The organism is Cryobacterium sp. SO1, assembly GCF_004210215.2.
Lineage (GTDB): Bacteria > Actinomycetota > Actinomycetes > Actinomycetales > Microbacteriaceae > Cryobacterium.
Genome location: NZ_CP067394.1, coordinates 1420336 through 1533810, shown reverse-complemented (window position 1 = coordinate 1533810; position 113475 = coordinate 1420336). Strand labels below are relative to the sequence as shown.

The 113475-nt window shown below is 65.8% G+C and carries 110 protein-coding genes and 1 pseudogene (1 of these 111 only partly in view); 37 read left to right on the top strand and 74 right to left on the bottom strand.

The window, feature by feature from the left end; translation table 11 throughout:
* Positions 1 to 768 carry the 5' portion of a pseudouridine synthase gene (locus BJQ95_RS07225; RefSeq protein WP_130176517.1) on the bottom strand. The gene continues 174 nt to the left of window position 1, outside the view, so the window shows 768 of its 942 coding nt (coding positions 1-768); its start codon is at positions 766 to 768; its stop codon lies beyond the left edge, outside the window.
* Positions 769 to 1085: 317 nt separating this feature from the next.
* Between BJQ95_RS07225 and BJQ95_RS07220 the strand changes: the two genes are divergently transcribed.
* Entirely contained in the window at positions 1086 to 1607 is a 522-nt protein-coding gene (locus BJQ95_RS07220; RefSeq protein ID WP_165384857.1) for a UPF0158 family protein, read from the top strand.
* Positions 1608 to 1731: 124 nt separating this feature from the next.
* Here BJQ95_RS07220 and BJQ95_RS07215 read toward each other — a convergent pair whose 3' ends face one another.
* From BJQ95_RS07215 to BJQ95_RS07205, 3 genes are all read right to left on the bottom strand, one after another.
* The gene (locus BJQ95_RS07215; protein WP_256041567.1) at positions 1732 to 2328 is read right to left on the bottom strand and encodes a heme-degrading domain-containing protein; all 597 of its coding nucleotides are present in this window, start codon (positions 2326 to 2328) and stop codon (positions 1732 to 1734) included.
* Positions 2329 to 2467: 139 nt separating this feature from the next.
* Positions 2468 to 3736 (bottom strand): MFS transporter, encoded by a 1269-nt coding sequence (locus BJQ95_RS07210; RefSeq protein ID WP_130176514.1) that lies wholly within the window; start codon positions 3734 to 3736, stop codon positions 2468 to 2470.
* A gap of 191 nt (positions 3737 to 3927) precedes the next feature.
* Positions 3928 to 4557: a DUF1992 domain-containing protein gene (locus BJQ95_RS07205; protein ID WP_130176513.1), complete on the bottom strand. Its 630-nt coding sequence runs from the start codon at positions 4555 to 4557 to the stop codon at positions 3928 to 3930.
* 97 nt (positions 4558 to 4654) lie between these two features.
* On the opposite strand from BJQ95_RS07205, the gene BJQ95_RS07200 reads away from it, so the two are divergent.
* A complete protein-coding gene (locus BJQ95_RS07200; protein ID WP_130176512.1) occupies positions 4655 to 5605 on the top strand; it encodes an NAD(P)-dependent alcohol dehydrogenase in 951 nt (316 codons plus the stop codon).
* A 27-nt stretch (positions 5606 to 5632) separates the two neighbouring features.
* Here the strand turns inward: BJQ95_RS07200 and arfB are convergent, their stop codons facing one another.
* The 4 genes from arfB to BJQ95_RS07180 are packed head-to-tail and all read right to left on the bottom strand — an operon-like array spanning position 5633 to position 8132.
* The gene (arfB, locus tag BJQ95_RS07195) at positions 5633 to 6055 is read right to left on the bottom strand and encodes an alternative ribosome rescue aminoacyl-tRNA hydrolase ArfB (RefSeq protein ID WP_130176511.1); all 423 of its coding nucleotides are present in this window, start codon (positions 6053 to 6055) and stop codon (positions 5633 to 5635) included.
* A 53-nt stretch (positions 6056 to 6108) separates the two neighbouring features.
* A complete protein-coding gene (locus BJQ95_RS07190) occupies positions 6109 to 6876 on the bottom strand; it encodes an SCO1664 family protein (protein WP_130176528.1) in 768 nt (255 codons plus the stop codon).
* Complete coding sequence (locus tag BJQ95_RS07185; protein WP_130176510.1) at positions 6873 to 7415, bottom strand: DUF3090 domain-containing protein; 543 nt, start codon at positions 7413 to 7415, stop codon at positions 6873 to 6875. Before BJQ95_RS07185 ends, BJQ95_RS07190 begins: the two co-directional genes overlap by 4 nt.
* A gap of 9 nt (positions 7416 to 7424) precedes the next feature.
* Positions 7425 to 8132: a histidine phosphatase family protein gene (locus tag BJQ95_RS07180; RefSeq protein WP_130176509.1), complete on the bottom strand. Its 708-nt coding sequence runs from the start codon at positions 8130 to 8132 to the stop codon at positions 7425 to 7427.
* Between the two features lie 381 nt (positions 8133 to 8513).
* On the opposite strand from BJQ95_RS07180, the gene BJQ95_RS07175 reads away from it, so the two are divergent.
* Positions 8514 to 8909 carry a hypothetical protein gene (locus tag BJQ95_RS07175; protein ID WP_130176508.1) on the top strand — a complete coding sequence of 132 codons (396 nt, stop codon included), beginning with the start codon at positions 8514 to 8516 and terminating at the stop codon, positions 8907 to 8909.
* Between the two features lie 125 nt (positions 8910 to 9034).
* Here the strand turns inward: BJQ95_RS07175 and BJQ95_RS07170 are convergent, their stop codons facing one another.
* Positions 9035 to 9781, bottom strand: a complete 747-nt coding sequence (locus BJQ95_RS07170) for an SDR family oxidoreductase (protein ID WP_130176507.1) — start codon at positions 9779 to 9781, stop codon at positions 9035 to 9037.
* Positions 9782 to 9882: 101 nt separating this feature from the next.
* Here BJQ95_RS07170 and BJQ95_RS07165 point away from each other — a divergent pair, with 101 nt between their 5' ends.
* A complete protein-coding gene (locus BJQ95_RS07165; RefSeq protein ID WP_130176506.1) occupies positions 9883 to 10752 on the top strand; it encodes a helix-turn-helix domain-containing protein in 870 nt (289 codons plus the stop codon).
* 199 nt (positions 10753 to 10951) lie between these two features.
* On the opposite strand, the gene BJQ95_RS07160 is transcribed toward BJQ95_RS07165, so the two are convergent.
* On the bottom strand, positions 10952 to 12508 hold the full coding sequence (locus BJQ95_RS07160; protein WP_130178737.1) for an IS1182 family transposase: 1557 nt from the start codon (positions 12506 to 12508) through the stop codon (positions 10952 to 10954).
* Positions 12509 to 12694: 186 nt separating this feature from the next.
* Here BJQ95_RS07160 and BJQ95_RS07155 point away from each other — a divergent pair, with 186 nt between their 5' ends.
* Both BJQ95_RS07155 and BJQ95_RS07150 read left to right on the top strand, forming a co-directional pair.
* Positions 12695 to 13399 (top strand): DNA alkylation repair protein, encoded by a 705-nt coding sequence (locus BJQ95_RS07155; protein ID WP_130178443.1) that lies wholly within the window; start codon positions 12695 to 12697, stop codon positions 13397 to 13399.
* A 12-nt stretch (positions 13400 to 13411) separates the two neighbouring features.
* Entirely contained in the window at positions 13412 to 13735 is a 324-nt protein-coding gene (locus BJQ95_RS07150; protein WP_130178444.1) for a DUF4342 domain-containing protein, read from the top strand.
* Positions 13736 to 13855: 120 nt separating this feature from the next.
* Here the strand turns inward: BJQ95_RS07150 and BJQ95_RS07145 are convergent, their stop codons facing one another.
* On the bottom strand, positions 13856 to 15568 hold the full coding sequence (locus BJQ95_RS07145) for an AarF/ABC1/UbiB kinase family protein (protein WP_130178445.1): 1713 nt from the start codon (positions 15566 to 15568) through the stop codon (positions 13856 to 13858).
* A gap of 3 nt (positions 15569 to 15571) precedes the next feature.
* Positions 15572 to 16117: a PadR family transcriptional regulator gene (locus BJQ95_RS07140; protein ID WP_130178446.1), complete on the bottom strand. Its 546-nt coding sequence runs from the start codon at positions 16115 to 16117 to the stop codon at positions 15572 to 15574.
* A 132-nt stretch (positions 16118 to 16249) separates the two neighbouring features.
* On the opposite strand from BJQ95_RS07140, the gene BJQ95_RS07135 reads away from it, so the two are divergent.
* Together BJQ95_RS07135 and BJQ95_RS07130 are read left to right on the top strand one after the other, a co-directional pair.
* Positions 16250 to 16873, top strand: a complete 624-nt coding sequence (locus tag BJQ95_RS07135) for a LysE family transporter (protein WP_130178447.1) — start codon at positions 16250 to 16252, stop codon at positions 16871 to 16873.
* Positions 16874 to 16945: 72 nt separating this feature from the next.
* On the top strand, positions 16946 to 17650 hold the full coding sequence (locus BJQ95_RS07130) for a hypothetical protein (RefSeq protein ID WP_130178448.1): 705 nt from the start codon (positions 16946 to 16948) through the stop codon (positions 17648 to 17650).
* Positions 17651 to 17827: 177 nt separating this feature from the next.
* Here BJQ95_RS07130 and BJQ95_RS07125 read toward each other — a convergent pair whose 3' ends face one another.
* From BJQ95_RS07125 to BJQ95_RS07105, 5 genes are all read right to left on the bottom strand, one after another.
* On the bottom strand, positions 17828 to 20857 hold the full coding sequence (locus BJQ95_RS07125; protein WP_130178449.1) for a glycoside hydrolase family 38 C-terminal domain-containing protein: 3030 nt from the start codon (positions 20855 to 20857) through the stop codon (positions 17828 to 17830).
* Positions 20858 to 20888: 31 nt separating this feature from the next.
* Positions 20889 to 21725: a carbohydrate ABC transporter permease gene (locus BJQ95_RS07120; RefSeq protein WP_130178450.1), complete on the bottom strand. Its 837-nt coding sequence runs from the start codon at positions 21723 to 21725 to the stop codon at positions 20889 to 20891.
* Between the two features lies 1 nt (position 21726).
* Complete coding sequence (locus tag BJQ95_RS07115; protein ID WP_130178584.1) at positions 21727 to 22659, bottom strand: carbohydrate ABC transporter permease; 933 nt, start codon at positions 22657 to 22659, stop codon at positions 21727 to 21729.
* 17 nt (positions 22660 to 22676) lie between these two features.
* The gene (locus BJQ95_RS07110; RefSeq protein ID WP_130178451.1) at positions 22677 to 24032 is read right to left on the bottom strand and encodes an extracellular solute-binding protein; all 1356 of its coding nucleotides are present in this window, start codon (positions 24030 to 24032) and stop codon (positions 22677 to 22679) included.
* 152 nt (positions 24033 to 24184) lie between these two features.
* The gene (locus BJQ95_RS07105; protein ID WP_240694839.1) at positions 24185 to 25492 is read right to left on the bottom strand and encodes an ROK family transcriptional regulator; all 1308 of its coding nucleotides are present in this window, start codon (positions 25490 to 25492) and stop codon (positions 24185 to 24187) included.
* A 143-nt stretch (positions 25493 to 25635) separates the two neighbouring features.
* On the opposite strand from BJQ95_RS07105, the gene BJQ95_RS07100 reads away from it, so the two are divergent.
* Positions 25636 to 26529, top strand: a complete 894-nt coding sequence (locus BJQ95_RS07100; RefSeq protein ID WP_130178452.1) for a DUF808 domain-containing protein — start codon at positions 25636 to 25638, stop codon at positions 26527 to 26529.
* Positions 26530 to 26563: 34 nt separating this feature from the next.
* Here BJQ95_RS07100 and BJQ95_RS07095 read toward each other — a convergent pair whose 3' ends face one another.
* Complete coding sequence (locus BJQ95_RS07095; protein ID WP_130178453.1) at positions 26564 to 26788, bottom strand: hypothetical protein; 225 nt, start codon at positions 26786 to 26788, stop codon at positions 26564 to 26566.
* 74 nt (positions 26789 to 26862) lie between these two features.
* Positions 26863 to 27588, bottom strand: a complete 726-nt coding sequence (locus BJQ95_RS07090; protein WP_130178454.1) for a DUF4386 domain-containing protein — start codon at positions 27586 to 27588, stop codon at positions 26863 to 26865.
* Positions 27589 to 27672: 84 nt separating this feature from the next.
* Here BJQ95_RS07090 and BJQ95_RS07085 point away from each other — a divergent pair, with 84 nt between their 5' ends.
* A complete protein-coding gene (locus tag BJQ95_RS07085; protein ID WP_130178455.1) occupies positions 27673 to 28365 on the top strand; it encodes a TetR/AcrR family transcriptional regulator in 693 nt (230 codons plus the stop codon).
* 8 nt (positions 28366 to 28373) lie between these two features.
* Here BJQ95_RS07085 and BJQ95_RS07080 read toward each other — a convergent pair whose 3' ends face one another.
* The 5 genes from BJQ95_RS07080 to BJQ95_RS07060 all read right to left on the bottom strand — a co-directional run bounded on the left by BJQ95_RS07080 (position 28374) and on the right by BJQ95_RS07060 (position 33126).
* Positions 28374 to 29174, bottom strand: coding sequence for an MBL fold metallo-hydrolase (locus BJQ95_RS07080; protein WP_130178456.1), 801 nt, complete (start codon positions 29172 to 29174; stop codon positions 28374 to 28376).
* A 151-nt stretch (positions 29175 to 29325) separates the two neighbouring features.
* Entirely contained in the window at positions 29326 to 30351 is a 1026-nt protein-coding gene (locus BJQ95_RS07075) for a glycine betaine ABC transporter substrate-binding protein (protein WP_130178457.1), read from the bottom strand.
* Positions 30352 to 31188, bottom strand: a complete 837-nt coding sequence (locus BJQ95_RS07070) for an ABC transporter permease (RefSeq protein ID WP_130178458.1) — start codon at positions 31186 to 31188, stop codon at positions 30352 to 30354. It lies immediately after the preceding gene.
* Positions 31185 to 32429: an ATP-binding cassette domain-containing protein gene (locus BJQ95_RS07065; RefSeq protein WP_240694862.1), complete on the bottom strand. Its 1245-nt coding sequence runs from the start codon at positions 32427 to 32429 to the stop codon at positions 31185 to 31187. Before BJQ95_RS07065 ends, BJQ95_RS07070 begins: the two co-directional genes overlap by 4 nt.
* A gap of 55 nt (positions 32430 to 32484) precedes the next feature.
* Positions 32485 to 33126 carry an ABC transporter permease gene (locus BJQ95_RS07060; protein WP_130178459.1) on the bottom strand — a complete coding sequence of 214 codons (642 nt, stop codon included), beginning with the start codon at positions 33124 to 33126 and terminating at the stop codon, positions 32485 to 32487.
* A gap of 305 nt (positions 33127 to 33431) precedes the next feature.
* Between BJQ95_RS07060 and BJQ95_RS07055 the strand changes: the two genes are divergently transcribed.
* Entirely contained in the window at positions 33432 to 34442 is a 1011-nt protein-coding gene (locus BJQ95_RS07055) for a LacI family DNA-binding transcriptional regulator (RefSeq protein WP_256041566.1), read from the top strand.
* Positions 34443 to 34444: 2 nt separating this feature from the next.
* On the opposite strand, the gene BJQ95_RS07050 is transcribed toward BJQ95_RS07055, so the two are convergent.
* The 8 genes from BJQ95_RS07050 to BJQ95_RS07015 all read right to left on the bottom strand — a co-directional run bounded on the left by BJQ95_RS07050 (position 34445) and on the right by BJQ95_RS07015 (position 44852).
* Positions 34445 to 35866, bottom strand: a complete 1422-nt coding sequence (locus BJQ95_RS07050; protein WP_256041565.1) for a glycoside hydrolase family 32 protein — start codon at positions 35864 to 35866, stop codon at positions 34445 to 34447.
* A gap of 372 nt (positions 35867 to 36238) precedes the next feature.
* Complete coding sequence (locus BJQ95_RS07045) at positions 36239 to 37834, bottom strand: glycoside hydrolase family 68 protein (protein ID WP_130178461.1); 1596 nt, start codon at positions 37832 to 37834, stop codon at positions 36239 to 36241.
* Positions 37835 to 38040: 206 nt separating this feature from the next.
* A complete protein-coding gene (locus BJQ95_RS07040) occupies positions 38041 to 38682 on the bottom strand; it encodes a dihydrofolate reductase family protein (RefSeq protein WP_130178462.1) in 642 nt (213 codons plus the stop codon).
* A gap of 299 nt (positions 38683 to 38981) precedes the next feature.
* Entirely contained in the window at positions 38982 to 40040 is a 1059-nt protein-coding gene (locus BJQ95_RS07035) for an ROK family protein (RefSeq protein WP_256041564.1), read from the bottom strand.
* Between the two features lie 179 nt (positions 40041 to 40219).
* On the bottom strand, positions 40220 to 41782 hold the full coding sequence (locus tag BJQ95_RS07030) for a glycoside hydrolase family 5 protein (protein WP_130178464.1): 1563 nt from the start codon (positions 41780 to 41782) through the stop codon (positions 40220 to 40222).
* 3 nt (positions 41783 to 41785) lie between these two features.
* Complete coding sequence (locus tag BJQ95_RS07025; RefSeq protein ID WP_256041563.1) at positions 41786 to 42568, bottom strand: carbohydrate ABC transporter permease; 783 nt, start codon at positions 42566 to 42568, stop codon at positions 41786 to 41788.
* A gap of 82 nt (positions 42569 to 42650) precedes the next feature.
* A complete protein-coding gene (locus BJQ95_RS07020) occupies positions 42651 to 43544 on the bottom strand; it encodes a carbohydrate ABC transporter permease (RefSeq protein ID WP_240694842.1) in 894 nt (297 codons plus the stop codon).
* Positions 43545 to 43607: 63 nt separating this feature from the next.
* Positions 43608 to 44852: an extracellular solute-binding protein gene (locus BJQ95_RS07015; protein ID WP_130178466.1), complete on the bottom strand. Its 1245-nt coding sequence runs from the start codon at positions 44850 to 44852 to the stop codon at positions 43608 to 43610.
* Positions 44853 to 45259: 407 nt separating this feature from the next.
* Between BJQ95_RS07015 and BJQ95_RS07010 the strand changes: the two genes are divergently transcribed.
* On the top strand, positions 45260 to 46669 hold the full coding sequence (locus tag BJQ95_RS07010) for an MFS transporter (protein ID WP_130178467.1): 1410 nt from the start codon (positions 45260 to 45262) through the stop codon (positions 46667 to 46669).
* 32 nt (positions 46670 to 46701) lie between these two features.
* On the opposite strand, the gene BJQ95_RS07005 is transcribed toward BJQ95_RS07010, so the two are convergent.
* The 15 genes from BJQ95_RS07005 to BJQ95_RS06935 form a co-directional block, all read right to left on the bottom strand.
* Entirely contained in the window at positions 46702 to 47682 is a 981-nt protein-coding gene (locus BJQ95_RS07005) for an SRPBCC family protein (RefSeq protein ID WP_130178468.1), read from the bottom strand.
* A gap of 22 nt (positions 47683 to 47704) precedes the next feature.
* Complete coding sequence (locus BJQ95_RS07000; RefSeq protein WP_130178469.1) at positions 47705 to 48061, bottom strand: helix-turn-helix transcriptional regulator; 357 nt, start codon at positions 48059 to 48061, stop codon at positions 47705 to 47707.
* A gap of 65 nt (positions 48062 to 48126) precedes the next feature.
* Positions 48127 to 49341: a thiolase family protein gene (locus tag BJQ95_RS06995; RefSeq protein WP_130178470.1), complete on the bottom strand. Its 1215-nt coding sequence runs from the start codon at positions 49339 to 49341 to the stop codon at positions 48127 to 48129.
* The gene (locus tag BJQ95_RS06990; RefSeq protein ID WP_130178471.1) at positions 49322 to 50758 is read right to left on the bottom strand and encodes a class I adenylate-forming enzyme family protein; all 1437 of its coding nucleotides are present in this window, start codon (positions 50756 to 50758) and stop codon (positions 49322 to 49324) included. Before BJQ95_RS06990 ends, BJQ95_RS06995 begins: the two co-directional genes overlap by 20 nt.
* Before the next feature lie 87 nt (positions 50759 to 50845).
* The gene (locus BJQ95_RS06985) at positions 50846 to 52375 is read right to left on the bottom strand and encodes a PTS transporter subunit EIIC (protein WP_130178472.1); all 1530 of its coding nucleotides are present in this window, start codon (positions 52373 to 52375) and stop codon (positions 50846 to 50848) included.
* Between the two features lie 74 nt (positions 52376 to 52449).
* Positions 52450 to 52911, bottom strand: coding sequence for a PTS glucose transporter subunit IIA (locus BJQ95_RS06980; protein WP_130178473.1), 462 nt, complete (start codon positions 52909 to 52911; stop codon positions 52450 to 52452).
* 63 nt (positions 52912 to 52974) lie between these two features.
* Positions 52975 to 53871 (bottom strand): N-acetylmuramic acid 6-phosphate etherase, encoded by an 897-nt coding sequence (gene murQ / locus BJQ95_RS06975; RefSeq protein ID WP_165384980.1) that lies wholly within the window; start codon positions 53869 to 53871, stop codon positions 52975 to 52977.
* 29 nt (positions 53872 to 53900) lie between these two features.
* Entirely contained in the window at positions 53901 to 54734 is an 834-nt protein-coding gene (locus tag BJQ95_RS06970) for a MurR/RpiR family transcriptional regulator (protein ID WP_205750178.1), read from the bottom strand.
* A 265-nt stretch (positions 54735 to 54999) separates the two neighbouring features.
* Complete coding sequence (locus BJQ95_RS06965) at positions 55000 to 55872, bottom strand: carbohydrate ABC transporter permease (RefSeq protein ID WP_240694844.1); 873 nt, start codon at positions 55870 to 55872, stop codon at positions 55000 to 55002.
* A gap of 67 nt (positions 55873 to 55939) precedes the next feature.
* Entirely contained in the window at positions 55940 to 56881 is a 942-nt protein-coding gene (locus tag BJQ95_RS06960; RefSeq protein ID WP_130178476.1) for a carbohydrate ABC transporter permease, read from the bottom strand.
* A gap of 7 nt (positions 56882 to 56888) precedes the next feature.
* Positions 56889 to 58058 carry a sugar ABC transporter substrate-binding protein gene (locus tag BJQ95_RS06955; protein WP_256041559.1) on the bottom strand — a complete coding sequence of 390 codons (1170 nt, stop codon included), beginning with the start codon at positions 58056 to 58058 and terminating at the stop codon, positions 56889 to 56891.
* A 130-nt stretch (positions 58059 to 58188) separates the two neighbouring features.
* On the bottom strand, positions 58189 to 59808 hold the full coding sequence (locus BJQ95_RS06950; RefSeq protein ID WP_256041558.1) for an FAD-dependent oxidoreductase: 1620 nt from the start codon (positions 59806 to 59808) through the stop codon (positions 58189 to 58191).
* A complete protein-coding gene (locus BJQ95_RS06945; protein ID WP_130178477.1) occupies positions 59805 to 60866 on the bottom strand; it encodes a LacI family DNA-binding transcriptional regulator in 1062 nt (353 codons plus the stop codon). The genes BJQ95_RS06950 and BJQ95_RS06945 overlap by 4 nt, the downstream gene beginning before the upstream one ends.
* 180 nt (positions 60867 to 61046) lie before the next feature.
* Entirely contained in the window at positions 61047 to 62087 is a 1041-nt protein-coding gene (locus BJQ95_RS06940; protein WP_130178591.1) for a zinc-binding dehydrogenase, read from the bottom strand.
* A gap of 104 nt (positions 62088 to 62191) precedes the next feature.
* Complete coding sequence (locus BJQ95_RS06935) at positions 62192 to 62563, bottom strand: nuclear transport factor 2 family protein (protein WP_130178478.1); 372 nt, start codon at positions 62561 to 62563, stop codon at positions 62192 to 62194.
* Positions 62564 to 62818: 255 nt separating this feature from the next.
* Here BJQ95_RS06935 and BJQ95_RS06930 point away from each other — a divergent pair, with 255 nt between their 5' ends.
* Together BJQ95_RS06930 and BJQ95_RS06925 are read left to right on the top strand one after the other, a co-directional pair.
* A complete protein-coding gene (locus BJQ95_RS06930; RefSeq protein ID WP_130178479.1) occupies positions 62819 to 63535 on the top strand; it encodes a ThuA domain-containing protein in 717 nt (238 codons plus the stop codon).
* Positions 63520 to 64701, top strand: coding sequence for a Gfo/Idh/MocA family protein (locus BJQ95_RS06925; RefSeq protein ID WP_130178480.1), 1182 nt, complete (start codon positions 63520 to 63522; stop codon positions 64699 to 64701). The genes BJQ95_RS06930 and BJQ95_RS06925 overlap by 16 nt, the downstream gene beginning before the upstream one ends.
* Here BJQ95_RS06925 and BJQ95_RS06920 read toward each other — a convergent pair.
* Both BJQ95_RS06920 and BJQ95_RS06915 read right to left on the bottom strand, forming a co-directional pair.
* On the bottom strand, positions 64683 to 65336 hold the full coding sequence (locus tag BJQ95_RS06920; RefSeq protein WP_130178481.1) for a response regulator: 654 nt from the start codon (positions 65334 to 65336) through the stop codon (positions 64683 to 64685). The two genes, BJQ95_RS06925 and BJQ95_RS06920, sit on opposite strands and share 19 nt — an antisense overlap.
* On the bottom strand, positions 65333 to 67006 hold the full coding sequence (locus BJQ95_RS06915; RefSeq protein WP_240694847.1) for a sensor histidine kinase: 1674 nt from the start codon (positions 67004 to 67006) through the stop codon (positions 65333 to 65335). Before BJQ95_RS06915 ends, BJQ95_RS06920 begins: the two co-directional genes overlap by 4 nt.
* Before the next feature lie 221 nt (positions 67007 to 67227).
* Between BJQ95_RS06915 and BJQ95_RS06910 the strand changes: the two genes are divergently transcribed.
* On the top strand, positions 67228 to 68706 hold the full coding sequence (locus BJQ95_RS06910; protein ID WP_240694863.1) for an SLC13 family permease: 1479 nt from the start codon (positions 67228 to 67230) through the stop codon (positions 68704 to 68706).
* A 200-nt stretch (positions 68707 to 68906) separates the two neighbouring features.
* Here the strand turns inward: BJQ95_RS06910 and BJQ95_RS06905 are convergent, their stop codons facing one another.
* Positions 68907 to 69788, bottom strand: coding sequence for an ABC transporter permease subunit (locus BJQ95_RS06905; RefSeq protein ID WP_130178483.1), 882 nt, complete (start codon positions 69786 to 69788; stop codon positions 68907 to 68909).
* Positions 69785 to 70711 (bottom strand): ABC transporter ATP-binding protein, encoded by a 927-nt coding sequence (locus BJQ95_RS06900; RefSeq protein ID WP_130178484.1) that lies wholly within the window; start codon positions 70709 to 70711, stop codon positions 69785 to 69787. Before BJQ95_RS06900 ends, BJQ95_RS06905 begins: the two co-directional genes overlap by 4 nt.
* Positions 70712 to 71111: 400 nt before the next feature.
* Here BJQ95_RS06900 and BJQ95_RS06895 point away from each other — a divergent pair, with 400 nt between their 5' ends.
* The 3 genes from BJQ95_RS06895 (at position 71112) to pdxY (ending at position 74356) form a co-directional block, all read left to right on the top strand.
* Complete coding sequence (locus tag BJQ95_RS06895) at positions 71112 to 72707, top strand: alpha/beta fold hydrolase (protein ID WP_205750181.1); 1596 nt, start codon at positions 71112 to 71114, stop codon at positions 72705 to 72707.
* A 198-nt stretch (positions 72708 to 72905) separates the two neighbouring features.
* A complete protein-coding gene (locus BJQ95_RS06890) occupies positions 72906 to 73169 on the top strand; it encodes a hypothetical protein (RefSeq protein ID WP_130178485.1) in 264 nt (87 codons plus the stop codon).
* A 335-nt stretch (positions 73170 to 73504) separates the two neighbouring features.
* On the top strand, positions 73505 to 74356 hold the full coding sequence (pdxY, locus tag BJQ95_RS06885) for a pyridoxal kinase PdxY (protein ID WP_130178486.1): 852 nt from the start codon (positions 73505 to 73507) through the stop codon (positions 74354 to 74356).
* Positions 74357 to 74390: 34 nt separating this feature from the next.
* Here the strand turns inward: pdxY and BJQ95_RS06880 are convergent, their stop codons facing one another.
* The 3 genes from BJQ95_RS06880 to BJQ95_RS06870 form a co-directional block, all read right to left on the bottom strand.
* Positions 74391 to 75599 (bottom strand): hypothetical protein, encoded by a 1209-nt coding sequence (locus tag BJQ95_RS06880; RefSeq protein WP_256041555.1) that lies wholly within the window; start codon positions 75597 to 75599, stop codon positions 74391 to 74393.
* 207 nt (positions 75600 to 75806) lie between these two features.
* The gene (locus tag BJQ95_RS06875) at positions 75807 to 76526 is read right to left on the bottom strand and encodes a GPP34 family phosphoprotein (protein WP_130178488.1); all 720 of its coding nucleotides are present in this window, start codon (positions 76524 to 76526) and stop codon (positions 75807 to 75809) included.
* Complete coding sequence (locus BJQ95_RS06870; protein WP_130178489.1) at positions 76516 to 77292, bottom strand: MerR family transcriptional regulator; 777 nt, start codon at positions 77290 to 77292, stop codon at positions 76516 to 76518. The genes BJQ95_RS06875 and BJQ95_RS06870 overlap by 11 nt, the downstream gene beginning before the upstream one ends.
* 239 nt (positions 77293 to 77531) lie before the next feature.
* On the opposite strand from BJQ95_RS06870, the gene BJQ95_RS06865 reads away from it, so the two are divergent.
* Both BJQ95_RS06865 and BJQ95_RS06860 read left to right on the top strand, forming a co-directional pair.
* Complete coding sequence (locus BJQ95_RS06865) at positions 77532 to 78074, top strand: small multidrug efflux protein (RefSeq protein ID WP_240694848.1); 543 nt, start codon at positions 77532 to 77534, stop codon at positions 78072 to 78074.
* A 229-nt stretch (positions 78075 to 78303) separates the two neighbouring features.
* Positions 78304 to 78600, top strand: a pseudogene (locus BJQ95_RS06860) (transposase); the annotation flags it as partial.
* 246 nt (positions 78601 to 78846) lie between these two features.
* On the opposite strand, the gene BJQ95_RS06855 reads toward BJQ95_RS06860, so the two are convergent.
* The gene (locus tag BJQ95_RS06855) at positions 78847 to 79635 is read right to left on the bottom strand and encodes a CPBP family intramembrane glutamic endopeptidase (RefSeq protein WP_130178491.1); all 789 of its coding nucleotides are present in this window, start codon (positions 79633 to 79635) and stop codon (positions 78847 to 78849) included.
* A gap of 106 nt (positions 79636 to 79741) precedes the next feature.
* On the bottom strand, positions 79742 to 82438 hold the full coding sequence (locus BJQ95_RS06850) for a helix-turn-helix transcriptional regulator (protein ID WP_205750182.1): 2697 nt from the start codon (positions 82436 to 82438) through the stop codon (positions 79742 to 79744).
* Positions 82439 to 82647: 209 nt separating this feature from the next.
* On the opposite strand from BJQ95_RS06850, the gene BJQ95_RS06845 reads away from it, so the two are divergent.
* The 3 genes from BJQ95_RS06845 to BJQ95_RS06835 all read left to right on the top strand — a co-directional run bounded on the left by BJQ95_RS06845 (position 82648) and on the right by BJQ95_RS06835 (position 86645).
* On the top strand, positions 82648 to 83385 hold the full coding sequence (locus BJQ95_RS06845) for a MerR family transcriptional regulator (RefSeq protein WP_130178493.1): 738 nt from the start codon (positions 82648 to 82650) through the stop codon (positions 83383 to 83385).
* Positions 83386 to 83465: 80 nt separating this feature from the next.
* On the top strand, positions 83466 to 84587 hold the full coding sequence (locus tag BJQ95_RS06840; RefSeq protein ID WP_130178494.1) for a serine hydrolase: 1122 nt from the start codon (positions 83466 to 83468) through the stop codon (positions 84585 to 84587).
* A gap of 408 nt (positions 84588 to 84995) precedes the next feature.
* On the top strand, positions 84996 to 86645 hold the full coding sequence (locus tag BJQ95_RS06835; RefSeq protein ID WP_256041554.1) for a carboxylesterase/lipase family protein: 1650 nt from the start codon (positions 84996 to 84998) through the stop codon (positions 86643 to 86645).
* A 24-nt stretch (positions 86646 to 86669) separates the two neighbouring features.
* Here the strand turns inward: BJQ95_RS06835 and BJQ95_RS06830 are convergent, their stop codons facing one another.
* Entirely contained in the window at positions 86670 to 87698 is a 1029-nt protein-coding gene (locus BJQ95_RS06830) for a DUF418 domain-containing protein (RefSeq protein WP_130178496.1), read from the bottom strand.
* 299 nt (positions 87699 to 87997) lie between these two features.
* Here BJQ95_RS06830 and BJQ95_RS06825 point away from each other — a divergent pair, with 299 nt between their 5' ends.
* The gene (locus tag BJQ95_RS06825; RefSeq protein ID WP_205750183.1) at positions 87998 to 89410 is read left to right on the top strand and encodes an alpha/beta hydrolase; all 1413 of its coding nucleotides are present in this window, start codon (positions 87998 to 88000) and stop codon (positions 89408 to 89410) included.
* Here BJQ95_RS06825 and BJQ95_RS06820 read toward each other — a convergent pair.
* From BJQ95_RS06820 to BJQ95_RS06800, 5 genes are all read right to left on the bottom strand, one after another.
* Entirely contained in the window at positions 89405 to 89581 is a 177-nt protein-coding gene (locus BJQ95_RS06820; protein ID WP_165384981.1) for a hypothetical protein, read from the bottom strand. The two genes, BJQ95_RS06825 and BJQ95_RS06820, sit on opposite strands and share 6 nt — an antisense overlap.
* Positions 89582 to 89694: 113 nt before the next feature.
* Entirely contained in the window at positions 89695 to 90615 is a 921-nt protein-coding gene (locus BJQ95_RS06815) for a zinc-binding dehydrogenase (protein WP_130178498.1), read from the bottom strand.
* Between the two features lie 48 nt (positions 90616 to 90663).
* On the bottom strand, positions 90664 to 90855 hold the full coding sequence (locus BJQ95_RS06810) for a hypothetical protein (protein WP_130178499.1): 192 nt from the start codon (positions 90853 to 90855) through the stop codon (positions 90664 to 90666).
* Between the two features lie 36 nt (positions 90856 to 90891).
* Positions 90892 to 91272: a nuclear transport factor 2 family protein gene (locus BJQ95_RS06805; RefSeq protein WP_130178500.1), complete on the bottom strand. Its 381-nt coding sequence runs from the start codon at positions 91270 to 91272 to the stop codon at positions 90892 to 90894.
* Between the two features lie 402 nt (positions 91273 to 91674).
* Positions 91675 to 92577, bottom strand: a complete 903-nt coding sequence (locus BJQ95_RS06800; protein WP_130178594.1) for an NADP-dependent oxidoreductase — start codon at positions 92575 to 92577, stop codon at positions 91675 to 91677.
* 97 nt (positions 92578 to 92674) lie between these two features.
* On the opposite strand from BJQ95_RS06800, the gene BJQ95_RS06795 reads away from it, so the two are divergent.
* Complete coding sequence (locus BJQ95_RS06795) at positions 92675 to 93166, top strand: MarR family winged helix-turn-helix transcriptional regulator (protein ID WP_130178501.1); 492 nt, start codon at positions 92675 to 92677, stop codon at positions 93164 to 93166.
* A 16-nt stretch (positions 93167 to 93182) separates the two neighbouring features.
* Here the strand turns inward: BJQ95_RS06795 and BJQ95_RS06790 are convergent, their stop codons facing one another.
* Both BJQ95_RS06790 and BJQ95_RS06785 read right to left on the bottom strand, forming a co-directional pair.
* Positions 93183 to 93845 carry a response regulator transcription factor gene (locus BJQ95_RS06790; protein WP_130178502.1) on the bottom strand — a complete coding sequence of 221 codons (663 nt, stop codon included), beginning with the start codon at positions 93843 to 93845 and terminating at the stop codon, positions 93183 to 93185.
* A complete protein-coding gene (locus BJQ95_RS06785; protein ID WP_165384983.1) occupies positions 93836 to 95161 on the bottom strand; it encodes a sensor histidine kinase in 1326 nt (441 codons plus the stop codon). Before BJQ95_RS06785 ends, BJQ95_RS06790 begins: the two co-directional genes overlap by 10 nt.
* A gap of 130 nt (positions 95162 to 95291) precedes the next feature.
* Here BJQ95_RS06785 and BJQ95_RS06780 point away from each other — a divergent pair, with 130 nt between their 5' ends.
* The 3 genes from BJQ95_RS06780 (at position 95292) to BJQ95_RS06770 (ending at position 97834) form a co-directional block, all read left to right on the top strand.
* The gene (locus BJQ95_RS06780; protein ID WP_130178504.1) at positions 95292 to 96188 is read left to right on the top strand and encodes an ABC transporter ATP-binding protein; all 897 of its coding nucleotides are present in this window, start codon (positions 95292 to 95294) and stop codon (positions 96186 to 96188) included.
* Complete coding sequence (locus tag BJQ95_RS06775) at positions 96185 to 97003, top strand: ABC transporter permease (RefSeq protein ID WP_130178505.1); 819 nt, start codon at positions 96185 to 96187, stop codon at positions 97001 to 97003. The genes BJQ95_RS06780 and BJQ95_RS06775 overlap by 4 nt, the downstream gene beginning before the upstream one ends.
* Positions 97004 to 97105: 102 nt before the next feature.
* The gene (locus tag BJQ95_RS06770) at positions 97106 to 97834 is read left to right on the top strand and encodes a MerR family transcriptional regulator (RefSeq protein ID WP_130178506.1); all 729 of its coding nucleotides are present in this window, start codon (positions 97106 to 97108) and stop codon (positions 97832 to 97834) included.
* A gap of 257 nt (positions 97835 to 98091) precedes the next feature.
* Here BJQ95_RS06770 and BJQ95_RS06765 read toward each other — a convergent pair whose 3' ends face one another.
* Positions 98092 to 98502 carry a RidA family protein gene (locus BJQ95_RS06765; RefSeq protein WP_130178507.1) on the bottom strand — a complete coding sequence of 137 codons (411 nt, stop codon included), beginning with the start codon at positions 98500 to 98502 and terminating at the stop codon, positions 98092 to 98094.
* An 80-nt stretch (positions 98503 to 98582) separates the two neighbouring features.
* Here BJQ95_RS06765 and BJQ95_RS06760 point away from each other — a divergent pair, with 80 nt between their 5' ends.
* From BJQ95_RS06760 to BJQ95_RS06750, 3 genes are all read left to right on the top strand, one after another.
* Complete coding sequence (locus tag BJQ95_RS06760) at positions 98583 to 98957, top strand: helix-turn-helix domain-containing protein (RefSeq protein ID WP_130178508.1); 375 nt, start codon at positions 98583 to 98585, stop codon at positions 98955 to 98957.
* A gap of 68 nt (positions 98958 to 99025) precedes the next feature.
* Positions 99026 to 99634 carry a DUF3887 domain-containing protein gene (locus tag BJQ95_RS06755; protein WP_130178509.1) on the top strand — a complete coding sequence of 203 codons (609 nt, stop codon included), beginning with the start codon at positions 99026 to 99028 and terminating at the stop codon, positions 99632 to 99634.
* Between the two features lie 53 nt (positions 99635 to 99687).
* On the top strand, positions 99688 to 100686 hold the full coding sequence (locus BJQ95_RS06750; protein ID WP_130178510.1) for a CPBP family intramembrane glutamic endopeptidase: 999 nt from the start codon (positions 99688 to 99690) through the stop codon (positions 100684 to 100686).
* 12 nt (positions 100687 to 100698) lie between these two features.
* On the opposite strand, the gene BJQ95_RS06745 is transcribed toward BJQ95_RS06750, so the two are convergent.
* Positions 100699 to 101586 (bottom strand): helix-turn-helix domain-containing protein, encoded by an 888-nt coding sequence (locus tag BJQ95_RS06745; protein ID WP_130178511.1) that lies wholly within the window; start codon positions 101584 to 101586, stop codon positions 100699 to 100701.
* Between the two features lie 101 nt (positions 101587 to 101687).
* Between BJQ95_RS06745 and BJQ95_RS06740 the strand changes: the two genes are divergently transcribed.
* Entirely contained in the window at positions 101688 to 102884 is a 1197-nt protein-coding gene (locus BJQ95_RS06740; protein ID WP_165384984.1) for an MFS transporter, read from the top strand.
* A 70-nt stretch (positions 102885 to 102954) separates the two neighbouring features.
* Here BJQ95_RS06740 and BJQ95_RS06735 read toward each other — a convergent pair whose 3' ends face one another.
* From BJQ95_RS06735 to BJQ95_RS06715, 5 genes are all read right to left on the bottom strand, one after another.
* Positions 102955 to 103572, bottom strand: coding sequence for a response regulator transcription factor (locus BJQ95_RS06735; RefSeq protein WP_130178513.1), 618 nt, complete (start codon positions 103570 to 103572; stop codon positions 102955 to 102957).
* Positions 103569 to 104660, bottom strand: a complete 1092-nt coding sequence (locus tag BJQ95_RS06730; RefSeq protein ID WP_130178514.1) for a sensor histidine kinase — start codon at positions 104658 to 104660, stop codon at positions 103569 to 103571. The genes BJQ95_RS06735 and BJQ95_RS06730 overlap by 4 nt, the downstream gene beginning before the upstream one ends.
* Before the next feature lie 44 nt (positions 104661 to 104704).
* Positions 104705 to 104950, bottom strand: coding sequence for a hypothetical protein (locus tag BJQ95_RS06725; RefSeq protein ID WP_130178515.1), 246 nt, complete (start codon positions 104948 to 104950; stop codon positions 104705 to 104707).
* Positions 104951 to 105252: 302 nt separating this feature from the next.
* Positions 105253 to 105909, bottom strand: coding sequence for a histidine phosphatase family protein (locus tag BJQ95_RS06720; protein ID WP_130178516.1), 657 nt, complete (start codon positions 105907 to 105909; stop codon positions 105253 to 105255).
* A gap of 200 nt (positions 105910 to 106109) precedes the next feature.
* Entirely contained in the window at positions 106110 to 106541 is a 432-nt protein-coding gene (locus BJQ95_RS06715) for a YdeI family protein (protein ID WP_240694851.1), read from the bottom strand.
* Between the two features lie 512 nt (positions 106542 to 107053).
* On the opposite strand from BJQ95_RS06715, the gene BJQ95_RS06710 reads away from it, so the two are divergent.
* Together BJQ95_RS06710 and BJQ95_RS06705 are read left to right on the top strand one after the other, a co-directional pair.
* The gene (locus BJQ95_RS06710; RefSeq protein WP_240694852.1) at positions 107054 to 107383 is read left to right on the top strand and encodes a M20/M25/M40 family metallo-hydrolase; all 330 of its coding nucleotides are present in this window, start codon (positions 107054 to 107056) and stop codon (positions 107381 to 107383) included.
* Between the two features lie 15 nt (positions 107384 to 107398).
* Positions 107399 to 108178, top strand: coding sequence for a peptidase dimerization domain-containing protein (locus BJQ95_RS06705; protein WP_240694853.1), 780 nt, complete (start codon positions 107399 to 107401; stop codon positions 108176 to 108178).
* On the opposite strand, the gene BJQ95_RS06700 is transcribed toward BJQ95_RS06705, so the two are convergent.
* Both BJQ95_RS06700 and BJQ95_RS06695 read right to left on the bottom strand, forming a co-directional pair.
* Positions 108066 to 108887: an inositol monophosphatase family protein gene (locus tag BJQ95_RS06700; protein WP_130178518.1), complete on the bottom strand. Its 822-nt coding sequence runs from the start codon at positions 108885 to 108887 to the stop codon at positions 108066 to 108068. The genes BJQ95_RS06705 and BJQ95_RS06700 overlap by 113 nt on opposite strands.
* Positions 108888 to 109003: 116 nt before the next feature.
* A complete protein-coding gene (locus BJQ95_RS06695) occupies positions 109004 to 110158 on the bottom strand; it encodes an SGNH/GDSL hydrolase family protein (RefSeq protein ID WP_130178519.1) in 1155 nt (384 codons plus the stop codon).
* Positions 110159 to 110259: 101 nt separating this feature from the next.
* On the opposite strand from BJQ95_RS06695, the gene BJQ95_RS06690 reads away from it, so the two are divergent.
* From BJQ95_RS06690 to BJQ95_RS06685, 3 genes are all read left to right on the top strand, one after another.
* A complete protein-coding gene (locus BJQ95_RS06690) occupies positions 110260 to 110829 on the top strand; it encodes a TetR/AcrR family transcriptional regulator (protein WP_130178520.1) in 570 nt (189 codons plus the stop codon).
* 128 nt (positions 110830 to 110957) lie between these two features.
* Entirely contained in the window at positions 110958 to 111275 is a 318-nt protein-coding gene (locus BJQ95_RS19520) for an MFS transporter (protein WP_370688378.1), read from the top strand.
* Positions 111272 to 112390, top strand: a complete 1119-nt coding sequence (locus BJQ95_RS06685) for an MFS transporter (RefSeq protein WP_370688377.1) — start codon at positions 111272 to 111274, stop codon at positions 112388 to 112390. Before BJQ95_RS19520 ends, BJQ95_RS06685 begins: the two co-directional genes overlap by 4 nt.
* 63 nt (positions 112391 to 112453) lie before the next feature.
* Here the strand turns inward: BJQ95_RS06685 and BJQ95_RS06680 are convergent, their stop codons facing one another.
* Positions 112454 to 113410 carry a LysR family transcriptional regulator gene (locus BJQ95_RS06680; RefSeq protein WP_130178522.1) on the bottom strand — a complete coding sequence of 319 codons (957 nt, stop codon included), beginning with the start codon at positions 113408 to 113410 and terminating at the stop codon, positions 112454 to 112456.
* Positions 113411 to 113475: the final 65 nt, after the last annotated feature.

The following is a 113475-nucleotide window of genomic DNA, read 5'->3' as shown; positions in this document are numbered from 1 at the left end:
GATCGGGATGCCCAGGCCCAGCATGTGCAGGCGCAATTGGTGGGTGCGCCCGGTGCGGGGCGTCAGCCGGTACCGTCCCACAGCCCCGTGTCGGCCCTCCAGTTCGATGACGGACTCGGCGTTGACCGGGGCGCCGGGCACCACCTCGCCCTGCCAGAGGCCGGGCCGGGCAGCCAGGTGGTTGCGCACGATGACGGGCAGTTCGAGCGTGGGGCAGAACGGCGCCAAGGCCCGGTACACCTTGTGTATCTCGCCGCGCTGGAACATCGTCTGGTAGGCCCCGCGCCAGCGGCGTTCGGTGGCCAGAACCAGCAGGCCGCTGGTCACCCGGTCCAGGCGGTGCAACGGGGAAAGTTCGGGCAGCCCCAGTTGGGCGCGCAGGCGGACCACGACACTTTGCACCACGTGCCTGCCCCGCGGGATGCTGGAGAGGAAGGGCGGTTTGTCGATCACCACGATCCGCTCGTCCCGGTAGATCACATGCAGAGCACCGGGCACCACCCGTTCGTCGGCCAGATCACGGTGGAACCACACGAACGTCGTGGGCCGGTAGGGGTCAGCCCCGGCGACGGGCGTGCCGTTCTCATAGACGAACCTGCGCTGATCCAGAAAACCGGCCACGTCAACGGACTCGCTCACCCGTTCCTGCAGCCAGGCGCCCATGGACGGCCAGGTCGGCTTCGGAGCGCCGGGCCGGTCGCGTTCCGGGGTGCACACCCACGCCGCATCGAGCCCGTGCCGTTGCGGGAGGGGCGAGCGTGGGGGCATCCCCCGATCGTACGTGCCTGACCGGATCCCCGGCGGGCATCCGGGACAGTCATGCTCGAGCCTGCCGTGGGCCTCGCCTTGTTGTGGGGAAAAAGTGACATTACAGGGACGGGATTCCGCATTACATCCTAGTTTTCGACCTTTTTCCCTACAAACGTTCGTAGCCACCAGGAGGTCGGGGGCGGCCAGCGCGACGACGGGCTCCCGGGCGGAGCCGGAGGCCGGAAAACAGCCGGCGGAATCGGTTCTAACCTAGGAGCATCACTCTGATGCCCGCACGCCCGCCGATTCTCAGCAGGCACGGCGAAAGGAACTTGATGTCCACGACCGACGAACCGAGCCGCTACCGGCCTTTGGCCGGGATCGATGTGGGAATGATCGCCATGGCGATGTCGAACAGCGAGGGCGGCTACTACGATCCGAACGACGGCAGTGCGATTCTCATCATGGACGGTGAGGCCCTCACCGGTGAGGACTCCGAGACAGACCCCGACGACCTCGGCTGGATACCGATCGACCCCGTCGACTCCCGCGACGCGTACAGCGAGATGACCGACTTCGCCGACGTCGTCACCGACCCGGTCCTCGCCGACCGGCTCACCCGGGCGTTGGACGGCCGCGGTGCCTTCCGACGGTTCCGGGACACACTCGCCGAGGACGACCTCTACCCGATCTGGGCGCGGTACTCGAACGCCCTGGAGGAGAAGCGCAGCCTCGAGTGGCTGGTCGAGATGGACATTTGCGACCCGGCGGAAGCCGTCACCGCCTTCCAAGAGCGGACACACGCATCCGCCCGGGCGCTCAGTGACATTGCGGCCTGGCACCGTTCGGCGCCCTGAACCGGCCCGGCCGCGCTGAACCGGAATCACGAATGTTCGGGCGCGCGCCCGTCGCGGTGGCCGATGTGCACCGGGCTGGTCTGACCGGTCCCCCGGCGCCGGGAGTCCACGTCAGCAGGGCCGGTCAGACTGCGGCGGCCCGGGCGGCCTCGAGCGCCCAGACGACCAGGTCATGGTCGAGGTTCTCGACCAGGCCGGACACCCCGACGGCTCCGATCACGGATCCGTTCACCCGCAGCGGGAAGGCGCCGCCGGCGGCCGCGTACTGCGTGACGGGCAGTCCGGTGGCCTCGTTGAAGTCGAGACCCCTCGCCCGGTATTTGGTGCTGATCAGGAAGGACGGCGCGTTGTACCGCGCCACCACGCGGAACTTCCTGGCCAGCCAGTCGTCGTTGTCCGCGGTCGTGCCCGGCCGGGCGGCGTGGAAGACCCGCTGCTCGCCGAAGGTCATCGTCACCGTGATCTTCAGGTCGTCGGCGGTCGCCTTGGCCATGATCGTGCTGCCCAACCTGTAGGCGTCGTCGTAGTCGAAGGCAGCGAAACTGATGCGGGAATTCTGTTCCTCGAGCAGGGGCAGCAGCGCCTGGGCAGCGGGGTCAGGGGCGAGCGACATAGAAAGAGTCCGTCTTCGTTGGGGTGTCGGCAGCGGCGCCGCACTACCGAGCACGATACCGGTGCCGGGCGGCCGGCGCACGTCTCGGCCGGTGACCGCAGCGGTCATAGCTGGGCGGGACAGACGGCCCGACGCCCGATAAACGTCGACAGCAGCGACGTGCGGGGGTTCATGTGCATAGTGTCGCTGCCGCCAGTGACGTCGCAGTGAACGCCCGGTGACACCGCGGCCGGGCCCGGTCGAACTATCAGGAGGCCTCGGGCTCGGCGGCATCCGCTCGCACGGCCTTGGTGTCGGCGGGGTCGTTCTGGCGTCGGCTGGCGAGGATGATCGGAACACCGATGAGCTCGACCAGGCCGCCGATCAGCAGTGACGCGCCGTAGCCCCCCAGGTCGGCGGAGCGGCCGAGGGCGGGTTGGATGAACACGCCGCCGAGGCTGCCGAACAACGAGTCGAACGAAAGCACCGTGGCGCGCTGCTTGGACGGGATCATGTCGTTCAGATAAGCCTGGCGCACCGGTTCGGCCACCGCGAAGACGAACCCCCAGAGCATCAGGAACACCACCGCGAGCCAGAACAGGTTGTTCAGGCCCAGCACAATCAGCGAGACCACGCTGAGCAGGGACGCGCCGATCACGGTGCTGGTGCGCTTGGCGAAGAGGGTGCGGATGCGGGGTGCGAGGACGCCGCCGACCACCTGCGCCAGCGACAGGATCGCGGCGGCCAGCCCGGCGATGGAATAAGCGGACGGGTCGCCGTACAGCTCGAGCAGGTAGGGCTGCAGAGCGTAGAAGGCGTAGAAGCCGACCCCGGACGCGAACGGCGCCGAGAGGATCATATAGCGCACCGACCGGCGCTTGAGCCCGTGCTCGATCGACTCCGCCAGCACCAGGCGGGCCGCCCGTACCGGGCCGCGGGAGTGGTCCGGGGTGAAGCCGAGGTCTTTCATCACCACGAACGCGTAGACGAACATCGCCACGAGCACCCCGGCGCGCACCAGGAACGGCACCCCGAGATTGGTGGCCTGGGCGATCACCCCACCGAGCACCGAGCCTGCGAACATGGCGATCCCGGTGACCACCAGGCCGCGACCGAACACGGCCTCGAGGCTGCCGGTGTACCCGGTCGAGGTGAGCGCGTCGACCAGCCAGGCCTTCACCGCGCCGGAGAAGAAGGTGAAGCCCAGGCCGAGCAGCACCGACACGATGGCCCACCAGACGAACGGCGATTGCCAGACCCAGAGTATCCAGTACAGCGCGGTGGTCACCGACAGCGTGATGGTGCCCAGCAGATAGGAGGCCTTGCGGCCCACGGTGTCGGCGACCACGCCGGTGGGGATCTCGAAGATCACCATGCCGGCGGTGAAAAACGCGTTCGCCGCGAACGCCTCGAAATTGCTCAGCCCGGCGTCGAGCAGGAACAGCGTGTTGATGCCCCAGATGAACGACGCCGCGAGCGTGTTGCCGAGCATCAGGATGAGGTAGATGCGCTGGACGCGCCGGGATGCCGGGTTCACGACCCGGGTCCGATCAGCTCAGACCATCCCGTCACACCAGTCATCATCGACCCGGGCGGGGCGGATGGCTAGGCTCCCGCGGACCTCCCGTTACGGGGTTGGCAGTGCGGCAAGCGCCGCCGCCCTCGCGCCCACGAAGTCCCGCGAACTGTGAGGAAAGCCCCGAAAACTCGAGTTCTTAGGTGCTTTGCTCACATTTCGCGGGCCCGCCGCCTGGCTTGACGACGGTGCCGCCAGGTCATCGCGGCGAGTGCGGCGGCCTCCCGCTCGCGTGCCGCGTCCCTCTCGAGACGGGCAGCGTCACGGCGCTCCTGCCAACGGGCGATCTCTGCCTCAACGTCACGCAGCGCCGTGACGACGGGCGGGCCGCCGCGCAACTGCCGGCGGGCCTCGATCACCCGTCGGTTGAAGTCGTCGAGGATCTCCCGCACTTCGCGTTCCGCGACGACGGCGTCGAGGCGGGCGCCGAGCCCGGCATCCTCGGAGCGCAGGGTCAGGGCGGGCGGGCCCAGTCCGGTGATCTGCTCGCGCTCGACCTTCTGACGGATCCACCAATCCGGGTCGTACGGGGCGTTGAGCCCGGGGATCGGCTTGCCGGTGCCGGGCAGGTTGTCGAAGTCGCCGCGACGCATGGCCTGCTGGATCGAGATTTCCACATACTGGGCGCGGGCATCCATCATCGCCTGGCCGGCCTCATTGGTGTCGGGCTTGGCGGTGTCGGGCCCGGCGGGCGTGGGTCCATCGGATGCGGGGATCTCGCGGTTGATCTTGTACCGCGCCACATTGAGCGGGGTATCGCTGGGTTCGCGTGAACCAGTCATGCCACCAGCCTACGTTCGCCTCCCGGTGATGGGCAGCCCCGCGTACACTGGCCCGCATGCTCCGTTGCCAGGATGTCGTGCCCGAACGCCGCCCAGCATGAAGGCCGTCGTCTACGACCGGTACGGGCAGCCCGACGTGCTCAGGGTCGAGGAGTTGCCCACACCCTCGCCGGGCGCGAACCAGGTGCTGATCGAGGTCGCCGCGACGTCGCTCAACCTGTCCGACTGGGAGGGACTGACCGGAACCCCGGGGTATGCCCGGCTGGGCGGGTTGCGCGCGCCGCGGCGCCGGGTGTTGGGATCCGACATCGCCGGACGGGTCGCCGCCGTCGGCCCCGGCGTCACCGGGTTCCGCGTGGACGATGAGGTGTACGGCGACAATATGGGCCTTCTGGGCGGATTCGCCGAGTACGCGGTGGCGCCGGTCGCGGCCCTCGCCCACAAGCCCGCGGCGCTGACCTTCGCCGAGGCGTCGACGCTGCCCCAGGCGGGAGCGATTGCACTGCAGGGCACCGCCCACGTTCGCGCCGGCCAGCGCGTGCTGATCAACGGGGCGGGCGGCGGGTCGGGATCCTTCGCGATCCAGCTGGCCAAACGGGCCGGAGCGCATGTGACCGGCGTCGACAACGCCAGGAAGCTCGAGTTCATGCGCGGGCTCGGCGCCGACGAGGTCGTCGACTACACCACGTCGGACTTCACCCGGCTCGAACCGTTCGACCTGATCCTCGACCTCGTGGCACACCGGTCGGTGTTCGCCTACCGGCGCGCCCTGGCGCCCGGCGGCCGTTATCTCTGCGTCGGCGGAACCGTGCGCAGCGTGCTCCGGGTCGTGACCGTGGGCGCGGCGCTCGGCCTGGTCACCGGGCGCCGGTTGGGGCTGCTCATCGCCAGAGAAGGCCCGGCGTACTTCGAGCCCGTCGCTGAGCGCTGTGCCACCGGCGAGTTGAGCATCCACATCGACCGCACCTTTCCCCTCAACGAGGCGGCGCGTGCGCTGAGCTACCTCGGCGAGGGCCGTGCGCTCGGCAAGGTTGTCGTGACCGGTTAGATAGTGTGCGCCAGCGGGTAACCGTCGTTATTCAGCGGATGGCCGCTGCCGCTGCGCCTTCGTCGCCGACCGCTGCTGCTTGGCGGCGAGGTGCCTCCGGCCGGAGCCCTTGGTGGGTTTGGTCGCCCGGCGGCGCGGCCCATCGGGGGCGAGCCCCGCGGAGACGAGCTCGGCGAGTTTGATGAGGGCGATCTCACGATTGCGCAGCTGGGAACGCTGTTCGGAGGCGGCCATGGTGACCACCCCGTTGACCAGGCGCCGGTCCAGCCGGGTGAGCAGCAGCATCCGTTGCTCGTCGGTCAGCACCGCGGACTCGGCGACGCTCCAGGACACCTGCACCCGGCTGTCCGAGGTGTTCACGTGTTGCCCGCCGGGGCCGGATGACCGGGAGAACCGCCAGCCGAGTTCCGTCGCCGGAATCGTGAGTGCGGGTGATATCTCCAGATCCATGCTTCAAGGGTCCCACGATCTGGTCTGGACCGGTGCGCCTGGCGCCGGTGCCGTCAGAACAGCGGCCAGGGCACCGCGGGCATTTCGCCCTCCGGGGCGGGAAACCGTCCGTCGGTTCGGAGCCGGTCGCAGCGGGCGGCCAGAGCCGCGAGTTCGGCCGGGGTGAGCAGCACGGCCAGGGCTTCGCCGAGGTCCCCGTCGAGGGCGGCGCGCACCGTGTCGATGCCGGCCAGCTCGTCGATGCTGAGCTCGTCGCCGATCCAGCCCCACAGCACGGTGCGCAGCTTGTGGTCGGCGTGGAAGGTGAGGCCGTGGTCGACGCCGTGCCGGTGGCCGCCGGGCATGGCGAGGATGTGGTCGCCCTTGCGGTCCGCGTTGTTCACGACGATGTCGAAGACGGCCATCCGGCGCAGGGCGTCGGAGTCTTCGTGGATGAGCGCGACCAGGCGATCATTCTGGTCCCGGCCCTCGAGAACGTGCCGCCAGCCCTCCGCGGGCACGGCATCGGCCGGGACGAGGTCCACGGCGTCCTGCTCGGGGTCGGCGTCCTGCCAGAGCTGCGCCATCCCCGGGCCCATCGGCCCGTCCCGCAGCCAGGTGCGCGGCACGACGTTCCAGCCGAAGCACTGGGACACCAGGTAGGCCGCGGCCTCCCGGCTGGCGAGATCGCCGTCGGGGAAGTCCCAGAGCGGGCTCTCGCCGGCGATGGGTTTGTACACCACGCTCACCCCGCCGATCTCGCCGAGGAAGGTGGCGTTGGAGGCCGTCGCGATCCGCCCGGTGAGCTCAAGCTCGCCCTCGACAAGGTCGGGCACGGTCAGAGGCTGGGCAAGGCGCAGGTGTGCCCGTCCGGGTCGATCGGTTCGCCGCAGAGCGGGCACATCGGCCGGCCGGCACCCACCACCTCGCGGGTGCGTTTGGCGAAGGCCCTGGCGGTGCCGACGGGCATCCTCACCACCAGCGTCTCGGCCGGCTCAAGGGTCTCGGTGTCCAGCTCCGCGGTTTCTTCGTCGTACCAGTACGCCTCCAGCACGATCTGCACCGTGGACGGGTCCCAGCCCAGGCTCATGGCGGCCGTGCGGAACTCTTCCTGAACGGGTTGGTCAAGCGGATCGTTGTCGACCAGTTCGATGGGGGTGCTGGTCGGGATGCTGAACGGATTGCCCTGGTGGGCCATCAGCTGGTCGAGGACCTCGTCGATCTTCTCAGCGAGCAGACCCGATTGTTGCTTCTCCAGCGCGATGCTGACGATCCGCGGCCCGGTGCGCACCTGCAGGTAGAAGGTGCGGGAACCGGGCAGACCGATAGTGCCGATGACGACCCGATCCGGCCAGGCGAACTCATGGAGGATTGTAGGCATGAGGATATTTTACGCGCGAGCTGCCGGGGTCGGCTGATGACCGGCCCCGCCGCCGACCGGCGCGTCGGCCGTGGGCGCGCTGGCGGCGAGCCAGGAGAGGTCGCCGGCGTCGGTGTTGGAGGCGTGCACCGTCGGCCGACTGGCACCGTATTGCACGATCGAGACGGATGCCGGGCCCACGTTGATGCGCTGGAACAAGTCCAGGTGCATGCCGAGGGCGTCGGCGAGGATCGACTTGATGATGTCGCCGTGACTCACCGCCACCCACACGGCGCCCGGTCCGTGCTCGGCTTCGAAGCCGGCATCCAGGCGCCGGATGGCGGCGACCGACCTGGCCTGCATGGCGGCCATCGACTCGCCGCCCGGGAAGGTCACGGCGGACGGTTGGGTCTGCACCACCGACCAGAGATTCTCTTGCGAGAGGTCCTTGAGCGTGCGGCCCTGCCAGTGGCCGTAGTCGCATTCCGTGAGGTCGTTCTCCACCGGCGTCACCGGCGACCCGGTCTGCTGGTCGAGGATCAACGTGGCGGTTTGCCGGCAGCGTTCCAGGGGGCTGGACACCACCCCGACCAGGGCGACCGCGGCGAGCCGCTCCCCCGTGACGGCGGCCTGGTCGCGGCCGATCTGGTCGAGCAGAACGCCGGCGGTGCGCCCGGCCAGCAGGCCGGTCGCGTTGGCGGTGGTGCGGCCGTGCCGCACGAGGATGACTGTGGCCATGGCTACAGCCTAGGTGCGCGCACGTTTGGAAGGACTTCGTGAGGTTTCTAGGACGCAATACCCGCGAGCATCCTAGAAACCTCACTATCTCCTATCTTGCGGCGGCGAGCCACACTGAGGCACGCCACGCGTCCGCCGAGCGCCGCCGCCGCGCGCAGATCGGCCGGGGTGGCAGCAAGTGCCAGCCAATTCCGCCGGACACGGGGACACTCACCGCTGGCCGCGCCCCGAAAAAAAGGAAAAAGTGAGCAAAAAAAGGACCAATGGCGCAGCATCCTTATTTGCGGCCGTTGTCCTTGTGTATGCCCGATAGCTTTGCGCTTGACATCGGGGCCACCTCAGCGGCTATCCGGAATCCGCGAACCCGCGTACGGTCGCTCCATGGCGAATCTCATCGAGAAACTAGCGGAATCGGTGCCCTCCTGGGGCGCGAAGTTGGCCTATGGCGAGAAGACCACGCTGGGCGGACACGACCTGGTCCCCGTCGCGCTAGTCGGCTTCGGCTTCGGCGCGGGCGAGGGTTCCAGCGAGATGCCCGAGGGAGGCCTGGGCCCGACCGGCATGGGCACCGGCATGGGCACCGGCATGGGAGAGGGCCGGGGCGGCGGGGGCGGCGGCTACTCCGTGCCGATCGGGGCCTACGTCGGCGGTCCGGACGGCCTCGAGTTCCGGCCCAACCTGATCGCCCTGATGGTCGTGGCCGTTCCCGTGATCACGGCCGCCGGGCTGGCACTCGCGCAGATCATCCGCGCGTTCCGCGGCGCCGCCCCGAGCTGAGCCTGACGTATTCGTCGCCGGACCCGGCCTGGGCGTGCGCGGCGTCACTGCGCCCCCTGTCGGCGACCGCTACCGCTATAGCGGACGCGCTCGCCCATCGGAGGTGCAGTGAGCGGCCCGCCCAGCTAGACCGCCGGGTTCAGCGCCGCGACGGCGGCGGCATAGCGGCCCTCGACCTCAGCGAAGCGCAGGAACCTCACGGTGTCGACGAGGATCTCCTGGGCGTCGGGCTGGGCTTCCAGCAGAGCCATGACCTCGTCAGCGAAGACGTCGAGGGGCATGAAGTGCTCGTTCACCGAGTTGCCGGGCATGAGCTCGGTCTGCACGGCCGGTGGAACGAGCTCGATGACCTGAACGGTGGTGCCGGCCAGCTGCATCCGAATGGTCTCGCTATACCGGTGGATGAACGCCTTCGACCCGTTGTAGGTGGGGGTGTGCGCCAGCGGGGTGTGCGCCAGCCCCGACGACACTGTCATCAGGGTGGCGTCGGGTCGGGTCTGCAGGTGCCCGATGAAGGCGGAGACCAGGCGCAGCGGTCCGTTGATGTTGGTCTCCACGATGCGTTCGGCTACGGCCAGGAAGCCGGCTCCGCGCACATCCTCGGCGTCCATCACCCCGGACATGGCGATGAGCACGTTCAGGTCACGGTGCTCGGCGAGAACCTGGTCGCGGGCGGCGAGCACGGAGACGGGGTCGGTGGTGTCGATGGTCACGGTCGACAGGCCGTGCTCACGGGCGAGGCGTTGCATCACGCCGGTGCGACGCCCGCCGATGATGACGGTGTTGCCGGCGGCCTGCAGCCGCAGGGCCAGGGCCAGGCCGATGCCCGACGTGGCGCCGGGGATGAAGATGGTGTTTCCGGTGATGTTCATGCCTCGAGTGTGCGTGGCGGCGAGCGGATGCGGGAGAGGAGCCGTTGTCGTAGGACTGCCGGTCCCTGGAGAGCGGCGCGTGGGTGGCGGATGATGGAGGAATGGATCACACCGCCCTCGCCGATTTTCTCCGCTCCCGCCGGAGCGGGCTCCGCCCCGAGGACGTCGGCTTGGCCGCGGGACCGCGGCGCCTGGTGCCGGGCCTCCGCCGCGAAGAGGTCGCCGCGCTGGCCGGGATGTCCGCGGACTACTACGTGCGGATGGAGCAGGCCCGCAGCCCGCAACCCTCCGAACAGATGCTCGCGGCACTGGCCCGGGCGCTGCGCCTGAGCAACGACGAGCGTGACTACCTGTACCGCCTCGCCGGCCACAACGTGCCCGCCCGCACCCCACTGGACACCCACGTCGCCCCCTCGCTGATGCGGGTCTTCGACCGGCTCGAGGAGACCCCGGCGCTGATCCTCTCCAGCCTCGGCGAGACGCTGGCACAGAACTGGCTGGGCGCGGCGCTTCTCGGCGACCACTCCCGGCACACCGGGCTGGCGCAGAGCGGCGTCTACCGGTGGTTCACCGACCCCGCCGACAGGGAGATCTACCCGGTGGACGACCGGCCACGGCAAAGCCGGGCCCAGGTCGCCGGCCTCCGCGCGGCCGTCGGCGCGGCGGGGCAACGCTCCCGCGCAGGCGCCCTGGTGCGGGAACTGAGCCGGGTGAGCGTCGAATTCACCGAGATCTGGGAGTTGCAGGATGTGGCCACCCGCTTCCAAGATCACAAGACGCTGATCCATCCGGAACTGGGCGCGATGGAACTGGATTGCCAGACGCTCTTCACCGAGGACCAGGGGCAAGCGTTGCTCATCCTCACCGCGGCGCCACGCAGCGAGGCCGCCGAGAAGCTGGCGCTCCTGGCCGTGCTCGGCCACCAGCGGTTCGACCCGGCGCCCCTGACCAACGGGCCGGGCGCCGACTAGGAGGGCGCTGAATATTAGGGGTCCAGTTGCCTCGGCGAGTTCTTAGAGTGTTTTTTTGCTCCGCTGTGGGGCGTTGTGCGGTCGACTGAGCGATCGGCCACGATGGTGGGATCTCGCGTCGGGGCTGATCGATGGGGCCGTAGTGGGCGGCTCTGCCGCCTGGGACCGTGCGCCGAGGTGGTCCTCGTGCGTCGGGGTGTTATCCAAGGGCCCAAACCCCGTTCTGGCTGGTCAAACCGAGGTTGAGGAGCCGTTTGAGATTGATCGCGGCAGCACGGATCACCCACCCCGCATTGTTCTTGGCAACGCCGCGGTAGCGGACCCGCCGGGCCCCGCGCGTCATCCACGCCAGCGTCCGTTCAATCATTGGACGGTGCTGGCGATAAAGGGCTTGAAAGTCCGGGTCCTGAGCGGTGACGCGGTGCTCCCGGCGAACCTGATCCAGCGGATGAATCTGCATCTTCTTGCCGGACTTCGCGGTGGTGCACTGCGCCATCAGCGGGCAGGCCTGGCACGAACTACCAAAACTGGCCCGTCGTTTCGGGCTGAGCGACCGGACGTTCCCGGCCGGGCAGGTCACGGTCTGCAGGGTTTCATCCACGGTGAAGTCATCGATGGTGAATCCGCCCGGAACGGCTCGGCCCAGCGGCATCGGCTTGATGATCGGCCGGTGCCCAGCGGCATGAATCTCGGTCAGGAGCCCGCCGCTGCCATAGGCCGAATCACCCAGCACGTCAATGTTTTGCTCACCGATGCTGACGTCGGCCGCGAGCAGCTCGCCGCCGCGAGCCGCGTCGCTGTTTTGCGAACCAGAGGCTTTCGTGAGCATTGCCGCCGTCACCAACCCGGTGTCGGGCTCCGCGTTGACGTGGGCTTTATAGCCGTCGATCTTTTTCTGGCGGCTCTTGTGCGCATGGCGGGCATCAGGATCGACGGTGGAAATCACCCGGTCGGGAGCGACCCGGCGGGCGATCCGCCACCGCCCGTCGGTCCCGTCGGACCCGTCGGCGGGTTCCACGTCTTGGCCGGCGACCAAGGCAAGCAGCGCGACGGTTTCCTGCTGCTTCTTGTTGAGGATATGGACGTTGATGCTGCCCAGCAGAGCGAGAGCATCGGTGACCAGGCGGGAGACGAGCTCGTCGCGGGCGTCGCGGTCGTCCCACGCAATGTCGGGCTTGCCCGGCTGGGAGTAATCATGGCCGGTCAAGCCGGCGACGCTCACGTCCGCGCCGGGGATCTCCCGGCCAACACGGCGGATCTGTCCGACCAGCTGCGTGACGGTGTCCTGCCGGGCAACCGCATCCTCCAAAATTGTTGAGTCCAACGCCCGGCGTTTGCGCCCCGACAATGCTCCGGACTGGGCAATGACCGCGGTCACGGCCTCAAAAATGCGGTGCGGCCGGTCACTGGCAGCCAAGCGTTTGCGCCAATAGACCAGCACGGTCGGGTGGAAAGAGGTTTCAGTCAGCGCGAACCCGCAGGCGGCTTTCCACCGCAGGTCATACGTCAACGCCTCGGCCGCTTCCCTGTCGGAAAGGTTGTGCAGTGTTTGCAACACCATCACCGACGCGATCACGTCCGCCGGTATTGACGGGCGGCCGTTCTGCGAGGAAAACAAGTCCGCAAACGCATCATCGGGAAACAGCTCCCGACGGTGCGCTGCAAGGAAAGCGAACACCGATCCAGGCGGAAGCAAGTGCCCCGCTACGGCATCGACATCGTAAATCTCACGCTGACCATCATCACAACCCTGCATCACCCCAGTCTTAACGACCAAGAGCCGACCCGCCGCAGGCGCGCCTTAAATAAGCGACACCCGCACCCAAAGTTGTTCAGCGGCCTCCTAGAGGGCTTTCGCGAGTTCGTCGGTGCTCGCCGCCGGGTGACCCGCTGCGCCCCGCGTCGTAGGCTGGAACCCACAGCTGAGAAACGGGAGGCCACGATGGCCGAGACGATACTGGCCGGCACGACGGTAGCCGCAGTGATGGCCGATCTGGCCGCGCTGGAGAACCCGCAGATCCGCGCGGTGAACGCCAACCACGGCGACGACCACGGCGTCAATCTCACCCAGCTGCGCGCCGTCGCCAAGCGGTTGAAGACCCAACCGGAGCTGGCCCGCGAACTCTGGCAGACCGGGGACACCGCGGCACGGCTGCTGGCGATCCTGATCTGCCGCCCGAAGGCGTTCGACCGTGACGACCTGGACCGGATGCTCCGCGCAGCGGGCACCCCCAAGGTGCAGGACTGGCTCGTGAACTACGTGATGAAGAAGAACCCGCACGCCGAAGAGCTCCGCGTGGCCTGGTTCGCCGATCCCGACGCCGTGGTCGCCAGCGCCGGCTGGGCGCTGACCAGCGAACGCGTGGCCACATCCCCCGATGGCCTCGACCTGGCCGGGCTGCTCGACCTCATCGAGGCCGAGATGAAGGATGCGCCGGAGCGCCTGCAATGGGCCATGAACCACTGCCTCGCCCAGATCGGGATCGAGCACGCCGAGTATCGCGTGCGCGCCCTGGCCATCGGCGAGCGACTGCAGGTCCTCAAGGACTACCCGACTCCCCCGGGCTGCACCTCACCCTTCGCGCCCGCCTGGATCACCGAGATGGTGAGCCGCCGACTCCCGATCGAAAACACGCCCCCCACCTGAGCCGAGGCCCTCATGACTGACGACAAGACCCGCTACGAAGAGTTCAAGATCTCTGGAGACGACCTCCTCACCAAGGTGCGCGAACTCCTCCACGAAGGAAACGTGCGCCGGGTGTTCCTCAAAAACGAGGAGGGCGCAACCATTCTGGAGATCCCGCTGACGGCCGGTCTGGCCGTCACCGTGATCACCGCCGCGTTCTCCCCCGTCCTGGTCGCGGTCGGCGCCATCGCCGCCCTGCTCGCTCAGGTCACCGTGGGCGTCGAACGCCCCGTGAGCGACACCGAGCAGCCCACCGGCGAGCCCCCTGCTCCTTCGGGCACTCCCGACGAGCGCTGACCCTACCCTCGGGGTCTGACCCGGTGCTGCGCCGGTCGGCTGGATGGCAGGAACGCCTAGCGGTCGAGTTCGTAGCCAGTCAGCCGCACCGGGCACACCGGGCGCTCCGGGCGCTCCGTCTCAGCGATCGGTGCGGCCGGACAGCAGGGCGTGCAACAGTGGCAGGGCCGACCCGATCATCAGCACCGCACCGAGCACGGCGTCGTCCGCGCGGAGCACCGCACCGGCGATGAGCAGGGCGGCGAACAGCAGCGCCGACACCGCTCGTCCCACGGTGCGTTCCAGCCGGGCGACCCGTTTTTCCAGGCCCGGGCTGGCCACCGCCACGGTGCCGTCCTCGAAGCGAGTGACGAGCCCGTCCAACCGTTTGGGCAGCCGCCAGGCGATCCCGGCGTTCTCGAGGGCCTGTTTCCCGAAGTCCTGCACGACGTTGCCGCCCTCTTCGCGGATGAGCTGCGAGGCGTAGGGTTCGACCGAGTCCCAGAGGTTGAATGCGGGGTTCAGTGAGCTGCAGACCCCGGACGTGAGGGACATCGCCCGGATGATGAGCAGGAAGTTCTCCGGCAGCTGGAAGGGCAGCGCCCGCACCACGGCGCCGAACTGGATGGCGAAGTCGCGGAACTCCCGCGGGTCCACCTCGCGCAGCTCGGCGAAGCCCATGCCGCCGAACCGGGCGAAGAGCTGCTTCATCGCCTTCTCCAGCTCGGAGGTTTCGGCCGAGGGCAGCAACACGCCCAGGTCGCGGGCGGCGTTGACCATGCCGCTGCCGTCGCGCGACGCGGCCGCGATGAGCATCTTGCGAAGGCCCGCCCGGGTGGTCGGCGGCACCTCCCCCATCATGCCGAAGTCGATGAAGGTGAGTTTCCAGCCCCGACCGGTCGGGTCATCCGGCACCGGGGTGACGAAGATGTTGCCCGGGTGCGGGTCGGCGTGAAAAAACCCGCTACTGAACAGCTGGTCGAACATCACCGCGGCGAAGACCGGGGCCACGTCCGCTGGATCGATCCCGGCCAGGCCGAGCCCGACGGTGTCGGTGATCTTGATCGCGGTCACATCCTCGAGGGTGAGCACGCGCCGGGTGGAGCGCTCCCACACCACGGCGGGCACGCTCACCCTGTCGTCGCCCTCGAATTCCTCGGCGAAGCGCACCGAGCCGGCGGCCTCGTGCAGGTAGTCGATCTCCTCCAGGCTGGTCAGCGCGAACTCCTCCACCAGCGCCGGCGCATCCACCCGGTTTGAGACCAGGCGCACGTGGCTGAGCCAGCCGCCCACCTTGCGCAGGGCCGCCAGGTCGACGTCGACGATGGTGTCGATGCCGGGCCGTTGCACCTTGATCACCACGGCTTCGAGGCCGGTGTCGGCGGCGTCTTGCGGAGAGAGCATGGCGCGGTGCGCCTGACCGAGGGATGCCGCCGCCACCGGCGTCTCATCGACCCACGCGTACGCCCGCTCGAGCGGCATGCCCAGCTCGGACTCGGCGAGTGCCCGGATCGCCGCGAACGGCACCGGCGGCACCTCGTCCTGCAAGCCCTCGAGCTCGGAGGTGATCTCCGGCGGCAGCACGTCCAGGCGCGACGACAGGAACTGGCCCACCTTGATCATCAGCCCGCCCAGGTCCACCGCGAGCACGTGGAAGCGTTGCGCGAAGCGGGTCATCCGCTTGGCGCGGGTGCGCTCGGCCAGTTTCGCGAGCCCGATCCGCGGTAAGAGCAGCTCGTAGAACCAGGTGACGGCCAGATTCCAGCCGGCGAAACGGAGGATGCGGCGGTACCTGGCACGCGTATCCCCCGCGCCGGGATTCACGCTCGGTGAATCCCGACGAACCGATGGCACCCGTCAGTCCTGGGCGAGGATCGAATAAATCCGACGACGTGCTTCGTCGATCGCGGCCACGGCCTGCTTGATCTGTTCCGGAGAGCCGGTGCGGCCGACCTGCGCGGCCGCCTGGGCCAACTCGATACCGGCCTTCGGCAGAGCCGTGAACTTGGCGTCCTCGGTCGAGCTGTCCGGCGCCCACGGCGTCGATCCGTCCGAGCCGGCGACCTCCTCGCGGCCTGCGTCGGTGAGCGAGTACGTCTTGCGGCCGTTGGACTCCTCTGCACGGATGAGACCCTCATCGGCCAACAGCTGCAGGGTGGGGTAGACAGAGCCGGCGCTGGGCTTCCAGCTGCCGCCGCTGCGCTCCTCGATCTCGTGGATGATCTGGTAGCCGTGCATCGGCTGCTCGGCGAGCAGCGCGAGCACCGCCTGGCGCACGTCACCGCGACCCATGCGGGTGCCGACGCGTTTCTCGAACTTCGAACGCAGCTGGTCCATCGCCTGCCACATGCCGTCGGCGTTCATGCCGCTGCCGAACCCACTGCTGGGAAATGAATTGCCCATGATGATCTCCTCCATGAATCGCTAACGATACTCAACGATATAGTCAGGCGCGCGCGATCGAAAGGGATTGCCGGGTCCCGACCATTACTCTCAGCGAACTGTCGTCAAACGCCAAGAAACTAGGATGTTCCCATGCAGTTCTCCCTGTGGGTGGCCCTGGTCGGCGCGGGCACCCTGATCAGCTTCACGCCAGGCGCAGGGGCCATCAACACCATGAGCAATGCCCTGAACTCGGGCTTTCGCCGCTCGATCTGGGGCATCCTCGGCCAGCAGGCCGCTTTGCTCATCCACATCGTCATCGTGGCGCTCGGGGTCGGTCTGCTCGTGACCAGTTCGCCGATCGCGTTCAACGTCATTCGCTACGCGGGCGCCGCCTACCTCGTCTATCTGGGCATCCGGCAATTTTTCGCCAGGCCAGAGCTCGACGCCGAGCGAGCCAGGGCTTTGAGCGAGGAGCCGCGCAGGTCGATGTTCCAGCGCGGACTGTGGGTGAACCTGCTCAACCCCAAGGCGATTGTGTTCTTCCTGGCGTTCCTGCCCCAGTTCATCCGGGTCGACCAGCCGTTGGCGGCCCAGTATCTGATCGTCGCGGCCACCGTCGTAGTGATCGACGTCGCGGTGATGTGGTTCTTCTTCGCGGTGGCCGCCCGCGCCTTCCAGCGATTCACCCGCGACGCACCCGGCCAGCGGGTCGTGAACCGCGTCTTCGGCGTGCTCTTTGTGGCCGTCGGCGTTTTGCTGGCGGTCATTCACTGACCCGACGGGGCCACGTCTTTTTCATCGCGGATATGCGGCCCTCCCCGCAACCCATCGCGTAGCCTCGATGCCATGAGCGCTGCGCGAGATGACGTCCTGGCCCCGTGGCGAAATACCAATCAACGCGCCACTCGGATTGCCGTCGTTGCCGTGACGTCGACGCTGGCCGTGATGCTCGTCACGGCCACGCTGCCTCTGTGGGTGGGAGACGACCCGATCCGCACGGTTCTGCTCGCCGTCTACAACGGGAACCAGGTCGACTGGGCGTGGACGCTTTCGCCACCCGATGTGTGGTGGGCGGTCGGGTTGATCCTCCTGGCGCCTGTGCTGTGCACGATGATCGGAGCGGTCGTCTCGCGGCGGCGACTGTCCGCAGCGACCGTCCGCATGCCCAGGGCCGCAGCGTTCTCCACAATCGGGTCGGCACGGTCAGCGGGCCAGCGCAGCGCACAGGTGCGGAACAGGCAGGTCGATCTGGCCGCGCGGCAACGACGAGTCACAGAACTGGGCCGGTTCGCCCTGCCGATCTGGAGCATCCTGGGGGCCGCCTTCGGAGCCCTCCTGGGAGGCTGGTTCCTCATCGGCATCGCTCTCGACGTGACCGGCGCGACAGCCACTCCCGTCGGCGCCTGGGTTGCGGTTCACTCGTGGTGGCTCATCATTGCGGTATACGCCGTCTCGGGCGCCATCCTCAGCACTGGCGACAGCCGCCGCAAGCGTCGAGGGCAGAATACCGACGCGGCCGTGGCCGACGCAGACCAGGCCCTCGATCGATAGGTCTGCCGAGCTGTTGTGGGATGGCACGCCAACCCCGTCGTCGCCCAGGTGTCTGTCGCCGGCGGCTTCGCCGTACTCTTCCCTCAGACTGAAAACCGGTTGACGGACAGGAAATCGCTCCCGAGGATCCTCAGGAGCGATTTCACCGCCGTCTAGCCGGGCCGGTCTGGCTCGGGCTTACGCGACCGACACCCGCAGGGTGACGATCTGGAACGCACGAAGGCCCAGCTGCACTCCGTTGTCCGCCGGCGCCGTGACCGCGACGGGTTCGATTGTGCGCTCGAGGATGTCGTTCTCCACGATCCGCCCCACCGGGAAGCCGAACTGCACGGTGCCCATGGCCCGGGATCCGCGCGCCTCATAGAGCCGCACGATCACGTCGCCCGACCGGTCCTCGGCCAGTTTCACGGCCTCGATCACGATCGACGGTGCCGTGCTCGTCACCACGGGTTCCACGGCCGATCCTGACATCTCGCGGAGCGGCAGGTTGACGCGGTAGCCCTGCTCGGCAGCACCGATCACATCCGGTGTGATGCCGATCGAGGTGCGCAGCACGTGCACCCCCTGGTCGGCGGTGGGGTCCGGGAAGGTCGGCGCTCGGAGCAGCGACTCGCGCACCGTGGTCGTGGTTCCACCACCGGCGCGGGTGCGCCGGCCGATGTCGTGGCCGTAGGTCGAGTCGTTGGCCACGGCTACTCCGAAGCCCGGCTCACCCACGAACACCCACCGGTGGGCGCAGGTTTCGAAACGGGCGGCATCCCACGAGGTGTTCACGTGGGTGGGCCGGTAGATGTGCCCGAACTGAATCTCGGATGCCGCCCGGTCGGCGTGCACATCCAGCGGGAAGGCCAGCTTGAGGAGCTTCTGCCGCTCGTGCCAATGCACCGTCGTGACGATGTCCAGCGTCGCCTGATCGCCCAGCAGGGTGAGGTCCTGCGACACCGTGGAGGACCCGAAGCTTCGGGTCACCCGCACTGTCGCCCGTCCGGGTTCCTGCGAGGCCAGGATCACCGCGTCGGCCTCGAGCAGTTCCACGCCGGTGCGCTGGTAGTGCTCATCGAGGTCCCAGGCATCCCACTGGGTGGGGGTGTCCCGGAACAGCTGCAGAACGTTTCCCGGTTCGCCGGCCGGGACAGCCTCGCGCCCCGTGCTGAGCTCCACCAGCGAAGTGAGCAGCCCCCGGGCGTCGATGACCACCCGCACCGTCTCGTTTTCGAGCACGAACCCGCCGTCCCGTGCCTCAGCCCGCAGCGGCGCTGGTTCGGTGCGGGGCGCCGCGGAGAGCGCGGGCACCCCTGCGACGGCGAACGGTGAGGCGTTGAACACCACCGGTTCAGCGGCATCCGGCCCCGCCAGCGCGGCGAGTGCCTGGGAGATCACGTCCTCGAGCTCCCCACGTACCGCCGCATAGGACGCCTCGGCGACCTGGTGCACCCAGGCGATGGAGCTGCCGGGCAGGATGTCGTGGAACTGGTTCAGCAGCACGGTCTGCCAGGCCGCCTCGATGCGCTCGTGGGGGTAGGCCGCTCCGGTGCGGAGGGTTGCCGCGGTCGCCCAGAGCTCGGCCTCGCGCAGCAGGTGCTCGCTGCGCCGGTTGCCGGACTTGGTTTTGGCCTGCGAGGTGTAGGTGCCTCGGTGGAACTCGAGGTAGAGCTCCCCCGACCAGACCGGCGGCTGGGGGTAGGACGCTTCGGCCTCCTCGAAGAACGCCCGTGGCGAGGCGATCCGCACACTGGGTGAGCCCTCCAACGATTCGGTGCGCTTCGCGGCGGCGAGCATCTCGCGGGTCGGTCCTCCGCCGCCGTCGCCATACCCGAAGGGAACCAGCGACACGTTCGACGCACCCTTTTCGGAGTACTGGCGCTGGGCCCGGGCCAACTCCTCGCCGGACAGCAGGGAGTTGTAGGTATCCACGGGCGGGAAGTGGGTGAACACCCGGGTGCCGTCGATGCCCTCCCAATTGAAGGTGTGATGCGGCATGGTGTTGGTTTCGTTCCAACTGATCTTCTGGGTGAGGAAGTACTTGGAGCCCGCCGCGGTCACGATCTGTGGGAAGGCGGCCGTGTAACCGAACGAGTCGGGCAGCCACACCTCCAGGGGTTCCACACCGAACTCCCGCATGAAGAACGTTTTGCCGGCGAGCAGTTGGCGGGCCAGGGCTTCACCGCCGGGCATGTTGGTGTCGGACTCCACCCACATCCCGCCGACCGGCACGAACCGGCCCTCGATGGCGCGTTCGCGGATGCGCTCGAACAGCTGCGGGTAATGCTCCTTCATCCAGGCGTATTGCTGGGCAGACGAGCAGGCGAAGATGAAGTTCGGGTCTTCGTCCATGAGGTGCAGCACGTTCGAGAAGGTGCGCGCGCATTTGCGCACGGTTTCCCGCACCGGCCACAGCCAGGCCGAGTCGATGTGCGCGTGGCCGACGGCCACCACACGGTGGGCACTGGCATACGCCGGCAGGGCCAGAATCGGTGCGAGGATGGCGCGGCCCAGGTGCGCGGTTCCGCTCACGTCGTCGGGGTCCATCGCGTCGGTCACGGCCTCGAGCGCGCGCATGATCTCCGCGGTGCGGGGCAGGTCGGCGCTCAGTTCCTCCATCAGGCCGACAAGTGTCCAGATGTCCCGGTCCAGCTGCCAGACCTGACTGTCCAGCAGGGCCACGTCCATGCGGCGGAGCCGGTAGATCGGGTCGGTTCCCGCGGTGGCCTTGTCCCCCACCGCAGTGGGCTGGAAGGCCCAGTCGCTGCCGACGTCGGGGTTGGAGGCGGCCTCGACATAGACGTCGATCACGCCGCCGGGCCCGACCTGGAGGGGCACGTAGTTGTTGAACGGCTCCACGGCCTTCACGATGCGCCCCTCGGGGTCGTAGACGAGACCCTCAGCCTGGAATCCGGCCTGACCGGAGAGGAAACCCAGGTCGACGAGGAGCTCGGTGCGGGTGTCGAGGTGGGCGAACCGCGACCAGTCTTCGGGGACGACCCCGGTCACATGGAACCAGGTGGTGCCCCACGGCTTGCCCCACGGTAAACCGATGGCGAACGGGGTGAACTCCTGGTCGACGGCGTCGGCGAACGGCACGGGTTCATCGGGGACCTCCCACGCCGAGATCGTGAGGGGGGTGGCGGTGCAGTAGAGCGCGGGGGTGACGCGTTCGCTGACGAATCGGCGGATACGGGCGCGGATGAGGGTGGTGGTGTCGTGCACGGTGGTGCTCCTTGCGTAGTGCGTAGTGGGGTCAGCCCTTGATGGCACCGGCCATGGCCGATGAACCACCGAGGACACGCGATACGAAGACGTACAGCGTGATGACCGGGAGGGAATAGAGAAGGGAGAATGCGGCCAGCTGCCCGTAGGCGACCGTTCCGTATTGCCCGAAGAACGAGAAGATGCTCACGGCCGCCGGGAGTTTGTCGGGTGAGAGCAGCAGCACAAAAGGCACGAAGAAATTGCCCCAGGCGCCGATGAACACAAAGATGAACACCACAGCCAGGCCAGGCCGCATGAGCGGAATCACGATCCGGGTGAGGGTGGTCAACATGGATGCACCGTCCATCCAGGCGGCCTCCTCGAGGCTCACCGGCACGCTGTCCATGAAGTTCTTGGTCATGTAGATCGCGATCGGCAGGCTCGTCGCCGCGAGGAACAGAGTCGTTCCGGCCAGCGAGTCGATGAGGTTGAACGCCACGAACAGCGCATACACGGGAACCATCATGGCCGTGATCGGCAGGCAGGTTCCGAACAGCACCCCATAGAGAAAGGGCTTGTTCACCCGCATCTTGTAACGCGACAGCGGGTACGCGGCCAGCACGGCAACGGTCACCGTGATCACGGCGCAGCCGCCGGCCAGGAACAGGCTGTTCAGCAGCGGGATGAACGCCGTTTCCGGCGTCATCACATCGGTGAAGTTCTGCAACGAGAACGCTTCCGGCAGTTTGATCGACAGGGTCGCTCGGGTATCCACCGAGGCGAGGACCAGCCAGATCAACGGCAACGCGAAAGCGACGGTGACGAGCAACAGCACTCCGTTGGAGGCGGCCTTCATGACCCGTCTGCTCGGTGAGGTCATCCCCATCTCAATCAACCTCCGGCTTGAGCGCCCGAATGTACGCGACCGAGAAGGCCGCGCCGACGAGCAGCATGATGGTGGCGATCGCGGTTCCGAAACCGAGCTGCCCGAACTGGAAGGCCTCCTGATAGGCCAGCACCGGCAAGGTCGAACTGTCGGTGCCAGGTCCGCCGCCGGTCATCACGAAGATCAGGGTGAAGACCGACAGGGTCTGCAGGGTAGTCAGCATGAGGTTGGTGGAGATACTGCGGCGGATCATCGGGATGGTGATGAACACCAGCCGCTGCCAGCCGCGCGCACCGTCGACCTCCGCCGATTCGGTGATCTCCGGCGGCACATCCTGCAGCGCCGCCGAGTAGACGAGCATAGAGAAGGCCGTGCCCCGCCAGATGTTGGCGAGGATCACCGAGAGCATCGGCAGCGCGTACAGCCAGTTCGGCCCGTCGATACCGACGGCGGCGAGCAGGTTGTTCAGCGTTCCGGTGTCGTTGAAGAAGGCATAGGCGGCGAAGGAGGCCACGATCTCCGGCAGCACCCAGGCCGTCACCACGAAGGTACCCACGAGGGAGCGGACCAGGCGGTTGGAGGATCGCATCAACAGGGCCAGCCCCAGCCCGAGAATGTTTTGCCCCACGATCGCCGAGGCGACCAGGAACACCAGGGTGAGCAGCACCGACTTGGGGAAGTCCGGGTCGGCAAAGAGCGCCGCATAGTTGTCGAAGCCCACGAACGCCGAATCCTGGGCGGATGCCCCGGACAGTGACGCGTTCGTGAAGGAACCGTAGAAGGAGCTGATCACCGGCCCGAGAAGGAAGATCGCGAGGAGCACGACCGCGGGCAGCAGCGGGATGCTCCGAACCAGGGAACGGTGGGTCGCGGCCCGTGCCCGGCCAGGCCGAGGGGATGTCCCTCGGCCGGGCCGTTCAGCAGGTCGCGCCAGAGTCGGCGCGGACACGGCTACTCCGCGCTCTCGGTGTTCTCTTCACCGACGATGCCGACCACTGCTTGGTCGTAGGCCGCTGCCGCGTCCTTGGGGCTTTGCTGACCCGTCATCACGGCTTCCATGGCCACGGTGATCGCGCTGGAGATCTGCGCGTAGTCGCTGGTGGCCGGACGGAAGTGTGTGTTTGCCACGATTTCGGAGAAGAACCCGAAGGTGGGGTTCGCGGCCTGGTAGTCCGGGTCCTGGGAGACGTCGTCACGTACGGCGATCTGGCTGGCGGCGATGTCGTAGGCCTGGGAGTTGTCCTTGTTCAGTGCCAGGGAGATGAAGTCCCAGGCGGCATCCTTCTTGGTCGACTTGGACCCCATGGCCAGCGTCCAGCCGCCCGACATGCTCGTGGCTCCTGGTTCAGCGCCGTCCTGGGTGGGCATGGCGGCCTGGCCCATCACCGTGTCCCATTCGGCCCAGGGTGCAGTGCCTTCTTCGAGCCAGGTGCCGCTGAGCCAGGACCCGTCGATGCCCATCGCGAGCTTGCCCTGGGGCAACCATTCGCCGGAGACGAGGTTGCCCACGTTCTTGTCGAGGGCCTGCTCGGGGGTGGGGCCCAGGTCGCCCTGGTACACGTCTTCGATGAAGCCGAGCGAGTCGACGAAGCCCTGTGAGCCGGTGACCCACTTCTGGTCGTCGGTGTTGTACAGCGTGTCTTCGGTGCCGTACAGAAGCATTTCGAAGCCCTGCATCGAGGCGGCTTCGCCCTGGGCCTTACCCGAGTAGACGTTCAGTGGAATCACGTCCGGCAGTTCGGCCTTCACCGTCGCGGCGGCGTCGAGCACCTCTTCCCAGGTCGTCGGCTCGAAGGGCACGGGCAGCCCGGCCTCGGCGAAGAGGTCCTTGTTGTACCAAATGGCCCGGGTGTCGGTTCCCATCGGGACGCCGTAGGTCTTGCCGTCGCTGCCGAGACCGGCGTTCTTGGCGTTGTCGTAGAAGCTGTCCCAGTCCTCCCACTCCGAGGTGTATTCGTCGAGCGGGGCCAGGTATCCCGCGTCGCTGTCGGACTGCACCCGGAAGGTGTCTTCGTACATGACATCCGGCGCGGTGGCTGCCGATTTGTTCATGAGAGCGAGCTTGGTGGCATAGTCGTTCTCCTGCGCCTCGATCGGCACGAGCTCCACGGTGAGTCCCTCGTTGGCGGCCTCGAACGCTTCTTTGACGGCCTTCATGTGGTTGTCCACCTGGATGAAGGCGCCGAACTTCTGATAAGCCACCTTGATCGTCTGGGACTCGGTCTCGGAGCCGCCCGCCGAACACCCGGACAGAGCCAGCGCCGCCACCGCCCCCAACGACACAACCGACAAGAGTGATTTCTTCATTGAATTCTCCTTTGAACCCCTGACGCGGTTCCCCCCGACACCGTTGCCGACGACACCACCCCCCATAACTAAAACAAATGGAGTAATTAGTGTCAAGCATTTCCCGTCAGGCACCCCTGGGAAAGACTCCGACGCCCCGGCCGGCTGGGCCGCTAGCTCGAGATGAAAAGAGTCGCCGACCGTGGCGACAGGGTGGCATCGAGGACCAGGCAGGCGGCACCGACCGCGGCCACGTCAGCGCCGATGGTCGAGCCGGTCACCGTCACGGGCCGCAACGTCACCAGGGCGGTGGAGCCGTTGATCACCGCGGGCACCCGATCCAGCAGAAGATCGGCGACCCGCTCCCAGTAGGGGCCGCCGAAGACCACCCGATTCAGGTCGAGCAGGTTGACGATAGTCACGATCGCCTCCGCCATGTATCGGGCCACCTCGTCGAGCAACTCGATCGCCGCCGGGTTGCCGGCGTGGGCCAGCACCGCCACCTGACTGAAACCGGCATCGATGGCCGAGGTGTGCGGGGTCTCCCCCGGCACCTGAATCAGGCCGCGCTCAACGGCCGAGTTTACGATGGTGACGGGACTGATCGCATCGCCGAGGCAGCCGCGGCGCCCGCAGCGGCACTGCGGCCCGGCAGGATCGACTACGATGTGGCCGGCATCACCCGCGTTCTTGGTCGGGCCCCGCACCACCTCGCGGCCGAGCACCAGGCCGACGCCCACCCCGGTGCCGTAGTAAAAGAACAGAAAATCGTCGTAGTCGGCGCCGGTGCTCTTCCAGAGCTCGCCGACCGCGGCGGCCGTCACATCCTTCTCGAGGAGGACGAAGAAGCCGGTGGCGCGCTCCAGCTCGTCGCGCAGCGCCACCCCGTGCCAGTTGCTGAGAAGCGGAGGGTCCAGGACCACCCCCAGGTTCATGTCGATGGGACCGGGTGAGGCGATGCCCACCCCGAGCACCCGTTGGCGCTCGATGCCCGCCGAGGCGATGATCGCCTCCACCGAGTCCCGCATCTCGGTGATCACCACGCCGGGATCGGCGGCGGAGGGCGTGCGGGTGGTGGCGTGGGCCAGAACGTGGCCCTCGATGTTCAGGAGCACGTAGGTGATCACGGCAGGGTCGATGTGCACGCCGATGGCGTAGTGTCCCGACGGGTCCAGCTGCAGGATGGTGCGGGGCTTGCCCACTCCGAGGTTGCGGATGCCGGCCTCGCGGATGACCCCGGCGTCGAGCAGCCGCCGGGACACGTTCGACACCGTCTGAGCGCTGAGCCCGGTCTGCTCGGCAATCTCGACGCGGCTGAGCCCTGCCGGCGTGCGACGGATGGTGTCGAGCACCACCGTCTGATTGAACCCGCCCAGCGCGTGAAGGTTCGAGCCGCGTCGCATGTTCTCCTCGCAGATCGGGGCACCAATGCCCTCGTTATCAGCAAGTATGCCCGCGAGAATGGTCGAGACCCAACTCATCGCCCCACCGTGCCCCGGGTGCGGCTGCGGCTGCCAAGCTCGGCCGGCGACGAGGACCGCGAAACGTCGTTCCGGCCACACGGTACTCTGGATCATTGCCGTCGCCGTGCTCGAGGACGACGCCCCGATCCGAGGAGAACCAGATGTCGGTCGGTTTGCTCGCCGTAGTTGATGACATTCTCACCGCTGCCCTCAAGGCCAGTGCGAAGACCGCCGGCGTCGTCATCGACGACGCGGCCGTCACCCCGCAGTACGTGCAGGGCCTCACGCCGGCCAGAGAACTCCACGTGGTGTGGCGGATCGCGCTGGGCAGCCTGTTCAACAAGTTCGTCATCATCATCCCGCTCGCGCTGCTGCTCTCGGCGTTCGCGCCCGGGGTGCTGCCGTTCCTGCTGATCCTCGGCGGCACCTACCTGTGCTTCGAGGGTGCGGAAAAGGTCACCGAGTGGTTCGGCGTGCATCACGCCGTCACCGAGACCGACGCGCGAGACGAGGGCAAGCTGATCTTCGGCGCCATCCGCACCGACCTCATCCTCAGCACCGAAATCATGCTCATCGCGCTGGCCAGCCTCGATCCCGATTTCGGCATCTGGATGACGCTCGGCGCACTGGTGGTCATCGGCCTGGGCATGACCCTGCTGGTCTACGGCGCGGTGGCCCTGCTGGTGAAGATCGACGACATCGGGCTGTCGATGATGAAGAACTCAGCCCGGCAGGTGCGACGCACCGGCGCGCGCATCGTGGCCGCGATGCCCAGCGTGTTCTCGGTGATCAGCATCATCGGCACTGTCGCCATGCTCTGGGTCGGTGGTCATCTCGTGATCACGAACCTGGCCGAGACGATCTGGCACGGCCCCTACGATCTGCTGCACGTGGTGACCCACGCGGTGGAACCCGCCGGACCGGTCGTGGTGTGGCTTGCCGACACCCTGGTGTCGGCCGTGTTCGGGCTGGCGCTGGGCATGATCGTGGTGGGAATCGTTCTCGGAGTGTCGCGTTTGTTCAAGCGGGACCAGGCTGACGTCGCCGCGCACTGAAACCCCCAGGTAGCCAGCGCCCCCTCCAACGCTGTCAGTCTTCGTCGTTCGCGGTCGCTTCGATCCAGTCGATGGCCGAATCGGAGAGATGCCACCCGTCCGCATCGGATTCGCCGACCCAGCCGGCATCAGAACTCACATCGCCGCCGGCCGCCACGATTTCGGTGAGGACCCAGTCCGGAACGACGTCGCCATTGTTCGCCGTCAGCCAGTCCTGAGCCCGCACGCTTAACCGCGACCACCACTCGTCTAGCTCCATGAAGGAAGCCTCACCCCACAGGAGCGTGCCGTCAATGAGTCATTGATCGAGATTTTCGCGGATGCGGCCAGGATTCATGCTCGGGCGCGCGGAAGACGGCGACCCTGGATGAGCAGCCAGAAGATGAGAGTCACCTCGCCCACGAAGAGGAACTGGGCGAACACGGCGGTGAAGCCGGGGATCGTGGCCATGCCGATCGCATCCGCCAGGTAGCCCGCGCCGGCCAGGGCGAGCAGGATGCCGAAGACCCTGGCCATGAAGCCGGAGCGGAAGGCGAGGTAGCCGACCAGGATCAGCGAGGCACCGAACAGCCCAAGGCTGAGCACCCAGATGGTGGTGAACGACTCCAGGACCGGCTGGGCGGCGCCGGGATCGCCGGGATCGCCGAGGAGAGCGAACCCGTTCACCAGCTGACCGACGGCGACCAGGAGCAGCACGGCGTAGACGGTTCTCAACCAGCCGGCCAGCGCCGACAACCGTGGGCTCACCGGCTTGAACAGGGCGTAGAGAGCGCCCGCCACGAGAACATCGAGCATCGCCACGATGACGAAGCTGACGACACCCGCCCAGAACAGCGCCGGCGCGGCGGCGATCCTGTCGGCGGTGAGCCCGGCGTCGCCGGGAACGATCAGACTCAGGATAGCGGCGAAGCTGGCGAAGCTGGCGAAGCCGCCGAGCACGGCCATGATCGCCAGGCCGACTCCGGCGACCAGTGCCGCCGTGCGTGGCGGCCAGACGGTGAAACCCCCCGGTCGCCGAGGCGCGGCAGTCGCCGGGGAGTTGATGGTTGTCTCATTCACGGGTCATCCTTACGTCGTAAGCTTATGTTGTAAGTACCGTACGACTACGGGGTAAGGTTGTCAAGAGAACGGCGAGGGGAAACCATGGCGAAGTCGGTGGGCGGGGCGGACAGGTCGCCCAGGGGTCGACTGAGCCGGGACGCGGTCCTGACCACGGCCATAGTGCTCGCCGACGCCGGAGGCATCGAGTCGCTGACCATGCGCCGGCTCGGCGTGGAGCTCGGGGTCGAAGCCATGTCGTTGTACAACCATGTGGCCAACAAGGGCGACCTGCTCAACGGCATGGTCGATGCCGTCTTCGCCGAGATCGAGCTGCCGTCGCACAGTGAGTGCTGGAAGTCGGCGATGCGCAAGCGGTCGGTCTCATTCCGGGACATGCTGTCGCGCCACCCGTGGGCTACGGGGTTGACGGATTCGGGCACGAATCCGGGACCCTCCACCCTGCGTCATCATGACCGGGTCATAGGCACCTTCCGGAACGCCGGGTTCTCGGTGGCCATGGCCGCGCACGCATTCTCCGCCTTGGACAGCTACATCTATGGTTTCGCGATGCAGGAGAAAAGCCTGCCCTTCACGACCGAGGAGGAGACGGCCGCGATGGCGCACCTCATGCTCGCCCAGCTGCCCGCCACCGAGTACCCCTATCTCGCCGAACTGACTGCTGAGCACGTACTGCAGCCGGGTTACAACTACGGCGACGAATTCGAGCTCGGCCTTGAACTGATCCTCGACGGGCTCGAACTCTGGCTGGGCCCGGGGGGCTCCCCCACCAGTTGATGACGGCCCTATCTTTGGGCGAGCTGCTCAAGCTGCCACCGATGCACGTCGGGCAGCCACTCCAACGGGGCGGCCGGTCCCACCCGAAAGTCCTCTGGAGCCCCACCGTCACCCAGGGTCTGCACATAGGCACGGTCCTGCTCGATCCGCGCCCGTAACTGTTCCGCTTTACCGACGGACCCGTGACCGGGAATGACGACATCAACGCCGTCGGCCACGCCCTCCAACAACAGCAACGCGTCGAGGTAGTCCTCGATCGGGTTCTTGGCCTCCAGGTCGAGAACCGGCATCAGGATGTCCGAGAGCATGTCGCCGGCCACGAGCACGCCACGCTCCTTGATGAACAGCGCCGCATGGCCGGTGGCGTGAGCCTGATGCTCGAGGATGCGAACCTCGGGACCGTCCCAGGGAATCTGCGTGACCCCGGCGGGCAGGCCGGTGATGAAACCGAGGAGGTCCATCGGGATCTCCTCGGCATGCTCCGGCGGGAGCACCTCGGCCACGCGGTCCTTCCAGTCGGCGGTCGCCAGCAGATCACGCATCGACGCCGCGCAGCGGGCGGTGCCGTAACGCGGCACGACGCCGAAGCCCGCGTGCCAGAGCACGTGATCCCAATCCGGATGCGTCGAGAAGCCGGCTGCTACGGGCCGGCCCAACTCGCGCAGGTCGGTCGCAAGGTCGACCATTTCGTCCCGCGTGATACCGGGGTCGATCAGCAACACACCCGCGCGGCCCTGCACGACCACTGAATTGCTCTGGATGAACTCACTCTGGTGGACCAGCACACCGTCCGCGACCTGCTTCAGCATGGGAGTCCTTCCGCTTGTGGCTTGCCATCGCTTGCCGAAACGGTACTACGGACCGCCCACCCTGTGTCCAACAGCGAGAACGCCCCCGGCGCTCACGCCCGCATGGCCGAGCTCGGCCGGAACGTCACCCCCTTGACGGCATCGGACTCGGCTACCTGGCCGGATCGGTGATGAATCCCTCGGCGACCATCCACGCGAACGCCACGTCGGCCGGTTCGTCCCCGTCGACATCCACCTGGCGGTTCATGTCGCGCAGCACCTCATCGGTGAGCTTCGGCGAGATCTCTGCGAAGACCTCCTCCAGGCCAGGGTGGGCGTCGAGCGTCTCGGTGAAGAACACCGGCGCGACGTTATACGCCGGAAAGAAGGCCAGGTCGTCGACCAGCACCGTGAGATCCAGCGCGTCGAGGCGACCGTCGGTCGTGAAGACCTCCCCGAAGTTACAGGCCCCGGCATCGGTCGCGCTGTAGATCGCACCCGTGTCATAGATCCCGATGTTGCCGTCGGGCACCCCGTCGGCGGCGGCACGCTCAAGGCCGTAGTGGGTGAGCATGGGGTTCATGCCGTCGGGCCGGGAGTTGAACTCGGACTCGACACAGAAGGTGCGGTCCTCGACCGGCAGGGCGGCCAGCTCGGACATCTTCGTGATGCCGCCCAGCTCCGCGACCGCCTCACTCCGCACAGCGAGCGCATAGGTGTTGTTCATCGGCGCCGGAGCGCCCCAGGTGACCCCGTTGTCGAGGTCGATGTCGGACACGGCCTGCCACATCTCGGTCTGGTCGGAAATGGCCTCCTCCTGCCCGAGGTACGTCAGCCACGCGGTGCCGGTGTACTCCCAGAGCACATCGGCCTGACCTGATACCAGCAGATTGCGGGCCGGCTGGCTTCCGGGCACATTGCTGAGGTCGGTGACGTCGAATCCGGCGGCGGTTGCGGCGAGCACCGCGATCTTGCCGAGCAGCAGCTGCTCGGTGAAGTTCTTCGACGTCACGGTGAGGTCGACGCCGTCGGCGTCCTCGAGCGGGCTGATCGATCCGGGTCCGACCGCGGGAACGTACGCGGTGGCCGGCTTGAGTCCGCAGCCGGTCAAGGCCAGGGCGGACAGGGCGAGGATGCCCGTTGCCACCCCCCAGCGGCCCAGGGGTGTGCGGCGGATGCGAGAGGAGGAGCGGTACATCTAGAGTCCCTTCGGGCGCGCGACGTGTTCCACGACGCGGCCGAGCCAGTCGATGAGCAGGGCGAGCAGGGCCACCAGCAACGCCCCGGTGACGAGCACGGAGGTGAGACTGAGATTGACACCGGTGGTGATCAGAATGCCCAGTCCGCCACCGTTGACGAACGTGGCCAGGGCGGCGGTGCCCACCAGCAGCACGAGCGCGGTGCGCACGCCCGAGAGCATGACCGGCACGGCGAGTGGGAGTTCCACCCGAAATAACACGGCGGCGGAGCTCATGCCCATGCCGCGCCCGGCCTCCACCAGGTGGGCGTCAACCCGTTGCAGGCCCACCATGGTGTTGCGCAGCACCGGAAGCATCGCGTAGAGCACGAGGCTCAGCGTCGCCGCCCAGAAACCGAAGCCGACCCAGAACGCGAGCAGCACGACCACGCCGATCGCCGGCGCGGCCTGGCCGAAGTTGGCGATGACCAGTACCGGACCGGTGAGGAACCGCAGGGGCCGCCGGGTCAAGGCGATGCCCAGGGGTATCGCGATGACGAGCACGATCGCCGCAGCGAGCAGGGTGAGCTGGATGTGTTCCACCGTGTAGACCCAGAGTGCGTTCGGGGCCAGGGTGGTGAGCTCGATCGGCGAGAGGTCCGCCGTCTGCAACCAGAACACCAGCGCGAGGAAGGCGAGCACGATCCCGGCCAGCTGGTAGACCAGTCCCCTCCAGGAGTTCCACCGTACGCGGGCGCGACTGGTCGGCACGGACGGCGTCAACGGGTCGCCCGGCGCCTCGACGGCGGAGTCCCCGCCGGCTATGGCTGCTTCGGCTCTCAGTCCGCGGGGGCTCATCGCACGGCCTGGGCGTCCGCGTCGTGGCCCGCGGTGTCGCTCAGGTCGGCCTCGGCGGATGCCAGCGCCTGGAACGTACCGGTGTTCAGTCCCACGGGTGCCTGGTCGGACTCCAGCACGGCCGCGCCCTGCGCCCGGGTGATGGCATCCATGACGGTCTTCACGTCGATGACGCCCTTGAACGTGTCGCGGCGTCCGGTGACCAGCGCGGCCCCGGCGCTCGAGACGAGCATGGTGTCGAGCGCATCGTTGAGCGTGGCGCGGTTGCCCACCACGGGCAGTTTCGGGTCGGCGACATCCTTGATCACGTCGAGCCGGCCCAACTGGCGCCGCGAGAGCCACTGGATGGGCCGGTGACGAGCATCGATGATGACCGCGTGGCCGTGACCGGCTTCGGTCACCCGCGCCAGCACATCCGCCGCCCGTTCGCCGGGCATGCCCACGATCGCGTCGCTGAGGCCCACGTCGCACACCCGGGTGAGAGTCAGCTGTTTGAGGCCGGCGCCGGAGCCGATGAAGTTCTCGACGAACTCGTTGGCCGGGTGGCCGAGGATGCGTTCGGGCGTGTCGTACTGCTCCAGCTGGGCGCCCTCGTTGAAAATGGCGATCCAGTCGCCGAGCTTCACGGCCTCGTCGAAGTCGTGGGTGACGCAGACGATGGTTTTCTGCAGTTCTTCCTGGATGTTGAGCAGTTCGTCCTGCAGGCGCAGCCGGGTGATCGGGTCGACGGCGCCGAACGGCTCGTCCATCAGGAGCACGGGCGGGTCGGCCGCGAGAGCACGGGCCACGCCGACGCGCTGCTGCTGGCCGCCGGAGAGTTCCTTGGGGTAGCGGTCGCGGTACAGCGCCGGGTCGAGGGAGACCAGCTCGAGGAGTTCGTCGACGCGGGCGGCGATGCGGGCCTTGTCCCAGCCGAGCATCTTCGGCACGATGCCGATGTTGGTGGCGACCGTCATGTGCGGGAACAGGCCCCCGGCCTGGATGACGTAGCCGATCCCGCGGCGCAGGGTGTCACCGTTCATGTCGGTCACATCGTCGCCATCGACGACGATACGGCCCTCGGTCGGTTCGATCAGCCGGTTGATCATCTTGAGCGTGGTGGTCTTGCCGCAGCCGGAGGGACCCACGAACATGATGATCTTGCCGGCGGGGATCTCCATGGTGAGACCGTCGACGGCAGGGCGGGCCTGACCGGGGAACCGCTTGGTGACTCCGTCCAGCAGGATGCTTGCCCCGGTGATGCCGGTGGGGGTGCTGGGCTCATCGGTGGAGTCGGCTCGGGTGGTTGCGTTGAATTCAGACACGGATACCTCGCGGTGTGGTCAGGCGGCCGAGGCCGACGAGAAGAAGATCAAGGATGACAGCAAGAACGACGACGCCGATGACGCCGGTCAAAACCGACTCGAGGGAGTTGGCACCGCCGAGCCTGGAAAGTCCGGAGAAGATGAATCCGCCCAGGCCCGGTCCCAGCGAATAGGCGGCGACCGCGGCGACCCCCATCACCATCTGGGCGGAAACCCGCACGCCGGTGAGAATGATCGGCCACGCCATCGGCAGTTCCACCTGCAGGAGCGTGCGGAATCGGCTCATGCCGATACCGCGGGCGGATTCGACGATCGACGGTGAGATGCCCGACAGGCCCACGACCGCATTTCGAAGGATGGGCAACGTGGCGAAGAACGCCACGACGATCACGGCCGGCAACACCCCGAAGCCCAGCGGCGCGATGAGCAGACCGATGAAGGCGAACGACGGGATGGTCAGGCCGATGGCCGAGACCGAGTTGGCGATCGCGGTCAGCGCGGAGTTGCGGTACACGAGGGCCGCCAGCAGCACGGCGATGACGGTCGCCAGTACCAGGCACTGCACCACGAGGCTGAAATGTTGCCAGCTGCTGAACAGGATCTGCTCATACTGTGCCCTTAGAAAATCCCACACATTAAAACCTCTTCGCGTCGATCGCACATCGGTTCACCGCCACCGGCATGGCGCTTTCGGAAGCACGGATGCCGAACTGGTTGGGGACGCAGGCTGAGGGGCCTGGGTGAGGGCAGGGGACCAGTCTTGCACGTTGACCCCTGGATGGGTGCGGTGCGGTGTTTCTGGCTCAGGACCCTGGCCGCCCGACGGGCAGGGTGCCGGGGAGGCCGAAGCCGCATTCGCCGATGCTCTCAGCATGGGCGCGCCAGCCGTAGGCTGGGTGGATGGACAGTGGCCGAACGTTTGGAGCTCGACGCGCCCGCTTGAGCGACGTTGCCGCGGCCGCCGGCGTCTCCCCCACAACGGTGTCGCATGCGCTCAGCGGTGCCCGCACGGTGAATGCCGCGACCAGGGTGCGGATCCTCTCGGTCGCACACGACCTCGGCTACGTGCCCGACCGTGTGGCGAGCGGATTGCGGCGCCGGCGCACGGGCGTCGTCGGCCTTGTCGGCGACAACATTGCGGCCACACCGTTTGCCGGACGCATCATCGAGGGTGCCCGCCAAGCGGGACTCGAGCATGATGTCCTTCTGATGGTGGGTGAGAGCGGCGGTGACCCCGGCATCGAGGCCGACCTGATCGCGCTCTTCCTCGCTCAGCGTGTCGACGGCCTGCTCATCGCGCGCATGTACCACCAGCGTGTCCCGCGCCCATCGGTGCCGGACGATCTGCCGGTCGTGCTTGTTGACGCCGCACCGGAGAAGGGATGGCTGGTGGACGCGGTCGTGCCCAACGAAGCCCAGATCGCGGCCGTGGCTTGTGAGCGGCTCACCCGCGAGGGACACCGTGACATCGCCTATGTGGGCACCACGGATGACACTCGTGCGGCACATGGCCGCCTGCTCGGCGTGCGCTCGGCTCTCGGCGATGCCGGCATCAAGCTTGGTGACCGGCGCGTCGCCTTCTGCTCGTCGGACGCCGTGGGCGGACGACAGGCGGGTGGTGAGCTCCTCGACCAGGACGATCGCCCGACGGCGATCATCTGCTTCAACGACCAGATCGCGATGGGGGTGATGCAGGCCGCGGCGAGGCGCGCCATCCCCGTCCCGGAGGGGCTGTCGGTGATCGGCATCGACGACCTCCATCCGGTGGCCGACGCTCTCGATCCCGGCCTCACCACCGTGGCGCTGCCGCATGCCCAGATGGGTGGGCGGGCAATGACGCGCCTCATTGAACGCATCGAGGGCCCTCGGCCAGGCACCGATCGCAGTGTGCAACAGCTGACGGGCTGGCTCGTCGAGCGCGGCTCAGTCGCGGCGCCGCCCGCCTCGTAGATTCACTCCGCCGCCGATTCGCGCACGACCGGCGCGACACGCAGCGGCGTCAGCCTCGCATCCGTGATCTCGACGGCGCCACGGAGGGCGTCCACACTCAGCTGACGCGCCCCGGGCGAGCCGTAGGTCGCCATGGTGATGGATGCCTCACCGTCTCCCGCGAATACCTCGATCGAGGCCACATCCACGACGATGTCAAGCCGCACACGTCCGTCCTTCGACGGGACGGGTGCCGTTCGCACGGCCCGGTACTCCGCGGGCATCTCGGAGGCGATGGCATCGGTATCCCGCGCGACGAAAGCGAGTTCGGTGTCAAAGTCGTACCCGACGGTTGCGAACGTGCCATCGGCGCTGAGCACCTTCACGCGCACCTCGCCGGTGCCGTCGGCGGCGGCGGCGTCGAGGGTCAGGCGATACGCATCGGATGCGGAAGCCCTGAGTTCCGTCGAACTTCCCGAATCCAGGCGAAGGGGATCGATCTGCTCGGGCTCTCCCTCCAGCGATCGCATCTCCTCTGCAGGAGCCGAATAGAGCTTCTCGGTGTCTTCGTCAGAACCGAGCCGGATGCTACGCACGACGGAGTCGGAGCCGCCGTGCCAGTCACCGGCCGGGAAGTCGCCGGCATAGGCCCAATTGTTCATCCAGGCAATGCTGTACCGCGAATTGAGGCGCTCCTGGGCGCTCAGCCGGGTGTCGTCCCACGTGACGGCGGCGTAGTAGTCCGCCCCGTGGTCGAGCCACTGGTGCCCGGTCTCGTCGGCGGTGAACGTCGTGCCGTCCCAGTCGCCGACCCAGTAGGTCGTGCCGGTCGTCATCCCCTCGGCAGCGCCGTTCGCCCCGGCGAGCAGCACCCAACGCACGTTGTTCGGGTCTCCATCGACCGCCATCGGGAAGAGGTCTGGGCATTCCAACACGCCGAGGCCGGCCGTGACGAAATCGGACGCGTAGGTCCAGTCGCGAAGATTGGGCGACGTGTAGAAGCCGATGCGATCGTGCTCGGCGAGGGCCATCACCCAGTGCCCGGCGTTCTCGTCCCAGAACACGCGCGGGTCTCGCCAGTCGGCGACGCCAGGGTTGTCCATGACAGGGTTGCCCTCGTAGGACTCGAACGAGTAACCGCCATCGGTCGACGCGAAAAGCGATTGACGCTGCACACCGTCGACCTGCTGGGTGACCAGGGCGATGACCGCGCCCGCTCCGAAACCCGCGGTGTTTTCGGAGTCGACGACGGCGGTGCCCGTCCAGATGTCGCCGAGCCCGTTGGTGTACTTGTCGATCGCGATGCCCTGGTCCTCCCAGTGCACAAGGTCGGTTGAGGTCGAGTGGTACCACGCGGTGCCGTTCCCGTCGGGGTGATCGGCGTTATAGAGGTAGTAGTAGTGCCACACGCCGTCGAGCAAAAACGGCTTCTGTGGGTCGTTCATCCAGTTCTTCTCGGGGGTCATGTGAACCGCCGGGCGGTTCGGCGACCAGTCGGCCGGGCGCTGGAACGGACTTGAGGCGGCCGGCGAGGATTCGGTTGGGCTCGGGGCTTGATCTGTGCCGCTCCCCCGAGGAAGGAGAGGGTCACTGCCGTGGCGGCCACCATCAGAGTGACCACGATAAGGGCGGCGATCAAGAGCGTACGGCGGCGTGGCTTGCGCCGCGGCGCGGCGGGGGCAGGGGCATCCTGATCGGTCACAGTGAAGTCCTTCGGGTAGGTCGGCACGTGTCCGCGGTAGGCAGACGCCACGCCAGGCGGGGTGGGTGCCCCGGACCGAGATCGGAACGGGGCACCCACGGCACGGCAGGTCGAATCAGCGCAGCGGCTTCACCTGGCCGCCCGGGTTGATGTTGATGTTGGCCGGCACGTCGGCCCAGCCGCCGAGCCCGCCGTCTCCGTAGGAGTAGTCGACGCTCGTCGTGTCGCCGGTGATGTCCATCTTCACCGTGGGGGCGAGGGTGCCGCCGCGGACGAAGTCATCGGACGTGCCGATGGTGTCGATGAACGACTGCACGAGGCCGCCGGGCATCACGTAGTGCGAGTAGGCCTGGAATGCGCCCGGGTGCTGGTCGGCGTTCGGCGCGAAGGGCTTGCCCTGTGGGTAATTCAGGTTGGTCGGGTTGCCCAGCGCCAGCCCCGAGCCGCCGTTGAGCGGCTGGAAGTCCGACCGGATGCCGTCACCGACGAATCCGTAGACGCCCTCCGGTCCGTCGATCCCGGCCGCGAAGGTGCCGCGGTGGGAGATCGTGAACAGGTAGGCCTTACCGTCCTTGAAGACGAACTGCGGGCGCTCGGTCTGGTCGGTGACGCAGTTGGCCGACAGGATCGGCGGGAGGAACTCCCACTCGGTCAGGTCGTCGTTCGTCGCCTTCGCGAGACCGATGTTGCCGATCTGGTACGGCGCACCCGAGGCGTTGACCTCTTCCGCCGACTCAGCGAACGGGTCACCTGCCGCGTAGCCCAGGTCTTCGTCGGTGCAGTACGCTTCCTCACGCGGCATGGCGGAGTTGCCTTCGAAGACCATGTAGGTCTCGCCCGGGTGGGCGGGGTCCTCGAACGTGAACGGGTCGCGGAAGTTGAATGACGCGTTCTGGGCGCCGGTCTGGTAGTACTCGCCGTCGGCCTCCAGGAGGTTTTGGACCTTGTCGAAACCGGTCAGCTTCACATCCTTGCCGGTGGCGTGCACCTTGCCGATACTGAGCGCGAGACGCGGGTCGTACGGCTTGACGTCGTTGCCCTCCGCGTCGCGGTAGAACGCGACATCGGTGAAGAACAGCTTGACCTCGCCGCCCTTGAACACTCGGGCCGAGCCCGACCACTGGGTCTGGTGGCTGAACGACTTGTCCGCGAAGATCTCGCCGGTCACGCCTTCGTCGAAGACGAGGCCGCCGTACGTCCAGCCGCCGTTCTCAGGCCGCTCGTCGGCAGGCACGCCCGCCGCACGGGAGAAGTAGCCGATCTTGGCGAACTGGTGGCGCTCGTCGAAGCCGAGGCTGCGGTCGGCGACCAGCGAGAAGATGATCTCCTGGCCGTTGATCGAGTACTGGTTGCCGTCTTCGTCGGTGAGGGGCCAACTGTCCCATACCCACACCTGGTCGTTGGACATGTCGGGGAAGTCCTGCGGCACCTCGGGCATGGTCTGCGCTGCGGGCATCGAGTTCTCGCCCGGAGGCGTCGTGGGGTCGGACACACGCTGCAACTGCCGCGCGTCAGCGCGGGTCCACTTCGCGGTGAAATCATCTTCAGGGGCGTAGGCCTCCTGGCTGTGTGGGGTGGGCTCGGGGCCGTCCTGCACGGCGGGCAGCGCCATGGCTGCGGAAGGCACCCCGAGTAGCGCGGCTGAAGCTAGGGCGACCGTAGTTCCCGCGGCGACAAACAACCGCCGGGGACCCTTCTGGAGAGAATGCATGACTGAGTACTCCTTCAAATGAAGAATGCAAATCGATTTGCATCAGGTGTCAATGGTTGCATAGTCCGGCGGCGAACGCGGGTCGGGCGGCCGACGCCCCGGGAGCCGGCCAGCGCTACAGACCACGGTTCGTGCTGTTCAGGGCGCGAAAAAGGAGGACCAACATTCGCCAAACCCCAATCTGGATCTGGGACCTTCGGGGGCGCTCAGCGACGGAAGGTGACGTGGATGACACCGCTCTCGGCCACCTCGGAGGTCACCTCGTAGCCGCCTTCCAGACCGTTCAGGCCGTCCCAGAGGCGCGATCCGACGCCGAGAAGGATGGGGGTGATCCCGACGTGCAGCTGGTCGACGAGGCCTGCGCGGAGGAAGTCACGCGCCACGCTCACTCCCCCGCCGACCCGGATGTCGCCGTCGCCGGCCAGGGTGCGCGCCTCCTCGAGTGCTTCCTGCGGGGTCACGCTGCGGAAGTCGAACCGGGTGCCGTTCGGGAACTCGATCGACGGCCGCAGCGTGTGCGTGAGCACGAGGACCGGATACGCGAATGGCGGCTCCTCGCCCCACCAGCCGCGCCAGTCTGGTTTGTCCGGGAAGGTGTGCAGGCCGAACATCCCGGCGCCCATGATCTCGGCGGTCACGCCCTCGAAATACGCCTGCGCGTAGCGGTCGTCGACCCCGGTGGTTCCCTTGCCGGTGCCCTCGTGCAGCACCCGCTCCCGAAAGGTGCGGGTGGCCACATAGGGGGCGACCAGGCGACCCCAGTCCTCGCCGAAGACGTTCTCCGGCGCCTGGTCGGCGGTGGCGGCGACGCCGTCGAGGGAAATGTTGAGGTCAACGCGGACGACCATGGGCGCTCCTGTGTTGGTAGATGTGGGTAACCCTATGATTTTCCCGACGACCGGTCGCTGTCAACGGCCGCACTCGGGGAGGGCGGCCCCACGACGCCGGCCGAGTATCGAGGGTACGACTCGAGTCGGTCGAGCACACCCCGATTCATCATGGGCCGGGGTGTGCTCGGTCGAATCAGTAGGACGCATCCACGGTGACCTCGTCGATCGTCCACCACTGCGGTGCGACACCGGTCTGAGTGATCCGGATGTACCGGGCGGTCGCGGGCACGCAGAAGTGCGCGACCTCTCGGCGGCAATTACGCTGTGAGGTGGGTTGCGCGAGGCTGATTCAAGACCGCATTCAGCGGCAGAATCGCAGCGCCGAGAGCTACGGTGTCGCCGCCGAACTTACTCGCCGAGAGGGCGAACTGAGCACCAGGCCGATCCAATGCCTCGGCTCGGATCGCAGCCTCGATACGTGGCGCAAGCGTCTCCATCAGGCGCAGTCCGACCCAACCACCGATAATCACTCGATCGGGGTTCGTGAGGTTCACCAGGCTGCCGAGCGACGAACCGAGAATAGCAACGAGCTCGTCCACGACCGACACGGCGATCGGGTCGTCGGCGTCCGCCGCAGTGAGCAGATCTCCCACCGCTCGCCAGCCGCTTCCCTCGAAAACTCCCCCGGCTTCACGCCACGCTGTGAAAATCGAATCGGCGCCCAGATAGGCCTCGACGCAGCCGTGCTTGCCACATCGGCAGAGGCGTCCGCCGTGCACGATCCTGACGTGCCCCCACTCCCCCGCACTGCTTCGTGAGCCGTGGGCGAGCTGCCCGTCGCTGACTATCCCCAGGCCCACTCCCCGGCCCATCAGCACGACGAGCGCCTCTGCGACGCCGCGCGCTTCACCGTTCCACATCTCGGCCATCGCTTGGGTTTTTGCGCCGTTCTCGGCAAAGATCGGGAGGTCGTGCGACACAAGGTCGGTCACCGCGATCGCAGGCCAGCCCTGACTCTGGGCATACAGCATCTGTTCACCGGAGACGGCGGTCTCCACGATCCCGGGCAGCCCAAGTCCCAGTCCGACCATTTTTTCCCATGCGCCGGGATTGCGTGCACGGAGGGCGTTGAGTGCGTCGTCGAGGTCCCGTCCGATCACTTCGATCGGCTCACCGGAGTGTCCACCGCGAAACTCGATGTCGATCCGGGTCATCGATAGGTCGAAAAGTTCCATCGCCACACCGCGTTCGCCGACATCCGCGCCGAGTAGATAAGCGCCCGCGGGATTCGGCTCAATGAGCGTCGTCGGCCGGCCGCCGCTCGAGGCCACGGTGCCTGCCTCCAGCACGAGGCCCTCGGCGATGAGCTCCGTCACCAGGTTGGTGACCGACGCAACTGACAGCCCGGACTCACGGGCGAGCGCGGCCCGAGTGGTCGACCCGGCCAGGATGATGCTGCGCAGCGCCTGCGATCGGTTGCGCTGGCGTACGTCGCTGACCGTCGCCGGAGAGGAGCTCGTCGCGGACGGTCGGCTGGTCATATGTCCTGAACCTATCAAGTTGAGCTTTCCACTTCCAGTCGTGAGATCGTCGAGGCGGCCATCGCCACAACGCGAATTCCCCGGTCGGTCTGCTCCACGCGAGTGACGCTCTCCGCTCCAAGCACCCGGACGGTTGCGGGATCAACGGCGGCAACTTCAAATTCGAGCCAGTCGCCCGGTTGCAACCTCACCACAAGCTCTTCTTCGCTTGTATACGCCCGACCATCGGTCTGTTCAAACGGGTTGGCCGGATGCACGCCGGCCGAAGCCCACGCCAAATTGACGGCGTCGCTCGCACGGATACCGTCGATCGTTGCGGAGGACGCCGACGAATACGATTCGCCAGCGCCCCGAACCCCGAATCCCCACGCAGGAATCACGACGGGATGCTCGCCGAGCAAGGCCGCAATGATGTTGGGGTTCCAGCGAGCCACATCCACCGACATATTGGCCAGAAGTCCGTCGAAGATCCTCGTGGCATCGGCCACGACGAGCGAATCGTCCGAGCCGGCGGCGACAACGGCGGCCCACCCGTCAGGAGCGGCGATCGACACGGGCGACGTGACTGTGTCCAGCTTCTTCCATGGCCAGAAGTTCCAACCGATGTTATGCGACTCGTACAACCGAAAGGCCGTATACAACCACTCAAGCGTGTTCTCACCCCCTTCCCCCATGTAGATCGGCAGCCCGAGCCGGTCGCGTACCTGCAAGAACGACGCAATGCTGGCAGTATCGGGCGACGACCAATATTTGTGGAACTGGAGCATCGAATTCTCATCCCAGACCTCGGTGAAGATGCTCCAGTTGGTCGCCCAGTGCGAGCCCTCGTAGACGATCAGATGACCCGGATCCTCTTCTCTAATGGCCGCGGTGATGTCTATGTAGAGCTCTGCGAGTTCCGCCGCGTACACGTCCTGCCATTCGTTGGGCAACGGCTCGTTGAGCAGGTCGTAGCCCAGTACGACGGTCTCGTCGGCATAGGTGCGGGCAAGGTCGCGCCAGAGTCGCACCGTGAGAGCGCGGTAGGTCTCGTCCATGAACAGCTCGGGTTTGTTGTTCGGCGAGTCGTCGATATTGGTGCCGGTTTGTCCGCCCGGCGCCCCGTGCAGATCGAGCAGCACCCACAGACGGTGTTTGCGACACCATGCGATCAATCGGTCGATCATCGCGTACCCATGTTCGAGCGGGGCACCGTCATCGTCCTGAAGGAGTCTTGAGTTGATCGGTAGGCGCACGTGATCGAAGCCGCTCTCGGCGATCTTCTGGATATCCGCTTCGGTGATGTAACCGGCATGGAACGAGTCCCAGAACCGGCTCGCTCCGTCTACTCCCAGTAACCGCGTGGTCAGCGCCTCGATCTCCCTGGGAGATTCGGCGCCCGGCCCGAACTTCCACATATACCCCTCGGGCAACATCCAATTTCCGAGCCCAACGCCGCGCAGCAGCAGCTCATGACCCGTGCCGTCATAGAGGCGGGCGGCGCGGGCTTGCACAAGGCCGTCGAACGAGGCGGGGCGACGGCGGAACTCGGTGGGTGGCGCAACGGGCGAGGGGGAAGGCACAATTGCTGACTCCATGGGCTATTTCAATCCGGACAGGGCGAAGCCCTGGATAACAAAGCGTTGGAAGATGACGAACACCACGAGAATCGGTACGACCATGACCGAGGCGGCTGCCATCTGCAGCGATGGGTTGACGGCGAGCTGCTGGTTGAGGAGAGACAGCCCCACCGACAGTGTGTAGAGCTTCTGGTCGCTGGCAATGATGAGCGGCCAGAGGAAACTGTTCCAGCCGGCGATAAAGGTGAGCACGACCTGAACGGCGAGGATCGGCTTCGACATGGGCAGCACGATCTGCCAGAACGTGCGCCACTCGGTCGCTCCGTCGAGCCGTGCGGCCTCGAGCATCTCGGACGGAATTGTCGACATGAATTGGCGGAACAGGAAGATGCTGAATCCGCCGACCAAGGTCGGCAGCGCTATACCGATGAGGGTATTCGTGAGTTTCATCTGGTTGAGGATCAGGTAGGTGGGGATCATCGTCACCTGAATCGGCACCATCATCGTCGCGAGGACGAGAAAGAACATCCAGCGCTTACCCCGAAACTCAAACTTCGCGAACGCGTAACCCGCCATTGCCATCAGAAGCAGGCCGACCATCCCGATCGCAACGACGGCGAGGGTGTTCACCAGGTAGCGCCCGAAGTCCAGCTCCGTGAAGAGCACTCTGTAGTACTCGAAGGTCGGCTCCTTCGGCAGCACCGACGGAGGGAGATCCGTGGATTCCCGTTGCGGCTTGACGGATGCCGTCAGCATCCAGATGAACGGGAAGGCCGTGATGATGGCCCCGATCGCGAGAATCACCCCGATGACTACGGTGAGCTGACGCGACCTCCGTGCGGCGGCGCGATCGGTCCGACGCAGACGAAGGCGGATTGCTCGGTTCCTAGTATTCATCGTCGGCCTTTCGTGCCCGGAGCTGGAATACGGTGATGATCGCGATGATCGCGAACAGCACGATCGACCCGGCACTGGCATAACCGAACTGATTCATTCGGAACCCTTCCTTGTAGAGGAAGATCGACACGCTCGTCGTGGCACCGAGGGGGCCACCGTCGGTCAACACGAACGGTTCGTCGAAGAACTGCCCCCAGGAAATGATCGTCGTGACCGTGACGAAGAAGATGGCGAATCGCAGCAACGGCACGGTTATCGAGAAGGTCTTCCGCCACTCACCGGCCCCATCGAGGGAGGCTGCTTCCAAGTAGTCCTTCGGCACCCCCTGGAGCGCCGCGAGGAAGATGATGATATTCAGGCCGGTGCCTCGCCAAACCGCGACGAGCGCCACCGAGAATTTGGCGAGCACGGGATCGGACAGCCACTGCACCTGCTCGACTCCCACGAGGGAGAGCAGGTAGTTCAGAAAACCGAACTGGGTGTTGTAGAGGTACCCCCAGATGAGTGAGATCGCGACGATCGCGGTGATCGCGGGGATGAAGTAAAACGACCGCAGCGCCCGGAAGAACGGATGATCGCTTCGGTTGAGCAGCAGGGCAACGGCGAGAGACAGGACGACGATGGCGGGCACACCCACGAGGGCGAAGATACCGGTGTTCGCGAGCGCTTGCCAGAAGTCGGCGTCCCCGAACAGTGTGACGTAGTTGTCGACACCGACGAACTTCACGTTGCGGATGTTGGCGAACGCCGAAATATTCATGTTCGTGAAGCTGACGGCAAGAGCGACGAAGATCGGGAACACCCCGAACGTCACCAGCAAGAGCATCGCGGGCGAGACGAAGAGGTACGGGGAGAGCCGGTTGCGCAAGATCGCTCCTTTCACTGAGGGACTGGTTCCGGCACGGGAGGGCCGCCCCGTCGCCGGGACGGCCCTCTGGTCGTTGTGCTAGTCGATCCCCAGGCCCTCGGTCTTGGCGAAGAAGCCCGCCAGCGTGTCGTCACGGTCGGCGCCCGTGAGTGCGATCGCGTTGAGCGCGTTCAGGAGCTCGGTGCCGACGGAACTGTCCCAGTTCGACACGAGCGGCAACACCTTCGACGAAGCGAGTTGTTCGGTGTAGACCGCCACGTTCGGGTCGCTGTTGAGATCTTCATCGCCCAAGGCCGCGCTGACCGTGGGCAGTTCACCGCTGAGCGAGTACCACTCCAGCTGCGTCTCTGGCTCTGCGAGGTATTCCAAGAGCTCCAGTGAGGCATCCTGCTGGTCGGTGTTGGCCCACACACCGAGGTTCGAACCTGCGAACAGCGAGGTGGAGGATGTTCCCGCTGGTAGCAGGCTCGCCTGCCACTTACCGTCGAGTTCCGGCGCGCCGTCCGTGATCGCTTTGCCCAGGTACGGGCCGCTCACGAGCATCGGTGCGACACCGGAGATGAATCCCTGCGTCTGGTCGAAGTCACCGTTGGTCGGCACACTGCCGTCGGCGTACAGCCCGGTGTACATGTCCACCGCATCCTGGAATTCGGGGGTATCGAAGTCGACATTGCCGTCGGAATCAATGACGTCGCCGCCAAGGCTCCACGTCATCTCGATCGGCAACGGTGCATCCCACTGTGGGATGTAGTAGCCGTACTGTCCGCTCCCCCGACTCGTCAGGGTCTTGGCGTCGGCACGGAGTTCGTCCCAGGTGGTGGGAGGGGCGTCGATCCCGTTCGCCGCGAGGATATCGGTGCGGGTGAACAGAACGCGAGTGTCACTGACCCACGGCACGCTGACGACCTCCCCATTGACGGATGTGGCGTCTCCGCTCACCCCGGACGGGAAGTTCGCGGGTGCGAGCCCGGGATAGTCGCCGAGGAGATCGTCGAGGGGCAGCAGTGCGCCTGCATCCGCGAAACTACGGAGCTTGGAGAGGCCGATCTGCAGGACGTCCGGCCCGGCGCCCGAGGCGACCGAGGTCGTCAGCTTCTCGTCGATACTGTCCCACGGGATGGCGACAACCTCGATCTCCTGTCCGGTCTCCGTCACGAACGGGGCGACGAGGGACTCGAAGTTGGCGCCAGAGTCGCCCATCACCCACACGGTCAGGGGCCCCTCGGCAGCGGAGGGGCTGGGATCGGAGGCGCAGCCGCCCAGGCTCAGCGCGAGTCCCGCGATGACCACGGGAGCAAGTGCATTCTTCAGAATTCTCTTCATTGAGGTTTCCTCTTCTCGGTACAAGTAGACAGGTGATTTTCGGACTGATCGCCTTCGGCGGGGACTTGACTTGGCCGAGTTCACCGTCGTTCCCGTTGTCGAACGACTTCGGCAGCTTCGGCCACCACATTCTCCATCAGTTGAGACTTATTACAAGGTTTATAATAACGGTTGTGGAAACTCTGTCAAGCACAATTCCGGCTGATATCTTCAGCACCAGGAGGTGGCATAGCCAGCGTCCGACCACTGATCTCCGTGATGGGTGAATGTCACAAGAAACCACACAAGACAAGATCGGGTCCGGCTTCGTAAACTGATTCAACGGTCTTGGCTCGCCTGAGGCCGTCGATTCGAACGGCGCCGTTCATACTTGCGACGCCACGCGAGCGCCTGGGAAGGACGACCACATGAGCCACATCAACGACGCGCCCGCCGAGTCTCAGACCGAGTCGACACCCGGCGGGGCCCGCACCTTCGCGCAGGTGCTGGTCAACACGGCGGTCGCCAACGTCACTACGAGCTTCCTGTGGTTCGCGCTCACCTTCTGGGTCTATCTGGAGACCCGCTCGGTGCTCGCCACCGGAATCATCGGCGGCGCCTATATGCTGCTCGTCGCCCTGTTCTCGATGGCCTTCGGCACCATCGTGGACCGGCACCGCAAGCACCTCGTGATGGTATTCGCCGGTGCGGTCACCCTGATCGCGTTCAGCATCGGCGGCGGGCTGTACCTCGTGTTCCCCGAGTCCACCCTGCTCGACCTGGGCGGGCCGTGGTTCTGGCTGTTCAGCGGCATCATCCTGTTCGGCGCGGTGATCGAGAACATGCGCAACATCGCCCTGTCCACGGTGGTCACGCTCCTGATCCCCACCGAGCGACACGCCAACGCGAACGGCCTCGTCGGCACCGTGCAGGGGCTCGCGTTCATGGTGACCAGCGTCTTCAGCGGGCTCGCGATCGGGTTGCTGGGCATGGGGTGGACGCTGCTCATCGCCATCTCCCTCTCGGCGGCGGCGCTGCTGCACCTGCTGTTCCTGCGCATCCCCGAAGCCAAACCGCAGCAGGAGGGCGAGCGTCTCCCCCTGGTCGACCTACGCGGCAGCATCACCGCCGTGCGAGCGGCGACCGGACTGTTCGCGTTGATCATCTTCTCCACCTTCAACAACCTCATCGGCGGCGTCTACATGGCGCTGATGGACCCGTACGGCCTCGAGCTGTTCCCGGTGGAGCTGTGGGGCATCGTGCTCGGCGTCACCTCGACCGGGTTCATCATCGGCGGTCTGCTGATCGCGAAGTTCGGCCTGGGCCGCAACCCGATCCGCACCATGCTGCTGCTGGTGATCCTCATGGGAATGCTCGGCGCGCTGTTCACGATCCGCGAGTGGTGGTGGTTGTACGCCGCGGGCATTTGGCTCTACATGACGCTGATCCCCGCCGTCGAGGCGGCCGAGCAGACCGTCATCCAGAAGGTGGTGCCGTTCCGCGAGCAGGGCCGCGTGTTCGGCTTCGCGGCCGCGTTCGAGTCGGCCGCGGCTCCCGTCACTGCCTTCCTCATCGCGCCGATCGCCGAGTTCATCATCATCCCGTTCATGAACTCGGATGCCGGCCGCGCCGACTTCGGCGCTCTCCTGGGCGGCGGCGAGGCGCGCGGCATCGCGCTGGTGTTCCTCATCTCGGGGATCGTCATGGCATTGGCGGCCACCGCGGCGTTCTTCACCAAGTCCTACCGCCGTATCTCCGCGCAGTACCTCGACCAGGACGAGTCGGTGCCGGCGGTCGGCGAGCCGGATGCGCTGACCGAGGCGCAGCTGCGGCACTGACGTGACTCGCAGTTGCACCTGGGCGCCTGGGGCTAAGCCAGGGTCGGCTGCAACAGCCCCTCGAGGCGCTGGTAGCTCGTCTCCATGCCGTCGGTCATGCCGGTTGCCATGACGGCGTCGCGCTGCTCGGCGTTGGCGTAGGTGATGACGAGGGAGAGCAGGGTGCCGCCGTCGACTTCGGTGAGGGTCATCTCGTTGATCGTGGCCGGGAAGTCCATTCCGATCATCGCCTCGGTCGTGACCGCGCGGTGCGGTGCCGCCGATTCGAGCAGCTCGCCGGTGAAGCCGAATCGCTCGTCGCCGCCATCCCGCTGCCACTCGTAGCGGTAGCTGTCGCCCACAGCGGTCGCGATCTCGCAGACAGGCATCGACCAACCGTCCGGTCCGAGCAGCCACCGCTTCATCAGGTCGGCGTCGTTGTGGGCGCGCCAGACCTGGTCGACGGTGCCGCGGATGACTCGCGCCACTCGCACCTGGGTATTGCTGAGGATCTCTGCCTGGGCCCCGCGTGCGGTGGCGAAGGAGGCCAGGTCGGCCAGAACCTGGTCGATCTGAGCCATTGCGTCACGGGCGCCCTCGAGCATGCCCATATCCAGGAGCTGCTGCATCTGCTCGACCGAGTCGAAGTGCGAGGTGGTGCTGAGACGGCTGCCATTGCTCGTCTCTTCGAAGGCGAAGTCCACCCGGGTGGCCGGGAGGTCGGTGTTCGGCACGCCCGCCTCATCGGCGAACCGGTCGATGACCTCAAAGGAATGCGGGGCGTCGGCCGCGGTCCAGTCCCAGCAGCCGTAGTGCACGTCGCCCTCCGGTCCGGTCATCGAATACACACTGCGCCCGCCGGTGTGGGCGTCGTGCCGGAAGAACGTGGCCGGGTACGCGGGCGGGCCCCAGAACAGTTCGATCTGGCGCGGATCGGTATAGGCATCCCAAAGCCGGCGGAGGGGCGCCGTGAAGTCGGCGACGATCGTGATGGTGAGCTGGTCGAGGTCTTTCTCGACGGAGGTGACAGGCATGATCTTCCTTTCGGTTAGTCGGTCAGGTGTCGGTTGAAGCCGGGTCGTCGTCTTCAGCAAGCAGAACGTCGAGACGATCGATGCGCGAACGCCAGACCACCTCGAAGCCGTCGAGCAGGCGCTGCGCCTGGCGGATGCGATCGGGGTTGCCCCGCACCATCCGCTCACGGCCGCGTGGCTCCTTGGTCACCAGCCTCGCCTCCTCCAAAACCGCAACGTGCTTCTGCACCGCCGCGAACGACATGTCGTAAGAGTGCGCCAACTGCGACACCGTGACACCGGCGACGAGTGTGCGGCGCACGATATCGCGCCGCGTCACATCCGCGAGGGCACGGAAGAGGCGGTTGACGTCCTGGTCTGAAAGCTCTAATACAACCATTTGATTGTATGATATTCGACGGAGACGCGTCGCACAAGCTCTCAAGATTTCTCGGGCTCTCCTGGTCACCGCATCGGCGTCTGCCACCGCCAGAGTGCGGCCAGCCCGAGCCCGCCGGCGATGCTGAGCGCCGACAGGGACAACTCCCCCTCGGACGCGGCGGTACGCGCCTGCTGCAGGAGCCGAAGCACGAGCAGGGCCCCCGACGCGCCATAGGGGTGCCCGAGGGCCAGCGCCCCACCCTGACGATTGGCATTCTCGGCCGGCAGGCCCATCAGGTCGAGCGAGGCCAGCACCTGGGCGGCGAAGGCTTCGGTGAACTCGACCCGGCCGAGGTCACCGGCCGTGATTCCGGTGCGGGCGAAGAGTGCCCGGCCGGCCATCGCTCCCCCGATGCCGAGCAGGTTGGGGTCAACGCCCGCCGGAACCGCGTCGACAAAGGCCAGGTACCCGGTTGCGCCCCAGGCGTCGGCCCTGGCGCGGCTCGTCACCACCACCACTACGGCGCCATCGGCGTCAGCGCAGGAGTTCCCGGCGGTCACCGAGCCGTGCGGCGTGAAGGCCGCCGGGAAGCGCGCCAGGAAGTTCGCTCCCAACCCCGGCCGGGGACCGGAGTCGCCGGCAACCGGCCCGGCCGGGGTCTGCACGGGCACGATCTCGTCGTCGAAGGCGCCCGCCGCTATCGCGGCGGCGGCGAGGTTATGGCTGCGCAGCGCGAACGCATCCTGGCGATCCCGACCGATGCCGTACTGCGCCGCGACGGTGTCGGCGGCGACGCCCATGTCCGGGTCGCCCAACTCGTGCGGTGCAAAGCTCACCCGGTCGTAGAAGTCGGGCGCGCCCGTCGTGGAGCTGAGCCGGTGGGCGCGGAGGGGCGCCGTGCTGGTGCTCTCGACCCCGCCGGCCAGATAGAGGCTGCCGGCGCCGGCCTGCACCAGTCGACAGGCCAGCACGATGGCCTCGAGTCCGGATCCGCATTGGCGGTCGATGGTCTGCCCGGGCACCGAGACCGGCAGGCCGGCCGTGAGCAGGGCCAGCCGGGCCACGTTACCGCCACCGCCGACGGCGTTGCCGATGATCACGTCATCCACCGCAGCCGGGGGCAGTCCCCCGTCGGCCAGCACCGCTGCCAGCACTGGCGCCAGCAGTTTGTCCTGGGTGACGGTGCGCAGGGCCCCGTTGCGACGGGCGAAGGCTGTGCGTCGGCCGAGCAGGATCACCGGCTGCCGGTCGGCCGCCGAGGTAGGCCCGTCGGCGGGATCAGTGAAGTCGGATGACACGTGAGTCTCCCTGCTCGATCCAGCGGCGGAGGATGGTGCGGCTGACCTTGCCGGCAGCGGTGAGGGGCAGTTCCTGCAATCGGTAGTAGTCGTGCGGCCGCTTCGGCGATGCCAACACGGCGCTGCTCGCGCCACGCAGGCCGGCGACATCCAGGTCGGTGTCGGCGAGCACGGCGGCGACCAACCGGAGGCCACGACCGGGATCCGGCAGGCCGGTCACCACCGCGGCCCGCACCCCCGGCAGCGCCTGCAGCGCCGCCTCCACCTCCTGCGGGTAGACGTTGCTACCGGCACTCACGATCATGTCGTGACCGCGGCCCAAGTGGTGCAGCACCCCGGCGGTGTCCAGAAAGCCCTGGTCCCCTACCGTGCACCAGTCGCCGTGCTGCTGGAAGGCTGCTCCGTCGTCTCCCCAGAGATAGCCGTCGCAGACCAGGTCGCTGGCAACCTGGATGGTTCCGGGCACGCCGGCCGAAACGGGCGCGTTGTCTCGGTCGACGATGCGGATGTGCACGCCGGGAAAGGGCAGGCCGACGGCCGTCTCGTCAGACTGCGGCGCCTGGCCGGGGGCCAGGACGGTTGCGGAGACGAACCCGAGCTCGGCTGCTCCGAAAAAGGCGACCAGGGTTGCGGAAGGCGCCCAGCGCTGCAACAGGCGGGTGGTGTCGAGGTCGAGCTTGGCCCCTCCGCTGACGATGCAGGAGATTCCTGGGCAGCTATGGTTCGCCGTGAGCCCGCGCTGGGCCAGCAGCCGCAGCACGGCCGGAACGGCCACCAGCCGGGTGATGTCGTGGTTTTCGATGCTCGCCAGGGCCGCCGCGACGTCAAAGCCCGGCAGTGTGTGAAACGCCGCCCCGACGTGGAGGGATTCCGCCAGCGCGTAAAGGTTGAGGCTGGCGCTGAGAGGCCCGGGGGCGAGCGTGCGGTCGTGTCCGGTGAGGCCGAACATTTCGGTGCTGCGCCGGAACGAGTGCTGCCACGAGCGTCGAGTCCGGCTGATCGCCTTCGGCAACGCCGTCGTGCCCGAGGTGAAGCCGTAGAGGAAGGTGGACTCCGGCGGACCATCGACCAGAGCGCCAGTGGGTGGCGGCGTACCTGGAGCGCCCGGCGTGAGCTCCAGCCGGCCGAGGCGGCCCCTGACCTCGAGCTGTTGCTCCTGGGGCCAGGCCGGGTCGAGGACGGCGACGCTCCCGGTGCCGGCGATGCCGGCGAGCAACTGCAGCACGAACTCGAGACCGTTTGGCTGGCTGATGAGGGTGGGTCCGGTCCGGAGGGCCGTTCCGGTCGGGTTTCCGCCGAGCCGTTCCAGAACCGCATCACGTAACTGCACGTAACTGAGCCGGTCGTCGCCGACCTGGACGGCGAGCTGTAGGGGGTGGGTCTCGGCCCCGTGTTGGAGTGCGGTGAGAATGGGCATTGCACCCATTTCTACCGCATAGCGCCTTTTTTCTACCGCATAGCGCCTTTCTACCGCATAACGCCGCTGGAGAGTGCGGTCGGCCCCTTAGGAGCGGTTGCGTGAATCGGCCAGTACAGGGGCCCGAACGTCAGGTCCTCCCGTCGCCGCAACGTCGGCGGCAGGCACCAGTCCCGCATCGATCGTGTCCTCACTGTTCAGGCTGATCAACTGGTCGCGGGAGAACCCGAAGAACCAGGTGGTGACGAACCCCACGACGTAGGCGACGATCAAGCCCGATGCGTACCCCAGGGCGGCAACACCCCAACCATGGCTGCCCTGGAGCAGGGGAAACAGCGACAGGTCGCTGGCGCCGATGGCGATGGCGCCGACGGTGTAGCCGAGCTGGTCGAAGAGTCCCACTACCGCGCCGCCGAAGGCGCCGCCGATGCAGGCGGTGATGAACGGCCGGCCCAGCGGAAGGGTGACGCCGTAGATGAGCGGTTCGCCGACTCCGAGAAAGCCGGCCGGAAGTGCGCCCTTGATGGTGCGTCCGATGCTCGTGTTACGGCGGAGCCTGAAGAACACCGCGATCGCTGCGCCGATCTGACCGGCGCCGCCCATAGCCAGCACCGGCAGCAGGGTCGTGTAGCCGACCTGTTCGATCAGCGTGGTGTGAATGGGAGTCAGAGTCTGGTGCAGGCCGGTCATCACCAGCGGCAGGAACAGACCGCCGAGAACGAAGCCCGCGAAGGCACCCGCCGTGGTCAGCAGCCCCGTGGCGCCGATGCCGATCTGTACGGACACCCATCCGGCGGCCGGCATCAGGAGGAACAGAGTGGCGAGGCCGGTGAGCACCACCGTCAGCGTGGGCACGATGAACAACGCGAGCACGTCGGGCGACCACCTGCGGGCCCACCGTTCAATGTACGCGCCGAGGATGGCCGCCGCCATGGCACCGAGTACGCCACCCTGGCCGGGGGCCAACTGCTGACCCCAGACGACGATGTTCACGACGCCGGGGGCGACGATGATTCCGCCGATGACACCGCCGATGATGGGCGTGCCGCCGAATTCTCTGGCTGCGTTCATTGCGACGAACACGGCGAGCAGCGCGAAGAACCCGCTCGACATGACGCCGAAGATCGGCGACAGGCCGGCCAGCCACGGCACCGAGCCGCTGGTGGCCAGGTTGCTCAGGATGCCGTTGATCCCGGCAATGAGACCGCACGCGATCAGTGCGGGGATCAGCGGCACAAAGATGTTGGAGACGCGTCTCAGCACATTCTTGACCGGGGTGTTGTTGCGCTGCTTGTTCTGTTGCCGGATGGCGGAGCCCTTGTCGGCCAGCTGATCAGCAGTCGAGGGACCGGAGTCCTCTGACAGTGCCTCGCCGCGAGCTGCCTCCAGATCGATGGCCACTCGGTCGACCAGACCCGGGCCCAGCACGATCTGAAAGTTCTCGCCGGGCAACGCGGCGATGACGTTGTCGATCGCGCGCAGCGCTACGACGTCAGCCAGGCTCTGGTCTCGGACACCGACACGCAGCCGGGTCATACAGTTCTCGACGTCGATGATGTTATCGGCGCCACCCAAACCAACGAGCAACTGGTCTGCAATGAGTCGGGAGTCGGCCATGACTGCTTTCCTTTCGAGCAAGATGCGCAAGTTGCGCGGGAGAGGTGATTTCTTTCATGCGGTGGACGCGTCCGTCAACTGGGCCAGGAGAACAGCATCTCGGCGGCGTCGATGGTCCGGGTGTCCGTCGGTGCGGGCACGGAGCCAGGCGGGCTCTGCAGAACGATGACCAGGCAGACGTCGGAGTAGCCGTGCGCGGCAATGACCTCTTGGTCGAACCGGACTACGGGGTCGCCGGCCTGCACCGTGGAACCCTTGGTCACCAGCACCTCGAAGCCCTCGCCGTTCAGGCGGACGGTGTCGATGCCGAGGTGCACCAGAACCCCGGTTCCTTCCGTTGACTGGATGACGAAGGCATGCGGTTGGATCTGAACGATGGTGCCGCTCACCGGCGCGCCGGCGGTCACCAAGCCGGCAAGACGCGAGGGTTGAAGCGCCAGTCCCCCGCCGACGATTTCTTGGGCGAAGACAGGGTCGGGCACGTCGCCGAGCGGCACCACGGTTCCGCGCACGGGACTGAGGATGTTTTCGGGCATGGCAGATTCTCCTAGGAGTGGGGTCGGGGTGACTGTTGACCGATCGTGGCCGAACGCGGGGGCTCAGCTCAGTGCAATGGCCGTGCGAACGTCGCCGTCTGCGTTTTCGAGGCGAGCGCTGGCGGTGGCGAAATCGGTGTCGGTAATCAGCATCACCACGGCGGTCTTGGCGCGTCCGCCGGCCCGATCGATGGCGGCGGCCGCGGTGTCCTCGTCTGCCCCGGTGGCAGCGCTCACGATGCGCCGGGCGCGGTCGACCAATTTGGCGTTGGTGGGCTGCACGTCGACCATCAGGTTGTGGAAGACCTTGCCGGTGCGGATCATGCTGGCGGTGGAGAGCATGTTGCAGACCAGCTTCTGTGCCGTACCCGCCTTGAGACGGGTGGAACCAGTCAGTACCTCCGGTCCGGTGTCGACCTCGATGGCGACGTCGGCGTGCTGGCTGATCGCGGCACCGAGGTTGCAGGAGACCGAGACGGTGGACGCACCAATGCTTCGGGCATGGTCGAGACCGCCGATGACGTACGGGGTGCGACCGCTGGCAGCGATGCCTACGACCACGTCATCGACGGTGAGTCCGACCGCTATCAGGTCGGCCACGGCGAAGCTCGGATCATCTTCGGCGCCTTCCACAGCCCGGAGGAAGGCCCGCTCACCTCCCGCGATAAGACCAAGGACTTCCCCAGGGTCGGTGCCGAACGTTGGTGGACACTCCACGGCATCCAGCACACCGAGTCGACCGCTGGTGCCGGCACCCAGATAGATGAGCCGGCCGCCACGGCGGCGCGCGGTCACAATCGCTTGCACCGCATTCTCGATGGCCGGCAGGGCCGCCGCCACCGCGAGCGGAACAGTTCGGTCTTCCTGGTTCATCACCGTGAGCAGGTCGGCAACCGACATCGTGTCCAGGTCGGTGGTGCGGTCATTCGCGGTCTCGGTTCCCAATGTGGCTAGTCCCACGTCACTCTCCCTGGTGTCGTTGAAGCTGTTCATGGTCGCCGTACTCGTCCTGGATGGGAACTGACGGCGGCATAGGTGCGTTCGAGGGCGGCGCGGGCTGCGGGCAGCGATTGCGCAACTCCAACGAAGATGGCGTCGACGAGCAAGAGTTGCCCGGTGCGGCTGGCCATCGCTGCGGAACGAAACCCGAATTCGCGACCCGCAGTCACCAGAACGTGTTGCGCCTGCGCCGCCAATCGAGACCGGGTCGCGGCAGTGATGGCCACGGTACCCGCACCCGTCGAGCGGGCCGAATGCAGTGGCGCCACGGTGCCAGGGTTCTCCCCGGCGTGGGAGACGCCGATGGCCACGTCGTCAGGCCCCAGCAGAGAGGCACTGACCATCGCCGCGTCGTACTCGGTGTATGCCCTGGCGAACAATCCCACCCGGTTCAGCTTCGCGGTGAGGTCCTCTGCGACCAGCCCGGATGCGCCGATCCCGTAAACATCGATCCGGCGAGCACCCCGAATAAGATCGATCACCTTCGCCAGGGCGACGAGATCGACGAGTTCGGCGGTGGCGCGGAGCTGCTCAGCCTCGAACGCGGCCAGCTTGGTCAAGACCACGCCAATGCCGTCACCGTCTTCGATGTCGGCTCCCACCGGAACGGCAGTTTCATGTTTCGCGCCGCCCTGTGCAGCCAGAGCGAGCCGGAGTTGGGGGTAGCCGTCGAATCCGAGGCGGCGCGCGGTACGAACAACACTCGCGGTGCTTGTCGAGGCACGATCAGCGAGTTCGTTGACCGTCAGAGCGGACGCGCCCGTCGTGTCAGACAGCAAAACCCGCCCGATCCGGGCCTCGGCCGGCGTCAGTCCAGGCAGCATTGCACTGAGCCGGGCAACCACATTCGGCGTATTCGCTCCCGCAAGCTCGCGCTGAGGGCCGGCCATCGCCACACCGCCAGGGCCAAGCGGTTGAGCGTCCTGGGATACCAATGGAGCCTCCTATAGGGTGCGACTGCGGCCGTGCCGCATGTAAGAAAGTTTCGCACGAATTCCCCTTGAGGTCAATAGGTTACATTCCTCCGGTTGCCCAACTGCACTTTGATGTCTGAGGGACCACTCGCCCACTCGTCGAGGCCCGCCCGCGTCAGCCCTTGAGCCCGCTCTGGGCGAGCCCCTCGACAAACTGCTTCTGCGCCAAGACGAAGACAACAAGCACCGGAAGCGCGGTCATCGTGGCCGCTGCCAGCTGAACGTTCCAGAGTTGCCCGCCGTACGCATCCGTGTAGCGCGTCAGCGCCTGCGGCAAGGTGAAGAGCTCCGGCGACTGCAGGTATACGGTCGGCTCGAGGTAGAGATTCCAAATGTGGAGAAAGGTGAAGATCGCCACGGCCGCAAGGGCACTGCCGGCCAGCGGCATCGCGATGCGCCACCAGATCTGCAACCGTCCGAGTCCGTCGAGCCGGGCTGCCTCCTCGAGTTCGATCGGCAGCGACAGGAAGAACTGCCGCATGATGAACGTCGCCAGCACGCTGGGCGCCCCGAAGGTCGACACGAGCAGGATCGGCCAGTGCGTGTTGATCAGACCCATGGTGTTGAAAATCTGGAACAACGGCACGATCGTGATTTCACTGGGGATGAGGAGCCCGACGAGCACGACCAGGAACAGCGCGTTCTGGCCGGGGAAGCGGATGCGAGCGAAGGCGTACCCGGCGAGCGAGGCGATCAGCATGGTGCCGGCGGTGACGAGCACGGAGATGTAAAGCGAATTGAAGTACTGCTGGGCGAACGGTTGCATCTCGAAGGCTTTGACGTAGCCGTCGAAGGTGGGGTTCGCCGGCCAGAGTGTGGGCGGGGAGGCGAAGATCTCGCTGATCGGCTTGAGCGACGAGATGATCATCCACCAGGTGGGCATCACGAACGGAATCGACATCACCGCGAGCGCCAGATAGAAGAGCACGCGTCGCCCGGTCCGGGACCGGTCACCGGTCTTCTTCACGATGGCCGCGCGCCCTGCCACCGTGTGGGGGTCGGGCGCCGAGGGCCCGGGGCGCCCCGTCGCTGCCGGGCGGGTTTCGATTGCAGAGTCAGTTCTCATAGAACACCCACTTCTTGCGGAGCTGCCACTGCACAACCGTCAGCACGAGCACGATAAGGAACAGGACGAGGGAGAGCACGGAGCCGTAGCCGAATTCTCCGAAGAGGAACGCCTGCTGGAACAGGTAGTACACGAGCACAGTGGTCGAGATGCCTGGGCCGCCCTGGGTGAGGACGGCGATCTGGGCGAACACCTGCAGCGAACCGACGATGGTGATGATGAAGGTGAGCAGGATGGTGGGCGAGATCAGTGGGATGACGATTCGGGTGAAGATCGTGCGCGGGCCGGCGCCGTCCATCCGTGCCGCTTCCTGGAGTTCTTGCGGCACCCCCTGGAGCGCGGCCAGGAACAACACCATGTTGAGTCCGACGTTCTTGAAGACCTGCACGATGACCACGGCGGCCATGGCCGTTGGTCCTTCACGAAGCCAATTCGGGCCGTCCACACCGACCAGTTCTAGCGCGCCGTTGACGCCGCCGTTGTCCTGGAACAGGAATCCCCACACGATGGTCCAGGCCACGAGGGAGACGACGACCGGAGAGAAGAAGAGGGTGCGGAAGAAGGTGATTCCGGCGAGAGAGCGGTTGAGCATCACCGCCAGCAGCAGGGCCAGGGAGATGTTGAAGAAGACCAGGGCGACGGAGAAGATCCCGGTTGTCCGCATGACGGGAGCGACCTGCGGGTCGCCGAGGAACCGCTCGAAGTTCGCCACTCCCACGAAGGTGAAGGTGTTCGCGAGCACGTTCCATTCGTGGAAGCTGAAGTAAATGACGAGCGCGAGAGGCACGAGCACGAAGGCCGCGATGCCGAGCACCTGCGGTGCGACGAACAGGTAGCCGGCCAGTGCATCACGCTGCAGGTGGGTGAGGGGGCGGCGCCCGCCGGGGCGAGCCGAAGCCCGCCCCGCCGGTGACTTGATGAGAGTGGTCACGACGTCTTTACTTCCCCAGAAGCGGCTCGACGGCGTCGCACACACCGATGAGGGATTCTTCGATGTCGGCTTCGGGCGTCCAGATTGCGTCAAGTGCGGCGCGCACGGTCTGGCCGACCTTGGCGGAGTCGGTGTGGCCGGGGCGGACCACTCCGGTCTCGATGCCCGGGATGACGACGTTCTCGATCTGACCGGCGCTGAGCACCGGGTTCGCTGCGGCGAGGGTCTCGGTTGAGAGTTGTGATGTCCGAGCCGGCGGGAACCACTGGGCGAGCTTCTTGGAATTCTCCGGGCTGCTGAAGAATGCGAGGAAGTCGGCGGCGACGGGAGCGTTCTTGCCTGACGCCATCACGCCGATCCCAGCCTGGCCGACCATCGAGTACTCGCCTTCCGGGCCCTCGGGCAGGGGCAGGAGGTCCCAGGCGAATCCAGAGTCAGGCAGAACGGATGCCCGCGAAATCTGCGTGACGGTGAACGCCGATTCCCCGGCGAAGAAATCGGCCGTTGTGCCCGGGCCGGGCATCGATTTCTTGTCGAACGCGGCCTCGTGGAGGAATGTGAACGCGTCCACCATCTCCGGCGAGTCGAATTCGCAGGAGGCTCCGTCATCGCCCCACGGTTCGGCCCCCCACCCCATCCACACCGAGGCGAGGTTGTCCCAGGAGGTGTAGTCGAAGTCCCGCACAACGAAACCTGCCTTGCCGGTGGCCGCATTGACGGCAGCTCCGACCTCGGAGATGCCCTCCCAGTTCCACTTGCCGGCGGCTTGCAGTTCGGCAGCCGTCGGCTGGCCTGCTGCTCGGAGGAGGTCATCGTTGGCGAACATCACGAACGGCGACGTGGAGAATGGATACGCGATGAGCTCGCCGTCCTTCTGCCAAAGCGCCGTCGCCGATTCGCTGAGGTCGTCGAACTCGTAGCCATCGGTCTTCTCCAACGCGTCCTGGATCGGTGCGAGCGCTCCACTGTCGACGAAGTCGAGTGCCGCGTTCTCGAGGATCCAGGCCAGGTCGGGTGCTTTGCCTCCGGCCACCTGCGTTGTCAGCGTTGTGGTGTAGTCCTCGAAGGGGAGCGGCTCGAATGTGATGGATTTCACTTCCGGGTGTTCTGTGATGTACTGGTCCGCGATGTCGTCGAACAGGGCGAGCTGGTCCTGGTTCGCTGTCCAGACGGTCATTCGCAATTCGACATTCTTCGGCTCTGCTGCTGGGGCTGACGACGCGCACCCGGCGAGCAGAAGCGATGTCCCTGCTAGCAGACCTACGGCGGTCAGCATCTTTGCTGATCTCATGAGCGATTCTCCTTGGTTAGTAGCCGGTGACGTCGGGCCAGTGCAGCTCGACACCCCGGGTTGTGAGAAGGGATTGGAATTCCTCGAGCAACCGAGGTGTGTTGCGGACCACGCGGGGATCCACCGCGTGGTCCAGACAGAAGGCCGCTAGCCAGCCCGCTGCCTCGCCGATGTTCCACTCCACCGGGTGGAGCCGGAAGGCCCCATTGGTGATGTGGGTGGTGCCGACGTTCTTACCCGCGGGGAGGAGGTTGTCCAGGCGAACCGGGATCATCGCACCGAGCGGAATCTCAAACGGCGCCGACGCGACGTCGATGTAGTTGTCCCCACCCGTCGACGGGTGCAGGTCGATGCGGTACATCCCAACCCCGACGGTGTCGGGATACGTTGCCGGCTGGCCATGCCCGCGGGCAGCGATCGACAGGTCACCTTCGACGACCGTGTACTCGGCACGGATGCGGCGCGACTCACGGATGTAGGGAGCCATGGCTAGTCCGTGCTCGGTACCAGTGATGTCGCCGCGCAACCGCAACCCCGGCCAGCCGGTCCCGCCGTCGGGGCGGGGCGCCTCGGTTTGCAACCAGTAGAAGAAGGAGTAGCTGAGCTGACGGGAGGCTTCCAGATGGCGCGCCCGCGAGGCGGCATCCGCATCGATGATGTTGCCGTCGAGGTAGTCGATCATCGGCCAGTTCACGAGCACGAGGTCACCCTGCAGGTGGCCGTCGGTGAGGTTGCCCTTGGCCAGGATGCGACGGAAGACCCACAGTTCCTCGTCGCCGCCGCCGGCACGCTGGTCGGCGAGCTGCGTCGTCGGGTCGTCATTGACCAGCGGGTTGAACGACCGGGTGACGATCTCCAGCGTCCGCGGGTGCGGTGCCGTCAGGCTCAGAAGCGGCGCGCCCCAGAATTCGGGGGCGTAGTTGCGCCAGTAGTCGTAGCTCGCGGGCTTTGGGATGGTGTGGTCTTCGCCGTCGACGTGGTCGAGCACGAAGCACCAGGACAGTGCCTGCACATTCTCGGCGTCGCCGACCTCGGGCGCGCTGGGCTCGCCGGTCTCGTCTCGGCCCTCGGTGCCCGTGACGTATTCGGCGCCGGTCAGGGGCAGCAGGTCGCCGAGTTCGGTGGCGTCGAGCACGTAGTCGGCGGTGATCGTCGTCTCGGTGTCACCGGCCAGGGAGGCGAGCGTCACCGAGGTCACCCGGGTGCCGTCGACCTCGGCGGAGAGGGGCACGACGGACTTGATGATGGTGAGCTGTTGCGATCCGAGGTAGCGCGCCAACAGGGCGTCGATGACGGCGACGGCCACCCGAGGTTCGGCGCACAGCCTGCTGACGAGGCCGGCACCCGGGTTGAGGTCGGCGCGGTCTTTCACCTTCTGGAGTAGAGGGTAGTTGTCGCGGTAGTAGTCGCGGATGCCTTCGCGTAGCTCCTGGTACGACGCCGTCACCCCGAACTGCTCCACCCAGGTGTGCTCGTCCATTGGCACGGCCTGGCTGGTGAGTTGCCCGCCGAGCCACTGGTATTCCTCAGTGAGGATGACGCGCTTGCCGCCGCGCAGCGCTGCGAGGGCTGCGGAGACGCCGCCCATGCCACCGCCGACCACGAGAACTTCGGTGCTGAGGGACGTGCGGTTCACAGAGCGCTCCCGATTCTCGGGGCGCCCAGTGTGGCGCCCTCGATGATGACGCACTCGAGCAGTTGCCGGTGCGGTAGTGGTTCAACGGCATCGGATGAGCCGTTCATGATCTGGTGAAGGAGAGTGATCGCATTCGAGCCGAGCTGCGGGCGCGGAGCGGCGAGCCGGGTGAAGTCGAGGCCGCGTTCGCTGGGACGGGTGCGCTCGCCGAGCACCACGATCGATAGGTCGTTCGGGATATCGACACCGTCCGCGACAGCGATATCGACGAGGCGGTGGGCGTGGGTGGCGTCCTCGACGATCAGCACGGTGGGCGCAGCTTTCCGGATGGCTCGCCAAGCGGCCTCGAGGTCGGAGCCGTCGGTAGTGGCGCTGGTCAAGGCGACTCGGGCCTCGTCGAGCACGCGCACCAATCCGGACTGGCGGTCGCGGGTGGATTCGGCATCGGTCGGCACGTGCAGTGAATAGAAACGCCTATGTCCTTGGGCAAGGGCGACTTCCGCGAGCTTCGACGTGGCATTCGCGTAGTCGACACCGACGTACGGGATGCGCCCAGCGGGATCGTCCCGTCGTCCGATCGCCACAAAGGGATAGCCGGAGTCGACGAGACGGTTGAGCTCTCCGGTGTCCATCTTCTGGCCGAGCAGCAGGCATCCGTCGGCGAGCCGCAGTCGGTTCTTCTCGTGGAAGAGCTGGCGGCGCCCATCGACTATCGGCGCGCTGGTGAACATCAGCAGGTCGACACCGAGCGACTCTGCGGTGGTTTCGATGCCCATCAGCAAGGGCGCGTAGAAGTCCGAGGTTTCCTGCGGGAAGGCCGGCTCGTAGGTGAAGATGCCAACGAGGTTGTTGCCGACGCCGGCGAGGCTGCGTGCGGCGGGGTCCGCCACGTAGGTGGTTTCGGCGATCGCGTCGAGCACCCGGCGGCGTGTTGCCTCAGGAATCCGCGAGGTCGAATCTGCTTTGCCGTTCAGAACGAGCGAGACCGTGGCCTGACTCACGCCGGCCAGCTCAGCGATGGTGCGCTGGGTGACTCGTTGCGACTTTGTGCGCGACATTGCGGGATTCTCTTTCTCGGCGGTGAGACGTTGCCACGGGCAACTGCTTATGCGTATTACCGTGTTTTCGAAAAACTAACTGGTTATACGTATTAGCGCAACAATTCCGAGAAAACACGTCAAGACCTGGTAGGTCGTCTCCATGCCGCCGTTCCAACCGGTGGCCACACCTGGGCGGGCTCAGCGCGGCAGGATGACGATCTTGCCGATGTGTCGTCGTGCGGAGAACTCCGTCTGGGCCTCCGCGATCTCGGTCAGAGCAAACGTGCTGCTGACCTGGGGGCGCACGTCCCCGCGGCGGGCCAACTCGACAAGACGTTGAAAATGAACACGGGTGTGCATCGAGGATCCGATCAGTTGCACATTGTGCAGATACAGACGTCGAAGGTCGAATTCGATCACCGGCCCCGCAACGGCACCGGCGATTACCCATCGACCGTTGTCCCGAAGCAGCGGCATCAGGGCCGAGACTCCCGGTCCGCCTGCGATGTCGGCAACAACGTCCAGCCCGGCGGGCGACGCGGCGGCAATCTCGGCATGGATGTCTGGTGAGTCCCGGTTGAAGACCCGAGCAGCCCCATTCGCGAGTACGGCATCCTCTTTGGAGCCACTCGTGATCGCCAGCACCCGCGCGCCTCGCGCCGCGGCCAGCTGCACCAGGGCGAGGCCCACTCCCCCGGATGCCCCTGTCACCAGCACGGTCTCGCCGCCCTGCACCTGCGCACGTTCGAGCATCCCGATCGCCGTGCCGAAGGCGACGGGCAGACACGCCAGCTGCTCGTCTGACAGCGGCGAGTCCTGCACGTCGTGGGCATGCGACGCGTCCACGGCCACGAACTGCGCGAACCCGCCGTCCGCCTCGCTTCCCAGGTACCCCACCGGTGACGCGTTGTCGTCCTCGGAGCCGTACAGGGCAGGGTCCACGAGCACCCGTCGACCCATCAGGTCTCCGGTCACACCGGCCCCCACCAGGGCGACGACACCGACGATGTCTCCTCCCTGGATTCGAGGAAAATCAAAGGTGCCCAGCCAGCCGGCCTGAGCTGCAGGATCCTCGGGCAATCCATAGGCGCCCTGACGGGTCCAAATGTCTGTGTTGTTCACCGCTGCCGCGGACACCTTCACCAGGACCTGGTTCTTCTGGGGCCGAGGACGCGGCCAGTCGTGGTGCAGTTCCAAGACTTCGGGGCCGCCGAATCTGGTCAATACGGCTGCTGTCATCACGTTTGTCATTGTTCCAGCCTGTCAGGGTGACAGGCGCTCCGACCACCAGGCTTCATCGTGGGAGGGTGCACAGACCGAGATCGAGAACGATCGAGCGGCCGTCAGCCGTCGATCTCGATCGTGTACGAGACGATCTCGGTGACGCGACCGTCGACGAAGTCGTAGATGTCGCAGGACGCCACTACCGATACGTCTCCGCCTGCCTCGGTGTACCGAGCGAGGCTGTCCACCACGACGCTGTCACCGCCGACGACCGTGCGAAAGCGTTGGAACTCGGTGGTCACCTCCACGAGGTCCTCGGCGCTCCGTCGGCAGAGCTTCTCGACGGCGTCCCGCCCGAGCACCGGCTCGTCACCGACGACGCTCCACACGATGTCGTCGGCGAGATGCGGCAAGGCTACCTCGAAGCGGTGGCTGGAGAACGCTTGCGCGACCTCCTCGGGGGTGGCCGTCTCGTCGAGAGTGAAGCTCATGTTCGTTGTCCTTTCCGATGCGTTCTCGTGTCGAGATCGTGCCGGTTATCTTGCCGACCCCGCCTTGGGCAGCACGGTAGCCGGGTCAGGGAGACAGAGCCAGCCCCGTGTCGTCGCTGGCTTCCTAGACGTCGGTACTCCGTTTGGCCGTTATAAACTGACTCCGAATTCCCAGTGACACTGGAACTTGCGCAGCTTCTACCGATGTGAACGTCGATACGAACGTCAGATCCGCCCAGCACACCAAGGACAACGATGACCAAAACGCCCCCAGCTGCCCCCGCAAGAAAAGCGCTCGTTGTCAGAGGAGGGTGGGATGGGCACCAGCCGGTCGAAGCGACCGAGCTGTTCATCCCGTTCCTGCTGGAGCACGGCTTTGAGGTGCGTGTTGAGGGGTCCACCGCCGTCTACGCCGATGAGGACTATCTGCGAACGGTCGACCTGATCGTCCAAGCGAACACCATGACCTCCATCGACGGGCCTGAATTCCTGGGCCTGCGCGCCGCCATTGAGAACGGCACCGGCCTCGCCGGGTGGCATGGGGGTATCGCCGACTCCTACCGGAACAACGCCGACTACCTGCAGCTGATCGGTGGCCAATTCGCCGCGCACCCCGGCAGACATCCGGACGAGCGTTCCGGCGAGCAGTCGGACAATTACGTCCCTCACCTCATCCAGATGACGGCAGCCGCGGCGGAGCACCCCATCACGCAGGGCATCAGAGATTTTGAACTGATCACCGAGCAGTACTGGGTGCTGCACGACGACTACAACGATGTTCTCGCCACCACCACTCAGGCAGTCCGCCCCTGGGATCCCTGGACCCGGCCCGTCACGTCCCCGGCAATCTGGACTCGTCAGTGGGGCGCAGGACGCATTTTCGTTTCGACCCCGGGCCACCGCGTCGAGATTCTCCAGGAAACCAACCTGAAGACCATCATCGAAAGGGGACTGCTGTGGGCATCCCGCTGAACGTCGGAATCGTCGGAGTCGGCAAGATCAGCGAGCAGTATCTTGCGAACTTCCCGACATTTCCCGGACTGCGCCTCGTCGCGGCGGCTGATCTCAACCAAGAGCGCGCCCGGCAGGTCGCAGAGGAGTTCGGCGTCCGAGTCCTCACCGTCGACGAGTTACTCACCGACCCCGAGGTCGACGCGGTGCTCAACCTGACCATCCCCGCAGCCCACGTCGAGATCAGCACCCGGGCCCTGCGCTCCGGCAAACACGTCTTCACGGAGAAGCCTCTCGGTCTCACGCCCGCAGAGGCACGACCCATGGTCGAGCTCGCCGAAGAGCTCGGCCTCCGCTTGGGCAGCGCGCCGGAGACGGTTCTCGGTACCGGCATCCAGACGGCCAGGCAGACACTCGATTCGGGCCTCATCGGCGAACCGATCGCCGCGCAGGTGCAGTGGACCGCTCCCGGCCACGAGCGATGGCATCCCGCGCCTGAGTTCTACTATCAGCCCGGCGGCGGCCCGCTGCTGGACATGGGCCCCTACTACCTCAGCGCGCTTGTGCACTTCTTCGGATCCGTCACCCGGGTGACCGGCATCGCCACCCGCTCTGCCCGTGTGCGCACGATCGAGTCCGGCCCCCGAGCCGGCACGCCACTACCGGTGTCGGTCGACACCCACGTCAGTGCCCTGCTCGAGCACGCCAACGGGGTCACGTCCACGGTCACCGTGAGCTTCGAGGTGTGGAAGAGCCGCGCGCCCAAGTTCGAGGTGTACGGCACGGAGGGCACCGTCACCGTGCCCGACCCGAACATGTTCTCGGATGTGGTCGAGGCCGCCGTTCGCGATCAGGACTGGAAGCGCATCCCCGACACCGCCGGCTACATCGACACCGGCCGCGGAGCCGGCCTCGCCGACATGGCCGAGGCGATCACCGAGAACCGCCCACACCGCGCATCCGGCCGCCTCGCGTTGCACGTCCTCGAGATCATGGACGCCATCCTGCGCTCCAGCCAGGAGAAGGCGGTCATCACGATCGACAGCACCGCGGATCGGCCCGAGATCGTGCCGTTGCGGACCACGACCGAGGCCGGGCCCACGGCTCACGCTGTCCCCGCACTCCTACCGGTCGAAGGATTCGCCACACCAGAAGACGGCGCGGCGAATCAGCGTCGAATGCTGTAGCGGTGCTCCGGGCGACCTGTTGATCCGTATCGGAGCGTCACGTCCACGTCACCGCGGGTGGCCAGGGCGGCGAGGTGCCGTTGCGCCGTCGCGCGCGACAACCCGGCGCGGTCGGCGATCAGGCTCGCCGACGTTTCACCGTCCTGGAGCAGGTCGATGAGCAGCTTCTCGGTCGTGGACCGCGACCCGGATACCACACCGTCCCGACCGTGCAGCACCCGCTGGGCCTTGTCGATGGTGTCCTGGTCGAGTTGGCGGTCCTCAGCGGCCAGGGTGCCGAATCGGCGATAGGCCTCCAGCCGGTCGCTGAGCCGGGCGGGTTCGAACGGTTTGACGAGGTAGTCCAGGGCGCCGGCGCGGAGCGCCCGTCGCACGGTGGCGCCGTCCGCAGCCGCACTGATCATGAACGCGTCGACGTCGATTTCGGCGACGAAGGCGATCCCGTCGCCGTCGGGTAGGTAGACATCGCAGAGCACTAGGTCGGGCCGCAGGTCGCGCACCGCCGCGCGTGCGGCCCGCACTCCTCGAACCGGCGCAAGGGCGGTGTAGCCGGGGCACCCGGCGACGATATCGCGATGCAGACCGCCGACGCGGAAGTCGTCGTCGACCACGAGCACGGTAATGGGGTCGGTCATCGTTCTTCTCCTTGTGCTGGACGGGACGGTGCCCGCATGACGCCGGGCAGACGTGCGCAGAACACGGCTCCGCTTCCGCCTGGGCGGCCGGCATCGGCCAGCCACACCTCTCCGCCCAGACGCGCCGCAATGTCGCGCACGAGCGGCAGTCCGATCCCTCGCCCGTGCACCGCATCCGGGTCCACGTCCGGTCGTTGCACGTCGCTGAAGACCTGTGCTTCGTCGGCCACGCCCCGCCCGGAGTCGGACACTGTCATGACGAGGGTGTCGCCGTCGTCAAGCAGTTCCACGTTCACCCATTGGGGCTCTGCGCCGTAGACGGCCGCGCTCACGGCATTGTCGACGAGGTTGGCGAGCACGGTGGCCACATCCGCCGGCGCGGAAACGATGCCGCGAACGAGGGAGTCGGGGCCCACCGTCAGGATCACGCCGCGCTCACCGGCCTGCTCAGCCTTGGCTTGCACGAGCGACAGCAGGAACGGCTCGGTCAGATGCTCACCCGCGAACGGGCCGCCGGGGGCGCGGGACGCGTCCAGCACGTCGTCGAGGTAGTCCCGGGCGTCGGGCACACGGCCCGCGTCCATCAGACCGGCCGTCACGTGCAGACGGTTCGCGAACTCATGCCGTTGCACCCGCAGTGCCTCGGTCATCGAGGCCACGGTTTCCAGGCGATCCGTGAGGGTGACGACGTCGGTGCGGTCGCGGATCACCGCGATCACGCCCAGGTCCCTATTCGCGCGCGACACCGGGTGGGTGTCGATGTAGACGATGTGGTCGGCGAGTACGACCGGATCGGCCGCATCCGCTGCCCGTCGCCCGGTCGACGGTTCGGTCGGTTCACCGGTCAGGGCCGCGATCACCGGGCCAGGCAGTACGAGGTCGTGGATGCGGCGTCCGACCAGGTCGGAGATCCCGAGCAGCCGCGCGGCCGTGGTGTTGGCGACGGTCACCACATCGTCCGGGCCGTAGGCGAGCACCCCGTCCCCGACGCCGTCGAGCACCGCCGCCTGGTTCTGCACGAGCGCCGAGAGCTCCTCGGGTTGCAGGCCGAGGGTGAGGCGCTCGAGGCGGCGACGGATGATGAACGACACGACGGCGCCCAGGGCGAGGGCCACCCCGGCAGCGAGCGCGACACCGCCCAGCAGCAGGGGAAGCTCCTGGAAAACGCTGCTCGGGGCGAAACCCACGCTCACCTCCCCCACCGGAACCGAGGTGTCGGGGTCGCGGACTGGAACCTTGGCGCGCGCCGAGGCGCCCAGGGTGCCCGATTCCCACGACACTGTCTCGCGTCCGGCCAGAGCCTTGGCGAACTCGGTGCTCACCACCGCGCCGAGCAGTTGCGGGTCCGGGTGCGCGAGCCGAATGCCGTGGTCGTCGGTGATCACGATGAAGAGCGCGCCGGTGTTCGCCTCCGCCGCGGCCGCGAGAACGGAGAGCGGTCCGCCGCGGAGACTCGCGTTCGTCGGCGTTCCGGCGTCGGACGACGCTTGGGCGACACCGGCGCGCACATCGGAGTCGGCGGCGACAGTGCGTGCGATCGACAGCGCCGAGGTCTCGGCCTCGGCGCGCAGCTGCTGCACCCCGATCCCGACGAACACGCCGGTGCAGATCGCGACGACGACGGTGACGCAGGCGAGCTGGAGCAGCAACATCTGCGTTGAGAACCGCATCGTCCGCCTCCTTGCGGCGCATCGAGCAGAATGCGCACAAGTAACGATATGCGCAATACGTGCGGCAAAGCGAGATACCGGAGGCGGCGGGTGCGGCCTGTCTAGGCTTCACACTCATCGTCATCCGCTTCGGCGGACACCTCGAGCGGGGTTACCCGACTCGGCCGCACCATCCAGACATAGACAAAGGAGTCGATGTGCTCGTCATACTCGGATTCACCATGATCCTCACCTTCATGGTGCTCATCATGACCAGGCGGCTCACGCCGATGGTTGCCCTGATCCTCGTTCCCACGATCTTCGGGCTCTTCGCCGGCGCCGGTCTGGGTCTCGGCGACATGATCCTCGAGTCGATCGGCGATCTCGCCCCGACGGCGGCGCTGCTCATGTTCGCGATCATGTTCTTCGGCATCATGATCGATGTCGGGCTGTTCGATCCCCTCATCCGGTTCATCACCCGCTTCCTCGGCAACGACCCGGCCAAGGTGGTTCTGGGCACGGCGATCCTGGCCGGTGCGGTGTCGCTCGACGGCGACGGGTCCACAACCTTCATCATCACCACGTCGGCGATGCTGCCGATCTACCTGCGCCTGGGCATGAGCCCGGTGGTGCTCACCTGCGTGGCCGGTCTGATGAACGGCACTCTCAACATCGTGCCGTGGGGTGGCCCTACCGTGCGGGCCGCATCGGCGCTCGGGGTTTCGCCGACCGACATCTTCGTGCCGATGCTGCCCTCGCTGGCGGCGGGCATCATCATTGCGCTGGCGTTCGCTTGGTTCCTCGGGCTGAGCGAGCGCAAGCGCATCGGCTCCCTTGAGCACTCCCCCGCCGCCCAGGCGGATGCCGCACCGTCGGCGACGCAAAGCTTCGCGCGCAAGCTCTTCGGCGGCAACCGCATCGTGCGCGGCACGGATGTGCGGCCGGGAGCCGCTGCGACCCTCTCCACCACCGGAATCCTCACGGTGCACCCGGGCCAGCGGATGCCGGCAGGGCAAACGACCCTGGCCGAGCAGCTGGTGCTGGAGGACGAGCGGGACACCGCGATGGCCGACACCATGCTCAGCGCGGACCGGCCGACACTGCGGCCCAAGCTGATCTGGGTGAACCTGGCGCTGACCGTCGCCGTGATGGTGCTGCTGGTGTTGGATGTCATGCCGCTGGCCTACATCTTCATGGTCGGCACCGCGCTGGCGCTGGTGATCAACTTCCCGAAGCTCCGCAGTCAGGCCGACGAGATCGTCGCGCACGCGCCCAGTATCGTCGGCGTCGTCTCGATGGTGCTGGCCGCCGGCGTTCTGGTCGGCGTGTTGAACGGCACCGGCATGGTCACTGCCATGGCGGACTGGGTCGTACAGGTCGTGCCGGCCTCGATGGGTGAGTACCTGGCGGTCATCACCGGGGTGCTGTCCATCCCGATGACCTTCTTCATGTCCAACGACGCGTTCTACTTCGGCATCCTGCCCGTGCTCGCCGAGAGCGCGGCGACCTACGGCATCGACCCGGTGGAGATGGCCCGCGCCTCGATCATCGGCCAGCCCGTGCACCTGCAGAGCCCGCTGGTGCCGGCGATTCTGCTGCTCGTCTCCCTCGCCGGAGTCAACCTCGGCGACCACCACAAGAAGGTCCTCTGGCGCGCCTGCGTGGTCTCGCTGGTGATGCTGTTCGTCGGCGTGCTGGTCGGCTCCGTCCCGTTCGGCTAGCTGGATGCAGGACCGACGAAGCTGCCGGTCTCCGTTGCCTCACGCCCCAAGTCCCGGAAAACCCTGAGGTTTCCGGGACTTCGTGGTCTACGCCCCCTACGGCTGGATGACGATCTTGCCGATGTGCCGACGCTTTGAGAACTCCGGCTGGGCCTTCCGCGATCTCGGTCAGAGCGAACGTGCTGATTTGGGTCACGGCGTCATGCATCGCGGCGCTTGAGAAGCGTCGCGGCGACGGCGAGCAGCGCGATCACCCATGCGAGGAGCAGGAGTCCCGCCTGCCAGGGTTCAAACGCCCAGAGGCCTGGCGTCGGTTGCAGCGGGGGCGCGTCGGGAGCGATGAACGCCCACTGGCCGGGGTGCTTGAAGAGCGCTTCTCCCAACTCTGTCGGCAGCAGGCTCCCAACGTTCTGAATCCACCTATCCGACGAGCCCTTGATCAGCAAGCTCGCCGCGATCGGCGCCGCGAACAACAGTCCGAGCGTCACCGCAATGCCACCCGTTGTGCTGCGGAGGATCGCACCGATCGCGAACCCGATGAGACCAGCGAGCACAAGGTACAGCACAACGCCCAGCTGCGCCCGCCAGTAGTACGCGTCGCCCAGGTCGATGTCAATACCCCTTTCTGCCAGCACAGCGACCGAGAGCAGGGCAGTGATCACGATGGCGATGGCGCTCACCGCGAACGTCACCGCAGCAAAGACGATCGCTTTGCCGAGCAGGGCGGGCACGCGCTTGGGAACGGACGTCAGCGTCGTGCCGATCATTCCCGATCCGTATTCACCGGCCATGAACAGCACGGCGAGAACGCTCACGATCAGGCCGGTGAAGTCGGTACTCACAGCGCTCGCATACACCCCCAAGGCCTGCACGGCTTCGCGGGTAGGTTCGACGTCCTCGCTGCCGAAGCCGAGCGAGGACGCCACCTGCGCTCCCAAACCGACGGTGATCGCGAGCAGCATCCCGTACAGCCACCAGGTCGAGCGGATGCTGCGAAGCTTCACCCATTCCGACCACAGGATGCCGCCGAACCAAAGATTGTGGCCCGCTGGCGTGAATGCCTTCGTGGTGGTCGTGCTCATCGGTTCTCCCCCGCATGGGTCGGTGTCGTCTGGTATTCGACCTCGTCGCGGGTCAGTGCCATGTAGGCGTCTTCGAGGGAACCCGCGATCGGGGTGAGCTCGTAGACGAGGACTCCCGCCGCGGCAGCCAGCGCGGCGATCCGCGGTGAAGCGAGGCCCCTGACCGAGAGCAGGTCGGGCTCGGCGAGCGTCACGGAGGCGCCCTCGGATTCGAGGATCGTGGCGAGGCGCGTCGCCCCGGGCGAGCGCACCTTCACCCTGTCGCCTCCGGCCTGCGCGAGAATGTCGCCCACCGGGGCATCCGCGACGATCCGCCCCCGCCCGAGAACGATGATGTGGTCGGCGGTCTGCGCCATCTCGCTCATCAGATGCGAGGAGAGGAACACGGTGCGCCCCTCGGCAGCGAGGCCGCGAAGGAACACCCGCACCCAGGCGACGCCCTCGGGGTCGAGACCGTTCACCGGTTCGTCGAGGATGAGGGTGGCCGGGTCGCCCAGCAGCGCCACCGCGAGGCCGAGTCGCTGGCCCATGCCGAGCGAGAAGCCGCCCACGCGCTTGCGCGCCACGGATTCCAGACCGGTGATGCCGATGACCTCGTCGACCCGGTCCTTGGCGATGCGATGGGTCGCCGCGATCGCGAGCAGGTGGTTGCGGGCGCTTCGGCCTCCGTGCACCGCTTTGGCGTCGAGCAGAGCCCCGACCTGGTGCCGCGGCGCCCGGTGCTCGGCGTACGGTTTGCCGTTCACCGTCACCGACCCACCGGAGGGCCGGTCGAGCCCGACGATCATCCGCATCGTCGTCGATTTACCCGCACCGTTAGGCCCAAGGAAACCCGTCACCACACCCGGACGCGCGGTGAAATCGATCGCATCGACGGCGGTCTTCGCGCCATAACGCTTGGTCAGAGAGTGGGCTTCAATCAAAAGAGGTACTCCGTGTCCTTGTGCTTCAGAATCGGCAGGTCAAATGGCCTCCCGTCAGTTGCCGACCAACGCCGACGATGTTCTCGAGTGAACTCCATGTGCCTAGGACACAGTCAAACCCGCCAGCTCTGTGGAAGCAGTCGCTTGACCCTGTGCCTTGGACAGGGTCTTTCATAAAGAAGCACGTCAATGGCAAGTAGCCATCACTGAAGCACGACAGTCGTCGTCACCCCTGCCGGCTCTTCGTGCCGCAGAACCGCGACCCGATCAGCTCACAGTAGAGCCTCAATTCAAGGAGCACCATGACCGTGTACCGCCCAGAGCAAATCGACCCCGCAGCGCTCGCCCTCCCGCCCACAGAGAGCATTGACATCACCACCGACCAGAACGGACCCAGACAGTGAAGGATCTCGCCAACCAAGAATGGAGTCGCCACAAGGACTCCTCCCGCAACCGATGGATGACGGCGGCAGTTGCCTCCGCGGCGGCGGTCTCCCTCTTGTTCCTTGCGGGCTGTACCGCCCCGACCGATGACGAAAGCGCGAGTGGCGCAGGTCTCCAGCAGTTCATGGAGCAGGACCTCGAATTCGGGGCGTGCGACCCCATGATTGTGGACGACCAGCCACCAGTGCCCACGGTCATCGAGACAGCGGAAAGGGCGGATTGTGCCACGCTGGAGGTTCCACTCGACTATGAAAACCCCGGCGGCGAAAAGATCCAGCTCGCGCTGTCGCGCATCGCTGCCACTGGCAGTAGCAGTGACCGGGTGGGTTCCGTCGTGGTCAATCCGGGCGGACCCGGGTTCCCGTCGACGACTTTCGCACCCATTGTCGCTACTCTGTGGGCTGACGGACCCATCGCCGAGAACTTTGACGTGGTTGGTTTCGACCCGCGTGGGGTTGGGCTGTCCAGCCCCTCAGTGGACTGCTACACGGACGAAGAGCGCGACGGCAACGAGCCCATCTCTGCTTTGGGCACGTGGACGGAAGAGACCACACGAGCGATCGTCGAAAAGTGCGCTGAGGGTTCGGGGGGCGAAGAGATGCTCGCGCATCTGGGAACCCGGGATGTCGCACGGGACATGGACATTCTTCGCTCCGCGCTCGGCGACGACAAGCTCACCTACGCGGGCCTCAGCTACGGCTCGCGCCTCGGCACTGTGTACGCCGAGATGTTCCCCGACAAGGTCCGCGCGCTCGTTCTCGACGGCGCCGTCGACCCGCTCCAAGACACTCAGGGACGCCAGACACAACAAGCCGCCGGCGTACAAGCCGCCTTCGACCGTTTCGCGGAGTTCTGTGCAACGCAGGACCCGTGCCCCGTCGGGACCGACCCCGCACAGGCATCCGCTGCGGTGCAGGGGCTTCTGCAGCCGCTCGTCCAGGAGCCGCTCCTGGCAGCCGACGGTCGTGAGCTGACCTTCCTCGCCGCGGCCGACGGAATCCTCTCCGGACTGTATTCGGAGAGCCTCTGGCCTGGCATCGCCAACGGCCTGACCGAGCTGCAAGCAGGCCGGCCGGATGCGCTTCTCGCGCTGAGAGACGGCCTCCACGGTCGCTCCGCGACCGGTGGTTACACCAACAGCTTTGAAGCGACATTCGCGATCAACTGCGTAGACGAGGAACGCCTCACGGAGAAGGAGATGAGCGACCTCGGCAACGAGATGAACGAAGTAGCACCGTTCCTCGACTCGGGAACCGACCCTGCGTCACTGAACGGATGCGCGGAGTGGCCCGGCGAATCCACGCTCGGTTTCCCCTACGCCACGGACATCGAGGGACTTCCCCAGGTACTCGTGACCTCCGCCATCGGAGATCCGGTAACGCCTCATGACGGCGGGATCAGCCTCGCTGAGACCCTCGGCGCTCGACTGTTGACCGTCGATGCCAACGAGCACGGCACGATCGCCTCCGGCATCGACTGCGTAGACGAGGTCGTGGCCAACTACCTGGTCAACCTCGAGCTTCCTGAGGAAGGGGCGCGCTGCTCGCCGTAACAACGTCGTGCATTTCGACCCCGCCGTCCTCGTTCCCAACGAGAGCGGCGGGGTCGTCGCGTTGATGCGATGGCGCAGTCGCTGCCCGGGTGTCAACGTTCCGGCCAGGCAAGCTGACTCGCGACCATCATCAGCGCCGACCGGCCGACGCTGCGGCCCAAGCTGATCTGGGTAAACCTGGCGCTCACCGTCGCCGTGATGGCGCTGCTGGTGCTGGACGTCATGCCGCTGGCCTACATCTTCATGGCCTGCGTGGTCTCGCTGGTGATGCTGTTCGTCGGCGTGCTGGTCTGCTCCGTCCCGTTCGGATCACCGCGGGCAAACCGTTCCGCCCTCGCGCCGCGCACTGACACTGCCCAGGGTCTCCTTGAGGTTGACCACGACCGCGCTGAGCGGCGGGCGGGTATCGTGGCCCCATGGCAAAGTCGGGGATTGCGAAACCAGGACTGGCACGTCGGATAGTCGGTAGGCCCCGACTCTGGGTGGGGATTGTCTGGTGCTGCGTCGGACTGGCATGGGTCCTCGTTGCGGTGGTGGAAGGGCCCAACGTAGCGAGGGTGTCCCTCGGAGCAATTTGGCTCGCGCTTGGAGCGCTCCAGGGCGTGGTTGCTCTGCGTGATCGCCGGAACGGGCGGGGGTTCTATCAAGTCCCGGCTCCGGCCCGACCCCTGGCCGAGGAGCGCGAGCACGACTGAGCCAGCGGGCTATACCGGACGGACGAAAGGTGGATAGCGCACCCCGTCGACGATCATGCTTGTGGAGAAACTGGTGGCAGAGAAGGGAGGAAGATTGATCTCGTGAAGATTCTCTCGATTCAGTCGGCCGTCGCTCACGGCCATGTTGGCAACTCGGCGGCCGTGTTCCCCCTCCAGCGCATCGGGGTCGAGGTGCTGCCGGTCAACACGGTCAACTTCTCCAACCACACGGGCTATGGCGCGTGGCGCGGATCCCTCATCACCCCCGAGGATGTGCACGATGTGATCCTCGGCATCGAGGAACGTGGCGTGCTCCCCCAGATCGACGTTGTGCTCTCGGGATACCAGGGCGGCACCGGCATCGGCGACGTCATCGTGGATGCGGTGCGGCGGGTGAAGGCGGCGAACCCTTCGGCCATCTACGCGTGTGACCCCGTGATGGGCAACGCCAAGTCCGGGTGCTTCGTGGCGCCGGAGATCCCCCATCTGCTGCGGGATCGCGTGGTGCCCGTTGCCGACATCATCACGCCGAACCAGTTCGAGTTGGGCTTCCTCACCGGCACCGAGCCGACGACACTGGATTCGACACTCGACTCTGTCGGCCTCGCCCAGGCGATGGGACCGGGCACCGTGCTCGTGACCAGTGTGGAACGCCCCGACCGCGACCCCGACACCATCGAGATGCTCGCAGTGGATGCTGCGGGCGCGTGGATCGTGCAGACTCCCCATCTGCCTTTCAAAGCGAACGGCTCGGGCGACGTCACCGCCGCGCTCTTCTCGGCGCACTACCGCGCGACAGGTGACGCTGCGGTGGCGTTGGAACGGACCGCGTCCAGCGTGTTCGATCTCATCGAACTGACGTATCAGTCGGGTGAGCGAGAGCTGCAACTCGTGCAGGCTCAGAGCTCCTACGCTCACCCGCGCATGCAGTTCACCGCCCAGCGGGTGCGCTAACGGTGTGAGGCCACGAGAACGGCCACAACTCGACTCATGATGCGCAGCCCTGGCGTTGTTTGCGCACTGCCGAGTCATCAGCGAAGTCTCGCCGAATCGCCGCCGCACTGCGGATGAACAGGTTGATCCAGGTCAGGATGAGGGACCCCGCTACCAGTTCAACGGCGGTCAGCGTGTAATAGCCGACACCGAACAGCACAAAGAGCACGGCGAGGATGCCGATGCCCATCCGTCCGAGCATGACGAAAGCGGTCGGCATCGTGGGAATCCAACGCGGCAGCAGAACGACGAGCACCCCGAAAACGACGGCAATGCCGACCGCGAAAGCGGTATGCAGCCAATAAAACGAATCGGCCGGCAACGCCCCGACGAGCGCTAGCAAGATCCCGATGACAACGAGGCTCAGCCGCACGCGGGCGATACCGTGCTCGTGAGTGGTCGGGATTCCGAGTGGGGCACGCCGCCCAAGCGTGGTGATGATGAGCCCGGCCACAATCAGCGTCAGATTGAACGTCAGAGCGGACGCGTCGCCGGTCACGCCGAGGGCGCTGAAATCAGCGTTCCACCACTGCGGGTCGCTCGCCGCCAGCATGCTGGCCACAACCCCTTCGACGAAAAAGAGCACAAGCACCCGGGCCATTAGTGCCGGCCGCATACGTACAGCGGACTGGAACACGATGTAGGCGGTGATAGCGCCCATCGCCCCCGCCAAGATCACTCCAGGTATCCCGAAAATCACGGCGCCGATCAGAGCTCGGTCGAGGATCTCGACCGCCAGCGCCCAGGTCAGCAGTGCGATCACAGAGTGGGCCACGGCCAGCGCCACGACATCGAGCACGTTCAAGACTCGTCGGGCGCCGCGTGGGCGCGGCACGATCCAGCGGCCTGCGGCGAACGCGACGATGGCAACGAAGGCAGAGGCTATGGCGCCGTGCTGCCCGATCGATGCCTCCCCCGCGATCGGCAACGACTGCAACCGGAAGACCACGAGTGTGATGACGGATACGACCGCCAGAGCGATCACGCCGGCCCCGAGAGACAGGGACTCTCGCGCTCGTTCGCTTGAGGAATCGATACCGTCGATGACGGCAGCCCACCATGATCGCATCGGCACGTCAATGACCATGACGGCTCCGCCGAGGCAACGGTTGCTTCGCCACCGGTTTGTCCATTTCTGTGTGCCCTTCGCTGTCAACAATCTGTCGATAGATAAGTCAACGCCATGTCCTAGGGACAGGGTCAAGGCCAAGAGTCTGTCGACCCTGTGCAGGGAACACATCGTCGTGCATTTCGCACCCCGCCGTCCTCGTTCCCAACGAGAGCGGCGGGGTCGTCGCGTTGATGCGATGGCGCAGTCGCTGCCCGGGTGTCAACGTTCCGGCGTCGCTGATCCTCAAGCGGTCGTCAGGCCGGCCAACCGGACGCCCCAACGTGCCTCGTCCCGCGCTCTCTACCCGCGCGGCAGGTTCATTGCGGCGGCTATCGAAGCCGCGACGACCGCCGCCATTGTGCGCGTGACCGCATCCGCGGCAGCGGATGCGCCCCAATCGCCCTGCTCGATGGCCTTGGCCCGCGTGTACACGGCGCCGCTCCAGGGGATCTCGCGATAGAACTGAGGGAGCGTGCCGCTCGCCGAGATGAGGGCGATACTGGCGGCGATACGCGGAACTGGTGTGTCGCCGTCGATGAGTGCCGCCCGGACTTGAGCGATCAGTCCCGCTCGGCGCCGACTCGCGAGGGTGAGCTTGGTGGACGGGAAGATGCCAAGCGTCTTGCCCTTCTTGCGGTTGACGTCGCCTCGTTCCACGAGCCGATCAAGCACTGGCTGGCGCAGGTAGGGTCCGATCGCTGCGAGCACGGTCTGCGCGTCGCGTGGCTTCTCCGCTATGTACGACAAGGCAGACTCAAGTACCTCGTCGGAGGTGGCAGCGTCGTCGACGGCGTGCACCCGGTTGGAAAACAAGCTGTGTCTGCGCACCTCCACTAATTCCTGAAGCGCGAGCTCAGCGAGCACCGCGCCACCCAACACGTAGAACAGAATGTTCTCGCCCGCGATGGTGCCAGATTCAGGCTGGAACAGGAGGAGGAGCACGTCCTCGAAGAGCAAGGCCTCATCGTTCAACCGCGCGGTCTCGCCTCCCCCGGAGGGGAAGCCGAGATCATCGGTCATCGTGGTTTCCACGATCGATCGTCTTCGACGTGGGGTTACTGCTCTCGGCGGCCAGCTCGGCCGCGATGACGCTTGCACGTGCGAGGACGTCCAGCTGGGATGTGCTGTACAGTTCCACGGCGGTCTCGAGAAGAGTCTCCTGCGTGACCCGCGAACCCTTGGGCTGATGCGCCTTCGGGTCGGTCAGCCATCCGTAGTCGGCGATGTGTTGAGCGAGTTGCGGGGCAAGCGCCTCGGCGAGTTGCTGCCGGGTGGCGTCATCGGCGTCGGGAGGCAGCGAATCGAATTCGACGCCGGCATCCTCCGATTCTGACTCGACCATCTTCTTCATGTCGGCCATCGCGGACTCGTCGTAGAGCTGCGACATCACGAGCATGAGGGCACGCTCCGAGCTGGACAACCGGCCGGCGAGGTGTTCGAAGCCCGACGGCACATCGGTGGCCGTGGTCCCCTCCAGGATCGCCCGGATCTCGGCGCGAGCACGCGTGAGTCGATTGATGCTCACGGTCAGGTCAGCGTCAACCGCCAGCAGGGCCGTCGCCGGTGTCTCTCCGCCGAAATCCATCGACTCGATCTGCGCGAGCGGCACGTCAAGGTCGCGGAGCCGACGGATCTGCAGCAGCCTCACAAGATGGCGGGCGCCGTACTGTTTGTACCCGTTGGACGTCCGCTCAGGATGCTCGAGCAGCCCGGACTGGTGGTAATGACGGACCGTGTTCACCGTCGTTCCGGCGAGGTCTGCCACCTCGCGTGTGCTCCACGCCATCACAGACTCCATTCGTTTGCCAGCGGCCGGGAACGCCGTCTGGGCTTGTTCTAACCATTGAAAACGATGTGCCCACCACAGTGTCAAGCGCAACCGGCGGCATTGAGGCCGCTTGACCCTGTGGCGCCCACACAGTCTTGACTATACGAGTCTCACGCCGTCGACCGAACGGTCGGCCTCGGATCGGGACACATTGAGAAAGGTTTGACATGGACACCCCCTACGAATGGTTGCGGAGCGTGATCGAGCAGGTGCCCGACATCCTCCAACCGTTGATCGTCGCTGTTGCCGGCGCGATCCCATATGTCGAGGGCGAGGGCGCGACCGCCTTTGGAATCATCGCGGGAATCAACCCCATCGTCGCCGCAGTCGCCGGCGCGACCGGCAACATCCTCTGCGTCTTTGGCGTGGTGTTCTTGGGGTCGCGTATCCGAGAGCGCGTCGTCGCTCGGCGTGCGGTCAAGCCGGTGTTGGTTGGTGCGGGTGGGCTTGAGCTGCCCGTGGACGACGCCGCTGCTGTCTCCGACGCCACATCCGACGCGAAGCCGACCAGTCGTTCGAAGGGCCGGGCGCGCCTGCGTCGCTGGATGCTCCGGTTCGGGGTCCCCGGCGCGAGCATCCTCGCCCCTCTTGCTCTGCCGACGATGCTGACCGCCGCGTTTTTCGTTGGTTCAGGCGTCCCGAAGATGTGGGTCATGCTGTGGCAGATCATCGCGATCGTCCTGTGGACGACCGCCATCGCGGTCGCAGCGTCCGGCGCACTCGCGCTCCTCGGATGGTGAGGATCGGACCATGAGATCTGTCGGCCGCGCCAGTCTTGACGACACATCGTCAAGACTGGCGCCTCCGACGATCCTGACCGTTCGTCGCCGGCCAGCCCGCGACCATCGGAGCTCTGCGGCTTCGACAACGATGTCGTCGGCCAGATCACGGCCACGAGCAACCTCATCCGCGGACTGCTCACCCAGATCCACCCAGCGTTGGAGCGGGTCCTGGTCCTGGGCCCGCACGCCGGTAACCCGCCGCTCGGGCAGTTCCATCCGCGGCGAGCATCCGTCCCGACGCGGGAACAAGATCCTCAAACGAGCCCTGTTCCTCTCGGCCTTGGCTGCGCTCCGCGACCCGCTCTCACGCGCCTACTACGACCGCAAAATCGCCCAAGGCAAACGCCACAACCAGGCCCTCGTCGCCCTCGCCAGACGACGCTGCGACGTCCTCTACGCCATGCTCCGCGACCGCCCCCTGTTCGGGGGCGACCAGTCCGACTGCTGCGGTGCTGATGCCCATGAGCACCGCGGAGCCCAGTAGGTAGATCCCGACGCGGCGGAAGTCGAATCGACGCGGAGCGGATCGCCGCCCTCGATGAGACCCGCCAGCAGTGATGGACTCTCATCGCGCCATCCGGATGTGTGTGTGTGTCAAATGGTCGGCTGGGATCGAGCGAAGACCGGGCCTGCGGCCGGCGAGGAAAGCTGACACCGTGTTATCGGGACACTGTCAAGCCGCCTGCATCCAGCGCACACGCCCTCACCGACGGTGAGTTATCGCAAGGTCTTACGACTTCACGCCGTGAGTGGAGGTCTTGGTTCGGCTTACACCTCTGCGCTTGTCCCGGCGGAGAAGGACCAAGACCACGATGACCGCGGCTATTCCGATGAACGGAGCAGCCATTCCGGCGTAGGGCACGTTGGACGAGAAGGTCGAGAAGTCCCACAGTCCGTGAAGGATCATCGCCGGCACCAAGGAACCGCTGAATCGACGTGCCAGATAGTAGACAGATCCCAGACCGAACTGGATGACGACCTGGAGGATCGCCACCGAGCCAAGGCCGAAGAATGCATTCGGGAGGTGCAACAGAGAAAAGAGCAGAGTGGACAGGAACCAGACACCCGTCTCACCGAATCTGGCCCGCAGGGCCACGAGGAGCTGGCCTCGTGCGATCACTTCCTCGTTGAATCCCACGAGCACGCTGCCGACCACAAGGTAGAGCCACATGGTGGGTGTCACTGTGGACTGGTCGCCGAAGATCATGTTGGCGATCGCGACTATGGCCATCACTGCCGGAAGAACAACAGCGGATCTCGAAAACGTTCGTTTCTCGGTAAGCGACGGACGCCACCATCCGAATAGTGAGACAGCGATCAGGATCACGACGAGACCGCCGGATAGGGGCGCTACGTACCACTTCAGAAGCGTCTCCTCGCTTTCACCCACACGCGCATAGTCGATTCCGTTGACTATCCAGATGGCGTAGAAGACCGCGAGATATGCAAGGAAGGCGGCTATCCCGAGCCAGACCCTGGGCCGGAGGCGTGGAGATGTGGAGTCGAGAATTCTTTTCATAAGAGTATTCAAAACTGTGTTCCCGGCGCACAGTCAAACGCGGACCGCGACTCCGGGTACGCGGCGGCAATCTGGCGGGCGTCGAACCCTCGGCAGCCTGAGTTGCTCAAAGCTGCCGACGAGAGCTGATACCCAGCTTGCGGAAGATGTTGCGCAAGTGGGCTTCGATCGTGCGCGGGCTCAGGAACAGCTGCGCACCGACCTCCCGCGACGTCGCCCCGGTAGCGACCAACCGGGAGATCTGCAGTTCATGATCGGTCAGTACGTTCGTCGATTGCACGGACCGCCTCCTGGGATACTGGCCGGTGGCGCGCAGCTCGCGGGCGGCACGCTCGGCGAATGCCTCGGCGCCCATGTTCGACAGCAGGTCGTGAGCCAGGCGAAGCTCAGCACGGGCGGCTTGGCGCTTACCCTCCCGGCGAAGCCACTCGCCGTAGACGAGGTGTGTGCGTGCCAGGTACGCGCCCATCCCGCAGGTTTCAAGCCGATGAATCGCCTCACGGTAGTCGTCCTCGGCCGAGACACCAACACTCGTCAGCGCCCGAGACCGTGCAAGCAGCCCGAGCCCCCAATCGGTTCCGCTTGCTCGGGCGCGAGCATCCAGCTCCTCCAGCGCGGCGGTAGCCAGCCCCGGCTGACCGGCACGCACGGCCGCCTCGACCAGTTCGGGCAGTCCGACCGCGCTGCTCCAGAGCCCAACCGGAGTGCACGCCCGCGTGGCGGCATCCAGGGCCAATGGGTAGTTACCGAGTCCGTTGTTGAGTACCGCTAGTGAATAGTGCACCGTGGTCGACTCGGCCCCCTGCCGGGCGCTGGAGCTGGTCTGCAGCCCGGCGTCATAGAGATACGCGGCATCGGTGTCCCGGCCACGCCAAGCGGCAACGACGAGTTGCGCGTATCGCAACGGCACGGCGCCGGTTACCCGCGAGATTTCCGCTTCTTCTGCGGCGAGCTCGATGGCCTGCGGTATCTCACCAGTGAACACGTGGATGACGGACAGGGCGACGAGTGCCCCCGGGAGCGTCGCCAGAGTGCCGGCTTCGCGCGCGAGCTGAACGTTGCGCAAAGCCAGCACCCGACCCCGCTGGCTATCGAACATTCCCCCCGCGATGCGGGTCGCCAACCACAGCCAGCGCCGGCTGCCCATATCCCCCAGATCCTCCCCGCCAAACCCGCGATCGACGAAGACCTCCAGTGCGTCGCGCAGCGCGGGAACACCCGCCGCGTATCCCTGGGTGAAGGTGGCGACCAGTCCGTCCAATAGCAGGTCGGCAGGTCGAGGTGGCCCGGGTGCCGCCGGTGCAGCACGCGCTGCCTCCGCTGCGTCCCCCACGCCGGCAGCAGCGCCGACCCCGCCAATGATCATGGCCGCTTCCAGGGCGTGCAGGTACGTCTCGCGGCTCAGTGCGGCGTCCAACGGGGCGAGGGTTTCGGCGGCATCGAGGAGCTTGCGCGCCACGTCGCTCCCCTGAGTCACGTGGAAGGCGTTCCGGGCACGGAGCAGCCCGAGGCGTGCCCGCTGCAAGTCATCGAGCGGACCGGCCGCCGCAACGTCCATGAGGCGCTCTGCAGCCTCGGACGCTCCAGCGTCATGCTTTGAGTGCGCGGCCTCAAGCGCCCGTCTAGCTCTCGAAGCGGAGTCCGGGGTCAGCTCCATGGCCCGCTCCAGAAAAGCGGCCGCCGCCGCCACGCCACCGCGTGCGCGCGTGTGTGCGGCCGAGCGCTCCAGGCCCGCGGCTGCCTCCTCGTTGGTGCCGAACACCGCTTGCGCACCGTGCCAGGCGCTCCGATCCGGGTCGATCTGTGGATCGGTGGCTTTGGCCAGGGCGCGGTGAGCACGACGGCGCTCGGCAGGCGAAGCGGCTCGATACACGGCCGAGCGTACGAGCGGATGACGAAATCGCACACCGACGTCGATTTCCATAAGTCCGGAGTCTTCCGCCAGAGCGGCGGCCGCTGGGAGGGTGCCCAGGATCTCGGCCGCACGCCACAGCAACGCCGCATCGCCAGTCGGGTCTGCCGCGCCGAGCAACAGCAACGACTGTGTGTCGGCAGACAGACCAGCGGACCGTCGTCGGAAACTGTCCTCGATGCGCCGCGGCACGCTGAGCACATCGGGCAGCTCAAACCCGCCGGCGAGCTCGGTCGTGTGCGCACCATGAGGAAGTTCCAACAGCGCCAGCGGATTCCCGCGCGCCTCGGCGACTATCCGGTCACGCACGTGAGCATCCACCGGTGAGTGGATCCCGTCGTCGAGCAGAATCCGACTGTCTGTGTCATCGAGCCCGATCAGTCGAATTTCGGGCGCGAACGCGAAGACGTCATCCTCCGCGGCGGGCTCGCGAATCGCGAACACCAAGACGATTCGTTCGGCGGCCAACCGCCGTGCAACGAACGCCAGAACCTGCGCCGACGCCTCATCCAACCAATGTGCATCGTCGATCAGGCAGAGAAGTGGCCTGTCCTCGGCCACCTCAGCCAGGAGGTTCAGCGTGGCGAGTCCGACCAGAAAACGGTCCGGCACTTCACCTGGACGCAATCCCAACGCAACCCCGAGGGCCAACCGCTGGGGAGCCGGAAGGACGTCTGCTCGGTCGAGCATGGTCGCGCTCAGCTGATGCAGACCAGCGAACGCGAATTGAGTCTCAGATTCCACCCCGCAACACCCCGCCACGCGAAATCCAAGGCGCTCAGCGGAGTCGTGCGCGTGTTCCAGTAGGGCGGTTTTTCCGATACCAGCTTGCCCGCGCACCACGAGGCACCCGCTCCGACCGTCCTGTGCCTCGGTGAGCAGGTTTTCCACGACCGCACGTTCTGTGCGTCGTCCCATGAGATTCGCCAGTTCCGCTCCCGCCCGTGCCGTCGAAAGTAAGTTCTCACCACAGGGTAGTTGCCGGTGGGGCGAACCATCTAGGTAGTGTTCACCGACGCGAACGCAGCACCTGAGCTGCGAGCCTTGCAGAACGGCAGCTACCGCCGGTAACCGTCTCGTCAGAAGCAAAGGAGAACCCCGTGACGTGGAGCACTCGTGAACTCGCAGATCTCGCAGGAACGACCGTGAACACTGTGCGGCACTACCACTCAATCGGACTGCTCCAAGCTCCGGAGCGCAGTTACAACGGGTACAAACGCTACCGGGTTGGCCATCTTGTTCGGCTGATTCAAGTGCGCCGCCTCGCCGAACTGGGTGTCCCGCTCGCGAATGTGGAGGCGGCCGGAGCGAGCGCCCTCGCTGTCCCTGGCGGCCTCGTTGAACTGGACACTCAAGTCCAGGCGGAGATCAAACGGCTGCACCTGGCCCGGGAGGATATTGCGGCCATCCTCCGCGACAACGCCCCCGTTGACACACCGCGGGGCTTCGAATCGATGGCCTCCCGGCTATCAGAGGCAGACCGAGCGCTCATCCACGTCTTCGCGCGGTTGTATGACAAAGAATCGATGGCCACCCTGAAGCAGATGGTGGCCGCGGAATCCGAGGATCTCAGGAGAGATTTCGACAACCTCCCCGTCGACTCTGATGGGGTCACGCGTCAGCGAGTCGTGCACAGGATCGGTGCCGAAGACGCGAACTGGCGCTCCCCCGCCCCGCCCTGGTCGGTCGAATCGGTTGTCGGTCTGAAGGGAGCAGCCGACATCCACGGGACTCTCGACGCGGTAATTCAGGAGTTGTACAACTCAGCACAGCACGATGTCCTCCGCAGGGCCGACGTCTACGCGACTGAGACGGAGCACCCGTTGGTGACCGCCTGATGAAGAATGCGACGGCATCCGGAGGAATCGGCGCAATCACTTGACCCTGTGCCGAGCACATAGCGTCTCATCGAATCATCATGAAAACTGCACACACGCTCGCCGCGGCAACCGTCTTGATCGTCATCCTGTCCAGCCTTCCAGCTGCGGCCACGTCAAACCCGACAGCCGGCGACCCCGTGCGCGCCGCTCTCGCGCACACAATGGCCGTCGACGCCTGGCCCGCAGGATTGGTCGCCCTTCGCCACACCAACGAAGAGGTCAGCACCTACGCTTCCGGCGTGAGGGAATTCGGCTCGCCCGAAAAAGTGGGGGCCGACAGCCAGATCAGGATCGGTAGCAACACCAAAACGTTCACCTCAGCAGTTGTCTTGCAGCTGGTCGGCGAGGGCGCGATTTCTCTCGACGACGCTGTCGAGACGTACCTCCCGGGAGTAGTCCAGCACCCCCAGGTAACCGGAGAAGACATCACCATACGTCAGCTGCTGCAGCACACGAGCGGACTCCCCGACATGGACGGGGACATCGGCGCGCACTTGTTGGAATGGCAGCACCGGTACATCTCGCCGCGGGCCTCCCTCGACCTTGCCCTTGCCCATCCCGTCTCCAACGTGCCTGGGGAGGCCTTCGAGTACAGCAATTCAAACTACATTGTGGCGGGGCTGATCATCGAGGCCGTCGCCGGCAGGCCACTGGCCGAGGTGATCGACGAACGCATCATCACCCCCCTCGGACTCGAGGACACGTATTTCCCCGACCAGGGCGAAGAAATCATCCGGGGCGATCATCCGCACAGCTATATTCCTCTGGGCGACTCCCCTGTCGACTACACCGACTTCGATCCTTCTTGGGGATACGCGGCCGGCGCAATGGTGTCGACCACCGAGGACTTGACCGCTTTCTACTCCGCGCTCGCGACGGGCGACGTCGTGGCCGATGCGCAGCTCGCGGAAATGCGACAGACGATCCCGGCCGAATCGCTCTGGGAGGGTGCCGCCTATGGGTTGGGGCTCATCTCCTTTGAGCTCTCCTGTGGGGTGACCGCGTGGGGCCACGGAGGCGACGTGCCCGGTACCGCCAGCCGGGTGGCAGCGACCGAGGACGGCCGCGCCGCCGCCATTGCGGTCACTCAGAACCCCACGTCGGTAGAAGCGGATGCCCGACTCCGCGGCCTGATCGACACCGCCATCTGTTCGGTTTAGTGGGCTCAAAGTTCATCAATCTGACCTTCCTGCCGTCTTTCCGGCCCCCGGGGGCGAACTGACCCTGCGGAGGCACTGGCTGATCGACATGAACACGATGTGGACCGGGTCGGACTAGATGCCACGGCCGGACTTCGCTGCGTGCACTCAATCGGAAGGCGAGAGCACATCATGAAAACACATCGAACCTCAGGCGAAGCCGCGCTGATGAGCCCGGGAGAGCGCAAACGCTCGCGATTTGCGAGAACTTTGAGGTTCTGGCTGCCGCTCACACTTCTCACGGTAGGCGCTGTCGTACTTCTGTGGCTCAATCGGAGCCCGTGGTGGGGGTGGGCGTTGGTGGGCGTCATGATGGTGGCGGCGGCCACCGCTGCCCGACGATGGCTTCGAGGCCACGCTCTTCTTCAGGTGGGCGCGTGGCTGCTCACCGCGGTGATCGTTTTCACAACTGCGGTCTTTGCCTACCCGTCGGCGACGGTCCGTGAGGCCGGAGGCGCAGATCCGCAGCTCACCGACGTTGTGACAACGCACGACGGCCCCGTTCGTGGTGTTACCAATGACGACCGTACGGTGGAGATCTTCGCCGGGATCCCCTATGCCCAGCCTCCGGTCGGTGATCTGCGCTGGCGGGCTCCGGAGCCGCTCCAGGCACGCACGGACGTCTTCACCGCGGACCGATTCTCTTCCGCCCCCGTCCAAGGCACGTCCAGTTTCTTCACCCGCGCGCTCTCGCAGGCCGTCGACATGCCGCTCGAGGACACGTTCCTCAACCCGTATCCCGTCAGCGAGGAGAGCCTCTCCCTCAACATCTGGCGCAACTCGGCATCGACCGCTGCGCCACGGCCAGTCCTCGTCTACATTCCGGGCGGTGGCTTCGCCACCGGATCCGCCGCGCTGCCTCTGTACGATGGCGAAGCCTTGGCCTCTCGGGGCGACGTGATCACCGTCACCCTCGACTACCGATTGGGAGTACTCGGATTCCTCTCGCATCCGGATCTCGCCGCCGAGTCCGACTATGGCGCTTCAGGCAACTACGGTGTTCTCGACCAAATCGCCGCCCTGCAGTGGATTCGAGACAACATCGCCGCCTTCGGAGGCGACCCGGACCGGGTGACCATCGCAGGAGAGTCCGCCGGAGGCGAGAGCGTGTGCACTCTGGGGGCGACCCCGCTTGCGGAAGGCCTGGTCGACGGCATCATCGGCGGCAGCGGCGCGTGCCTGGGCAGCACTGGCGACACAGAAGCCGGCGACCAGTTCGATACCCGTGAGGCGGCGGAGGACGCCGGGCAGCGCGTGAGCCAGGCACTCGGCAACGCGTCCCTGCAGGACATGCGCGAAATGCCGGTCGAGCAAATCCTGGAGGCATCGGACTCACTGGCCGGTCATTGGCGGCCTTCCGTCGACGGGTACGTCCTCCACAAGGCGGCCGCGGAGATCTACGCCTCGGGAGAGCAGCTGGATGTTCCGACTCTCGTGGGTAGCAACGCAGACGAAGCGTCGCTCGCCCTCGCAAGCCCGCCACAGATCAGCGTGTCCGAGTATCGGGAGTCCGTCCAGCGGACCTACGGCAACGAATCGGAGCGCTTCCTGGGCATCTACCCTGGCGATACCGAGCAGCAGGTCCTCGAGTCGTCTCTGAAAGCCCAGACCGACAGCGTCATGACTCAAGCGATGCTCCGCTGGGCACAACTACAAACCGATACCAGCACGCAAGACGCGTACCTGTACTACTTCTCCCATATACCTCCGGAAAGGGGACTCGAGAAGTTCGGCGCATACCACGGCGCCGAGGTCGCCTACGCGTACGACAACCTGGGTGCCGATAACGACAGCGTGTACCAGGAGGCCGACTACAGGCTCCGCGACCAGATGAGCGGGTACTGGCTCAATTTCGTGCACACGGGCAACCCGAACGGAACTGGCCTGCCCGCGTGGCCGACGATTGCGCAAGCCTCCGACGACGTCATGGAATTCGGGCCAGTCGGCGGCGTTGTGTCTCCGCGACCGCGGCCTGCAGCGATCGACTTCTGGCTCCAATACAACGGACCGATCCGCTAAGTCAGGCAGTGACAGAACCGGACCTCATCGCAGAGCGGATGACGCCCCGACAGCAGCCCAGCGGTTGGGCGAGATGAGGGATATCGGCTCGCGCCAGGTGAGCATGCGCCAGATCCATTCGACGGGTCCGTACCTGAAATAGTGCAACCACAGGCGACTGGCAATGTTCTGGGTGAGCAGGATGCCCAGCGCCAGCAGGAGAGCAGGCCCGATCGTGGTCATGGTGGTGAAGTCAACGACCGTGCTGATGAAGAAGACAATGACGGATGCTCCCAGGTAGTTGCTCAGCGACATCCGCCCCAGAGGTTCGAAGAGCATTCTCAATGCTCTTCGCGCGGGCGTGATCCACAACAACGACAGCCCGGTCACGTAAACGACGGCCATGACGAGCCCAGCGACTGCGCCTGGGGTCGAGAATCGAGGATCACCGGGCGCACTCCCTTGCCACAACAGGGCAGGAATCAGCAGCACCAGCGAAACGGCGAACGTGACCAACACTGCCCGCGACCTGCTGTCGAGCGCTCGCCCGAGGTCATAAGCCCCGAGAGCGGCCCCCAGCAACATCAGTCCAGGCGTGGCGGCGAGTCCGCCACCCGCTACGACGTAGGCGGCGACGACGAGCACGACGCCGAGGAGAAGCTGAACGACTCGTGGCGCGAAAAGCACGACCGGCAGAACCAACAGCCCCGAGATGGCGTACTCACGCAGCACTTCTCCGGGGTACACGAGTGAATGCAGAAGGCCGATGGCGAACAGCGCCACGAACCTCATTACCAGTGCCGGCCACGGCCTGCGCTCACGACGACGTGCCCCGTGCACGACAAAGGTCATGCTCATCCCGAAGAGGAAAGTGAAAATGGGAACGAACCTGGTTTGGACCAGCCATTCCAGTGGTTCTCTTCCCTGGACGCCAGCACTGTCGACGCCCAATCCGTACCCGAGTTGAACGAGATCGGGGATGTTGACGAGCAGGATTCCGCAGAGCGCAAACCCTCTCAGCGTGTCGATGACGGCCCAGCGCTGTGCCGAGCCGAGTGCGAGGCGAGGTGCCACTTTAGTTCTCCTTTCAAGGAGGTGAAAGTCTTTGAAGGCGGTGAAGTCCAGCAGACACCATGTTCTCGGAACAGAGTCAAACCGGGGCCGCCGGTTACCGCGATGGGAGATCCCGCTCTGGAGACCTCTTCGCTTGACCCGGTGCCGTCCACATAGTGTCTGCTCGTTCTATGTCACGGAATATTCTTTACCGACCAGTAGGTCCAGTCCGAAGTCGCCTCCGTGCGCTCGCCGCGATAGTGCCGGTGGTGCTGGTGTTGAGCGCGTGTGTTCCCTCGCCCCAGTCGCAGGAAGCAGAGGTGTCACTCGAGAGCTTCTACGATCAAGCGCTCGCTCTTGAGCCCTGCGAGACGCCCGTCCAAACTGGCGATGTCCTCATTCCGGGTGAGTGTGGGCACGTCGAAGTTCCTATCGACTACGAGAACCCCGACGTTGGTACCGCGCAAATCGCTGTCTTCCGCATCCCCGCGACAGGCACGGAGCCGATCGGATCGCTCTTCATCAATCCTGGGGGTCCCGGACTACCCGGGATCGGGTACTCGGCTGATGTGGCGCACGCGTGGGTGAACAGTCCCATCACCGAGCAGTTCGATCTCGTCGGGTTTGATCCCCGCGGAACCGGCACCAGCACACCGGCGATCGACTGCTACACCGATGGAGAGCGTGACGATGACGCGTTGGCCGCGAGTCTGTTGTCTCTTCCGGATTCGCGTCCTCTTGTCGACGCCTGCGCCGACAGCGTCGGCGGCGTCGACGTCTTGGCGCACCTGGGAACGAGGGATGCGGCGCAGGACTTGGATGTTATGCGGGCCGTGTTCGGCGACGACCGTCTCAGTTACCTCGGGGTGAGCTACGGCACCAGGTTGGGTGCCGTGTACGCAGAAATGTTCCCGGAGAATGTGCGAGCCCTGGCACTCGACGGTGCGATGGACCCGCATACGGGGACTCTTGAGCGCAACGTCGTGCAATGGGAGGGACTGCAGCAAGGCTTCGAGTCACTCGCGGCATTCTGCGCGACACAGGGCGCCTGCCCGCTCGGCACTCAACCTGAAACCGCGACCGAGACATACCAGCAGCTCGTGCGTCCCCTCCTCGAGACACCGCTCCCCGCCGGCGAAGGTCGTGAGCTGAGCTACACGGCTGCTAACGACGGCGTTGTCATGGGGCTGTATAGTGCCGAATTCTGGCCGCTCGTCATCGCGGGCCTCACGGAACTCGCTGCGGGTCGTGGTGACACCCTTCTTTGGCTCAGAGACCTGTACCACGAACGGTCCGCCGACGGCAGCTATGCCAATTCCGCGGAGGCCACGGTGGCCATCGACTGCCTGGACGAGGACCGCTTCAGCCCGGCGGGCCAGGCTGAGCTCGTCGGCGCCGCACTCACCGCTGCCCCCTTCCTCGATCCGGGGACGCCTGTGAAGGCCGCGCCTGCCCTGTGTGAGGGTTGGCCGGTTGAGCCGACGCTAGGTTTCCCTTACGCGACCGATATCGAGGATCTGCCTCCAACATTGACAGTGTCCGTGACGGGTGACCCGGTCACTCCGCATGAGGGTGGCATCAGCCTCGCCGAAACGCTGGGTGGAAGCCTGCTCACCGTTGAGGGGGCGCAGCACGGGTCAGTGATCTCGGGAAACGAGTGTATCGACTCCGTCGTCGCCGCTTACCTTGTCGATCTGACAACCCCTCCGGCTGACGCAACGTGTCGGTTATAACCAGATCGGGCCGCCCTCACCCTCCCGGCGCTGAACGTGTCCTGCGATCGGGCGTAGCGCGGTGATGAGGTCAACCCCGCCCTCGACACCTTCACCGACATGGCCGACCACATCGAATCCGACGCCGGACAGCAGGCACGCGAGCACGGACAGACCCTCGTCACCCGACACCGTGCCGCCTGAACACGGCGACTGACCGGCCCGAACGCGCAAGCGCATGGCAGTGGCCCGGGCACCCGCCCGGGCCACTGCCACCACGAGCTCGGTTGCCCCGGTGTCGCGGATCAGTCGACGAGGAACACGGTCCTGTTCGGCGAGCGCACACTGTCATCGCCGACCCATATTCCGAGGGCTGTCCATGACCTCCGGTCGAGGTCCCCGATCGTGTGGCGCCCGGCGTGCACCTCGGCTGCCAGGTACTCCATTTCGGATCCCAGCCCGGTGTGGCTACCGAGGAAGAACGTCGAGATCGTTCTGTCGAAGTTTGTCGGGCCGGCGACAAAGGCGCCGAACGGGAAATGCTCGTCGTGACCGGCGGCATGTCCCAGCGCAATGACCGTACCTCCCGGCGCCAGCAAGGAATACGCGGCGACGAGATGCGGCCCGCCCACGACGTCCACTGCCGCGAAGACCGGCAACGACACTGTGTCCATCGTCGTGTGCACCTCCGCAGCTCCGAGCTGCCTGATTCGTTCGTGGGCCACCTGGTCCCGCGCGATCGCGACGACGTGCGCCCCGGATCTGGCCGCCAGCTGAACGGCGGCCGCTCCCACGGCACTGTTGGCACCCACTACGAGCAGACGCCGCCCGAGCAGCGATCCGAGCCCTCGAAGCGCCCGGAGAGCACTGGTGACCGGGACCGGGATCGCGCTCATCAGCGCCGGGTCTGCACCGTTCGGTGTCACGGCGATCGTCGCTGTCGGAACACTTCGCATCTGAGCCCAGCCGCCGTGGCTCCCGAGGAAGATCACGGACTGGCCTTCCTTCGGCCCGCTCCCGTTCGGCGCGCTACGAAGCACGGTCCCGGCGCCGTCCCAGCCTGGGACTGATCCGGGTTCCGCCGAGGCGAGCGCTGCGAGATCTCCCGGGTTCGGCGCGAATGCCTGCACCTGAAGAAGAGCTTCATCTTCACGTTGGGGCGGATCGGGCAGTTCGCGAAATGAAACTCCTGCGTGGCTTGACTGGTCGGTTATCCATGCGCGCATTGTGTGTGCTTCTTCGTGTCGGTTGGGTTCAAGGTGCTCGGAGCTTGGTCAAGCGTCTCGCCTGCGCAGCCTGAGGATTCCGTCGACGAGCAAGATCAACAAGCCAACCCCTCCTGCGGGCCGGCCAAGCAGGATGAGCCCGCCGGCCCCGATGTTCGCATCGGTGGCGAAAGGGTCGGTGATGGCCCACGCGCCGGCGAGCATGAGAAAGCCGACGGCGAGAAGAATCGTTCCGGTCACTCTGAGCATGTTGTCTCGTTTCTACTTAGTGGCATTTCAGGACGGCCTGATCGGCTCGTCGGTTACAGGCTCGAGGTAGAACCGCGACCAGGACACGAGGCCATGCGTATCGGTGCGCCAGATTACGGGGCCGACGATTCCCGCCGAAGTGCCGTCGGCCGCGGTGCCGTCCATCTCCCATTCCGACCAGACTTCGTCGCCATTGATAGCGAGACGAAGAACTCGCGCCGTCAGATTCGGGAATCGGCTGAGTATCGCTGTCCAGCTGCGCAGCACGGTTGCGCGACCCTCGTAATTCCTAGACGGGTGATGAGGGGTTTCGGAAACATAGTCGGCGGAGAAGCACGCTGCGATGCTGGTGGCGTCATGGGAGTTGATCGCTGTCTCGAGCTTGGTGAGCGCTTCTAGGTTTGTCATATTCGCCGACTTTCATTGGGGGTGGTTCTGTTGCCATCGGGCCGCCGGCGTGCGGGAAAAGCGTCTCCGCTTCGGGGTCGGACACGATTGTTCTCCTTCGCACTTGCGGCCGTCACAGGGGCTATTCGATCGAGTCCACACCATGTGGCAAGCACCAGGTCAAATGCGGGTCCAGCGGCCAAGACAATGCCAGTGGAATCACGGTCCCAATTCTCAGGCGATGAATCCGACTTCAGACACGCTCACTGAGTGAGCGAGCGTCGGACGAATCACCGTTCGCCGAGGTCGCGTGGAGAGCTCAGCGCAGCCACCGCTCGCTGCTCGTCACGATCGTGGTCGATTCTCCCGCTTGTCCGAGCAAGCCTGCCTGACGAGTCGAGCGCTCGGCCTGCGGAGGCGCGATCAGCTCACGGTCACCACGACTTTGCCAGCGCCACCCGAGGCCAGCTCGTGAGCCTCTCGCATGGATGAGAGCGGTACAACGCGGTCCACGCGAGGCGTGTAGAGGCCGCGCCTGCCGAGATCAGCCGTCTGCTCGAGCAGTGCCGAGTCGTTCACAGCGTTCACGACAACGACCCCTTGCTGCACGGCTTCCCCCGTGCCTACGACCGACACCACGCGGGACTTGTCGCCGACGATGCTCACCAAATCCACCAAGGCGGGTGACGGCGCAGCATGTAGAGCCGCGAACACCCCCTCCGGCGCCAAGGCGGCGACTCGCTCGGCCAATCCGGGCCCGTAGGTTGTCACAGTCGCCCCGAGGGCGGTGACGTGGTGATGATTCGCGGGTCGCGCCGTACCGATCACCTTTGCTCCGGCGGCGAGCGCCAGGGCTGTCGCGGCACTTCCTACAGCACCGGATGCGCCTTCGATCAGGAGCGTCCGCCCGTTCAGATCGCCGAGAGCGTTGATCGCGCCTGCCGCGGTGGCGGACGCGAGCCCCGCGGCGGCGGCCTGCTCGATGGACCAGTGCGGAGGCACCGCGCTCCAAGCCGTCAGCACCGCGAACTCCGCCGTTGTATCGCTCACGCCACCCAGTCCGAATACCAGGTCGCCGACCTTCGAGTCCGTCACTCCTTCCCCGACCTCATCGATGACTCCGACGGCGTCGCGTCCAGGAATCGCAGGTAGCGCTAGAGGAAGCATGTCCTGCAGGGTGCCGGCACGGAAGAGGTAGTCGATGGTGTTGACACTCACGGCTTTCACAGCGATCCGAACCGAGTTTGCTGATGCGTGAGGTTCGGCGACTTGCTCGACAACGAGAACATCCGGGTCCCCAAAATTGTGATAGCGCGCAGCCTGCATGAATATCTCCTTTTCGCTGAAGCAAGGTTTTTCCTTGCCACGGAAAGCAACCCTAGGCGGGAATGCTTGCCGTGGCAAACGTTGATAGAATCAGGACATGGCCGTTGAAGAGCGATTGTCCAGTCACGAGGACCGAACCTGGTCTTTGCTCGTCGGAGTCATGATGTGGCTGCCGGCTGAGCTGGACACGTACTTGGAGCGCGTCGCGAAGTTGAGTCACGCGGAGTATCAGGTCCTGCGATGGCTGTCGCTCAGTGAAGAACGCGAAATCCACATGACTCGCTTAGCCGCGACCGCAAGCGTCACCCCGTCGCATCTCTCGCGGATCGTGGCCCGGCTTCAGGAGCGAGGATGGATAACCCGCAGCAGCGATCCCCGCGACGCTCGCAGGACCCTGGCCCGGTTGACCGACGCCGGGGCGGGTGTCGTAGCCGAGACGGAGCCCGGGTATTGCGCGGAGGTGCGCCGCACTGTGTTCGCTCACCTGACGCCGGCCCAAGCAACCGGACTGGAAGACATTGCGGAGGCCGTACTCACGCCGTTGCGGGAGGATTGCGTCAGCGTATTGCCACCGCGCGCCTCAAGGTGACTGGCGGCTCGCACCCCTAATCGCTTGCGAGTTCAGCGTCGTGCACCACACGAGCAACTTGGACTCGGTTGGCGGCATCCAGTTTGACGAAAACGTGCCCGAGATGGGTCTTGACTGTCGCGACGCCCATGAAGAGTTCCGCCGAGATCTCGGTGTTCGAGAGTCCGCGACCTACAGCAATCGCAACTTCACGCTCGCGATCGGTCAGCCCCTCGAGCAAAACAACGGCGCGCTCGTGTTGGGCGTCCGAGCCGCCCGTGACCTTGGCGATGAGCTGGGCTGTCACGCTCGGTGACAGTATCGACTCCCCCGCGGCCACACGTCTCACGGCGTCGACGATATCGCTTGGCGACGTATCTTTCAGCAGAAAGCCGACCGCACCGTGTCGCAGAGCAGTGACCACGAGCTCGTCCGTGTCGAATGTCGTCAACACGATGATTCGAACCTGGTCGCCACGCCGCGTCAAGACCTTCGTGGTCTCGAGGCCATCCAGCACTGGCATCCGGATGTCCATCAGCACCACGTGAGGAGACGCGGTCGCGATCATGTCGAGCGCTTCGCGACCGTCGGATGCCTCGCCCACGATGCTGAGCGAGGAATCACCGCCCAGGATCATCCGCAGGCCCGCACGTACGAGAGCGTCGTCGTCCACGATCGCGACACGCGTCGTCACGCCCACGGCAGCCTCGCCGTCACTACAAAACGATCCCCGCGGTCAATCCCGTAGTCGAGACTGCCGCCGGCAAGCTCGGCGCGCTCCCGCAGGCCCAAGAGCCCGACGCCGCTGCCACGCATTTCGGTCTCTCCTCGTGCGGTAACCGTTTCCCGCCGACGCGGGTTACGCACAACGACCAGCAACTCGTCGACACGCTTTTCGAGCACAAGATCAACGGGTGCACTCCCCGCGTGCTTACGAGCGTTGGTGAGGGCTTCTTGAACGATTCGGTATGCAGTTCGAGACACAGAATCGGAAAGTTCCTTGAGCCCCCCTCCCGGCGGGCCATCACCCGGATCTATGTCAACAGCCCTCAAGGTGACGTCCATCCCGGCCTCCCGCGAATCGGCAAGTAAGGCTGGCAGCTCGGCAAGGGTGGGCTGGGGCGGCTCGGCATGCTTGTCTCCATCACTCGACCGCAGGACACCGAGGATCTGTCGAAGTTCGGTCAACGCGAGCTGTGCGTTGTTCTGGATGACCGTTGCCGCCTCCGCGGTCTCGTCGCGGGAGAGATCAGTACGGTAGCTCAGCGCTCCGGCGTGCAGGCTCACGAGCGAGATGCGATGCGCGAGCACATCGTGCATCTCGCGTGCGATCCGGGTGCGCTCAGACTCCCGCGCCGAGTTCTCACGGAGGTTTTGCTCACGCTCGGCATTTTCCGCCCGTTCGCGGAGGGAGATGAGCAGTTCGCGCCGCGCGCCGATGTAATAGCCGGTTGACACGCACACCACGTAGACGGCGACGGCCAAGCCGCCTCCAGCCCAGGTGAAAGCGATATCCGAGGTGGTGCCGGGCACGCGTGGTCGTAACACCGTCGCGTAGAGCATGGTGCACCCGACCCAGACGAAGCCGATGGCGACGGCTGGCTTCCAGCGCCGACGAGTGCTCATCGACACGACGGCGAGCGCTGCCGCGCCTACCGCGAAGCTGGAGAGCACAGTGAGGCCCGCGACCAACGCCGACGTGATCACCGGGTGGCGGCGTCTCAACGGCAGTACCGCGACCGCAACGAGACCGACTAGGAGATCGAGGATGACGAAGCCGCGAACGACGGCCTCCTCGCCGGAGGTGAAATCGGTGCCAATCGGCCTGCTATAGGTAAAGATGACGGTGAACCACAAGGTCAGACCGATTCCCCCGGCCAAGAGGTACCGCCAGATTCGCGACCACGGTCCGAGGTTCGGAGCATCGGGGACCGCGGTCGGCCCCCCGCGCGCGCTGGAGGCCGCGGAAAACGCAGCCGCCGTCGAGGCGGGGCCGGAACGCTGCCTGTTGGTCACGTTCTCCAGCGTAGGTGGTTGCATCCCGCAGCCACTCCTCTTTAACGCTCTACCGCCTCAACCCAAAGGTGGAGGGAGACGAGACCATGCGCTGATTTGCGTGGAAGCGTGCTGAGCGATTCTTGGACACATGATTACCGCAACCAATCTCACCAAGCGCTACCGAAACTCGATGGCGGTCGACAACGTCTCGTTCTCCGCCGAGCCTGGCCGCATAACGGGATTCCTCGGCCCCAATGGTGCCGGGAAGTCGACGACGATGCGCATGCTGGTGGGGCTCGCCAAACCCACTTCCGGCAGTAGCAGCGTGCTCGGTGTTCCGTTCCGTTCCCTGGAGAACCCGGGCCGCCACGTCGGTGTGCTGCTCGATGCGGGCGCCCAGCACCCGGGCCGCACGGGCCGAGAATCACTCGCACTCTCGGCACAGCTCATGGGCATGCCGGCGGGCAGGGCCGACCAGGTCCTTGAGATCGTCGGGCTGACCGCGAAGGAGGGCGGCGGGCGCATTCGCGGCTACTCCCTCGGCATGCGCCAGCGGCTTGGCCTGGCTAGCGCCCTGCTCGGCGACCCCGCCGTGCTCATTCTCGACGAACCGTCGAACGGACTCGATCCCGCGGGAATTCGGTGGATGCGGGGCGTTCTGACGTCGTTCGCCGCCTCGGGCGGCACCGTTCTGCTCTCATCGCACCTGTTGCTCGAGGTCGAGGCCGTCGCCGACGACCTCGTCATCATCGGGCGGGGCAAGGTTCTGGCCAAAGGAAGCGCTGCCGAGCTGCTCGCCACGAAAGGCACGTCGGTGCGCAGCCTGGACGATGACTCACTCAGTCGAGCCTTGACCATCGCCGGTTTCGATGTCAGCCCTGTTTCGGACGGGCTGTCGACCTCTGCCTCGGTGCACGATGTCGGCCGGCTCGCCCTCGAGGCTGCAATCGTCGTCATCGACCTCCACCCGGCCTCGAACGCCGGACTCGAAGAACTGTTCTTCTCCATGACCGCCCAGCACGGGCGAGAGGATGTACCCGCATGACCAATCCAGGCATCACAAGCGATTCACAGTCGGTCTCAGTAGACAACCCGTTCCCGCCGGCCGCGCGCACCAGCCCGATGGGAAGTGTGCCGTTTATCCGCCTCGCGACCGTCGAACTGCGGAAGCAGGTAGACACACGCTCCGGGGTGTGGCTGCTCGTCACAATCGCGATAGTCAGTGCTGGTCTGATTACGTTGCCGCTCGTCACGGGCACAGCCGACGGCCTCACCTTCACCAACTTCGTGTCGGCAGCTTCCACGGGCCAGCTCTTCCTGCTGCCACTTATCGGAGTGATGGCGGCGACCAGCGAATGGTCAGCCCGCACGGCGCTCACGACCTTCACTCTCGAACCGCGGCGCACCCGCGTCAACCTCGCCAAGCTCGCCTCGGCAAGCTATCTCGGGATGGTGCTGATGGTGGTGACTCTTGCAGTCGCCGCCGTGTTCAACCTCATCGGCATCGTGTGGCTCGACACCGGTGGCTCGTGGGAGATCAATAGGCCGATCATTCTCGGTACCGCATTAGCGCTCGTCTTGCTTGTGGCACAGGGCATCGCCTTCGGGCTTGCCTTCTTGAGCACCCCGGTGGCGATCGTGGCTTACCTCGGTCTGCCGACGGTATGGTCGATCCTCAGCTTTGCGGTCGAGCCGCTGAGCGGACCCGCTGAATGGCTGGACATGACCAACACTCTCCGCACTCTCATGAGCGGGCTGATGACGGCCGATGGCTGGGCGAAACTGCTTGTCTCAGTCCTGGTGTGGGTGGGAATCCCTCTCTCGATCGGTCTGTGGAGGACGGCGCGCCGCGAACCGTAAGCACCCTCGATGGGGCGGTGGCGGCGATCGCCGACACTGCCTCCGACCGGCACGAACGTAACGGATATCGACAGCCTTTTTGAGCATACGAAGGAGAATTTCGTGACGTGGAGCACGAGTGAACTCGCGGATCTCGCGGGAACGACGGTCAATGCGATTCGGCACTATCACTCGCTCGGGCTGCTCGAAGCCCCCGAGCGCAAATACAACGGATATAAGCAGTACCGAGTGCATCATCTCGTGCGGTTGATTCAGGTGCGGCGGATTGCCGAGCTAGGAGTTCCGCTGGCGCAAGTGCGCGCAGACGAGGATGGCGTCGTGGTGCTGGGCGGGCTGCGGCAGCTCGATCGATGCGTGCAGGAGGAGATCGAGCGTCTGCATCGTGCACGATCGGACATGGCGGCGATTCTGCGCGATCACGCACCCGCCCACACACCAAGGGGCTTCGAAGCCCTAGCGTCGCGACTGTCGGTGGCAGACCAGGCGCTCATCCACATCTTCACGAGGCTTTCCGCAGGCGAATCCATGTCCCGGCTGAGGCAGATGGTACTCACGGAGCCTGACGCGGTCAGGCTGGAATTCGACGGTCTGCACGGCGATGCAGACGAAGCCACACGAGAGCGCGTGGCGCACAGAATCGTCACCTCGAGGGGGAATTGGCGATCCCCCGACCGCCCGTGGTCAGTTGATACCGGCCGATGGTGGAGCGACCGCGATGCCCGGCAAACGATCTCCGAGGCACTGCTCGAACTGTACAACTCCGCCCAGCAGGATGTTCTCAGCCGAGCTCGCCAGTACGTCGAAAAGCAAAACGTCAGCCTGTCCGCGTGACCGCCGGTCGATTCGGCAGGCGTGGACGTTAGGAGGCGCGCGGGCGCGCCACTCCCGGGCTGGTGAAGCCGGAAGCGGCGCCCGCTGCCATCAGTGCCTGCCGTGGGCGCAGTTCTTGCCGTGGGCGGCTCAGAGGTGGTTCGTCCCCTGCAGCCCTACGGCGCGTTGTCGACGCGGCACTCCTGCACTGGCCACCGTCCTGAACTCGGTGCCTGATCCCGCGCGGACGAGCGCCCTCCACGCGGGACCGGCGGACGTCAGTCGAGGATGGCGTAGGCCTCAAGCTCCACGACGACGTCGGGCTCGAAGAGGAAGTCGACACCGATGGCCGACAGAGGCGGAAGCGGACTCGGCAAACCCAGCTCCTCTCTGACCGACTCGATCCCGGCCATCCATTCGCCGAACATATCCGGCGTCGAGTTGGTCAGGAAGAAGCGCAGGCGCACCACGTCGGCAAACGTCGCTCCGGCTCCGGCGAGGCCACGTGCGGTGTTGCGGAGGACCTGGGCGACCTGGCCGGCAAGATCGCCCGTGGCGATGAGGTTGGCATCGCCGTCGCGGGAGATCTGGCCGGCGACGTGAACGTGGCGGGTGCCTGTCCCGACAGCGACGTGGTGGTAGGGCACGGGCTGGAACATGTTGTCAGGGGAAAGAGTGCGGACAGTCATGATTCTTCCTTTGTTAGAGTCTTCATTGGTGTCTCATTTCTACTAGGTGCACCGAGGGAACTTCAACGAGACTAGGTGCTATGAACGACACCGCGCACACTGGCGCCGACCTGCTGCAGGTCTCCGCACCGCACCGCGAACTCCTGGACCAGGTGCTCGACAAATGGTCCCTCCAAGTGCTCGACCAGCTCTGCGGCCGACCGCTGCGCTTCAACGAGCTCCGGCGGGCGATCCCCGCTATCGGGCAGAAGTCCCTCACGACCACACTGCGTCGCCTCGAGCGCAATGGCATGATCGAACGGCTCGTGCTCCCGGTTCGCCCAGTAGCCGTGGAATACCGAATCGCCCCGGTCGGCGACACCCTCAACCAGCTCGTCGACGCGCTTCTTCAGTGGACCACGCAGAACATGACCGAGGTCGAGCTCTCGCGCAAACGGTTCGACGCTCAGAACTAACCGGGCATTGGCCGCGTCGAGCGACCCAAGTGTTGCGAGAACGGGCGTTGTAAAGCTACGCTTGACATATGCAAAACAATTTGACAACTGCGATGCAAGACCTCAAACGGCACGCAGACGCATTCCTCGCGGCCCGCGTTCTGACGGACAGCGACGATTTTGCCGGCGCGATCGGGTACTCGCTCAGGCTCCAGTCGGCTGCCGAGGAGGTCGTTCGCTCCGTCGTCCAGCAGTCGCGTGAGCGCGGCGCTACCTGGCAGACCATCGGCGACGCTCTCGGCGTGAGCCGGCAAGCAGCATTCCAGCGCTACGGCAAACCCATTGACCCACGAACAGGAGCACTCATGAACACCACGCCCCTCAACGACGCCGCAGAATTGGCCCGTTCGGTCGTCCACGACCTTGCGGCCGGTCGATGGGAGCTCGTCACCGAACGGTTCGACCCGGCCATGCGTGACGGTCTATCGGAGGATGCCCTGGCGGCGGCGTGGTCGCAGATCGTGGGCTTGTCCGGGGGGTTCGAAGTCCAGGGAGAACCGGTTGTGTCGCGAGCCAGCGATGTGACGGTGACCAACACGCCGCTCTCCCTGGAGGCAGGCGATTACACGGCGCGAATCTCGTTCCGTGACGACCGGACGATCGCCGGTCTGCACATCCTCCCGGACCAGACGTCGTGAGCGGCCATGCCTCCGCAGAAGCTTCCCCGGTTGACACCCCAGCAGGTTCTCGATTGAGCGGCCGCGACATCCGCTCAATTGTCATCTTCGTCTCGATCGCCTGCGTGCTGGCGTGGAATATCGCGCTCCCGCTCTGGTTCGGCGACGGAATCGATAGCCCGACGGGCATGATCGCGATCATCGCAGTCGCGACCATGGCATCTCCCGCGGTGGCGGCGCTGATCATGGTGTTCTTCGTCGACCGGGATCGGCAGAAAGCCAGATTGCTCGGGCTCTGGCCGTTGAAGCCCGCACGCCGACTGGTCAAATACTCCCTCGTGGGAATCTTCGTGCCGATCGCGCTTGTTCTCGTCTCGCTTCCCGTCGGTGCACTGCTGGGGGTATATCCGGCCGACTTCGTGAATTTCTCGGGATTCGAGCAGGACCTCGCCGAACGGGCACAAGCTGCGGGGACGGGCGAGTTGACGATTGATCTCGGCGTGCTCGTCGCCATCCAGCTGCTCATGCTCCCCGTGGCGGCGTTCCTCAACCTGGTTCCGGCACTCGGAGAGGAACTGGGCTGGCGAGGCTGGCTTCTCCCGAAGCTCATGCCGCTCGGAACGGTACCGGCGATCGTGATCTCGGGCGTCATCTGGGGACTCTGGCACGCACCGATGGTCCTCCTCGGCTACAACTATCCCGACGCGCCAGGCTGGCTCGGCCTCACCATGATGGTCGGAATGTGCATCCTCGTCGGCGCGGTCTTCGGCTGGCTGCGCCTTCGCTCTGACTCGGTGTGGCCCGCAGCCCTCGCACACGCTGCGTTCAACGGGGCTGCCGGCACCATCCTGATCTTCTCCATGGCGGGCGAGCACATCGACACCACGCAGGCAACCCCCTTGGGATGGAGCGGGTGGATCGTCCCGCTCGCACTCGTGATCGTCCTCGTCGCCACCGGTCAGTTCCGCCGCCCCGCGACCGTGCAGACCGAGACCGCGCAGACCGCGGCCGAAGCGAAGCCGCCGGCGCTCGACCCGGCGGTGTCCACCCACGCCGCCCGCCGGTCGAGCTGAGGCGCCTCCCGTCTAGGAGACGTTGTGCGCCTTTGGTACTTCGTGCGCGCCGAGCCCGGCCTCGGGGACGCGCCACAGCGCTGCAATGACCCGGTCGGGTTCTTCCGGGTCGTAGATTTCGAGACGATGTTCGGGGTAGCTGGCTTGCGCCCAGAGGTCGTAGGTTGCGGCGAAGTCCCCCGCCACCGGGTGGTGGAATTGTTTGCTGCCGGAGATGCATTCGCCGACGCGACCCTCCGACCACAGAGTCGCGAACGCGGGATCCTTCATGACGAGTTCTCCGACGAGCGCGATGAGCGCCGTGTCGTCGGGATGCTTGCCGCTGACCATTCGGTGGTACGCGACGACTTGCCCGGCCTCTTTCATCCAGTTCGGATAGAGAGCTCGAGTTTGGGCGTCGAGGAAGAGCATGCGTGCCAGCGACGGGCGTTCACTCGCTATTCCCGGGGCGGAGAACGGGAGGTACGGGGCGATGAGCGCGTGCCCGAGCCGGTTCCAGGCGAGTACGTCGTCGCGGCGACCAAGGAGCACGGCTGGACGGTCCGTGACGAAGCCGAGCATCTTGAGCGCGGTGGGGCTTGCGACCTCGATGGGAGGGGCAGCAGGGCCGCGTAACGGCATTCGCACCTTTGAAACGTCCAGCAGGTGTTCGGTCTCGGTGACGGTCAGTTGCAATGCGATCGCGATCGCGAGCAGAACCTCATCGGAGGCGTGACGGCTGTGCCCCTGTTCCAGGCGTGTGTAGTAGCCGATGCTGACGCCGGCGAGCTGCGCGACCTCCTCGCGCCGAAGCCCTCGCACTCGCCGCCGGGCGCCATAGCCGGCCAGCTGCGTGCGGTCGGGCAGTAGGTCAGCGCGCTTGGCGCGCAGATACTCGGCGAGGGGACCTTGACTACTCATGGGTTAACGCTACGTCCATCGTTCCGGGCTATCCATTCCCTGTGATGAGTATGATTCAGCGGTATCTGGTCGCCGGCTGCCAGCCGCTCGACGATGGAGGCATGAGATCCTCTCCGCTTCCCCTTTACGCCCTCGCGCTGACGTCATTCGCTCTCGGAACTGCCGAGTTCGCACCGAACGGCCAACTGCTGTCAGTCGCTGACGGATTCGCTGTACCCGTTGCCGACGCGGGGTTGATCACCACTGGATTCGCGTTGGGCGGGGTTATCGGCGGGCCGCTGATCGCCGCCGCGACGCTTCGGGTTCCACACAAGCTACTCACCATCATTCTCGTGGCGGTGTTCCTCGTCGCGAATATCGGTACCGCGCTCTCGCCAACGCTCCTCCTCGCCATCCTGACCCGCGCGCTCGCTGGTGCCATGCTCGGCGCATTCATGGGAGTGGCGATCACTATCGCCAGCGACCTTGTCACAACCGCTAGACGCGGCCGCGCCATCGCGCTGGTCTTTTCGGGCCTCACAATCTCCAACGTCCTCGGTGTCGTCATCGGCAACCTCGCCGGCAACGCCTGGGGCTGGAGAAGCGTCTTCTGGTTCGTGACGGTGCTCGCCGTGATATCCCTTGTTGGTCTCATCGCGGTGCTGCCTCGCAGAGCCGAGGCAGTGGTTGCCACCTCCGGCAGCGTCGGCGCCGCCCTTCGCACCGGACGGCTTTGGCTGACGTACGCCGCGATGGCACTCGCATACGGCGGCCTGTTCATCATGTTCACCTATATCGAGCCGATCCTCCAGGAGCGATCCGGCGCCTCATCCGGCGCAGTCGTCTGGCTGCTCCTCGTGTTCGGGGTTGGCCTGGTCGTGGGAACCCACTACGCCGGCGTCTTCGCAGACAAGTCCATCCGCGGCACGACCGTCACCGCGATGGGCGTGTTGGCCGCCGCTCTCATCACCTTCTCCTTTCTCGACACGAATATCTTCGCGGTCATCGTGTTGCTCGGCGTGCTCGGTGCCGCCGGATTCGGGATGGTCCCGCCACTGCAGTCGTTTGCGGTCGAGGTGGCAAACGTCACCTCGCCGTTCATTTCTGCCATCGCCTCAGCATCTTTCATGGCTGGTGTCAGTCTTGGCTCCGCCGTGGGCGGGGAGGTGCTCCGCCGCGGGTACGACTACAACGTCTTGCCACTCGTCGGCGCGGGGCTCACGTTGCTTGGACTGGTTGTGTTCCTCGTGGTGGCCGCGCTTCACAAACGCGCATCGTTCCAGATCCGGGCACTGCCGGAACAGGTTTCGGTCAGCTGACGCGCTACATTCACCTCGATGTCACCAGCGAGGACGAGTGGCCGGTCACGAAATGCATGGGTGCTAGCGGTCATAGCCAGCCGCGATCGCGGGCTGCCCTCGCTGCGTTGTGTCTGGTTGTGGTCGCGGTCTTCTGTGTCGCGTACGAGAGGTAATTTCGAACGGTGCCAGGTGCGAGGTGCAATCGCCTGGCGATGTCCTTGACCGAGTACCCCTCGCGCGTCTCCCGGAGAACTTCGGCCTCGCGTTCAGTCAGAGGCGAGTCGTCGACGACCGAGACCTCGAGGACATCGTGCGCGATCCAGCGCTGACCATCGTTCACCTTGCGGATGACCTCGGCGATCTCCTCCGGGTCAGCGCCCTTGCTCATGAAGCCCAGCACCCCCAGCTTGAGCGCGCGCCGGAGGACACCCTGTCGCGCGTGCCGGGTGAGCATCAGCACACGTTGCTCGGGACTTTTCACCATGATCGACGCGACCGCATCCAGGCCGTCCATCTCAGGCATCTCGAGGTCGATGACAAGCACATCCGGATGGTGCTGAAGCGTCGCGGTCACGGCCTCTTTGCCGTTCTCTGCCTGCGCAACAACGTCGATAGTCCCGTCGAGAGTGAGGAGAGCGGAGAGTAGCGCTCGTAACAGGTGCTCGTCATCGGCCAGAATGATCCTGATCGGATCAACGTCGGTCATCTCCTGCCCCCGGTCCCACTGATAGCGATCTCGGGATCGATCCGGGCGGATACGACGAACCTACCCGGTGATCGTTCGACCCGCAGCGCGCCGCCGGCGCTCTCCACGCGCTCCCGCAGGTGTGCGAGCCCTCTCAGCCGGGAGTCGCCCGTATCGGCTGCGCCGTCGTTGGCCACCTCCACGGACCGCGGCGATGCGGTGATCGTGACAATGGTCGGACGTGCGTGGCGAAGCAGGTTGGTCGTGGCTTCCCTCAGCACCTGTGCCAACAGTGGGTCCGCGGCACCCTCTCCTGTGTCTTCGAATCTCACCTCGACGGCCACTCCCGCAGCCTCAACGAGTCGCTTGGCGTTTTCGAGTTCGGCCACCAAATTCAACTCATAGCGCGCATATGTCAGCGCTCTCGTCTGGGCGATCGTCTCGTCGACGAGACTGCGGATCTCGCTGAATTCCAACTCGGCTCGGTCGGGATCAGTGCGAACCGCACGTCGGCCGAGTGCGGCTCTGAGTTTGATGACGTGCAGTGAATGGCCCTGAATATCGTGGAGGTCACCGGCGAAGCGCATCCGCTCGCGCGCGACCGCAAGCTCTGCCTCTGTTTCTTGCGCGCGTTCGAGCCGCCGCACGACCTGCCAGGCCTGCTCGCTGAGCACAATCACCGCGACGACGAAGAGTGTGCCGACAGCCGGAAGCGCCAGGTACTGGGCGGCTAGCGCCCAACTTGCGGGGTGGAAGGCGAAGGAGCTCGCCCCGATCGTCGCGACCGCGAGCGCGAACACCGCGATCCAGAGCTGGCGTTTTTGTGTTCGCGCGAGCAGGAGCGCGCCGATAAGCGCCATCGGCACAAAACCCATCGGGCTCGAGGCCGTCAGAGCCCCGATGATCCACGACGCAGCGGTGAACATGAACGCAAGGATCGCCAGGCGCGGGTACCCATCTAAGCTCCACTTGCGCAGCAGAGCGAGGGTGACCAGGAACCCTAGAACAACGACGAACCCCTCCGACCAGGAAGTCGCAGTGAGCACGATGCCGATAACGCTCGGGGGCGCGATAGCGACGACAGCCGATACCATCGCTACCCGACGCATTCGCGTGATGCTGGGAGCCTCGCCCTCTGCGTGGTCGTCGATGGTCAGCTCCGATTCCCGGCGTCCTGCCGCTTGATCTCGCGGCCGACGGGGCGTTTCGCGATCAGCGCCGCGATGCCGAGCCCAAGCCCTACGTACTGTAACGCCCCGTTCTGCAGGAATATGTCCACGACGTTCGCCGGAAGTGTCGTGAAGAGGCCAAAGTCGAAGTAATAGAAGCCGACGTAGGCAAGGAAGACGGTTGCGCCTAGGACAATGAGTGCGTTCAGCGCCAGATCGAGGATTTTCATAAACTTAACGCTCGCGGAAGCGGAGTGCCGACGGTAGTGACACCGTGTCACATCATCTGATGATGAAACGCCACTGCACGTGATATTGGCTGTTTCCGCGCAGCGGCGGAGCGCACAATCGCCGCCGGGGCTACGTTCAGGGCCTGAAGCAGATCGGACTTCTGGCGCTCCCCGCGTTGGTGCTGCTCATCGTCGGCGCTGTGTGGGAGGCGTACTCGCTTCGGTACTTCGTGCACCTGCTCATTCAGATGCTCCTGTAGTTGTCCTCTGTCATCTCGCCCGCATTGGGGCTAGGTCGAGTCTTAGGACTCTGAGGGCGCCATGGGCAGCTCGGCTCCGTAGTTCCACGACAAGATGGCCGGCTGCTCACGGTAGAAGCTGAGCACCGAGACCGATCCGGCATCCAGGGTGATTTGAGCGCCGAATCGAGGGGCCATTCTCAGGTACACCGCCGTCAGGATGCGCAGGAAATGGCCGTGCGCGACCAGGGCGACGTCTCCCTCCTCCATCGCAGGCAGCACTCGCGTGAGCACCCGCGATGCGCGGCCGGCGACCTCCTCGACCGTCTCACCAGGCGTCTCCCCACGAATTACGCCGTGGGTGAATGCGCTCCAGTTGTAGCCGAGCTCGCGGCGGATGTCGCGCGTCGTGCGCCCCTCATATCCGCCGTAGTCCCATTCGACAAGAAGCGGGTCAACCTCGGCATCCAGGCCGGCGAGCTCAGCAGTCCGCCGCGCACGCTGCAGCGGTGAGGTCAGCACGAGCGAGAAATCGTAGCAGTCCACCAAACTGCCCGCGCCGCGGGCAAGATCCTCTCCCCGGGCAGTGAGCGGAACATCCGTGAGCCCCGTGTGTTTGCCGCTCTTCGACCACTCCGTCTCCCCGTGGCGCACCAGAATCAGCTTCCCTGACGGGTTATCCGGAGCGGGGCGGTCGGGCAGCGGATCGGTTGTAGACATACGGCAACAGTAGTATCGGGCCCTGGTTTGACGTCAGTTCTTGACCACCGAAAAGGTTCACAATCGTGCCAGCGTCCGAAGTGGCCTGGGGCGGTGGGGCCGTATCCCACCGAGCCGCCCCGTAGCGGTTCCGCGAGAGACCCGCATGCGTTCCCCGCACCGGGGCCGTCGCACTGCGGGACATTCGTGCCCGTCCGACGCTACTTGCCATCGGTCACTCTGGTCCATTGGGCTGCACGTTGGTTGCGGGAGGCGAGCTGTGCGGTCTCGAGGATTCTCGCGGCTCGGGTTTGGGGTCGTTTGGCTTGGACGATCCATTCGAGGATGCCGCGACGGGCAGACGGCGGGAACTGGTCCCAATTCGCCCGGGCTGGAGGGTTTTCCTCGAAAGCTTCGGCAAGGTCCGGTGGAACGATGAGGTCCTCGACCTCATCCAGCAAAGCCCAGGAACCGTTGCTGATCGCGTGCGCGATCGCCGCTTCGCCGGCGGGCAGTATGAGTCCTGCTGCGCGCAGGGCTTCGACCCTGATCTTGTTCGGCCGAGACCACGCACTTGTCGGCTTCCGGGGAGAGAAGTAGAGCATCGTTCGCTCATCGTCGAGTTTCTGGGGTTTGCTGTCTACCCAGCCCACGCAGAGAGCCTCTGATACGGCGTCGTCGTAGCTGACAGAGGGTTTGCCCGTGGCCTTCTTCCAGGACACCAACCACACGGACCGTTCGAGTTCGTGGTTTGCGAGCAACCAACGGCGCCACTGAGCACGAGTTTCCGCATGAACCCGCGGTGCCGTAGTCGGGCTGGCCATGGTTGACCTAACCGTCGGCGAGCTTGGCGGCAAGCGACTGCGGAAGGCTGATTGTCGCGGCGTAGGTGGTCATGTGCAGTGAACCCTTCTTCCTGCTTCCTGTTCGGCGGCCATACTCCATTGTGCGCGAGGTCGGCGCCGGCGAAAAGAGCCAGTTAGCGAGGCTCCGCAGACGCCGCTGGTGCCCAGGCAATACTGACCGCGAGTCCTCAGAGCCGGATACCTAGAGACCAGGTGCCAGATGTCATCGTCAGGTTCGAACCCAACAGCCCTCGAAGACATCTACCGGTTCCTTCATATGAACCCTCAGTTGTCTTTCGGAGCACAACACGGCGGCTCTGGTGGAAGCGGAACTACGAGCACTCGGTTTCGACGTCCTCACCGGCATCGGTACGACCGGCGTCGTCGGTGTCCTCCGCAACGGTGACGGCCCGACGGTGTTACTCCGAGCCGACATGGACGCCCTCCCAGTCGCGGAACAGACCGGGCTCGAATACGCCAGCAACACACTCGGGAATGATCAGGATGGCAACGAGGTCCCGGTCATGCACGCCTGTGGGCATGACATGCACGTCACCTGCCTCATCGGGGCCGCAAGGCACCTCTCACAGGACCGTGGATCATGGAGCGGAACCCTCGAGATCCTCTTCCAACCCGCCGAGGAACTCTGAGCCGGTGCGAGAGCCATGGCAGAGGACTCGCTCTTCGATCGCATTCCGCGCCCCGCAGTCGTGCTGGGACAACATGTGTCCCCTCTGCCGGCAGGGGTCCTTGCCGTCCAGCCGGGTCTCGCCTTCGCTGCCGCCGACGGGATCCGGATCACTCTTCACGGTCGCGGTGGCCACGGGTCACGCCCCGAGACCACGGTCGACCCGATCGTGATGGCGGCCGCCACCGTCCTGCGCCTCCAGACGATCGTCTCCCGTGAGATCGCGGCCACCGAATCACTGGTCTTGACCATCGGCTCGCTTCACGCCGGGACGAAGAACAACATTATTCCCGACACCGCCGAACTGCTCATCAGCATGAGATCGTTCGACACCGATGTCCGTGACAGGGCAATCACCGCTATCCGTCGGATAGCCGTAGGAAAGTCCAATGCGGCGGGCGCTTCGCATGAGGCCACCGTCGATGTCTACGAAAGCTTCCCAGCTGGCGAAAGCCACAGCATCCTCGTGGGCAACCTGCACAAACGGATGATCGAGGACACGATCTATCAGCGAACCGGGCCCGCGGGCGATTCTGCCTGTTCTGAGCTCGCTAGGTGCAATGCTTCAACGACCGCAGAATCGCCGTGCGAACAAGGGCTTTCAGCTCCGCTGTTCCGTGATCATCACGGACAGATTGCTGGGGTCAGACCAGCTCCAGCGCCTCGCGGAGTTGCCGTTCGACACTCTCACCGCCGGCAACGAGCAGACCGCTTGCTTCGTTCGAGGATAGATAAGGCGTGCCGTCGAGTCGCGTAGCGGTCCCGCCCGTCTCGGTGACCAGGAGAGTGCCCGCCGCGTGATCCCATGGACGAGTTCGGCCAAACAGTGCGAAATCCCGAACACCGTGGGCGATCAGTGGGTACTCGATGGCCGCGCAGCGAGTGATCGGTGTGACGTTGCCCAGTCGTGACGCGTGGGCGTGAACTTGCGCCGTTGTGCGCCGGTCAAGAAAACGAGTATGAATGGAGCCGGCCAAGTTCTCGACGGGCAGAACTTCGCGGGCCGGTGGAAGGAGGTCGCTACCGTTGAGCGTTGCGCCCATTCCTCGCTTGGCGAGAAACATCCTGTCGTGCTGGGGTTGGAAGATCGCCCCCAGCAGGGTGACCCGGTCGCGCACGAGAGCGATCATCATTCCGTAGTCGGCGGAGCCGGCGATAATGTTGTCGGTACCGTCAAGCGCGTCGACCAGCCACACGTCTTCGCTTGAATCCAACGCAGAAAGCATCCCTGGGTCCGTTCCAGCGGCTTCTTCACCGATGATGATCGAACGCGGGCGTATGCGGGCCAGTCCGAGCGCCAGTGCGTTCTCGGCCTCGTGATCGGCGACGGTCGCCATCTCGCCATCTGCCTTGGCCGAGACGTCATCAGGCCGAAGCGATTGAAAACGCGGCAGCACATGGCGCGCGGCAACTTCTCGGAGGAGTTCCTCAACCAAATCGAGGTTGTCAGCATTGCGAGTAAACATGTGCCCGAAGGTTACCTCTTACCGAAGACCAAGAATCTCGGACGAGTGACGCCACCACGAGCCGTGGCGCCCAACATGCTCAGCCATGTCGGTGTCCGGGCCGGCGATCCGTGTCGCTAGTGCTCCGCGAACACGCCCGCGGTGCCGAAGACGCGTTCACCGAAGCGCTCGCCGATCCTGCGGTGCCCGGCCGGATTCGGGTGAAGCCCGTCCGGCAGAGGCATTTCGACACTGTCTTGTTCCCCGAACAGCTCACGGCCATCCAAGTAATGCAGATTCGGATCGTCGACGGCGCGCTCAGCCACGACCTGCGCCAGGAGGATGCGGATCATGTTCAGCGTCAACCGCGTAGGGTCAGCCGGATCCCCTGTGGCATGAAAACTCAGCTGTCCACCGCTGAAGTCCGGAGCGATGGGTCCGGGTGTGTCCTCCTGAATTGGGCAGGAGATCGGAGAGACCACTAAGAATGGGGTGTCCGGATGCCCGTCGCGGATCGTGTCGAGGAATCCGTGCACGGCCGGCACGAAGGCACGTACTCGCATGATGTCTGTGTTCGTCAGGTTGATTCCTAACTTGACGCTGATCACATCGGCGGCTGTGTCTCGCATGGTGCGAGCGACAAACGGGTCGAGTAACGCGTTGCCGCTGAATCCCAGGTTGACCAGGTCTGTATCGGCCATTGTCGAGGCGATCGCCGGCCAGGTCGCGCTGGGGCTCTCGGCGGTGGAACCGTGGCTGATCGAGCTCCCGTGGTGCAGCCAGACACGCCGGGGGCGGCCCAACCCGCTGCGAATAGGGGCGTCGCTGCGCAGTTCGAGTAGTTCCGTCGTTTCCGTCTGCGGCAACCAGATCTGCACTTCCTTGTCGGATGCCGGCAATCCCAGGAACGACGACGTCGACGATGGTCCGGTCTGGGTTTCAGTTTCCTGCGTCATCATGTCAACGACGTGAAGAATGCCCGCGCGCACGGCGGCCTGCGCGACGAGCAGTCCGTCCACGTACAGGTCGAGCTTGCCATCCGCCGGGACTGGGCCGCCTCTGAACGCTGTTTGGGTCGACATCAGGTCCAGTTCGATTGCCGTGGCGCGCGTTCGAAAGATCAGGCGAACACCCGACGGCTGGCTTTCCACGCGCGCAAGGTACTCATCAGCGAACTGACGGCGCGCCCAGGAGGGAAGCCGATGGGGCAGCACACCGCCAGGGGTGCGCTCGAGTTCCACAGCACCGTGCACAAGGTCCTCATCTATCTCGGTTGTAATCCACTCGGTCATGACTGCCTTTCCTGACGGTTTTTGCAATCGGTGTGAAAACCAGTTGCCTAGGACTCCTAGGTAACTCTAGTATGGCCCTAGGAAAAGAGAAAGGTTTCATCATGGCTCGTGCAGGACTCACGCCGACCCGCATCATCGACGCCGCTGCCGACCTGGCTGACAAGGACGGCTTCGAGAGCGTGTCGATGTCCGCTGTCGCGCGGCTCTTCGAGGTCAAAGACGCCAGCCTGTACGCGCACGTCCGCAGTCTGCACGAACTGCGGTCCGGTGTGGCGGTGCTTTCCTTGGCCGAACTTGCCGATCAGGTCGGCGCGGCCCTTGCCGGGCGAGCCGGACGCGACGCACTCATCGCCTTCGCCAACGCGTACCGCGCGTACGCGACGACTCATCCCGGGCGGTACGCCGCGACACAAATGACCTTGGAGCCCGATGTTGCCGAACAAAGCGCCGCCGCGCGCCATGCGGCCATGACCAGGGCGATCCTGCGCGGCTACGCACTGAACGAACCCGACGAGACGGATGCGGTGCGGCTCCTTCACGCAACCTTTCACGGCTTCGTACTCCTTGAACGCGGCGGCGGCTTCAGCCGTGGCACACGATCCTCCAGCGCATCGTGGGACCGCGTCCTCGATGCGTTGCACACCACGCTGAGTTCCTGGCCGTCCAGCTGACCCCCACCTAGTCACCACTTTCCATCGCCCGCCACGATCGTCACGACCGTCACGACCGTTTGGCACGGCGACCTCTTCGGCGCGCTCGCGCGCACTCATTTACGCACTCTTTCAGAAGGACTCAGACTATGACAGACCGAACGTTACTGACGCGCACCGCCAATCCCAATCTCGTGGTGGCCGCCCTTGCGCTGGCGGGAGTGAGCGCTGCGTTCATGCAGACGATCCTGATCCCCCTCCAGCCCCGGCTGCCTCAGCTCCTCAACGCCTCGAGCGAAGGCACCGCGTGGGTCATCACCGCCACCCTCGTCGCTGCCGCGATCAGCAGTCCCATCGCGGGTCGACTCGGAGACATGTATGGCAAACGACGCATCGCAATGGCGTTGCTCGTGCTCCAGCTCCTCGGAGCGATCCTCGCGGCGCTATCCGACACCCTCCCCCGATGATCATCGCCCGAGTACTCCAGGGAATGGCTGCCGGCGTCATCCCGCTCGGAATCGCCATCCTTCGCGACGTCTTGCCCCCGCGTCGCCTCGGCTCGGCCATCGCACTCGTTTCCGCGACGCTCGGGGTCGGCGGAGCGCTCGGCCTCCCGATCAGCGCGCTGGTCGCCGACAACCTCGACTGGCATGCCCTGTCCTGGATCGCCGCGGCCCTCACCGCGGTGTGCCTGGTGCTGTATGCGGTCCTCGTGCCCACCAACACGTCCCGCACAGCCGGCAGGCTCGACATCATCGGAATAGCCGGTCTTACGATCGGACTGGTCGGATCCCTCATCGCCGTGTCGCGCGGCGGGGAATGGGGCTGGGGTGACCCGCGAACCCTCACCCTGCTCATCGGCGGCATCGTTGTGCTCTGTGCGTGGGGCGTCTTCGAGCTCCGCACCGCCGACCCACTGGTCGACCTCCGGGTGACCGCACGCGGACCGGTATTGCTTACCAACCTCGCGTCCATTGCCATGGGATTCGCCTTGTTCGCCTCCAACATCGTCTTCCCCCAGCTGCTCGCACTGCCGATCACTACGGGAATCGGGCTCGGACTGTCGCTGCTCGTTGCCGCACTCGTGCTCGCTCCGTCGGGCCTTGCCATGATGGCGATGGCCCCCATCGCCGGGCGCATTCAGCGAGTCCATGGCCCGAAGCCGTTGCTGATCGCCGGAGCCGTGGTCATCGCGATCAGCTACGGGGGCGCCTTACTCTTCCACGCGACTCTGTGGCAGATCCTGATCGTCAACACTCTCGTTGGCGTGGGGATCGGTCTCGGATACGCGGCAATGCCGGCCCTGATCATGCAGGCCGTTCCCGCGAGTGAGACCGGAGCCGCCAACGGGCTCAACGCGCTCATGCGATCGCTGGGCACGAGCGTCGCAGCCGCAGTAGTCGGAGCCGTGCTGGCACAGTCCGCAATGACCGGCGGCAGCGACACCGGCCCGACGGAGTCAGGGTTCATGCTCGCCCTGACCCTCGGACTGACAGCGGCGGTCGTCTGCATCATCATCGCCGCCTTCATTCCACGGCCCAAAATCGCCGCAGATGGCCTGGGTACGAAAACCACACGCTAGGTCAGCGCAGTCGCGCAGATGCGCACCGCCCTTCGGTGTGTGCAGGCGTCCGCGCCGGCGCGATCAGGCTTCTTGGCCGTCTCGTGACACGAACGGTTCAGCGAGACGCATGGTCGACCCGACCCGGCCTGCGAAAGCGGTGGCGGTGGCGGTGATCGTGCGCTGCATCACCTCGACCGCGGCGGTGGGCGCGACATCGGCCGGTCGGGCGAGAGTGATCGATCGGGTGAGTGCCGGCGCCTCGAGTCGTACAGATCGCAGCCCCGGTCGGTCGATGAGCACCATCGCAGGAACTATCGCAACACCGAGCCCGCGTTCAACGAACCGCAACACGGCATCCATCTCCGCCCCCGCGAGCACCACATTGGGCGTGAGATCCTGTGCCCGGAAGGCGGCATCGGTTGTGCTGCGAAGTTCGTAGGTCGCGCTGAACATGATCTGTGGCAGGTCAGCGATCGCCTCGAGTGTGATCGCTTTGAGGGTCGTGACGGGCGGTGCGCCGGCTGAGGAGATCAGCACGAGCTCCTCGACGAGCAACGGGGGGACCGAGAACCGGTCAATGGCGGTGGCTTCCGACGTGTTGATGAGCGCCAGATCGAGTTCGCCACGGGCGAGTTCGTCCAGCAGCCGGCGCGATCCCTGTTCTGAGAGCTGAAGCTCGATCGCGGGATGGGCGGAATGGAACGCGCTGAGCACTTCAGCAACGAGGCTGATGCAGAGGGACGGTGTCGCGCCGAGGCGCACCCTCCCGCGCTGGAGGCCGGCGAGTTCGGCCAGTTCCCGTCGCACGGACTCCGCGTCGGCGAGCATCCGCCGGGCCAGGGGCAGCAACGATTCGCCCGCGGTGGTGAGCGTGGTGCCGCCATGGGCGCGGTGGAGCAGCTCGGCGCCGAGATCCTGCTCGAGCGCTGCGATCTGCCGGCTCAACGAGGGCTGCGCGAGGTGCAGGTGTTCGGCGGCGCGGGTGAAGTTCCCCAGCCGGGCCACCGTGCTGAAGCTACGCAACTGCTCAAGGTTCATGTTGATAGCGTAACCGCATAAGAATCACTAGAAATATGCATTGGAGTAATTGAACGGCGTTGCCT

What these genes read in the sequence shown, in the direction of transcription:
- BJQ95_RS07220 (WP_165384857.1), top strand. Translation starts at nt 1,086, where the DNA reads ATGTCCACGACCGACGAACCGAGCCGCTACCGGCCTTTGGCCGGGATC.
- BJQ95_RS07215 (WP_256041567.1), bottom strand. Translation starts at nt 2,328, where the DNA reads ATGACCGCTGCGGTCACCGGCCGAGACGTGCGCCGGCCGCCCGGCACC.
- BJQ95_RS07205 (WP_130176513.1), bottom strand. Translation starts at nt 4,557, where the DNA reads ATGACTGGTTCACGCGAACCCAGCGATACCCCGCTCAATGTGGCGCGG.
- BJQ95_RS07200 (WP_130176512.1), top strand. Translation starts at nt 4,655, where the DNA reads ATGAAGGCCGTCGTCTACGACCGGTACGGGCAGCCCGACGTGCTCAGG.
- arfB (WP_130176511.1), bottom strand. Translation starts at nt 6,055, where the DNA reads ATGGATCTGGAGATATCACCCGCACTCACGATTCCGGCGACGGAACTC.
- BJQ95_RS07185 (WP_130176510.1), bottom strand. Translation starts at nt 7,415, where the DNA reads ATGCCTACAATCCTCCATGAGTTCGCCTGGCCGGATCGGGTCGTCATC.
- BJQ95_RS07180 (WP_130176509.1), bottom strand. Translation starts at nt 8,132, where the DNA reads ATGGCCACAGTCATCCTCGTGCGGCACGGCCGCACCACCGCCAACGCG.
- BJQ95_RS07175 (WP_130176508.1), top strand. Translation starts at nt 8,514, where the DNA reads ATGGCGAATCTCATCGAGAAACTAGCGGAATCGGTGCCCTCCTGGGGC.
- BJQ95_RS07170 (WP_130176507.1), bottom strand. Translation starts at nt 9,781, where the DNA reads ATGAACATCACCGGAAACACCATCTTCATCCCCGGCGCCACGTCGGGC.
- BJQ95_RS07165 (WP_130176506.1), top strand. Translation starts at nt 9,883, where the DNA reads ATGGATCACACCGCCCTCGCCGATTTTCTCCGCTCCCGCCGGAGCGGG.
- BJQ95_RS07160 (WP_130178737.1), bottom strand. Translation starts at nt 12,508, where the DNA reads ATGCAGGGTTGTGATGATGGTCAGCGTGAGATTTACGATGTCGATGCC.
- BJQ95_RS07155 (WP_130178443.1), top strand. Translation starts at nt 12,695, where the DNA reads ATGGCCGAGACGATACTGGCCGGCACGACGGTAGCCGCAGTGATGGCC.
- BJQ95_RS07150 (WP_130178444.1), top strand. Translation starts at nt 13,412, where the DNA reads ATGACTGACGACAAGACCCGCTACGAAGAGTTCAAGATCTCTGGAGAC.
- BJQ95_RS07140 (WP_130178446.1), bottom strand. Translation starts at nt 16,117, where the DNA reads ATGGGCAATTCATTTCCCAGCAGTGGGTTCGGCAGCGGCATGAACGCC.
- BJQ95_RS07135 (WP_130178447.1), top strand. Translation starts at nt 16,250, where the DNA reads ATGCAGTTCTCCCTGTGGGTGGCCCTGGTCGGCGCGGGCACCCTGATC.
- BJQ95_RS07130 (WP_130178448.1), top strand. Translation starts at nt 16,946, where the DNA reads ATGAGCGCTGCGCGAGATGACGTCCTGGCCCCGTGGCGAAATACCAAT.
- BJQ95_RS07120 (WP_130178450.1), bottom strand. Translation starts at nt 21,725, where the DNA reads ATGGGGATGACCTCACCGAGCAGACGGGTCATGAAGGCCGCCTCCAAC.
- BJQ95_RS07110 (WP_130178451.1), bottom strand. Translation starts at nt 24,032, where the DNA reads ATGAAGAAATCACTCTTGTCGGTTGTGTCGTTGGGGGCGGTGGCGGCG.
- BJQ95_RS07105 (WP_240694839.1), bottom strand. Translation starts at nt 25,492, where the DNA reads ATGAGTTGGGTCTCGACCATTCTCGCGGGCATACTTGCTGATAACGAG.
- BJQ95_RS07100 (WP_130178452.1), top strand. Translation starts at nt 25,636, where the DNA reads ATGTCGGTCGGTTTGCTCGCCGTAGTTGATGACATTCTCACCGCTGCC.
- BJQ95_RS07095 (WP_130178453.1), bottom strand. Translation starts at nt 26,788, where the DNA reads ATGGAGCTAGACGAGTGGTGGTCGCGGTTAAGCGTGCGGGCTCAGGAC.
- BJQ95_RS07085 (WP_130178455.1), top strand. Translation starts at nt 27,673, where the DNA reads ATGGCGAAGTCGGTGGGCGGGGCGGACAGGTCGCCCAGGGGTCGACTG.
- BJQ95_RS07080 (WP_130178456.1), bottom strand. Translation starts at nt 29,174, where the DNA reads ATGCTGAAGCAGGTCGCGGACGGTGTGCTGGTCCACCAGAGTGAGTTC.
- BJQ95_RS07075 (WP_130178457.1), bottom strand. Translation starts at nt 30,351, where the DNA reads ATGTACCGCTCCTCCTCTCGCATCCGCCGCACACCCCTGGGCCGCTGG.
- BJQ95_RS07070 (WP_130178458.1), bottom strand. Translation starts at nt 31,188, where the DNA reads ATGAGCCCCCGCGGACTGAGAGCCGAAGCAGCCATAGCCGGCGGGGAC.
- BJQ95_RS07050 (WP_256041565.1), bottom strand. Translation starts at nt 35,866, where the DNA reads ATGAACGACCCACAGAAGCCGTTTTTGCTCGACGGCGTGTGGCACTAC.
- BJQ95_RS07045 (WP_130178461.1), bottom strand. Translation starts at nt 37,834, where the DNA reads ATGCATTCTCTCCAGAAGGGTCCCCGGCGGTTGTTTGTCGCCGCGGGA.
- BJQ95_RS07040 (WP_130178462.1), bottom strand. Translation starts at nt 38,682, where the DNA reads ATGGTCGTCCGCGTTGACCTCAACATTTCCCTCGACGGCGTCGCCGCC.
- BJQ95_RS07030 (WP_130178464.1), bottom strand. Translation starts at nt 41,782, where the DNA reads ATGGAGTCAGCAATTGTGCCTTCCCCCTCGCCCGTTGCGCCACCCACC.
- BJQ95_RS07015 (WP_130178466.1), bottom strand. Translation starts at nt 44,852, where the DNA reads ATGAAGAGAATTCTGAAGAATGCACTTGCTCCCGTGGTCATCGCGGGA.
- BJQ95_RS07010 (WP_130178467.1), top strand. Translation starts at nt 45,260, where the DNA reads ATGAGCCACATCAACGACGCGCCCGCCGAGTCTCAGACCGAGTCGACA.
- BJQ95_RS07005 (WP_130178468.1), bottom strand. Translation starts at nt 47,682, where the DNA reads ATGCCTGTCACCTCCGTCGAGAAAGACCTCGACCAGCTCACCATCACG.
- BJQ95_RS07000 (WP_130178469.1), bottom strand. Translation starts at nt 48,061, where the DNA reads ATGGTTGTATTAGAGCTTTCAGACCAGGACGTCAACCGCCTCTTCCGT.
- BJQ95_RS06990 (WP_130178471.1), bottom strand. Translation starts at nt 50,758, where the DNA reads ATGCCCATTCTCACCGCACTCCAACACGGGGCCGAGACCCACCCCCTA.
- BJQ95_RS06985 (WP_130178472.1), bottom strand. Translation starts at nt 52,375, where the DNA reads ATGGCCGACTCCCGACTCATTGCAGACCAGTTGCTCGTTGGTTTGGGT.
- BJQ95_RS06980 (WP_130178473.1), bottom strand. Translation starts at nt 52,911, where the DNA reads ATGCCCGAAAACATCCTCAGTCCCGTGCGCGGAACCGTGGTGCCGCTC.
- BJQ95_RS06970 (WP_205750178.1), bottom strand. Translation starts at nt 54,734, where the DNA reads ATGCTGCCTGGACTGACGCCGGCCGAGGCCCGGATCGGGCGGGTTTTG.
- BJQ95_RS06955 (WP_256041559.1), bottom strand. Translation starts at nt 58,058, where the DNA reads ATGACCGTCTGGACAGCGAACCAGGACCAGCTCGCCCTGTTCGACGAC.
- BJQ95_RS06945 (WP_130178477.1), bottom strand. Translation starts at nt 60,866, where the DNA reads ATGTCGCGCACAAAGTCGCAACGAGTCACCCAGCGCACCATCGCTGAG.
- BJQ95_RS06940 (WP_130178591.1), bottom strand. Translation starts at nt 62,087, where the DNA reads ATGACAGCAGCCGTATTGACCAGATTCGGCGGCCCCGAAGTCTTGGAA.
- BJQ95_RS06935 (WP_130178478.1), bottom strand. Translation starts at nt 62,563, where the DNA reads ATGAGCTTCACTCTCGACGAGACGGCCACCCCCGAGGAGGTCGCGCAA.
- BJQ95_RS06930 (WP_130178479.1), top strand. Translation starts at nt 62,819, where the DNA reads ATGACCAAAACGCCCCCAGCTGCCCCCGCAAGAAAAGCGCTCGTTGTC.
- BJQ95_RS06920 (WP_130178481.1), bottom strand. Translation starts at nt 65,336, where the DNA reads ATGACCGACCCCATTACCGTGCTCGTGGTCGACGACGACTTCCGCGTC.
- BJQ95_RS06915 (WP_240694847.1), bottom strand. Translation starts at nt 67,006, where the DNA reads ATGCGGTTCTCAACGCAGATGTTGCTGCTCCAGCTCGCCTGCGTCACC.
- BJQ95_RS06910 (WP_240694863.1), top strand. Translation starts at nt 67,228, where the DNA reads ATGATCCTCACCTTCATGGTGCTCATCATGACCAGGCGGCTCACGCCG.
- BJQ95_RS06905 (WP_130178483.1), bottom strand. Translation starts at nt 69,788, where the DNA reads ATGAGCACGACCACCACGAAGGCATTCACGCCAGCGGGCCACAATCTT.
- BJQ95_RS06890 (WP_130178485.1), top strand. Translation starts at nt 72,906, where the DNA reads ATGGCGCTGCTGGTGCTGGACGTCATGCCGCTGGCCTACATCTTCATG.
- BJQ95_RS06875 (WP_130178488.1), bottom strand. Translation starts at nt 76,526, where the DNA reads ATGACCGATGATCTCGGCTTCCCCTCCGGGGGAGGCGAGACCGCGCGG.
- BJQ95_RS06870 (WP_130178489.1), bottom strand. Translation starts at nt 77,292, where the DNA reads ATGGCGTGGAGCACACGCGAGGTGGCAGACCTCGCCGGAACGACGGTG.
- BJQ95_RS06855 (WP_130178491.1), bottom strand. Translation starts at nt 79,635, where the DNA reads ATGAAAAGAATTCTCGACTCCACATCTCCACGCCTCCGGCCCAGGGTC.
- BJQ95_RS06840 (WP_130178494.1), top strand. Translation starts at nt 83,466, where the DNA reads ATGAAAACTGCACACACGCTCGCCGCGGCAACCGTCTTGATCGTCATC.
- BJQ95_RS06815 (WP_130178498.1), bottom strand. Translation starts at nt 90,615, where the DNA reads ATGCGCGCATGGATAACCGACCAGTCAAGCCACGCAGGAGTTTCATTT.
- BJQ95_RS06805 (WP_130178500.1), bottom strand. Translation starts at nt 91,272, where the DNA reads ATGACAAACCTAGAAGCGCTCACCAAGCTCGAGACAGCGATCAACTCC.
- BJQ95_RS06800 (WP_130178594.1), bottom strand. Translation starts at nt 92,577, where the DNA reads ATGCAGGCTGCGCGCTATCACAATTTTGGGGACCCGGATGTTCTCGTT.
- BJQ95_RS06795 (WP_130178501.1), top strand. Translation starts at nt 92,675, where the DNA reads ATGGCCGTTGAAGAGCGATTGTCCAGTCACGAGGACCGAACCTGGTCT.
- BJQ95_RS06780 (WP_130178504.1), top strand. Translation starts at nt 95,292, where the DNA reads ATGATTACCGCAACCAATCTCACCAAGCGCTACCGAAACTCGATGGCG.
- BJQ95_RS06775 (WP_130178505.1), top strand. Translation starts at nt 96,185, where the DNA reads ATGACCAATCCAGGCATCACAAGCGATTCACAGTCGGTCTCAGTAGAC.
- BJQ95_RS06765 (WP_130178507.1), bottom strand. Translation starts at nt 98,502, where the DNA reads ATGACTGTCCGCACTCTTTCCCCTGACAACATGTTCCAGCCCGTGCCC.
- BJQ95_RS06760 (WP_130178508.1), top strand. Translation starts at nt 98,583, where the DNA reads ATGAACGACACCGCGCACACTGGCGCCGACCTGCTGCAGGTCTCCGCA.
- BJQ95_RS06755 (WP_130178509.1), top strand. Translation starts at nt 99,026, where the DNA reads ATGCAAAACAATTTGACAACTGCGATGCAAGACCTCAAACGGCACGCA.
- BJQ95_RS06745 (WP_130178511.1), bottom strand. Translation starts at nt 101,586, where the DNA reads ATGAGTAGTCAAGGTCCCCTCGCCGAGTATCTGCGCGCCAAGCGCGCT.
- BJQ95_RS06740 (WP_165384984.1), top strand. Translation starts at nt 101,688, where the DNA reads ATGAGATCCTCTCCGCTTCCCCTTTACGCCCTCGCGCTGACGTCATTC.
- BJQ95_RS06735 (WP_130178513.1), bottom strand. Translation starts at nt 103,572, where the DNA reads ATGACCGACGTTGATCCGATCAGGATCATTCTGGCCGATGACGAGCAC.
- BJQ95_RS06730 (WP_130178514.1), bottom strand. Translation starts at nt 104,660, where the DNA reads ATGCGTCGGGTAGCGATGGTATCGGCTGTCGTCGCTATCGCGCCCCCG.
- BJQ95_RS06725 (WP_130178515.1), bottom strand. Translation starts at nt 104,950, where the DNA reads ATGAAAATCCTCGATCTGGCGCTGAACGCACTCATTGTCCTAGGCGCA.
- BJQ95_RS06720 (WP_130178516.1), bottom strand. Translation starts at nt 105,909, where the DNA reads ATGTCTACAACCGATCCGCTGCCCGACCGCCCCGCTCCGGATAACCCG.
- BJQ95_RS06705 (WP_240694853.1), top strand. Translation starts at nt 107,399, where the DNA reads ATGGCAGAGGACTCGCTCTTCGATCGCATTCCGCGCCCCGCAGTCGTG.
- BJQ95_RS06700 (WP_130178518.1), bottom strand. Translation starts at nt 108,887, where the DNA reads ATGTTTACTCGCAATGCTGACAACCTCGATTTGGTTGAGGAACTCCTC.
- BJQ95_RS06695 (WP_130178519.1), bottom strand. Translation starts at nt 110,158, where the DNA reads ATGACCGAGTGGATTACAACCGAGATAGATGAGGACCTTGTGCACGGT.
- BJQ95_RS06690 (WP_130178520.1), top strand. Translation starts at nt 110,260, where the DNA reads ATGGCTCGTGCAGGACTCACGCCGACCCGCATCATCGACGCCGCTGCC.
- BJQ95_RS19520 (WP_370688378.1), top strand. Translation starts at nt 110,958, where the DNA reads ATGACAGACCGAACGTTACTGACGCGCACCGCCAATCCCAATCTCGTG.
- BJQ95_RS06685 (WP_370688377.1), top strand. Translation starts at nt 111,272, where the DNA reads ATGATCATCGCCCGAGTACTCCAGGGAATGGCTGCCGGCGTCATCCCG.
- BJQ95_RS06680 (WP_130178522.1), bottom strand. Translation starts at nt 113,410, where the DNA reads ATGAACCTTGAGCAGTTGCGTAGCTTCAGCACGGTGGCCCGGCTGGGG.